The sequence below is a fragment of the Sphingobium sp. D43FB genome (assembly GCF_002312805.1).
In the GTDB taxonomy this organism is placed as follows: domain Bacteria; phylum Pseudomonadota; class Alphaproteobacteria; order Sphingomonadales; family Sphingomonadaceae; genus Sphingobium.
This window is the reverse complement of the sequence record NZ_NMUA01000008.1, coordinates 1-111,153: the sequence shown is the minus strand read 5'-3', so window position 1 is coordinate 111,153 and position 111,153 is coordinate 1. Positions and strand designations below refer to the sequence as shown.

The 111,153-nt window shown below is 62.3% G+C and carries 110 protein-coding genes, 1 tRNA gene and 2 pseudogenes (1 of these 113 only partly in view); 52 read left to right on the top strand and 61 right to left on the bottom strand.

Going from position 1 to position 111,153, the window contains the following annotated elements; genetic code table 11:
* Positions 1-569, top strand: partial view of a phosphoribosylformylglycinamidine synthase subunit PurL gene (gene purL, locus SxD43FB_RS09195; RefSeq protein WP_096061914.1) — the 3' portion only. Its footprint begins 1,699 nt before the window's first position; only the last 569 of its 2,268 coding nucleotides appear in the window; the start codon falls outside the window, past its left edge; the stop codon is at positions 567-569.
* A gap of 179 nt (positions 570-748) precedes the next feature.
* Positions 749-1,078, top strand: coding sequence for a GIY-YIG nuclease family protein (locus tag SxD43FB_RS09190; RefSeq protein ID WP_096061913.1), 330 nt, complete (start codon positions 749-751; stop codon positions 1,076-1,078).
* A 110-nt stretch (positions 1,079-1,188) separates the two neighbouring features.
* On the opposite strand, the gene SxD43FB_RS09185 is transcribed toward SxD43FB_RS09190, so the two are convergent.
* Positions 1,189-1,959, bottom strand: coding sequence for a methyltransferase domain-containing protein (locus SxD43FB_RS09185; protein WP_096061912.1), 771 nt, complete (start codon positions 1,957-1,959; stop codon positions 1,189-1,191).
* Between the two features lie 62 nt (positions 1,960-2,021).
* Here SxD43FB_RS09185 and SxD43FB_RS09180 point away from each other — a divergent pair, with 62 nt between their 5' ends.
* Positions 2,022-3,245, top strand: coding sequence for a DUF418 domain-containing protein (locus SxD43FB_RS09180; RefSeq protein ID WP_096061911.1), 1,224 nt, complete (start codon positions 2,022-2,024; stop codon positions 3,243-3,245).
* 6 nt (positions 3,246-3,251) lie between these two features.
* On the opposite strand, the gene SxD43FB_RS24710 is transcribed toward SxD43FB_RS09180, so the two are convergent.
* Positions 3,252-5,351: a hypothetical protein gene (locus SxD43FB_RS24710; protein WP_176482726.1), complete on the bottom strand. Its 2,100-nt coding sequence runs from the start codon at positions 5,349-5,351 to the stop codon at positions 3,252-3,254.
* A gap of 205 nt (positions 5,352-5,556) precedes the next feature.
* On the opposite strand from SxD43FB_RS24710, the gene SxD43FB_RS09165 reads away from it, so the two are divergent.
* Positions 5,557-5,727, top strand: coding sequence for a (2Fe-2S)-binding protein (locus SxD43FB_RS09165; protein WP_037476694.1), 171 nt, complete (start codon positions 5,557-5,559; stop codon positions 5,725-5,727).
* A 147-nt stretch (positions 5,728-5,874) separates the two neighbouring features.
* A complete protein-coding gene (gene bfr, locus SxD43FB_RS09160) occupies positions 5,875-6,354 on the top strand; it encodes a bacterioferritin (RefSeq protein ID WP_037476693.1) in 480 nt (159 codons plus the stop codon).
* Between the two features lie 35 nt (positions 6,355-6,389).
* On the opposite strand, the gene SxD43FB_RS09155 is transcribed toward bfr, so the two are convergent.
* Positions 6,390-6,797, bottom strand: coding sequence for a (deoxy)nucleoside triphosphate pyrophosphohydrolase (locus SxD43FB_RS09155; protein WP_037478830.1), 408 nt, complete (start codon positions 6,795-6,797; stop codon positions 6,390-6,392).
* 80 nt (positions 6,798-6,877) lie between these two features.
* Between SxD43FB_RS09155 and SxD43FB_RS09150 the strand changes: the two genes are divergently transcribed.
* On the top strand, positions 6,878-7,063 hold the full coding sequence (locus SxD43FB_RS09150; RefSeq protein WP_096061908.1) for a Flp family type IVb pilin: 186 nt from the start codon (positions 6,878-6,880) through the stop codon (positions 7,061-7,063).
* A gap of 136 nt (positions 7,064-7,199) precedes the next feature.
* Positions 7,200-7,358 carry a Flp family type IVb pilin gene (locus tag SxD43FB_RS09145; protein ID WP_096061907.1) on the top strand — a complete coding sequence of 53 codons (159 nt, stop codon included), beginning with the start codon at positions 7,200-7,202 and terminating at the stop codon, positions 7,356-7,358.
* A gap of 70 nt (positions 7,359-7,428) precedes the next feature.
* Here SxD43FB_RS09145 and SxD43FB_RS09140 read toward each other — a convergent pair whose 3' ends face one another.
* From SxD43FB_RS09140 to SxD43FB_RS09120, 5 genes are all read right to left on the bottom strand, one after another.
* Entirely contained in the window at positions 7,429-8,904 is a 1,476-nt protein-coding gene (locus SxD43FB_RS09140) for a M48 family metalloprotease (RefSeq protein ID WP_096061967.1), read from the bottom strand.
* A 76-nt stretch (positions 8,905-8,980) separates the two neighbouring features.
* A complete protein-coding gene (locus SxD43FB_RS09135; protein ID WP_096061906.1) occupies positions 8,981-9,925 on the bottom strand; it encodes an acetyl-CoA carboxylase carboxyltransferase subunit alpha in 945 nt (314 codons plus the stop codon).
* A 10-nt stretch (positions 9,926-9,935) separates the two neighbouring features.
* Positions 9,936-10,853, bottom strand: a complete 918-nt coding sequence (locus SxD43FB_RS09130; RefSeq protein WP_096061905.1) for a tyrosine recombinase — start codon at positions 10,851-10,853, stop codon at positions 9,936-9,938.
* Between the two features lie 2 nt (positions 10,854-10,855).
* Positions 10,856-12,685: a hypothetical protein gene (locus SxD43FB_RS09125; RefSeq protein WP_096061904.1), complete on the bottom strand. Its 1,830-nt coding sequence runs from the start codon at positions 12,683-12,685 to the stop codon at positions 10,856-10,858.
* Between the two features lie 5 nt (positions 12,686-12,690).
* On the bottom strand, positions 12,691-12,879 hold the full coding sequence (locus SxD43FB_RS09120; RefSeq protein WP_043152902.1) for a hypothetical protein: 189 nt from the start codon (positions 12,877-12,879) through the stop codon (positions 12,691-12,693).
* A gap of 82 nt (positions 12,880-12,961) precedes the next feature.
* Here SxD43FB_RS09120 and SxD43FB_RS09115 point away from each other — a divergent pair, with 82 nt between their 5' ends.
* Positions 12,962-13,510 carry a shikimate kinase gene (locus SxD43FB_RS09115; RefSeq protein ID WP_096061903.1) on the top strand — a complete coding sequence of 183 codons (549 nt, stop codon included), beginning with the start codon at positions 12,962-12,964 and terminating at the stop codon, positions 13,508-13,510.
* Complete coding sequence (aroB, locus tag SxD43FB_RS09110; RefSeq protein WP_096061902.1) at positions 13,501-14,607, top strand: 3-dehydroquinate synthase; 1,107 nt, start codon at positions 13,501-13,503, stop codon at positions 14,605-14,607. Before SxD43FB_RS09115 ends, aroB begins: the two co-directional genes overlap by 10 nt.
* A 183-nt stretch (positions 14,608-14,790) precedes the next feature.
* On the opposite strand, the gene rpmE is transcribed toward aroB, so the two are convergent.
* From rpmE to rpsB, 13 genes are all read right to left on the bottom strand, one after another.
* Entirely contained in the window at positions 14,791-15,015 is a 225-nt protein-coding gene (gene rpmE, locus SxD43FB_RS09105) for a 50S ribosomal protein L31 (RefSeq protein ID WP_037476683.1), read from the bottom strand.
* 145 nt (positions 15,016-15,160) lie between these two features.
* Entirely contained in the window at positions 15,161-15,637 is a 477-nt protein-coding gene (gene fabZ / locus SxD43FB_RS09100) for a 3-hydroxyacyl-ACP dehydratase FabZ (RefSeq protein WP_037476682.1), read from the bottom strand.
* Between the two features lie 5 nt (positions 15,638-15,642).
* Positions 15,643-16,284: an OmpH family outer membrane protein gene (locus tag SxD43FB_RS09095; protein ID WP_069066295.1), complete on the bottom strand. Its 642-nt coding sequence runs from the start codon at positions 16,282-16,284 to the stop codon at positions 15,643-15,645.
* Positions 16,284-18,968, bottom strand: coding sequence for an outer membrane protein assembly factor BamA (gene bamA, locus SxD43FB_RS09090; RefSeq protein ID WP_096061901.1), 2,685 nt, complete (start codon positions 18,966-18,968; stop codon positions 16,284-16,286). The genes SxD43FB_RS09095 and bamA overlap by 1 nt, the downstream gene beginning before the upstream one ends.
* A 90-nt stretch (positions 18,969-19,058) precedes the next feature.
* Positions 19,059-20,192, bottom strand: a complete 1,134-nt coding sequence (rseP, locus tag SxD43FB_RS09085) for an RIP metalloprotease RseP (RefSeq protein WP_096061900.1) — start codon at positions 20,190-20,192, stop codon at positions 19,059-19,061.
* Positions 20,186-21,346, bottom strand: coding sequence for a 1-deoxy-D-xylulose-5-phosphate reductoisomerase (locus SxD43FB_RS09080; protein ID WP_096061899.1), 1,161 nt, complete (start codon positions 21,344-21,346; stop codon positions 20,186-20,188). Before SxD43FB_RS09080 ends, rseP begins: the two co-directional genes overlap by 7 nt.
* Positions 21,346-22,122 (bottom strand): phosphatidate cytidylyltransferase, encoded by a 777-nt coding sequence (locus SxD43FB_RS09075; RefSeq protein WP_096061898.1) that lies wholly within the window; start codon positions 22,120-22,122, stop codon positions 21,346-21,348. Before SxD43FB_RS09075 ends, SxD43FB_RS09080 begins: the two co-directional genes overlap by 1 nt.
* Before the next feature lie 3 nt (positions 22,123-22,125).
* Entirely contained in the window at positions 22,126-22,866 is a 741-nt protein-coding gene (locus SxD43FB_RS09070) for an isoprenyl transferase (protein ID WP_096061897.1), read from the bottom strand.
* A gap of 43 nt (positions 22,867-22,909) precedes the next feature.
* Complete coding sequence (frr, locus tag SxD43FB_RS09065; protein WP_037472049.1) at positions 22,910-23,467, bottom strand: ribosome recycling factor; 558 nt, start codon at positions 23,465-23,467, stop codon at positions 22,910-22,912.
* A gap of 4 nt (positions 23,468-23,471) precedes the next feature.
* A complete protein-coding gene (pyrH, locus tag SxD43FB_RS09060) occupies positions 23,472-24,197 on the bottom strand; it encodes a UMP kinase (RefSeq protein WP_037472051.1) in 726 nt (241 codons plus the stop codon).
* A 150-nt stretch (positions 24,198-24,347) separates the two neighbouring features.
* Positions 24,348-25,067, bottom strand: a complete 720-nt coding sequence (locus SxD43FB_RS09055; RefSeq protein WP_096061896.1) for an EF-hand domain-containing protein — start codon at positions 25,065-25,067, stop codon at positions 24,348-24,350.
* A 220-nt stretch (positions 25,068-25,287) separates the two neighbouring features.
* Positions 25,288-26,214, bottom strand: coding sequence for a translation elongation factor Ts (gene tsf / locus SxD43FB_RS09050; RefSeq protein WP_037472056.1), 927 nt, complete (start codon positions 26,212-26,214; stop codon positions 25,288-25,290).
* Positions 26,215-26,311: 97 nt separating this feature from the next.
* Positions 26,312-27,070, bottom strand: coding sequence for a 30S ribosomal protein S2 (rpsB, locus tag SxD43FB_RS09045; protein ID WP_043152929.1), 759 nt, complete (start codon positions 27,068-27,070; stop codon positions 26,312-26,314).
* 257 nt (positions 27,071-27,327) lie between these two features.
* On the opposite strand from rpsB, the gene SxD43FB_RS09040 reads away from it, so the two are divergent.
* The gene (locus tag SxD43FB_RS09040; protein WP_096061895.1) at positions 27,328-27,552 is read left to right on the top strand and encodes a hypothetical protein; all 225 of its coding nucleotides are present in this window, start codon (positions 27,328-27,330) and stop codon (positions 27,550-27,552) included.
* 7 nt (positions 27,553-27,559) lie between these two features.
* On the opposite strand, the gene SxD43FB_RS09035 is transcribed toward SxD43FB_RS09040, so the two are convergent.
* Positions 27,560-28,345, bottom strand: coding sequence for a phosphatidylcholine/phosphatidylserine synthase (locus SxD43FB_RS09035; RefSeq protein WP_096061894.1), 786 nt, complete (start codon positions 28,343-28,345; stop codon positions 27,560-27,562).
* Positions 28,342-29,076 (bottom strand): phosphatidylserine decarboxylase, encoded by a 735-nt coding sequence (locus SxD43FB_RS09030; protein WP_096061966.1) that lies wholly within the window; start codon positions 29,074-29,076, stop codon positions 28,342-28,344. The genes SxD43FB_RS09035 and SxD43FB_RS09030 overlap by 4 nt, the downstream gene beginning before the upstream one ends.
* Positions 29,077-29,234: 158 nt before the next feature.
* Here SxD43FB_RS09030 and SxD43FB_RS09025 point away from each other — a divergent pair, with 158 nt between their 5' ends.
* Together SxD43FB_RS09025 and SxD43FB_RS09020 are read left to right on the top strand one after the other, a co-directional pair.
* Positions 29,235-30,455, top strand: coding sequence for an NADP-dependent isocitrate dehydrogenase (locus SxD43FB_RS09025; RefSeq protein WP_069066287.1), 1,221 nt, complete (start codon positions 29,235-29,237; stop codon positions 30,453-30,455).
* Positions 30,456-30,551: 96 nt separating this feature from the next.
* A complete protein-coding gene (locus SxD43FB_RS09020; protein WP_096061893.1) occupies positions 30,552-32,165 on the top strand; it encodes a bifunctional GNAT family N-acetyltransferase/carbon-nitrogen hydrolase family protein in 1,614 nt (537 codons plus the stop codon).
* Positions 32,166-32,170: 5 nt separating this feature from the next.
* On the opposite strand, the gene nagZ is transcribed toward SxD43FB_RS09020, so the two are convergent.
* The 4 genes from nagZ to SxD43FB_RS09000 all read right to left on the bottom strand — a co-directional run bounded on the left by nagZ (position 32,171) and on the right by SxD43FB_RS09000 (position 36,480).
* Positions 32,171-33,184, bottom strand: a complete 1,014-nt coding sequence (gene nagZ / locus SxD43FB_RS09015) for a beta-N-acetylhexosaminidase (protein WP_096061892.1) — start codon at positions 33,182-33,184, stop codon at positions 32,171-32,173.
* A 52-nt stretch (positions 33,185-33,236) separates the two neighbouring features.
* A complete protein-coding gene (locus SxD43FB_RS09010) occupies positions 33,237-33,959 on the bottom strand; it encodes an SPOR domain-containing protein (protein ID WP_096061891.1) in 723 nt (240 codons plus the stop codon).
* Positions 33,960-33,981: 22 nt separating this feature from the next.
* Positions 33,982-35,706, bottom strand: coding sequence for an arginine--tRNA ligase (gene argS, locus SxD43FB_RS09005; protein WP_096061890.1), 1,725 nt, complete (start codon positions 35,704-35,706; stop codon positions 33,982-33,984).
* A 165-nt stretch (positions 35,707-35,871) separates the two neighbouring features.
* A complete protein-coding gene (locus tag SxD43FB_RS09000) occupies positions 35,872-36,480 on the bottom strand; it encodes a hypothetical protein (protein WP_037478756.1) in 609 nt (202 codons plus the stop codon).
* A gap of 168 nt (positions 36,481-36,648) precedes the next feature.
* Here SxD43FB_RS09000 and ispH point away from each other — a divergent pair, with 168 nt between their 5' ends.
* Genes ispH through rnhA form a run of 3 tightly spaced genes read left to right on the top strand, consistent with a single transcriptional unit; the run spans position 36,649 to position 39,080 of the window.
* Complete coding sequence (ispH, locus tag SxD43FB_RS08995; protein WP_096061889.1) at positions 36,649-37,608, top strand: 4-hydroxy-3-methylbut-2-enyl diphosphate reductase; 960 nt, start codon at positions 36,649-36,651, stop codon at positions 37,606-37,608.
* 3 nt (positions 37,609-37,611) lie between these two features.
* Complete coding sequence (gene thrB / locus SxD43FB_RS08990) at positions 37,612-38,589, top strand: homoserine kinase (RefSeq protein WP_096061888.1); 978 nt, start codon at positions 37,612-37,614, stop codon at positions 38,587-38,589.
* A gap of 44 nt (positions 38,590-38,633) precedes the next feature.
* Complete coding sequence (rnhA, locus tag SxD43FB_RS08985) at positions 38,634-39,080, top strand: ribonuclease HI (RefSeq protein ID WP_096061887.1); 447 nt, start codon at positions 38,634-38,636, stop codon at positions 39,078-39,080.
* A gap of 13 nt (positions 39,081-39,093) precedes the next feature.
* On the opposite strand, the gene aguB is transcribed toward rnhA, so the two are convergent.
* Both aguB and SxD43FB_RS08975 read right to left on the bottom strand, forming a co-directional pair.
* Positions 39,094-39,942, bottom strand: a complete 849-nt coding sequence (gene aguB / locus SxD43FB_RS08980; protein ID WP_096061886.1) for an N-carbamoylputrescine amidase — start codon at positions 39,940-39,942, stop codon at positions 39,094-39,096.
* A 117-nt stretch (positions 39,943-40,059) separates the two neighbouring features.
* Positions 40,060-41,043 carry an agmatine deiminase family protein gene (locus SxD43FB_RS08975; RefSeq protein ID WP_096061885.1) on the bottom strand — a complete coding sequence of 328 codons (984 nt, stop codon included), beginning with the start codon at positions 41,041-41,043 and terminating at the stop codon, positions 40,060-40,062.
* A 100-nt stretch (positions 41,044-41,143) separates the two neighbouring features.
* On the opposite strand from SxD43FB_RS08975, the gene SxD43FB_RS08970 reads away from it, so the two are divergent.
* Entirely contained in the window at positions 41,144-41,596 is a 453-nt protein-coding gene (locus SxD43FB_RS08970; RefSeq protein WP_096061884.1) for a DUF6265 family protein, read from the top strand.
* Positions 41,597-41,696: 100 nt separating this feature from the next.
* On the opposite strand, the gene SxD43FB_RS08965 is transcribed toward SxD43FB_RS08970, so the two are convergent.
* A complete protein-coding gene (locus SxD43FB_RS08965) occupies positions 41,697-43,376 on the bottom strand; it encodes a M28 family peptidase (protein WP_096061883.1) in 1,680 nt (559 codons plus the stop codon).
* 152 nt (positions 43,377-43,528) lie between these two features.
* Between SxD43FB_RS08965 and SxD43FB_RS08960 the strand changes: the two genes are divergently transcribed.
* A complete protein-coding gene (locus tag SxD43FB_RS08960) occupies positions 43,529-45,487 on the top strand; it encodes a S9 family peptidase (protein WP_096061965.1) in 1,959 nt (652 codons plus the stop codon).
* Between the two features lie 66 nt (positions 45,488-45,553).
* On the opposite strand, the gene rpsD is transcribed toward SxD43FB_RS08960, so the two are convergent.
* Entirely contained in the window at positions 45,554-46,168 is a 615-nt protein-coding gene (rpsD, locus tag SxD43FB_RS08955; RefSeq protein ID WP_037476595.1) for a 30S ribosomal protein S4, read from the bottom strand.
* 188 nt (positions 46,169-46,356) lie between these two features.
* On the opposite strand from rpsD, the gene SxD43FB_RS08950 reads away from it, so the two are divergent.
* The gene (locus tag SxD43FB_RS08950) at positions 46,357-46,653 is read left to right on the top strand and encodes a chorismate mutase (RefSeq protein WP_096061882.1); all 297 of its coding nucleotides are present in this window, start codon (positions 46,357-46,359) and stop codon (positions 46,651-46,653) included.
* Here the strand turns inward: SxD43FB_RS08950 and SxD43FB_RS08945 are convergent.
* On the bottom strand, positions 46,650-47,786 hold the full coding sequence (locus SxD43FB_RS08945) for an aminotransferase class I/II-fold pyridoxal phosphate-dependent enzyme (protein ID WP_096061881.1): 1,137 nt from the start codon (positions 47,784-47,786) through the stop codon (positions 46,650-46,652). The genes SxD43FB_RS08950 and SxD43FB_RS08945 overlap by 4 nt on opposite strands.
* 66 nt (positions 47,787-47,852) lie before the next feature.
* Between SxD43FB_RS08945 and SxD43FB_RS08940 the strand changes: the two genes are divergently transcribed.
* A complete protein-coding gene (locus SxD43FB_RS08940; protein WP_096061880.1) occupies positions 47,853-48,116 on the top strand; it encodes a hypothetical protein in 264 nt (87 codons plus the stop codon).
* Positions 48,117-48,125: 9 nt separating this feature from the next.
* Here SxD43FB_RS08940 and SxD43FB_RS08935 read toward each other — a convergent pair whose 3' ends face one another.
* Genes SxD43FB_RS08935 through SxD43FB_RS08925 form a run of 3 tightly spaced genes read right to left on the bottom strand, consistent with a single transcriptional unit; the run spans position 48,126 to position 50,394 of the window.
* On the bottom strand, positions 48,126-48,302 hold the full coding sequence (locus tag SxD43FB_RS08935) for a DUF1508 domain-containing protein (protein ID WP_096061879.1): 177 nt from the start codon (positions 48,300-48,302) through the stop codon (positions 48,126-48,128).
* A 23-nt stretch (positions 48,303-48,325) separates the two neighbouring features.
* Positions 48,326-49,429: an FAD-dependent oxidoreductase gene (locus SxD43FB_RS08930; RefSeq protein WP_096061878.1), complete on the bottom strand. Its 1,104-nt coding sequence runs from the start codon at positions 49,427-49,429 to the stop codon at positions 48,326-48,328.
* Positions 49,426-50,394, bottom strand: coding sequence for an alpha/beta hydrolase (locus SxD43FB_RS08925; RefSeq protein WP_096061964.1), 969 nt, complete (start codon positions 50,392-50,394; stop codon positions 49,426-49,428). The genes SxD43FB_RS08930 and SxD43FB_RS08925 overlap by 4 nt, the downstream gene beginning before the upstream one ends.
* A 51-nt stretch (positions 50,395-50,445) precedes the next feature.
* On the opposite strand from SxD43FB_RS08925, the pseudogene SxD43FB_RS08920 reads away from it, so the two are divergent.
* The 9 genes and pseudogenes from SxD43FB_RS08920 (at position 50,446) to SxD43FB_RS08880 (ending at position 59,017) form a co-directional block, all read left to right on the top strand.
* Positions 50,446-50,926, top strand: a pseudogene (locus SxD43FB_RS08920) (prepilin peptidase).
* A 48-nt stretch (positions 50,927-50,974) separates the two neighbouring features.
* Positions 50,975-51,988, top strand: a complete 1,014-nt coding sequence (cpaB, locus tag SxD43FB_RS08915) for a Flp pilus assembly protein CpaB (RefSeq protein ID WP_096061877.1) — start codon at positions 50,975-50,977, stop codon at positions 51,986-51,988.
* Between the two features lies 1 nt (position 51,989).
* Positions 51,990-53,516, top strand: a complete 1,527-nt coding sequence (locus SxD43FB_RS08910; protein ID WP_176482725.1) for a type II and III secretion system protein family protein — start codon at positions 51,990-51,992, stop codon at positions 53,514-53,516.
* Between the two features lie 16 nt (positions 53,517-53,532).
* Entirely contained in the window at positions 53,533-54,195 is a 663-nt protein-coding gene (locus SxD43FB_RS08905; RefSeq protein WP_096061876.1) for a CpaD family pilus assembly protein, read from the top strand.
* A 1-nt stretch (position 54,196) separates the two neighbouring features.
* Positions 54,197-55,489: a pilus assembly protein CpaE gene (locus SxD43FB_RS08900; protein WP_096061875.1), complete on the top strand. Its 1,293-nt coding sequence runs from the start codon at positions 54,197-54,199 to the stop codon at positions 55,487-55,489.
* Between the two features lie 51 nt (positions 55,490-55,540).
* Positions 55,541-56,539: a type II secretion system F family protein gene (locus tag SxD43FB_RS08895; protein WP_096061874.1), complete on the top strand. Its 999-nt coding sequence runs from the start codon at positions 55,541-55,543 to the stop codon at positions 56,537-56,539.
* 19 nt (positions 56,540-56,558) lie between these two features.
* Positions 56,559-57,548, top strand: a complete 990-nt coding sequence (locus SxD43FB_RS08890) for a type II secretion system F family protein (protein WP_096061873.1) — start codon at positions 56,559-56,561, stop codon at positions 57,546-57,548.
* Between the two features lie 130 nt (positions 57,549-57,678).
* Positions 57,679-58,095, top strand: coding sequence for a DUF2147 domain-containing protein (locus SxD43FB_RS08885; protein WP_069066267.1), 417 nt, complete (start codon positions 57,679-57,681; stop codon positions 58,093-58,095).
* 106 nt (positions 58,096-58,201) lie between these two features.
* Positions 58,202-59,017, top strand: coding sequence for an FkbM family methyltransferase (locus SxD43FB_RS08880; protein WP_037476582.1), 816 nt, complete (start codon positions 58,202-58,204; stop codon positions 59,015-59,017).
* Between the two features lie 31 nt (positions 59,018-59,048).
* Here SxD43FB_RS08880 and SxD43FB_RS08875 read toward each other — a convergent pair whose 3' ends face one another.
* The 5 genes from SxD43FB_RS08875 to SxD43FB_RS08855 all read right to left on the bottom strand — a co-directional run bounded on the left by SxD43FB_RS08875 (position 59,049) and on the right by SxD43FB_RS08855 (position 62,923).
* Entirely contained in the window at positions 59,049-59,741 is a 693-nt protein-coding gene (locus tag SxD43FB_RS08875) for an amino acid racemase (protein ID WP_096061872.1), read from the bottom strand.
* A gap of 116 nt (positions 59,742-59,857) precedes the next feature.
* Positions 59,858-61,279, bottom strand: coding sequence for an NAD(P)(+) transhydrogenase (Re/Si-specific) subunit beta (locus tag SxD43FB_RS08870; protein WP_037476580.1), 1,422 nt, complete (start codon positions 61,277-61,279; stop codon positions 59,858-59,860).
* On the bottom strand, positions 61,279-61,563 hold the full coding sequence (locus SxD43FB_RS08865; RefSeq protein WP_006950157.1) for a proton-translocating transhydrogenase family protein: 285 nt from the start codon (positions 61,561-61,563) through the stop codon (positions 61,279-61,281). Before SxD43FB_RS08865 ends, SxD43FB_RS08870 begins: the two co-directional genes overlap by 1 nt.
* A gap of 76 nt (positions 61,564-61,639) precedes the next feature.
* Positions 61,640-62,761: an NAD(P) transhydrogenase subunit alpha gene (locus SxD43FB_RS08860; RefSeq protein ID WP_096061871.1), complete on the bottom strand. Its 1,122-nt coding sequence runs from the start codon at positions 62,759-62,761 to the stop codon at positions 61,640-61,642.
* A 36-nt stretch (positions 62,762-62,797) separates the two neighbouring features.
* Entirely contained in the window at positions 62,798-62,923 is a 126-nt protein-coding gene (locus tag SxD43FB_RS08855) for an aa3-type cytochrome c oxidase subunit IV (protein ID WP_037476577.1), read from the bottom strand.
* Between the two features lie 155 nt (positions 62,924-63,078).
* On the opposite strand from SxD43FB_RS08855, the gene SxD43FB_RS08850 reads away from it, so the two are divergent.
* Both SxD43FB_RS08850 and SxD43FB_RS08845 read left to right on the top strand, forming a co-directional pair.
* Positions 63,079-64,524 carry a sigma-54 dependent transcriptional regulator gene (locus tag SxD43FB_RS08850; protein WP_096061870.1) on the top strand — a complete coding sequence of 482 codons (1,446 nt, stop codon included), beginning with the start codon at positions 63,079-63,081 and terminating at the stop codon, positions 64,522-64,524.
* Between the two features lie 78 nt (positions 64,525-64,602).
* Positions 64,603-65,229, top strand: a complete 627-nt coding sequence (locus SxD43FB_RS08845) for a hypothetical protein (protein WP_096061869.1) — start codon at positions 64,603-64,605, stop codon at positions 65,227-65,229.
* 10 nt (positions 65,230-65,239) lie between these two features.
* On the opposite strand, the gene SxD43FB_RS08840 is transcribed toward SxD43FB_RS08845, so the two are convergent.
* Positions 65,240-66,280 carry a COX15/CtaA family protein gene (locus tag SxD43FB_RS08840; protein ID WP_096061962.1) on the bottom strand — a complete coding sequence of 347 codons (1,041 nt, stop codon included), beginning with the start codon at positions 66,278-66,280 and terminating at the stop codon, positions 65,240-65,242.
* Positions 66,281-66,503: 223 nt separating this feature from the next.
* On the opposite strand from SxD43FB_RS08840, the gene SxD43FB_RS08835 reads away from it, so the two are divergent.
* The 4 genes from SxD43FB_RS08835 (at position 66,504) to SxD43FB_RS08820 (ending at position 71,618) form a co-directional block, all read left to right on the top strand.
* Positions 66,504-68,306 carry an IlvD/Edd family dehydratase gene (locus SxD43FB_RS08835; RefSeq protein WP_096061868.1) on the top strand — a complete coding sequence of 601 codons (1,803 nt, stop codon included), beginning with the start codon at positions 66,504-66,506 and terminating at the stop codon, positions 68,304-68,306.
* A gap of 64 nt (positions 68,307-68,370) precedes the next feature.
* Positions 68,371-69,948: an aldehyde dehydrogenase (NADP(+)) gene (locus SxD43FB_RS08830; RefSeq protein ID WP_096061961.1), complete on the top strand. Its 1,578-nt coding sequence runs from the start codon at positions 68,371-68,373 to the stop codon at positions 69,946-69,948.
* Complete coding sequence (locus SxD43FB_RS08825; RefSeq protein WP_096061867.1) at positions 69,945-70,868, top strand: Gfo/Idh/MocA family oxidoreductase; 924 nt, start codon at positions 69,945-69,947, stop codon at positions 70,866-70,868. The genes SxD43FB_RS08830 and SxD43FB_RS08825 overlap by 4 nt, the downstream gene beginning before the upstream one ends.
* Positions 70,869-70,883: 15 nt before the next feature.
* Positions 70,884-71,618 carry a FadR/GntR family transcriptional regulator gene (locus tag SxD43FB_RS08820; protein WP_096061866.1) on the top strand — a complete coding sequence of 245 codons (735 nt, stop codon included), beginning with the start codon at positions 70,884-70,886 and terminating at the stop codon, positions 71,616-71,618.
* 129 nt (positions 71,619-71,747) lie between these two features.
* Here SxD43FB_RS08820 and urtE read toward each other — a convergent pair whose 3' ends face one another.
* From urtE to urtA, 5 genes are all read right to left on the bottom strand, one after another.
* Entirely contained in the window at positions 71,748-72,461 is a 714-nt protein-coding gene (gene urtE, locus SxD43FB_RS08815) for an urea ABC transporter ATP-binding subunit UrtE (protein WP_096061865.1), read from the bottom strand.
* On the bottom strand, positions 72,458-73,216 hold the full coding sequence (gene urtD, locus SxD43FB_RS08810) for an urea ABC transporter ATP-binding protein UrtD (RefSeq protein WP_096061864.1): 759 nt from the start codon (positions 73,214-73,216) through the stop codon (positions 72,458-72,460). The genes urtE and urtD overlap by 4 nt, the downstream gene beginning before the upstream one ends.
* The gene (gene urtC, locus SxD43FB_RS08805) at positions 73,213-74,253 is read right to left on the bottom strand and encodes an urea ABC transporter permease subunit UrtC (RefSeq protein ID WP_176482724.1); all 1,041 of its coding nucleotides are present in this window, start codon (positions 74,251-74,253) and stop codon (positions 73,213-73,215) included. The genes urtD and urtC overlap by 4 nt, the downstream gene beginning before the upstream one ends.
* Positions 74,246-75,133 (bottom strand): urea ABC transporter permease subunit UrtB, encoded by an 888-nt coding sequence (gene urtB / locus SxD43FB_RS08800; RefSeq protein ID WP_096061863.1) that lies wholly within the window; start codon positions 75,131-75,133, stop codon positions 74,246-74,248. Before urtB ends, urtC begins: the two co-directional genes overlap by 8 nt.
* A gap of 155 nt (positions 75,134-75,288) precedes the next feature.
* Entirely contained in the window at positions 75,289-76,503 is a 1,215-nt protein-coding gene (urtA, locus tag SxD43FB_RS08795; protein WP_069066256.1) for an urea ABC transporter substrate-binding protein, read from the bottom strand.
* A gap of 161 nt (positions 76,504-76,664) precedes the next feature.
* Between urtA and SxD43FB_RS08790 the strand changes: the two genes are divergently transcribed.
* Together SxD43FB_RS08790 and SxD43FB_RS08785 are read left to right on the top strand one after the other, a co-directional pair.
* Positions 76,665-77,507 carry a peptidylprolyl isomerase gene (locus SxD43FB_RS08790; RefSeq protein ID WP_176482723.1) on the top strand — a complete coding sequence of 281 codons (843 nt, stop codon included), beginning with the start codon at positions 76,665-76,667 and terminating at the stop codon, positions 77,505-77,507.
* Entirely contained in the window at positions 77,491-78,489 is a 999-nt protein-coding gene (locus SxD43FB_RS08785) for a HupE/UreJ family protein (protein WP_255245653.1), read from the top strand. Before SxD43FB_RS08790 ends, SxD43FB_RS08785 begins: the two co-directional genes overlap by 17 nt.
* Here the strand turns inward: SxD43FB_RS08785 and SxD43FB_RS08780 are convergent.
* From SxD43FB_RS08780 to SxD43FB_RS08735, 10 genes are all read right to left on the bottom strand, one after another.
* Positions 78,423-79,106, bottom strand: a complete 684-nt coding sequence (locus tag SxD43FB_RS08780) for a S8 family serine peptidase (protein WP_096061959.1) — start codon at positions 79,104-79,106, stop codon at positions 78,423-78,425. The two genes, SxD43FB_RS08785 and SxD43FB_RS08780, sit on opposite strands and share 67 nt — an antisense overlap.
* A complete protein-coding gene (locus tag SxD43FB_RS08775; RefSeq protein WP_096061860.1) occupies positions 79,099-80,802 on the bottom strand; it encodes an ABC transporter ATP-binding protein in 1,704 nt (567 codons plus the stop codon). The genes SxD43FB_RS08780 and SxD43FB_RS08775 overlap by 8 nt, the downstream gene beginning before the upstream one ends.
* On the bottom strand, positions 80,799-81,809 hold the full coding sequence (locus SxD43FB_RS08770) for a hypothetical protein (protein WP_096061859.1): 1,011 nt from the start codon (positions 81,807-81,809) through the stop codon (positions 80,799-80,801). The genes SxD43FB_RS08775 and SxD43FB_RS08770 overlap by 4 nt, the downstream gene beginning before the upstream one ends.
* A complete protein-coding gene (locus SxD43FB_RS08765) occupies positions 81,806-82,891 on the bottom strand; it encodes a hypothetical protein (protein ID WP_069066252.1) in 1,086 nt (361 codons plus the stop codon). Before SxD43FB_RS08765 ends, SxD43FB_RS08770 begins: the two co-directional genes overlap by 4 nt.
* 8 nt (positions 82,892-82,899) lie before the next feature.
* Positions 82,900-83,259 (bottom strand): quinohemoprotein amine dehydrogenase subunit gamma, encoded by a 360-nt coding sequence (gene qhpC, locus SxD43FB_RS08760; protein WP_037472200.1) that lies wholly within the window; start codon positions 83,257-83,259, stop codon positions 82,900-82,902.
* Complete coding sequence (gene peaB, locus SxD43FB_RS08755; RefSeq protein WP_096061858.1) at positions 83,256-84,710, bottom strand: quinohemoprotein amine dehydrogenase maturation protein; 1,455 nt, start codon at positions 84,708-84,710, stop codon at positions 83,256-83,258. Before peaB ends, qhpC begins: the two co-directional genes overlap by 4 nt.
* Positions 84,707-86,437, bottom strand: a complete 1,731-nt coding sequence (gene peaA, locus SxD43FB_RS08750; RefSeq protein ID WP_096061857.1) for a quinohemoprotein amine dehydrogenase subunit alpha — start codon at positions 86,435-86,437, stop codon at positions 84,707-84,709. The genes peaB and peaA overlap by 4 nt, the downstream gene beginning before the upstream one ends.
* Positions 86,438-86,572: 135 nt before the next feature.
* Entirely contained in the window at positions 86,573-88,045 is a 1,473-nt protein-coding gene (locus SxD43FB_RS08745) for an agmatinase family protein (protein ID WP_255245652.1), read from the bottom strand.
* Between the two features lie 12 nt (positions 88,046-88,057).
* Positions 88,058-89,407, bottom strand: coding sequence for an agmatinase family protein (locus SxD43FB_RS08740; RefSeq protein WP_096061855.1), 1,350 nt, complete (start codon positions 89,405-89,407; stop codon positions 88,058-88,060).
* Positions 89,407-90,885 carry an agmatinase family protein gene (locus tag SxD43FB_RS08735; RefSeq protein WP_255245651.1) on the bottom strand — a complete coding sequence of 493 codons (1,479 nt, stop codon included), beginning with the start codon at positions 90,883-90,885 and terminating at the stop codon, positions 89,407-89,409. The genes SxD43FB_RS08740 and SxD43FB_RS08735 overlap by 1 nt, the downstream gene beginning before the upstream one ends.
* A 344-nt stretch (positions 90,886-91,229) precedes the next feature.
* On the opposite strand from SxD43FB_RS08735, the gene SxD43FB_RS08730 reads away from it, so the two are divergent.
* Positions 91,230-93,671, top strand: coding sequence for a TonB-dependent receptor (locus SxD43FB_RS08730; protein WP_096061958.1), 2,442 nt, complete (start codon positions 91,230-91,232; stop codon positions 93,669-93,671).
* An 86-nt stretch (positions 93,672-93,757) separates the two neighbouring features.
* Here the strand turns inward: SxD43FB_RS08730 and SxD43FB_RS08725 are convergent, their stop codons facing one another.
* On the bottom strand, positions 93,758-94,717 hold the full coding sequence (locus tag SxD43FB_RS08725; protein ID WP_096061957.1) for a bile acid:sodium symporter family protein: 960 nt from the start codon (positions 94,715-94,717) through the stop codon (positions 93,758-93,760).
* A 242-nt stretch (positions 94,718-94,959) separates the two neighbouring features.
* On the opposite strand from SxD43FB_RS08725, the gene SxD43FB_RS08715 reads away from it, so the two are divergent.
* A complete protein-coding gene (locus SxD43FB_RS08715; protein WP_096061852.1) occupies positions 94,960-95,721 on the top strand; it encodes an enoyl-CoA hydratase-related protein in 762 nt (253 codons plus the stop codon).
* Here the strand turns inward: SxD43FB_RS08715 and SxD43FB_RS08710 are convergent.
* The 3 genes from SxD43FB_RS08710 to SxD43FB_RS08700 all read right to left on the bottom strand — a co-directional run bounded on the left by SxD43FB_RS08710 (position 95,718) and on the right by SxD43FB_RS08700 (position 97,606).
* Positions 95,718-96,623: a DMT family transporter gene (locus SxD43FB_RS08710; protein ID WP_096061956.1), complete on the bottom strand. Its 906-nt coding sequence runs from the start codon at positions 96,621-96,623 to the stop codon at positions 95,718-95,720. The genes SxD43FB_RS08715 and SxD43FB_RS08710 overlap by 4 nt on opposite strands.
* 86 nt (positions 96,624-96,709) lie before the next feature.
* Positions 96,710-97,024 (bottom strand): hypothetical protein, encoded by a 315-nt coding sequence (locus tag SxD43FB_RS08705; RefSeq protein WP_096061851.1) that lies wholly within the window; start codon positions 97,022-97,024, stop codon positions 96,710-96,712.
* A 69-nt stretch (positions 97,025-97,093) separates the two neighbouring features.
* Entirely contained in the window at positions 97,094-97,606 is a 513-nt protein-coding gene (locus SxD43FB_RS08700; RefSeq protein WP_051519788.1) for a MarR family transcriptional regulator, read from the bottom strand.
* A gap of 124 nt (positions 97,607-97,730) precedes the next feature.
* Here SxD43FB_RS08700 and SxD43FB_RS08695 point away from each other — a divergent pair.
* The 5 genes from SxD43FB_RS08695 (at position 97,731) to SxD43FB_RS08675 (ending at position 101,566) form a co-directional block, all read left to right on the top strand.
* A tRNA-Gln gene (locus SxD43FB_RS08695) sits at positions 97,731-97,805 on the top strand.
* A gap of 304 nt (positions 97,806-98,109) precedes the next feature.
* On the top strand, positions 98,110-99,627 hold the full coding sequence (locus SxD43FB_RS08690; RefSeq protein WP_176482722.1) for a site-specific integrase: 1,518 nt from the start codon (positions 98,110-98,112) through the stop codon (positions 99,625-99,627).
* A 176-nt stretch (positions 99,628-99,803) separates the two neighbouring features.
* Entirely contained in the window at positions 99,804-100,088 is a 285-nt protein-coding gene (locus SxD43FB_RS08685; protein ID WP_096061849.1) for a hypothetical protein, read from the top strand.
* 61 nt (positions 100,089-100,149) lie between these two features.
* Positions 100,150-101,211 carry a hypothetical protein gene (locus tag SxD43FB_RS08680; protein ID WP_096061848.1) on the top strand — a complete coding sequence of 354 codons (1,062 nt, stop codon included), beginning with the start codon at positions 100,150-100,152 and terminating at the stop codon, positions 101,209-101,211.
* A 1-nt stretch (position 101,212) separates the two neighbouring features.
* Positions 101,213-101,566, top strand: coding sequence for a DUF2958 domain-containing protein (locus tag SxD43FB_RS08675; RefSeq protein ID WP_096061847.1), 354 nt, complete (start codon positions 101,213-101,215; stop codon positions 101,564-101,566).
* Here the strand turns inward: SxD43FB_RS08675 and SxD43FB_RS08670 are convergent.
* Positions 101,556-101,783 (bottom strand): helix-turn-helix transcriptional regulator, encoded by a 228-nt coding sequence (locus SxD43FB_RS08670; protein ID WP_096061846.1) that lies wholly within the window; start codon positions 101,781-101,783, stop codon positions 101,556-101,558. The two genes, SxD43FB_RS08675 and SxD43FB_RS08670, sit on opposite strands and share 11 nt — an antisense overlap.
* A 70-nt stretch (positions 101,784-101,853) precedes the next feature.
* Here SxD43FB_RS08670 and SxD43FB_RS25185 point away from each other — a divergent pair, with 70 nt between their 5' ends.
* From SxD43FB_RS25185 to SxD43FB_RS08620, 9 genes and pseudogenes are all read left to right on the top strand, one after another.
* Positions 101,854-102,513, top strand: coding sequence for an SHOCT domain-containing protein (locus SxD43FB_RS25185; protein WP_096061845.1), 660 nt, complete (start codon positions 101,854-101,856; stop codon positions 102,511-102,513).
* Positions 102,506-103,411, top strand: a complete 906-nt coding sequence (locus tag SxD43FB_RS08660; protein WP_096061844.1) for an SHOCT domain-containing protein — start codon at positions 102,506-102,508, stop codon at positions 103,409-103,411. The genes SxD43FB_RS25185 and SxD43FB_RS08660 overlap by 8 nt, the downstream gene beginning before the upstream one ends.
* A gap of 373 nt (positions 103,412-103,784) precedes the next feature.
* Entirely contained in the window at positions 103,785-104,486 is a 702-nt protein-coding gene (locus SxD43FB_RS08655; protein ID WP_176482721.1) for a hypothetical protein, read from the top strand.
* Positions 104,487-104,642: 156 nt separating this feature from the next.
* The gene (locus SxD43FB_RS08650; protein ID WP_096061842.1) at positions 104,643-104,813 is read left to right on the top strand and encodes a helix-turn-helix domain-containing protein; all 171 of its coding nucleotides are present in this window, start codon (positions 104,643-104,645) and stop codon (positions 104,811-104,813) included.
* 342 nt (positions 104,814-105,155) lie between these two features.
* A complete protein-coding gene (locus SxD43FB_RS08645; protein WP_096061841.1) occupies positions 105,156-107,309 on the top strand; it encodes an AAA family ATPase in 2,154 nt (717 codons plus the stop codon).
* A 2-nt stretch (positions 107,310-107,311) separates the two neighbouring features.
* The gene (locus SxD43FB_RS24700; protein WP_141249478.1) at positions 107,312-108,904 is read left to right on the top strand and encodes a hypothetical protein; all 1,593 of its coding nucleotides are present in this window, start codon (positions 107,312-107,314) and stop codon (positions 108,902-108,904) included.
* Positions 108,905-109,291: 387 nt separating this feature from the next.
* Positions 109,292-110,206, top strand: a complete 915-nt coding sequence (locus SxD43FB_RS08630; protein WP_096061838.1) for a zincin-like metallopeptidase domain-containing protein — start codon at positions 109,292-109,294, stop codon at positions 110,204-110,206.
* Positions 110,203-110,622, top strand: a complete 420-nt coding sequence (locus tag SxD43FB_RS24695) for a hypothetical protein (RefSeq protein WP_141249477.1) — start codon at positions 110,203-110,205, stop codon at positions 110,620-110,622. Before SxD43FB_RS08630 ends, SxD43FB_RS24695 begins: the two co-directional genes overlap by 4 nt.
* Before the next feature lie 107 nt (positions 110,623-110,729).
* Positions 110,730-111,153, top strand: a pseudogene (locus SxD43FB_RS08620) (transposase); the annotation flags it as partial.

Below are 111,153 nucleotides of genomic sequence, written 5' to 3'. Positions count from 1 at the left end.
ATGTGATGGCGACGGTCGCGTTCAAGAATGAAGGGGATGTTCTTCTCGTCGTTGGCGGCAAGGGGTATGGAACGGACCTTGGACAATCGCTTTGGCTGCGCGAAATACACGGGCTAGAAGCGGGGTCGCCTCCACCCGTCGATCTTCAGCAGGAGCGCCTTGCAGGTGAGTTTATCCGGACACTCATCGCAGAACAGTGTATTTCGGCCGTTCACGACATTTCCGATGGCGGCCTGCTAATCGCGATTGTCGAAATGGGATTGGCTAGTGGGCTTGGTGCTAGGTTGGACCCTTCGTTCAAAAGCGACCACCTTGAAGATAACCTTCGGCTGAGAACGATGATGTTTGGCGAAGACCAAGGTCGATATGTGCTGGCCGTGCCAAAGGAAATCTGGAGCAGCGTCGCTGACCGAGCGCATAAGACGGGACTGGCTTGCAAATGGTTGGGTTCCGTAAGTGGCAAGACAATCTCAATCTATGGTGGCCCAAACCAGTGGTCATGGAAGCTCGCCGACCTGCGCGCTGCGCATGAAGGCTTCTTCCCCAAACTGATGGACAGCGAACTCTAATCCCAACATCCTCGTCGTCCCCGCGAAGGCGGGGACCCAACTATCCCCCTCCACCTTGATAGGCGTCGCATGATCGGGTCGCCCCAAATCGCCCCCTCATTGCGCAACCGCATGCCAGCCGCTCGATGCGCCATGGGTTCCCACTTTCGTGGGAACGACGGGTGGTTTAGGCTGGGCGAATGCGCCTCCGCGAGCCCTGCGTTTACATCTTGGCCAGCCAGCGTAACGGTACGCTCTACATCGGCGTGACCTCCGACCTGATCACGCGCATCCATCAACATCGTATCGGGGCCGTGCCGGGCTTTACCCATGATTATAGCGTCAACCGCCTGATGTGGTTCGAACAGCACGGCACGATGGACGAGGCGATCCGGCGCGAAAAGCGTTTGAAGAAATGGAACCGCGCCTGGAAGGTCGCCCTGATCGAAGAACGCAACCTGCACTGGGACGACCTTGCCATCCCGCTCGGCTTCGAACGCCTTCCCGAAACTGATGGACACGGTAGCTAGGCGAGACCTGTTTCCTACAGCCCCGCATTTCGCTATACTTGTGCCTGACACGTTCCGATAGGATCGCTCACGCGCAAGAAAATGTCTGATTCAGCGGGAAATATGCGAAGTTAAGGCTTCAGCGATGTTACCCGGCCCAGCAGCAACGCATAGCTGTCGCACCCGCCGCCAGCGTCATAAGCCGCCATCACGCGCCGCAATGTGCCGACGTCCAGCGGTTGCCGCCCCTCGCCCGGCACGACCGCGCCGATGCCCTTGAGATGCGCCAGCAGCGCCCGTGCGCCAACACCATCAAGCGGGACCGTTTCATCGAACGCGAAGGCGTCGTCATACCCCGCCAGCATTGCCCGGAGCGCCGCCAAGGTCGGATAATCCGGCACTCCGCTGGCGACACCGCAGGCCGCGTGAGCCGCGCGCCATTGCGCGAAACTGCCTTGCCCCATGGTCGAGAAGATCAGGCTGCCGCCCGGTCGCAACAGGCCCGCCAGCCGCGCGATCGCGCCCGCCAGATCATCGAACCATTGGAAGGTCAGGCTGGACAGGATAAGGTCGAACCACGGCCCCTCGAAGATCGGCGCTTCGCCGTCCATCGTCAGGAACCGGCCCGCAACTAGCCCGCCGGACGCTGCCTTGGCCAACATGCCGGGCGACAAGTCGGTCACCACCAGTTCTGCGCCGGGCCAGCGCGCCTGCACATCGCGAGTCAGAAAGCCGGTGCCGCAGCCGATTTCCAATATCCGCTCTACCCCATGGGGTTTTTGCCGCTGCGCCAGGTCCGCGACGAGCCTAGCCGCCAGCCGTTGCGGTTCGGCATGATCCTCATAGCAGTCCGCCGCCGCGCCGAACGCATCGCTTATACGTTGCTTGCGGGCATCAATCATGGCTAGGCGAATGGCAGAGCCAGCCCCGCTTGACCAGTCACCCCAAGAGGAAATCGCCGCCCATGACCCCTGCCCCCCGCATCCCCGCCATGGACGTGCTGCGCGGTTGCGCGGTGATGGGCATAGTGTGGATGAATATCAACGCCTTCGCCCTGCCCCAGACCGCTTATTTCAACCCGGCCGCGGTCGGACCGCTTTCGGGTGGCGATATTGGTTTCTGGGCTGTCAGCCTGATATTGGTCGATGGCAAGATGCGCGGCCTGTTCGCGCTGCTGTTCGGCGCGTCGATGCTGTTGCTGATCGACCGGGAGGAAATGGCGGGTCGCGACGGTCGCCGCGCGCAGATGGTCCGCGCGGGTTGGCTGTTCGTCATCGGCGCCGCGCATTTCCTGCTGCTGTGGTGGGGCGACATTTTGCGGGTCTATGCGCTGGTCAGCCTGTTCGCGCTGCTGTTCGTGCATCTCGAACCGCTTGCGCTGATCAAGCGTGCCTTCCTGTTCTTCCTGCTGCAATTCCTGCTGGTCGCGGCGTTCATTGGCAGTCTCTACCTGTGGAGCCATGCCGCTGGCCTACCGGACGCCAGCGCCGCCACCCGCGCTGGTTTTGTCGATTTCATGGGCACTTTGTCGGACCCGGCCAGCCCCGCCATCCAGAGCGAGATCGCCACCTATCGCAGCGACTATGGCACGATATTGGCGCACAAGATTGCGGGGATTCCGGGCGAATGGCTGTGGGGTTTCCTGTTTACGGCGTTTGAGACGCTGGGCTTCATGCTGCTTGGTATGGCGATGCTCAAGGGCGGCTTTCTGACTGGCCAGTGGGACAGCGAACAATATCGTCGCACCGCGCGCCATTGCTTCCTGATCGGCGTGCCGCCCATGGCGGCGCTGGCGCTGTGGGTGTGGTGGAGCGGATTTGCGCCGCTGCCCGCCTATGGCGTGGCACTGACCTGGTCGCTGCCGTTCCGCATTCCGTTGACCGTGGGTTGGGCGGCGCTGATCCTGTGGCTCCTGGCGCGTCATCGGGACCACAGCCTGGCCGCGCGGCTCGCCGCGACCGGGCGGATGACGCTCAGCAATTATCTCGGCACCAGCCTGGTCATGACCGCCATCTTCTATGGTTGGGGACTGGGCCTGTTCGCGCATGTACCCCCGGCGCTGCTGCCGTTGTTCGTCCTCGCGTCCTGGGCGGTGATGTTGCTCTGGTCGCCCTGGTGGGCGGCGCGCTTTGGCCAGGGACCGATGGAGCGGGTGTGGCGCGGGCTGGCGCGGATCGGGCAGCGGTGAGGGTCGTCAGCCAATGACGAAATCAGCCAGTCCGATCGCCATTGGCGCAACACTCGCCCCCAGGTCGGCAATCTCGTTCACAGTCACACTGCCATCGGCCAAGGCGGTGTAATAGAGAATAGTGTGGTTCTGGTCATCCCGAGCGGCAATGAATAGCGGACTGTCGCCCGTGCCGTTGGTAGCAAGCAGCGCTTGGACGTCGTCAGCGTCTGCCAGTATATCCGAATAGACGAACAGATCCGTTGTCATCAAATTCGTCGCGCTATCACCTTCGGTCCTTACGTCGAAGCTTATCGCGTCCAACGCAAAATTGGTGCCTTGGAACACCAGCTTATCTGTACCAGGCTGGAAGAAATCAATCACATCACCCCCTTCCCCTGGATCTGACCAGATAAATCGATCAATCCCCCCACCGCCACGCAGAACATCCTGTCCATCGCCGCCAGTAAAGTCCACGCCGTTGGTGCCGGTCAGCAACGCACCGCCAATTATGTCCCGGCCCGACCCACCGGTGACGGCAATCCGACCATCAAGGACATCGGTGAAATTGCTATCACGCAGGAAAATGCGGTTAAAGCCATCAGCAAGCAGAATATTCTCGATACCCTGTACATCAGCGAGCACATTAACCTGCTGCACCACTGGAGATTCAATCGCCAAGGTGTCGTTGCCACCATTACCGCGAACCCTGTCACCGATTAAATGCGATGCCGCAAATCTGAACAGATCGTCGCCAGCACCTCCCCTCAAGACATCAGCGCCGGCACCGCTAACCAGTTCAACTGAATATGGGGCCGTCAACGAAGAAGCGTCAATGATATCAACGCCGCTGCCCCCAATTATCTTCATTCGTCCTGTCGCAACATCAATCATATTATTATCATTTATTATCAGCAGATTGCGAAAATCTGCAAGCCTGACGATCTCGATACCTCGCACGCCAGAAAGTAGGAAGCGCCCGTCATCGCGCGCGGCAGTGGTCATATCCAACGTATCTCGCCCGTCGTTGCCGTGAATAGTGGCGAGGCTAAGTTGGGCGCTGGACGATCGAAAAAGATCATTGCCAGCACTACCCAACAAAATATCTCCACCTCCGCCGCCTAGAATTTCTACGGAGTAAGCGCTGGATACAGACGATGCGTCCACAGTCTGATCAGAAAATCCCCCAGTGATTTTGATTCTGCCGCCCGAAACGCCAATGAAGTTGGCGTTAACGATCGAAAGAGAGATGGCGTGATCGCCGAGCGCTACAACTTCGACTTCCCGCATATTCATCAGAGCATCGGCACCAAATGCTCCGTCAGAGGTAGGCGCCAAAGTGTCATGCCCCGAACCACCAACAATCGTATCACCGCTCAGATCCGCAACTGTGCCGACGAACCGATCAATGCCTGAACCACCCAATAACTGGTCTAAACCCCCGCCGCCTATCAATTCGACCCCATAGGACGCCGCCAAGCGGGAGGCATCGATTATATCGTCTCCACTTCCTCCTGTGACGAAAATGGTTGCATTTAGTACATTGAAAGCATTCGCACTGGATAGTTGCAAAATATTCGATCCATCGGCGAGAATATATTGTTCTACACCCTGAACATCGTGCAAATCGAACACACTGAATGTTCCTGCTGTGGTCAATATGATTTTATCCACACCGCCATTGCCACGCACCATATCTCCGCTAAGCTGTGGATGGGTGAAGCGAAAAATATCATTGCCAGCACTGCCTTTGAGTGCATCGAGACCATCGCCGCCGCTTATGTCCAGTTTATAAGAATTGGTCTTTATATTGGAGCCGTCGATAGTATCACTGCCCGACCCTCCAAAAATAGATATCGTACTGCCGGAAATTTCCGTGAATTGATCTTCACCGATGGCTATTTCGTTTGTACCATCTGCCAGAATGAATTCCTCTATTCCCCAAACCAGAGATAGAGAATTTTTCGGAATTAATCCTGCGGTTGTGAAACGTAAGGTGTCTACCCCACCTCTTCCAGACAGTATGTCATATTCATTCAAATCTTCTACAGCGAATAGAAATAGATCGCCTCGGCTGGAACCATAAAATGTATCGTTACTGTTCTTCTGGCCCTTGAATGTGAACATGACCATCCTCCGATTAGCACAATAAATTACCATAGCTCGGATGCGTTAGAAAGTTCGATTTGGGGACCGATCAAATTGCAGCCGAGTGGTAACCGCATTGGGGCGGCGTGCAAACCTGCCTGCCGGCATTCTGACGCCAAAATCATTTTACTATTGCGACCCATTATCATCCGCGCTATCTCTGCTCCAACAGGAGAGTGCTTCGATGGTCGTGTGCATCTGTAATGCCATTCGTGAGAAGGATCTGAAGGAAGCCGTGCGCGATGGCGCGGATACGCCGTGCAGCGCCTATGCGCGTTTTGGGCGTCGCCCCAAATGCGGCCAGTGCGTTCCCTTTGCCCGCACCATCATCGCGGCGGAGCGCGCTTCGGCCTGATGGCATTGCAAATCATCCGCACGAAACAATCGCGACCTTGACGCAATAGCGTCCCAAAAAACCTTGATTTTCCTAGGTTTTTTGACTTAACAGCATCCTGCACAGGGGTTATACGTCCGGCTTTCCCTAACAGCCGGAGTAAACGCCATGAAAGGCGACCCGAAAGTCATCGATTATCTGAACGAGGTGCTCCGCAACGAGTTGACCGCGATCAATCAATATTTCCTGCACTATCGCATGCTCAACCATTGGGGCATCGAAAAGCTCGCCAAGTTCGAATATTCCGAATCGATCGACGAGATGAAACATGCCGACAAGGTGGCGGAGCGCATCCTCTTCCTCGACGGCTTGCCCAATTTCCAGCTGCTCGGCCGCCTCAAGATCGGCGAGACGGTGGAGGAAATCCTCAAGTCGGATCTGGAGCTGGAATATGAGGCGCTGCCGGTCCTGCGCGACGCCATCGCCTATTGCGAGACGATCCGCGACTATGTCAGCCGCGACCTGTTCCAATATATCCTCGAAAGCGAGGAAGAGCATGTCGATACGCTGGAAACCCAGTTCGAGATGATCGAACGCATGGGCATTCAGAATTATATCCAGTTGCAGAGCAAGGCGAAGGAAGACTGATCTTCACGGGCACCGGGACACCGGTGCCCGTCGCTTTACAGCAGAGCTTCCAATATCCCGATCAGCGGCAGATCGGCAGGCGGCATGGGCAGCGCATACATCTGCGCGGGACGCACCCATTTGAGCGCCGTCGCGTGATGGGGATGCGGCACCCCCTCCCACTTGCGACAGACATAAAGCAATAGCAGCAGATGCCGGTCATCAAGCGGCTCGCTGGCGAAGGTTGCAGGGGCCAGGCAGCTCGCGTGGGTGCGGATGCCCAGTTCTTCTTCCAGCTCGCGGATCAACGCGGCTTCGGGTGTTTCGCCCGGCTCGACCTTCCCCCCCGGAAATTCCCACAGATCGGCCATCGCCTTTCCCGGCGGGCGTTGTTGTAGCAGAACGCGGCCATCCGCGTCGATCAGAGCGACCGCGACCACGAGCAACGGCAAAATTTTCGTCATCTTCATCCAGACAAGGGCTTTGTTAACTACGCATGCTTTACAGGCCTAAGCGGGACTGTCTGTAGCGAAGTGGGGGCCGTATGCTTGGGCTGAATAAGATCATGGGTCACCTGAGCGTGCTTCGTTGCGAGCGCGGTGCCACAGCCGTGGAATATGGCCTCATCATCGCCCTGATCGTGCTGGCCATGATTACAGCCTTGACCAGCGTAGCCGACAAGACAACCGGCATGTGGAACAACGTATCCACAGAAGTAACATCTATTTAACCATCACAGGTTGACAGTTTTTTCCAACATTAAACATTCATCAACCCATATTCACTAGAGAAAATCTCGCTGACCACGAACTTCCAAGGCGGGGCGGCCGGGTAGTTAGACATTGTTTCAAACCAGGAGACTTAAGATGCAGTTCATTCGTAAGATGCTGAAGAACGAAAAGGGTGCCACCGCGATCGAGTATGGCCTGATCGCCGCTCTCATCGCCGTCGCCGCGATCACTGCCATGACCACGCTCGGCAGCAACCTGACCAACACCTTCACCAACGTTTCCAACGAACTCTAATCGTTCGATGCGTAAAAAGGGGGCGGCGAACGCGAGTTCGCCGCCCCCTTTTCGTTGGATTGACATTGAATCAGATAACGATCTTCACCTTTTGCCCGGCGCGCAAGGATGCGTTCGCGTTCAGCGCGTTGATCGTCAAAAACCGTTCCAGCTTATAGTCGGGATAGGCCATTCGCTGGCTGAGCGACTGGACGGTGTCGCCGGATTTTACAGTCACGACATCGATGCGACGCGGCTTGATGGTCGCTGCATCCTGCGCGGATAACCGCTGCATCGACTGGACCATCGCGCTGAATGGCGCGATCCCCTGGCCCGCGGGCGTCAGCAGCAGGAAATGATAGGCTTTCCCGCCCCCGAAATCATAGGCGAATACCGTGGCATCAACCTGCTTAGACTGGCTGGTGGCGCGCACGGTCCGCCATGCCGCGGGCAGGCCGTTGACGGTGGTGCGACTGACTGTTCCGGTGGGGACATTCCCCTGCCCGCCGCCCATCTGCGCAAAGACACCGTCTATGTAGCTGGCCAGATTGCCCGAATAAGGGGCAGCGCTGAATTGGGCCTGCCCGCCGGAGCCCATGATCGACACCGCATCAGACCCATTTTCCATGCCGAAGCCGGAGGGGGCGGCAAAGCTGAGGCGCAGGTCGGGGTGGCGGAAACGACTGCCTTCGATAATGCCCTGCTTGGGATCATCGCCGTACAGGATGCCATCGAGCGCGGCGAGAAAGACATCGCGATTGCGCACCGTGGCCTTTGAGCCACTACCGCCCGCGCCGCGTGCGGCGCGGTTGACGCGCGAGGCGGGATCGGGATGGGTGCTGGCCCATTCCGGGGTCGATCGGGCACTGCCCGCCAGACGCGCGTCCAGATTGCTCTGTGCCGCCAATGAGGCCAGCATGTCGGACAAAGCGCGGGGATCATAGCCGCCCGATGCCAGGTAGCGGATGCCCAGATCGTCCGCCTCATATTCCTGGCTGCGCGAGAATTTGAGCGTCAGCAACTGGCTGCCGGTGCCGATGCCCTTCTGAATGAGGTTGCCGAAACCCGAATCGCCCAGAAACGCACCCGCCAAGGCGCCAAGCAGCGCGCCGCCGATCGCGTTGCGCTGCGCGGTCTTTTGCCGCCGCTGGCCATGTTGGGCGGCGACATGGCCGACCTCATGCCCCAACACGCCGGCCAGTTCCGCCTCGTCATTCATCAGCGCCATCAGCTGGCGCGTGACATAGACGTAGCCGCCTGGAATGGCGAAGGCGTTGTTGACCGGCGAGTTGAGCAGGGTGACGGTGAAGTCGCTTTGGGCGTTGGACAGGCCGGACTGGACCGCGATGCGCCGTCCGACGCTTTCGACATATCTCGCCTGGGGACCGCTATAGCCCCCGCCAAATTCCTTGAGCAATTCCGGGTGCTGCTTGGCCCCGCTGCTCTTGTCCTGCGCGCTGATCGAACTCACCGTGCGGATCGCCCGCTGCTGCCCGATCACGGCAGGGGCGCTGGCGGCCACGACCAGGGCGGCCGCCCAACAGCCAAACATCATCTTCCGGTTCATCACTTTATCCCATCCCATTCCCATTACCGACACGTAACGAGAAAAAGGGGTCAGCTGTTCCAAAAAAGACGGTAGTTCAGGCGCCTATGGCCAGAAATTTATCGGCCCGATCAGTGCGCAGCGCGTCGGCGTCCAGGATCGACAAGGCCTCCAGCTCCGCTTCGATCGCGGTGCCGAGGTGGGCTATGGCCTGCACAGGGTCGCGGTGCGCGCCGCCCATCGGTTCCGGCACGATCCGGTCGATGACGCCCAGCGCCTTGAGATGCTGGGCCGTGACCTGCATCGCCGTCGCCGCTTCGCTGGCCTTGGCCGCCGTGCGCCACAGGATCGAGGCGCAGCCTTCGGGCGAAATCACCGAATAGACCGCATGTTCGAACATCAGCACGCGATTGGCCGCCGCCAGCGCAATCGCGCCGCCCGATCCGCCTTCGCCGACCACCGCGGCGACCATCGGCACGCCTAGTTTGAGGCAGGCTTCGGTCGAGCGTGCGATCGCTTCAGCCTGGCCGCGCTCTTCGGCCTGCACGCCCGGAAAGGCGCCCGACGTATCGACCAGCGTGACGACGGGCAGGCCAAAACGGTCGGCAAGTTCCATCAGGCGGATCGCCTTGCGATAGCCTTCGGGCTTGGCCATGCCGAAATTATGCCGCACCCGGCTGGCGGTATCGTCGCCCTTTTCATGGCCGATGACCATCAGACGCCGATCGCCAAGCGTTGCAAAGCCGCCGACGATCGCCTGATCGTCAGAGAAAGCGCGGTCCCCCGCCAGCGGCATGAAATTGTCGAACAGACCGGCGACATAATCCTTGAAATGCGGCCGTTCGGCGTGGCGGGCGACCTGCGTCTTCTGCCACGGCGTCAGCTTGGCATAGGTGTCGCCCAGCATCTTGGCCGCGCGCTGCTCCAGCGTCGCGATTTCGCCGTCAATGTTAATGTCGCCAGCGCTCGCCGTGGCGCGCAATTCGACGATGCGCGCCTCCAGTTCGGCGATGGGCTTTTCAAATTCCAGAAAGCTAACCATGGCGCTGGCGTTAGGGCGGCGACGCGCCGTCGTCAACGCAGCGTTGCACCATCGTCGCCAAGGGATGTCGGCTGTTGACCAATTCGATCAGGCGACGGCTGTCGACATGGGTGTAGATTTGCGTGGTGCCGATATCGGCATGGCCCAGCATCGATTGGAGAGCGCGCAAATCCGCGCCGCCCTCCAGCAAATGGGTGGCGAAGGCGTGGCGCAGCACATGGGGGCTGACCCGTTCCGGCGCGATGCCCGCCGCGGCGGCCAGCGTCTTGACCAGCTGATAGAGGCGGATGCGGCTGAGATAGGATTTCCCCGACGGGAAGAGCCAGGGGCTGTCGAGCGGCACATGGGTCAGCCAGGTTGCGACGGCGGCGCGGGCACGATCGGAGATCGGCACCAGCCGCTCCCGTCCGCCCTTGCCCTTGAGGATCAGGAAGGGCCGATCCGATGCCAGCGCGCGGCGCGGCAGCGACACCAGTTCGGTCGCGCGCAGGCCCGACCCGTAGAGAAGTTCGATCAGGGCCGACAGCCGCCGGTCGTGCGGCGCAGGATGGGCCACCGCCAACCGTTCTTCGATCAAGGCGAAGAGCGAATCAACTTCGGCGGTGGACAAGATCTTGGGCAGGGATCGCCGCGTCACGGGGCGCGGAAGCGCGGCGGCGGGATTATCGAGGCGCAGCCCTTCCTCTTCGAGAAAGGCGTAGAAGGCGCGCAGGGCCGAGGATTTGCGGGCGACCGACGAGGCGGCGAGTGCCGCCCATGCCCCGGCGAGATCGCCCAGCCGCTCCTTGCTGGCCGCCACCAGCCCGCCGACGATGGTTGCCGCCCCGTTCAGGTCCGCGCGATAGGCCAGCAGCGTGTTGCGCGACGCACCACGTTCCGCCGCCATCATTTCCAGAAAGCGGTCGATCAGGGCGTCATCATCCGCCATCGTCAGGTCCGGCTGATCGCCTCCGCCGCGATCATCCGCGCTTCGGGGTCCAGCCCGACACGATGAAGCGCGGCGACGACATGATAGAGATGCGCTGGTGGCAGGCGGCGCCAGTCGCGCCCCTGCATACCGACGGCCGCGAGCAGGACGACGGTCGCCTTCTCGCCACGCTGCGCCGCTGCGCCGATCGCGCGCGCCCAGCGGCTGTTGGCAGCCAGCGTCACGCCATTATCCTGTGCCAGCGATGCGGCGTCGTCGGCCGACAGTCGCGCAAGGCCTGCCAACGCCGCGATCAGCATCTGACCCTTTTCTTGTCCTGCCTCACCGATATAGGTCGAAATGCGGCTGTCGCTGATGTCAACCACCGGGCTGGGTGCGCCAACCGCGAGCAGGCCCCAAAATTGGGCTGCCCCATCGCCGTCGATTTGGCCCAGCGCCCGCGCCCAGCGCGCAGCATTGCGATCATAGCCTGCCGTCAGCATCGAGGCGACCAGATTGGCCGCATCGCGCGCATCGGCCTGCGCCACCGGCAGCGCGGCGGCCGCCCGTGCGGTCGTGATCAGGCCGACATAGTCTGGATTGCCATTGTCACGCCACAAGCGCTGCATCGCGCCGATACGATTGCCCACCGTCGCCCCGGCATGGGCAGTGCGCAGCGCGTCGATCCGGTCCGCCATGTCGGCAGGCGTGTCGCCTTCGGTGCTCATCTGGCCATAAAAGCCGACCAGCGCCGCGCTGGAAAATACGCCAAGGCGCGCCGCGACTTCGACGCCGGGTCGCCGCCGCACCGCGCTCAGGGCAGGCGCGCGCGCTTCCCAGGCGCGGACATGCGGACCCACCGTGCCGAACAGCGCATCGGGTATCTCGACATTGAGCGCCGTCGCGAGGCCAAAGCGCCAGGCAGTCAATTGACTGACCGTGTCCCATTCGATCTTCACCGATCGGCGGGCATTGAAGCCGGTGCCGACGACCTTTTCCGCCAGCCGATAATCGATACCGCGCACCACGCCGCGTCGCTGCGCCTGGTTGAGCGCGCCGCTGGCGGTGCCCTGATCCCCCGACAAGGCAGCGCATATGGCGCGCGTCATGTCCCAGCCGGGTTCCTTGCTGACCCGCAGCGCGCCTTCCGACAGGGGGCAAAGCCCGGCCGGATCGGCGCTGCCAAGATAGGCCTGCATGGCAACGGCGTAGAGGCGCGGGGTGTAGCGATCGGGATCGACGCTTTGCACCATGGTCCGGGCGCTGTCCGCCTCCCCCATGCGCAGCAGCAGCCAGGCGCGCTCGGCCGCCCAGTCCGCGCCATCAATGTCGGCCGGCGTATCCGTCGCCGACAAAAGCGTGCGCCGCAGCAGGATCGACGCCCAGCGCGACAGGATCGGCGCATGCGTCTCCTTCATCAGCGCGGCGAGATATTTGCCCGACTGGTTGCCGAACGCATCCGGCTCCAGCCCGCGCGTCTGCGGCGTCAGTGCGCCGATACGGGCGAGCGAACGGCGCGCGCTATCCGGCAGATCATATTTCGCCTTTTCCGCCGCCAGTTCTTCGGGCGTCAGTTCTTCTTCGGCCGCCGCGTTGTCCGCTTCGGCCAGCAACGACAGATCGGGGGGCGTTGCAGGGTTGAGGGTCGGCAAAGCGGGCGCTGCGGGCGCGCCCGGTGCCGGGCGCGCGGGAGCCGGTGCAGGCGTCGGCGCTTCGGGCGCATCGCCAAAGCCCGGCGGCAAGAGCGATTCGGGTGCCTGTTGCGCGACCACAGGCAAAGCGAGGGCCAGGGCAAAGCTGCCCAGCGCCCATTTCGCTCTGCTCCCTTTAGACGTGCCCCCCTTGACCCGCATATGCCTTACTGGCCCAGCTTCTCAGCGGGGATGGCCTTTTCGACCTGCACCTGCGGCTGTTCGCCGCCGCGTGACCAGAAGAAGGCGAGCAGAAGAATGACCAGCAGGACAAGGGCGATGGGCAGGATCGGCAAGTTGGTGCCACGGCGGCGGCTGCTGCCTTCGAAACTGCTGAAATTGCGATTTTTCTTCATGTGTCCTTCTGCGGCTGAGCCGGGCGACGAGCAAAAGATGCGATTTGCCTCTGTGACGGGGGGCTGTATAGCCCCGCTCGGCATGCAGCGAAACAGCAAATTCCCCCCATCCGTCGACCGGCGCGGTCCCATCGTCCTGGTGGGGATGATGGGCGTGGGCAAATCGACGGTCGGGCGGCGGCTCGCGGCCCGGCTGGGGCTGGCGTTCGTCGATGCCGATGAGGAAATCGAAAAGGCGGCGGGCATGAGCGTGAGCGAGATTTTCGCGCGCTATGACGAAGCCTATTTTCGCGATGGCGAGCGGCGGGTGATCGCCCGGCTGATGGATGGCGCGCCCAAGGTGATCGCGACCGGCGGGGGCGCCTTCATGCAGGAGGACACCCGTGCGCTGATCCTGGAGCAGGCGACGGCGATCTGGCTGGATGCGGATATCGATGTGTTGGTGGACCGGGTTTCGCGGCGGGAGGGGCGGCCGTTGCTCAAGGATCGCGATCCGCGCACGGTGCTGACCGAACTGACCGCGGTGCGCAATCCGGTCTATGCGCTCGCCCCCATCCACGTCAAAAGCGTCGCCGCACCGCATGAAGTGACGGTCGAACGCATCATGGAGCAATTGACGGCATGGCAATAGTGCAGGTCGCGCTGGGTGCGCGCAGTTACGACATCCCGATCGAACAGGGCGCGCTCGATCGTGCGGGCGATCTCCTCAGCCCCTATGCCCGCAACGGGCGGCTGGTGGTCGTCACCGACGCGCATGTCGCGGCCGCGCAACTGCCCCGGCTGGACGCCAGCCTGCGCGCAGCGGGCATCATGGCCGAGCCGATCATCCTGCCGCCGGGCGAACAGACTAAAAGCTGGCGGCATCTGGAGCAATTGCTCGACGCGCTGCTGGCGCTGGAGATCGAGCGCGGCGACCATGTCGTGGCGCTGGGCGGCGGCGTGATCGGCGATCTGGTCGGCTTTGCCGCGTCGATCCTTAAGCGCGGCTGCCATTTCATCCAGGTGCCGACCACTTTGCTGGCGCAGGTGGATTCATCGGTGGGCGGCAAGACCGCGATCAATACGCAGGCGGGCAAGAATCTGGTCGGCAGCTTCTACCAGCCCGCTTTGGTGCTGATCGACCCGTCGACGCTCGACAGCCTGCCGTCACGCGAAACCCGCGCGGGCTATGCCGAAGTCGTCAAATACGGCCTGATCGACGATCCCGCCTTCTTCGCTTGGTGCGAGGCGCATGCCGACGATCTGCTGGCAGGTAATCCCGATGCCCGGACCTATGCGATCGAACGGAGCGTCCGCGCCAAGGCGGCGATCGTCGCCGATGACGAGCGCGAAACATCGGGTCGCCGCGCGCTGCTCAACCTTGGCCACACATTTGGCCATGCGTTGGAGGCGGATACCGGCTTTTCCGACACATTGCTCCATGGCGAAGGCGTTGCGGCGGGCATGGCGCTGGCGTTCCGCTACTCGGCCCGGCTTGGCCTGTGCCCACAGGCGGATGCCGACCGGGTGACCGGGCATCTGCGGTCGGTCGGCCTACCCTACGATCTCGCCACCGCGCATGTCACCGCCGACGGCGCAGCATTGGTGGGCCATATGTTGCATGACAAGAAGATGGCGGCGGGCACCCTGCCCTTCCTGCTGGCGCGCGGCATCGGCCAGACATTCCTGTCGAAGGATGTCGCGCTGGACGATGTGGCGGCGTTTCTGGATGCCGATCGGGCGGGGTAACGCCCTCGCGCCCGCGACTACATTTATTATCGCAAGTCATCCCCGTTCGATGCGAGCGAAGTCGAGAAGCGGCAAGCGCTGTGCGGGGGTTTCTCGACTTCGCTCGAAACGAACGGAACCTCTCTTCCAAAACCAAAAAGGGCGCCCAGTGGGCGCCCTTTTCGTTCAACCATCGAAGGCCGATTACTTCTTCAGCGTCAGACCACCGAAACGCTTGTTGAAGCGTGCCACCTGGCCACCCGTGTCCATCTGACGGTTGCCGCCGGTCCAGGCCGGGTGCGACTTGGGGTCGATGTCGAGCGCCAGCGTGTCGCCTTCCTTGCCCCAGGTCGAGCGAGTCTGGAAGGTCGTGCCGTCGGTCATCTGCACGGTGATCATGTGGTAGTCGGGGTGGGTATTGGCCTTCATGGCGTAACGCTCCGTATGTGCCGGTTCCGACCGGCTGTGGATGCTGTAAATAGCGAAGGCGCGCCGTTAGCGGGTTCGGCGCGCCTTGGCAAGGGATAACCCCCAGTCGTCATGCCAGCTTTCGCTGGGATGACGGAGGGTTGGCTCAATCCTTGGGCGGATCGGCGATCATCGCGACGAACTGCGCTTCGGCGGCCAGCTTGTCGCCGATCATCGCCTTGCCGCTGAACTTGCAGATCGCGCCGCGATTCTGGGTCACTTCGACATGCAGGTCGAGCAGGCAGCCCGGCTCCACCGGCGAACGAAACTTCGCGCCGTCGATGCTCATGAAATAGACGAGCTTGCCGGTGTCGGCGAGTTGCATCGATTCCACCGCCAACACGCCAGCCGCCTGCGCCATCGCTTCGACGATCAGGACGCCGGGCATGATCGGCCGGGTCGGGAAATGCCCCTGGAAAAAGGGTTCGTTCACCGAAACTGCCTTGATCGCGTGGATCGACTGGTTGGGCACCAGCGACACCACGCGGTCAATCAGCAGCATCGGATAGCGATGCGGCAGCGCAGCCATGACCCGACGGACATCCATCGGGCCAAGCGCGGTCGTTTCAACCTCTCCCGTCATTCTTATCAGCGCGACTTGGGAGCCTGCGCCGGGGCAGCGGCTGGCGCTGCCTGGCGACCACCGGGCTGCCAACCGGCAGGCGGGGTGATCGACACGCTAGGGACCAGCGCGTTGAGTTCGGTGATGACGGCGGGGGTGATGTCCGCGCCCGCGCCGAAGCTCTCGGTCGCGGCCTTCTTGACCACGATTTCGGACTTGGTCTTGGCAGTAGCGGCCTTGAGCGCATCGTTCAGCTTGGCGACGAGCTGTTCCTCGACATAGGCGCGTGCGATGGCGATCGGCTGGCCCATGCGCTGCAGTTCGGCCTGCGCGGTCTGCTGCGTCTGCTGATATTGCTGATACTGGGTTTCGATCGCCGGGGTCGGCTTGTTGCCCGCTGCTGTCAATGCGGCCTGGAGCGCATCGCCCTTGGTCTTGAGGTCCGCTTCGATCGCAGTGCGGCGCGTGTTGAGCGCGTCGATCTGCGGCTTGTAGGTGGTCTGCATCTGGCTGATCGCGGTCGTGTAGGCCGTGCTCTTGGCAACAGCTTCTTCCAGATCGACGACGGCCAGGCCCGACTTGGTCTGGGCGACGGCCGGCATGGCGGTCAGGGCGATGGCGGTCATGGGCGCAAGAGCGAGCGCCGCGGCTTTGAACATGGTCTTCATCAGAATTGAGTCCCTACGTTGAAGGTAATGAGCTTGTTATCGTCGCCAGGTTCTTTGAGCAGCGCCCTGGCAATGTCGATGCGGAACGGGCCGAAGGGCGAATTCCAGTTGACGCCAAAGCCCACCGACAGGCGCGGCTTGAGCGTGTCGCCGAGATAGACTTCTTCGAAGGCACCACCTGCATAACTGGCCACGAACCCGGTCGGCGCCGCGTCGCAGTTGCCGATGGAAGGTGCCCTGACCTGTGTCGTCGAACCGGTATTGCCCGTTGCGGGCGCTACGGTGCAATAGCCAGCAAATGTGCCATCGCCATTCACCAGGGTCGGATTCTTCAACCCAGCGACGGCACCGACGTCCATGAAGATCGACGGACGAAGGCCCATTTCGCGTGCGCCGGAGCCAAGCGGAATTTCGACTTCCGCGCGAGCGAGATAGTAGATCTTGCCGCCCAGCGCGTCGTCGGACACGTTATTGTTGCTATTGTCGCGAACATAGCTGGTCGACCCATCGTCATTGGTCTGAGCCTGCAGATAGTAACGCTTCACACGTGGCCCAACGCCGCGAATGTCGAAGCCACGGAACTGCGGTTCACCCAGGAAGAAGCGATCGACCAGGCGGACCTTTTCGACCAATTCGCCGGTCGCATCGCGGCGTTCGCCTTCCAAGCTGTGGATATAGCCGCCTTCGGCCGAGACCGAGAAGATGAAGCCGCTGCCCAGCGGGAAGAATTTGGAGCCGTTGATCCGGGTCTTGATATATTTGACGTTACCGCCAAGCCCGGCAGAATCCTGGCTCAGCACGACATTATGGCCGCGCGTCGGGCGGATGCGGTTGTCGCGCGTATCGTAGATCAGCGAATAGCCGAGCGACGAGGTGGTGCGCTTGCCGATCGCATCGCACAGATAACGACCCGCGATGAGAGGATCGCACTCCCGCGTGCCGTCGCCGTCCGTGTCCGAATAATAAGTATCTTCGTCCAGCGTCGTGTCATCGAAGTTTAGCTGATAACGTAGCGCCAGCGACATATATTCAGTGATCGGCACACCCGCGCGCAACTGGATACCCGTCGACGTATTCTCATAGGTCGTGTCGCGCGTGTTGCTGGTCAGATAGCGGAAGCTGTTGAGATCGCGGCGATAGATGTCGCCGCCCAGCGCGATATTCTTGTCCATGAAATAGGGTTCGGTGAAACCCAGTTCGATCGACTTGGAATAGGCCGAATAGTTGACCGAGGTGCGCAGTTCCTGGCCCTTGCCGCGGAAGTTGCGCTGCGTGATCGAAGCCGACACGATGAAGCGTTCAAGCGACGAGAAGCCCGCCGACAGCGACAATTCGCCGGTCGATTTTTCCTGCACATTGGTTTCCAGGACGATGCGGTCGGGCGCGGAACCCGGCTTCTGCTCGACATCGAGCTTTTCCTGGAAATAGCCGAGCGAATTGATCCGGTCCTTCGACCGCTTGACCAGGAAGCTGTTGAACGCGTCCCCTTCGGCCAGACGGAATTCGCGACGGACGACTTTGTCCTGCGTCAGCGTATTGCCGTTGATGTCGACGCGCTCGACATAGACGCGCGGGGCGTTGGCGATGCGGAAATTAATCCCCATCGTCAGCGTGTCCTTGTCGCGGTTGAAGTCCGGCGACACTTCGGCAAAGGCATAGCCGAACAGGCCGGCAGTCTCGCTCAGCGTGTCGACCGTATCCTCGACCTGCTTGGCATTATACCAATCGCCCTTCTTCATCGGCAGACGCTTGGTCAGGCCATCGCCCGACAGGTCGCGAATGTCCGATTCGACCTTCACATCGCCGAATTTGTAGCGCTCGCCCTCTTCCACCACATAGGTGATGATGAAGTCCTGCTTGTCCGGCGTCAGTTCGGCGACCGCCGAAATCACGCGGAAGTCGGCATAGCCTTCGGTCAGATAATATTGGCGCAGCTTCTGCTGGTCATAGGCCAAGCGATCGGGATCATAGCTGGTGCCCGACGAGAAGAGGCGGAACCAGCGTGACTGCTTGGTCACCATCTGGCTGCGCAGCGCGCCGTCCTTGAACTTCTCATTGCCGATGATGTTGATCTGGCGGACCTTGGACTTGGGGCCTTCGCTGATCTCATAGACGATATCGACGCGGTTCTGGTCCAACTGCACCAGTTTCGGCTCGATCGTCGCGGCGAAGCGGCCCTGGCGGCGATAGAGTTCGACAATGCGGGCGACGTCGGCGCGTACCTTGGAGCGGGTATAGATTTGGCGCGGGGCAAGCTTGATTTCCGGCCGGATCTTGTCGTCCTTCAGCCGCTTATTGCCTTCCAGCACGATGCGGTTGATGACCGGATTTTCCTTCACCTCGACGGTCAGGGCGCCATTGTCGTTGCGGATCTGGACGTCGGCGAACAATTCCGTCTCATACAGGTCGCGCAAGCCCTGATCGAGGCTTTCCTGGCTGTAGGGCTGGCCGATGCGCAGCTTGGTGTAGGACAGGACGGTGCCGGATTCGAGCCGCTGCGTGCCGGTGACGGTGATGCTGCTGATCGTGCCCTGTGCTGCGGGCAGCGACGCGGGCGCAACCACGGGCGCGGGCGCGGGCGCGGCAGCATCCTGTGCCATGGCCGGGAGCGCAGACAGACCTGCGATCATCGTCGTCGCCAACAGGGCGACCACGACCGGGCGCTGCCTCTTGCTGCTGTTCATCGCTGTCACCCGCATCACCTCAAAAACTCGAAAAATTTTGTTTCCGCCGCAACAGACGTCGCCAAACCGGGCTTCCCTGCCCGATGCGCGTCAACCGATCAAGCCGGACAGGCTCTTCCACAGCCCGAAAGACGACAAATCGTTGAAAGTCACCAGCACCATCACCGTCATCAGCAGCGCCAAGCCCGATCGATAGGCCCATTCCTGCACCTGCGGGCTGACCGGCCGACGCTGCAGCGCCTCAATCCCGTAAAACAGCAGATGCCCGCCATCCAGCATCGGGATTGGCAATAAGTTGATGAACCCCAAGTTAATCGAGATGAGCGCCATGAAGGTGAGGAAGCCGAACAGCCCCATCATCGCGGCCTGGCCGGAGACATCGGCGATCTTGAGCGGTCCGCCCAATTCCTTGACCGATCGGCGTCCGGTGATGATCTGGCCGAGGCCGTCCATGGCGGACACGAACATCTGGCCCGTCCGCAATGTACCGACCACCGGGATCTCCCACAGCGCGATGTCGCGGAATTCGACCTTGTCGGACATCACGCCCAACTGGCCGAGGCGGAAGATATTGCCGAACCGGTCCTTTTCGATCCGCTCACCGGCCGCGATCGTCATGGCGGTGCGCTGACCATCGCGTTCGATGACATAGGGCAGGACTTCACCCGGACGCAGCGACACGATCGGCGCGATGTCGGTGAAGCTGTCGATCTGACGCCCCATGATCGACACGATGCGGTCGCCGGGGCGCAAGCCTGCCTTTTCAGCGGCCGATGCAGGCGCAACCTGCTGCACGACAGGTGGGCTGACCGGATCGCCCTTCCAATAGGCAAGGCCGCCCAGCAGCAGGATCGCAAACAGGAAATTGACCGCAGGCCCCGCCGCGACGATCGCTGCGCGTTGCCAAACCGGCTTGGCGGGAAAGCTCTCGGCCCGATCCTGCGCCGACATTTGCAGCCAGGCGGGATCGGCCTGACTGGCCGCGTTCATGTCGCCCTTGAAGCGGACGTAGCCACCCAAGGGGAGCGCCGCGAGCCGCCAGCGCGTGCCGCGCTTGTCTACCCAGGCCAGCAGTTCGGGGCCGAAGCCGATGGAAAAGGCCTCCGCCTTCACGCCGCACCAGCGCCCGACGATATAATGGCCGAACTCATGCACAAAAACGAGCGGCCCTATGACCGCGACGAAAGCGAGAACGGTCAGCAGGAAACCGGGATTTTCTAACAAGCCGTCAATCTTTCCATCACTTGGCCCGCCATGACGCGCGCCGCAGCATCCGCCGACAGCACATCCGCAATGGCATGGGGCGCAGGCGCGCTATAGCGGGTCAACACTTCCTCCACAATCATGGCGATATCAAGGAAGCGGACGCGTCCGGCGAGAAAAGCCGCGACGGCGACTTCGTTGGCGGCGTTCAGAATAGCCGGAACGGCACCGCCCGCCTCGGCCGCCTGCCGCGCGAGGCGCAGTGCGGGGAAGCGTTCCGGGTCAGGCGCTTCGAAATCAAGCCGACCGATCCGCGCCAGATCGAGCGGTTGGCACGGCGTAGCGATCCGCCGGGGCCAGGCCAAGGCGTGGGCGATCGGGATCCGCATGTCGGGCGACCCTAGTTGCGCCAAGGTCGATCGGTCGCGATATTCGACCATCGAATGGATGACCGATTGGGGATGGACCAATATCTCGATCCGATCGAGCCCGACCGGGAAGAGATAGGCCGCTTCGATAAATTCCAGCCCCTTGTTCATCATCGTCGCGCTATCGACGCTGATCTTCGCGCCCATCGACCAATTGGGGTGCGCGACCGCCTGCTGCGGTGTGATGTCCGCCATCTCGGCGCGGCTGCGGGTGCGGAACGGGCCGCCGCTCGCGGTCAGGATGATCCTTGCGACATCGTCCAGAGTGCCACCCGCAAGACACTGGAATATCGCATTATGTTCGCTGTCCACCGGGAGCAATGTCGCGCCGGAGGCGCGCGCCGCCTCCATCATCAGCCCGCCCGCCGACACCAGCGATTCCTTGTTGGCGAGCGCCACCGTGCCGCCCGCCTTGAGCGCGGCCATGGTAGGCCGCAGCCCGGCGCAGCCGACGATCGACGCCATGGTCCAGTCAGCCCCGGACCCGGCGACATCGACCAGCGCCTCTTCGCCTGAAGCCGCCTCGACACCCGACCCGGCGAGTGCAACCTTGAGCGCGTCATAGCGCGCCGGGTCGCCGATGACGGCGATCTGCGCGCCGGTTGCCTTGGCCGCTTGCGCCAGCCCCTCGACATCGCTGTTCGCGGTCAGCGCGACGACCTGATAGGCATCCGGTTCGCGTTGGATGAGGTCGAGCGTGGACATGCCCACCGAGCCGGTCGCGCCAAAGATCGACACCGTCCGCATCACGCCTGTCCCACCATCAGATAGAGCAGCGCGGCGAGCGGCGCGGCGGCCACTACGCCGTCCAGCCGGTCCATCACCCCGCCATGGCCGGGCAGCAGCATCCCGCTATCCTTGACGCCTGCGCGCCGCTTCATCGCGCTTTCGAACAGATCGCCCAATTGCGCCGCCACCGCCAGCAGGCCGCTCGCCGCCGCCAACTGGATCGGCAGGCCAGCGAAACGATGCAACAAAAAGCCAGTGATCAAGGCCGCAAGGACACCCCCGGCCAGCCCGGCCCAGGTCTTGGACGGGCTGATGCGCGGCGCGAGCTTGGGACCGCCGATCGAACGCCCCGCGAAATAGGCACCAATGTCGGTCGCCCAAACCAGCGCCAGCGCCCAGAAGGCGAGCAACAGGCCATAAAGATTGGGTTCCTGCCCGCGCAGGAACAGCAAGGCCATCACCGGCACGCAGACATAGAATATGCCACACGCCAGCCTGTATCCGCGCGTCGCGGCCATCACGAAGAGGAAGGCCGCGATCATCAGGCCGACCGCAAACCCATCCACGCCAGCCGCCAGCGGGCACAGGATCGCCAGCGGCACCGACACAGCGAACATAGACAGCTTTCGCTGTTCGGCGGTTGCGCCATTCAGGTCCGCCCATTCGCCCTGCATCAATACGCCAGCGACCGCGAGCAGCAGCCAGAAGAGCAATCCGCCCGACAGCAAGGCACCGACCGCCATCGCGATCAAGGCGACACTGACGATGGCGCGGGTCTTCAATTCGCTGGCCATCGCCTACAACCCGCCGAAACGGCGGTCCCTTAGACGGAAGGCATCAAGCGCGCGTGCCAGTTCCGCCGCGTCGAAATCGGGCCAGAGCATGTCGGTAAAATAGAGTTCGGCATAGGCGGCCTGCCACAACATGAAGTTGCTGAGCCGTTGTTCGCCCGATGTGCGGATCAACAGGTCGAGCGGTGGCAGATCGGCGGTGTCGAGCGCCGCGCCGATCGTCTCCACGCCAATCTCGTCCGCGCGTATCTCGCCGCAGGCGACACGCTGCGCCAGTTGCTGGGCTGCGCGCACCATCTCGTCCTGCGCGCCATAGTTGAGCGCGATGGCGATGACCGGGCCGCTATTAGCGGCGGTACGCGCAACGGCGGCCTCGATCAGATCGACCAGCGACGGATCGAGAACGCGATAATTGCCGATCACCCGCAGCCGGACGCCATTGGCGTGAAATTCGTCCAGATCCGCCTGGATGAAATGGCGCAGCAGGCCCATCAGGTCGGCCACTTCGCTGGGTGGGCGCTTCCAGTTCTCGGACGAGAAAGCGTAGAGCGTGAGGCATTCCAACCCCATGTCGCGGGCCGCCCGCGCGACCCGGCGCACCGCTTCCACCCCGGCACGATGGCCGGCGATGCGCGGCAGCAGGCGCTTCTTGGCCCAGCGGCCATTGCCATCCATGATGATGGCGACATGGCGCGCGCCATGAGCAGGCGCGGTGCTGGTCAGGTCGGGTTTGGCTTGCGTGGCCATCAGATCAGGATGCGGGCAATGGCCACGAAAGGAAAGCCCCGGCTTACTGGCCGAGGATTTCCTTTTCCTTCGACGTCGCAGCGGCGTCGATGTCGGCGATGATGCTGTCGGTCAGCTTCTGAACTTCGGTTTCCAGGCGCTTGCGCTCGTCCTCGCTAATTTCGCCTTTCTTTTCATCGGCTTTCAGGCTGTCCATGCCGTCACGACGCACATTGCGTACAGCGATGCGTGCACCCTCGGCATATTTGCTGGCGAGCTTGGCCAGTTCCTTGCGCCGGTCTTCGGTCAGATCAGGGATCGGCAGGCGCAGCGTCTGACCATCGGTGATGGGGTTGAGGCCAAGGCCCGCCGATCGGATCGCCTTGTCGACCGGGCCGACATTGGTCTTGTCCCACACCTGGACCGACAACATGCGCGGCTCAGGGGCGGACACGGTCGCGACCTGATTCAACGGCATGGATGCGCCATAGACGGTGACGGTCACCGGATCGAGCAGCATCACATTGGCGCGGCCGGTACGCAGGCCGGACAGATCGCCGCGCAGCGATTCGACGGCACCGGCCATGCGGCGTTCCAGATCGGATTTGTCATATTGGGCCATGATGTCAGCGCTCCTGATTATGCACGATCGTCGCGACGCCCTGCCCCGCCAACACTGTCGCCAGGTTGCCGGTTTCGCGGATGTTGAACACGACGATGGGAATATTATTTTCGCGGCAAAGGGCAATGGCGCTTGCGTCCATAACCTTTAGGTTATCGGTCAGCACTTGGTCGAAGCTGATCTCGTCATAGCGGGTCGCGTCGGCCACCTTTTTGGGGTCGGCATTATAGACGCCATCGACGCTGGTGCCCTTGAAGATCGCGTCGCAATTCATTTCGGCGGCCCGCAGGGCGGCGGTCGTGTCGGTGGTGAAGAAGGGGTTGCCGGTGCCCGCCGCGAAGATGACGATCCGGCCCTTTTCCATATGCCGCACCGCCTTGCGCCGGATATAGGGTTCGCACACCGACGCCATCGGGATCGCCGACTGGACGCGGGTGTCGTAGCCAAGCTTTTCCAGCGCATTCTGCACCGCCAGCGCGTTCATGACCGTGGCCAGCATGCCCATATAATCGGCGCTGGTCCGGTCAAACCCCTTGGCCGCGCCAGCAAGCCCTCGGAAGATGTTGCCGCCACCGACCACCACGCACAGTTCGAATCCAGCGTCGCGGGCCGCCGCGATCTCGCCTGCGACACGATTGACCGTCTCCGGTTCGATACCGAACTGGCCCTGCCCCATCAGGACTTCACCGGATAATTTCAACAGGATGCGCTTGTAGGCAGGCCGGGTCATAGGCGGTGGGGAGTCCATGTTGCTAGCGGGAAGGCCAGCGATCATTAGTCAGCCCAGCGCCCAATGCCAAGGGGCGTTTGTCGTCAAATATCGCGCCGCATCGCCGGATGGCGTTTGCCGTCCCGCAATTGCCGTCATCCAGTGGGACCGTCAGCAGGGACGATCGGGCAGGCAGGGCGGTCCGCCACTGCCCCGTGGAGCCTTCCCGCCCCGCGACGGCGGCCGCAATTCATCCATAGCCAGCCATCCGTCATGATTGGCATCGGCCGCATCGAACCGTTTGCCTTGATAGGCCAGCAATTCTTCGAGCGAGAGGCCCGCGTCATAATTGCTGTTGGCGTTGGTGATCAGGCCGACGCTGAGCGGTTCGATGAGCGCAGCGAGGCCCATGCTGCCAGGGTCATCGCCAACATCGGGCAGGAGGACTTCGGCGATCGGACCGTCCCGGTCACCGGTCCCGGCCACTTCCGACGAGGCCACCGACCCCATTTGCCGCTGCCAGGCGACGAATTCCTCATAGCTCAGCGCGCCATTATGATTGCTGTCGATCTTGGTGAAGCGCGCGCGAATGAGCGCCTCGCGCCGAGCATCGAACAGGCCACGCAATTCGGCGATCATGATCATGCCATCGCGGTTGACGTCGCCTTCCCGGAACATCGCCGTCACGACCTTGTCGAACTGCGCGCGTTTGATCGGCTTGGGCGGCGTAGGTTGGCGCGGCCCGCCCCTATCGCCGGGCGGTCCACCGCCGCCGCCTGGAGGGCCACCAGTGCCGCCACCCTGCATATCGCCGCCCATCCCGCCCTGCGCCAGCACGGGGGCGGTCCATAATAGCAGCGACGCCAGCGCGCCGGACAATATCTTGTGCATCGACAATGCGAACTCCGCCAAAGTCGGAGACAGGCAGGCGGATAGCTATCCGACCGCGCACGCCCCCGAAGCCACGTTTGGGGCAGAGACGGCACGGTGTTGGCAATTCAGTAGATCAAAAAACTATTCCATGGCGCCTATCGCCCGATGCGACGGTCGCCAAAAAAAAGAGCGCCCAGCGGGGCGCTCTTTTCCTTGTTTCAGGCTGTACGTCCGTATGTCAGACGCCGGCAGCCGCCGCGACTTCCGCCGCGAAGTCGCTGACTTCCTTTTCGATGCCTTCGCCCAGCTGGAAGCGGACATAGCCCTTCAGGCTGATCGATGCGCCGGCTTCCTTGGCGGCCTTGGCAACGACGTCGGCGACCGGGGTCTTGTTGTCCATCACGAACAGCTGCGAGAGCAGCGCGTTTTCCTTGGCGAACTTGGCCACTGCGCCATCGACCATCTTGGCGACGATCTCGGCAGGCTTGCCCGATTCGGCGGCCTTTTCAGCAGCGATCGCGCGCTCACGCTCCAGCAGCGACGGATCGATGTCCGACGCGGCCAGCGCCAGCGGGAAGGCAGCGGCGATGTGCATCGCGATCTGCTTGCCCAAAGGCTCCATGACCTCAGCCGAGGCATCGCCTTCCAGCGCGACCAGCACGCCGATCTTGCCGAGGCCCGGCGCAGCAGCATTGTGGACGTAGGGAACGACGACGCCCTGGCTCACTTCGACATGGCCGACGCGGCGCACGGTCTGGTTCTCGCCGATGGTGGCGATGTTGGCGACCAGCTTTTCAGCGACCGTGCCGCCCGACGGATAGGCAGCGGCTGACAGCGCTTCGGCGTCGGCAGCGCCGGTTTCGAGCGCGATCGTCGAGACGGTGCGGACGAAATCCTGGAACTGTTCGTTCTTGGCGACGAAGTCGGTTTCGCTGTTCACTTCGACGGCAACACCCTTGGTCCCGGCAACGGCAACACCGACCAGACCTTCGGCCGCGGTGCGGCTCGACTTCTTCTGCGCCGCGGCCAGACCCTTGGCGCGCAACCAGTCGGTTGCCGCTTCGATGTCGCCATTGGCTTCGGTGAGCGCCTTCTTGCAATCCATCATGCCCGCGCCCGAACGGTCGCGAAGTTCCTTGACGGAAGCAGCGGTAATATCGGCCATGTTTCGGCTCCTAAATCAGTGTGGTTCAAATATGCGGCAGGGCGCGTCTCTGAAAGAGCGCGCCCTAGCCTGTCATTCTTTCAGTTGCGCGACGCTCTTAGGCTTCGGCGACAACCTCTTCCGCCATCGGCTCGTCCATCGCGCCCAGGTCGACGCCCGAAGCCTGCTGCGCACCACGGTTGCCCTTGGTCGCGGCGGCCGCAATGGCGTCGCAATAAAGGCGGATGGCGCGGCTGGCGTCGTCGTTCGCGGGAACCGGGAAGGCGATGCCGTCGGGCGAGACGTTCGAATCGAGGATCGCGACGACCGGGATACCCAGCGTGTTGGCTTCCTTGATCGCCAGTTCTTCCTTGTTCGCGTCGATCACGAACATGACATCGGGAATGCCGCCCATGTCGCGAATGCCGCCGAGCGACATTTCGAGCTTCTCATGCTCGCGCGTCATCTGAAGCACTTCCTTCTTGGTCAGGCCGTGGGTGTCACCCTGCAGCTTTTCCTCAAGGGTCTTCAAGCGCTTGATCGAACCGGAAATGGTCTTCCAGTTAGTGAGCATGCCGCCCAGCCAGCGATGGTTGACGAAATGCTGGCCTGACTTGCGCGCGGCCTCGGCGATCGGATCCTGCGCCTGGCGCTTGGTGCCGACGAACAGCACCTTGCCACCGGCGGCAACCGTACCCGACACGAAGTCGAGCGCGCGGCCGAACAGGGGCACGGTCTGCGACAGGTCAAGGATGTGGATGCCGTTGCGCTCGCCGAAAATATACGGCTTCATGCGCGGATTCCAGCGATGGGTCTGGTGGCCGAAATGCGCGCCAGCGTCGATCAATTGGTGCATGGTGACAACAGGAGCCGCCATAAGATAATCTCCTTCCGGTTAATGCCTCTGGGAATCGGGAACCGCAGATGGTCTGAAAGACCGCTGCCAGCACCGGATATGATGATTCCCATGTGGAATGAGGCGCGCCTTTAACGCCACAGAAAATAATGTGCAAGGCTTGACTTGCGCCGCAAGCTGGAACATAAAGTGAACAAACGGAACAAAGGCGGTTCGCTGCCGTTGAAACCGTCATAGTGAGGCCAGCCGTGCAAATGGCAAGATGGAAAGTGACCGTTATGTTCACATTCGTTGCAGCGACCCTGTTTCTTGGCGCATTCCTGATGGCCGTGGGAACCATCGCATGGATGTTCCTGCTCTATCATGACAAGATGGTCGCTGCGCTCCAGTTCGAGCCGATCCCCCACAAGCCCGTTTATCATGTGCGTATCCGTCGCCCCCGTGCCGTCGAGTCAGACCGCGCTTCTGCCGTCCGAGTACCGAACGGCGTTTTCGCGGCCTGATCGCTTTTCAGGCGGGCGTTTCCGACGCAGCCTCGCGGGTCCGCACGACCTTGGCATAGGAGATGATGCCGAACGGTATCAGGGCCACATAGACGGCGCAGAGCAACAGCAGCGTCAGCCACGGATCGGTTACCAGCAACGCCGCCAGCAACCCGGCAAAGGCAATGACTTCCAACCGGATGCGCTTGCGCAACCGCAGCGCCGACCAGCTATAGGTCGCGATGTTGGAGATCATCAGGAAGGCGACGAACGCCGTCCAGGGTGCCACGACATACCAGGCGCGAAACAAATCTTCGCCCGTCACCAGCCACAGATAGAGCGGAACGAAGGACAGGCCTGCCCCGGCGGGTGCGGGCACGCCGGTCATGAAACCAGCGGATTTATGCGGCTGTTGTTCCGCATCGATATTGGCATTGAACCGCGCCAGGCGCAGCGCGCAGGACAAAGCGTGGGCCAGCGCGAATATCCAGCCGAATTTCGGCATGGCGTGCAGCGACCAGAGATAGAGGATCAACGCCGGCGCAACGCCGAATGCGATCGAATCGGACAGCGAATCCAGTTCCGCGCCGAATCGGCTTTCGCCGCGCAGCATACGGGCGATCCGGCCATCCAGTCCATCCAGCACCCCGGCAAAGATGATCGACAGCACGGCCCGCTCCCAATCGCCCGATATGCCGTAGCGCACGCCGGTCAGGCCAAAGCACAAGGCCATTGCCGTCACCGCATTGGGGGCGAGCATGCGCAGGGTGATGCCCCGCCGCATGCCCTGCGGCACGGCGCGCCGCCGCCTCATTGTTGAATACCGGCGACGACCCGGCGATCACCCATTTGCCCAAGGATGGTTTCCCCGGCGATGGTGCGCTGGCCCAGGATCACACGCGGCGCGGTTCCGGCGGGCAGATAGACATCGACCCGGCTGCCGAAGCGGATGAGGCCGATCCGCTGCCCCGCAGCGACCATGTCGCCAGGCTTGACGAAGGGCACGATCCGGCGCGCCACGAGGCCCGCAATCTGCGTAAAGCCAATGCGGACGCCATCATGGCGTTCGACCAATATATGCTGGCGCTCATTATCCTCGCTCGCCTTGTCGAGATCGGCATTGAGGAATTTGCCCGAAATATAGACGACCGACTTGATCGTGCCGCCGATCGGCGTGCGATTGATATGGACGTCGAACACGCTCATGAAAATGGACACGCGGATCATCGGCTGGTCGCCAAGGCCATCGACGCCCGCCATTTCGCGCGGCGGCGGCACGCGCTGGATCAGCGTCACCAGGCCATCGGCCGGTGCAATGATCGCGCCCTCATCCTGTGGCACGGCCCGCACGGGATCGCGGAAGAAGGCGAATACCCAGATCGTCACCATCAGCATCAGCCATCCCAGCACCTCCCATCCCATGAGGAACAGGAGCGCCGTGATCGCGACTGCGATCAGGCCGAATTTCATCCCTTCCGGGTGAACCGAAGGAAAGCGCCATTTGACATTGCCGCCAGCGGCGATCGTGATTTCGTTATTGTCCATGGCCACCATCTTTAGGGAGAGAGCTTCCCCCTGACAACGGCCGATCCCGGCGAAGGCTCCGGTCTGTCATATAACTATGCGTGCGCAGTTGAACATTCTGCCCGCTTTGCCTAGGGCGATTGCCAAATCCACCCACGATGAAGAAGGCGAACAGGCGCATGGCGAAGATCAAGGTGAAGAACCCGGTCGTTGAGATTGACGGCGATGAAATGACCCGGATCATCTGGGAATGGATCCGCGAGCGGCTGATCCTCCCCTATCTCGACATCGACCTCAAATATTATGACCTGTCCGTCCAGAAGCGCGACGAGACGAACGACCAGATCACGGTCGATTGCGCCAATGCGATCAAGCAATATGGCGTCGGCGTGAAGTGCGCCACCATCACCCCTGACGAACAGCGGGTCGAGGAATTCAACCTCAAGTCGATGTGGAAGTCGCCCAACGGCACGATCCGCAACATCCTGGGCGGCGTGGTGTTCCGCGAGCCGATCGTCATCAAGAACGTCCCCCGTCTGGTCCCCGGCTGGACCGACCCGATCGTCATCGGCCGTCATGCCTTTGGCGACCAGTATAAGGCGACCGACTTCCTGGTCCCCGGCCCCGGCAAGCTGCGCCTGATCTGGGACGGCGAAAATGGCGAGAAGATCGAAAAGGAAGTGTTCGACTTCCCGGCCGCTGGCGTTGCCATGGGCATGTATAATCTGGACGAATCGATCCGCGATTTCGCCAAGGCAAGCATGAACTATGCGCTCGACCGTGGATGGCCGCTGTACCTTTCGACCAAGAACACCATCCTCAAGGCCTATGATGGCCGCTTCAAGGATCTGTTCCAGGAAGTGTTCGACGCCGAATTCGCCGACAAGTTCAAGGCGGCGGGCATTGTCTATGAGCATCGCCTGATCGACGACATGGTCGCGTCCGCGCTCAAGTGGAGCGGCAAGTTCGTCTGGGCCTGCAAGAATTACGACGGCGACGTCCAGTCGGACACCGTGGCGCAGGGCTTCGGCTCGCTCGGCTTGATGACCTCGGTCCTGCTCTCGCCCGACGGCAAGACGGTGGAAGCCGAAGCGGCGCATGGCACCGTCACCCGCCACTATCGCCAGCATCAGCAGGGCAAGGCGACCTCGACCAACCCTATCGCGTCGATCTTCGCCTGGACGCAGGGCCTGTCCTTCCGTGGCAAGTTCGACGGCACCCCCGAAGTCACCAAATTCGCCGAAACCCTTGAGCGCGTCTGCATCAAGACCGTCGAAGATGGCGCGATGACCAAGGATCTGGCGCTGCTGATCGGCCCGGAACAGGCGTGGATGACGACGGAACAGTTTTTCGAACAGATCCGCGTCAATCTGGAAGCCGAAATGGCCAAGTGGAACTGATAGGCTCCTGAAGCTTTCAGTACGGAAACGGAATGAGGCGGTGCCGATTATTCGGTGCCGCCTTTTCCATAGCCATCGCGCCGAGGGAAGAAAGCCATGACGACAGCCACGCAGAAACGCCTTGAGGTGCGCCCGGCGGTGCCGACCGACGTGCGCGCGATCATCCGACTTATCGCCCGCGTCTATCCGGGCCTACCCAATTATTCCCCCGCCACCGTGCGCGGCCAGATCAACAATTTCCCCGATGGCTGCTTCGTCGCGCTCTACGATAACAAGGTCGTGGGCTATTGCGCGACGATGCGGGTCAGCAAGGGCATGGCCTTTGCCTGGCATGATTGGGAGGAAATCACCGCCAACGGCTTTGGCACGCGCCACAGCGCGGCGGGCGAATGGCTCTATGGCTATGAGATGGCGGTGGACCCCAAGCTGCGCGGCCTGCGCATCGGCCAGCGCCTCTATGACGAACGCAAGGAACTGGCCGAGCAACTCGATTTGCACGGCATCGTCATTGCCGGCCGGATGCCGGGCTATCTGCGCGCCAAGCGCAAGGTCGAAGGCCCCAAAGATTATCTGGACAAGGTCGCCGCGGGCAAGATCCGCGATCAGGTCGTCAGCTTCCAGCTCAAGAACCAGTTCGAACCGCTGGGCGTGCTGGAAAATTATCTGCCCGAAGACAAGCAGTCCGACGGACACGCCGCACATCTCGTCTGGCGCAACCCCTATGTCGATCCCGACGAAGCGCCCGAAATGCGCGTGCCGCGCGGCGTCGAAAGCGTCCGCCTGGCCACATGCCAGTTGCAGGCACGTGCGGTCGAAGATTTCGAGGGGTTCGTCCGCAACATCGAATATTTCGTCGATGTCGCAGCGGATTATCGCTCCGACTTCATCGTCTTCCCGGAGCTTTTCACCCTGCCCCTGCTGTCGTTCGAGACCAAAAAGCTCAATCCGATGGAGGCGATCGACAAGCTCACCAGCTACACGCCGCGCCTGACCAAGGAACTGACGCGGATGGCGCTGCAATATAATATCAACATCATCGGCGGCTCACACCCGACCCGCGCCGATGATGGCGATATCCAGAATATCGCTTATGTCGCGCTACGCGATGGCTCGGTTCACACGCAGGAAAAGATCCACCCGACGCCGAACGAATCCTTCTGGTGGAACATCAAGGGCGGCGATTCGCTGGACGTGATCCAGACCGACTGCGGGCCGATCGGCGTGCTGATCTGCTATGATAGCGAGTTTCCCGAACTGGCCCGCCGCCTGGTCGATCAGGGCGCGCGGATCATCTTCGTGCCCTTCTGTACCGATTCGCGGCTGGGCTATATGCGGGTGCGCTATTGCGCGCAGGCGCGGGCGATCGAGAATCAATGTTATGTCGTGATGTCGGGCAATGTCGGCAATCTGCCCAATGTCGACAATATGGACATTCAATATGCCCAAAGCGCGATCCTGACGCCGTGCGACCTGCCCTTTGCGCGCGATGGCATTGCGGCGGAATCGACCGAAAATGTCGAGACGTTGACGATGGCCGACGTGAACCTGGCCGACCTTAGCTGGGCACGGGCCGAAGGGACCGTCCGCAACCTGCGCGACCGGCGCTTCGACCTCTATCATATCGAATGGGACAGCAATCCCGACCATGGCCATGCGCCCAATGGCGGCCCCGTTCCCGCCGGCGGCCATAATTCACCGGGCGGCGGCTGAGGCGATCAGGCCGCGACCGGTTCCAGCAGCCGGTCGCGCGTCGCCAGCAGCGCTTCGAGCGGCGGCTGATCCGCGCCGCGCGGGGCGCTGGCCATCGCGCGGTCGAGCCGCGCCTGCGACTCGGGCTGGATGTCCGGCAGCGCGTCGGCGATGGCGACCATATCGTCCATCCGCCCCCAGCAATTGAGCGCCAGGTCGCACCCCGCCGCCACGACGCCTGCGGCCAAGTCCGCGATGCTGCCATCCAGCGCCTTCATATCGAGATCATCGGACATCAGGAGGCCGTCAAAGCCGATGGCATCGCGGATGATGCCGCCGATTACCTTGGACGACAGGCTGGCGGGCTGCTCTGCATCCCAGGCGGTATAGACGACATGCGCCGTCATCCCCATCGGCGCCCAGTTCAGTGTGCGGAACGGGCCAAGGTCGGTTTCCAGCGCATTAAGGTCCGCCTTCACCACCGGCAATTCCAGATGGCTATCGACCAAGGCGCGACCATGCCCCGGCATATGTTTGACGATGCCGACCACGCCGCCCTGCGCCAGCCCCTCCAGCGTCGCGCGGCCCATCGCGGCTACCCGCATCGGCTCGGCCCCCAACGTCCGGTCGCCCATGATGTCGCTTGCGCCCTCCTGCCGCACATCCAGCAACGGCAGCGCATCGACGGTGATGCCGACCTCGGCTAGCGTCAGGGCGATAGCATGGGCATTGGCCCGCGCCGCCGCGATCGCGCTCGATGGCGCGACGTCATAGAGGCGATCGAACACAGCGCCGGGCGGAAAGGCTGGCCAGACCGGCGGGGCCATCCGCGCCACGCGACCGCCTTCCTGATCGATCATGATCAGCAGGTCGTCGCGCCCATGCAAGGCGCGCAAATCGTCGGTCAGCGCGCGCAGTTGCGCCCGATCGACGATGTTGCGCTTGAAGAGGATATAGCCTGCGGGCTGCGCCTCGGCAAAGAAGGCGCGCTCGTCAGGAGTGAGGACTGGCCCGGACAGGCCGAAAATAACAGGCTTCATGGCATCGACGGTAACGATGTACGGCGCTTCTGTCGAAGGGCTTTATCCGATCCTAATTGACCATCAGGCAGCTTTCGCCCGCTACCTTGAGCTTGCCGCAAATCACGCTCGCCTGCCCCCCCGCGCTGGCACGGAGGCGGTAGACGGTGCCGCCGCCGACCTGGGCCGGTTCGACGGTCATGGCGAGCGGCGCGAGATAGGCGAAGCGCTTGGACAGGCGGCTCCAGGCATCCTTGGCACCCGCCGCGCTGCCATAGGCGCCCAGCTGGATCTTCGCGCCGCCGCTAGCGGCCTTGGTGGCGGCAACCGGCGTGTTGCTCGTGCCGTCGGTCACGGGCGCGGAGACGCTTTGCGCAGGCTTGACCGGCACGACCGGCCGGGTGCCGGTGGGCGCAGGCGTGCCCTTGGCCATCGGCGTTTCGGGCACGCGGCTGGGGTCAATCCGCCCGTCACGCGCCACGCCTTCGCTCGCGGCGAAGCTGGCATCGCCCTCGCCATCGAACTTGCGCGCATCGGCTTCATTGGCGGCGATCTTATAGTCCTGCGGCGGCGCGGCGATGAGTTGCCCTTCGCCGGCCAGATTAGCGCCGTTGCGATTCTGCACCCACCACACACCGGCGACGACCGCGCCGACCAGCATCAGGCCGAGCAGGATCAAGCCGAGCAGACGCAACGGCGAGAGGCTTTCCGGGTCGCTATCGTCGATCGCAGGCTCCAGCCAGGGCAGCCGGTCCTCATCGTCGAAATCGAGTCGACCGCGCCCATAGTCGCTCATCGTCACTTCACTCCGCTTTCATTCACTGCATTTCGGTCAGCGCGACCACACCCATCAGGGCGAGGCCATTGCGGATAATCTGCCCTATTCCCTGCGCCAGGGAAAGCCGTGCCGCCGTCATCGCCGGATCATCGGCCAGGATCACCCGCGCGCGCGGATCGTCATTGCCCATATTCCACCAGCCATGGAACGCGGACGCCAAGTCATTGAGATAAAAGGCAATACGGTGCGGCTCGCGCATCTGCGCTGCCCCTTCCACCACGCGCGGGAATTGCGCGGCGAGCTTGACCAGGCCCAATTCGGCCGTCCCAAGAAGGGACAGGTCGGCTGCGGGAAGTGCAATCCCCGCCTCCTGCGTCCGCCGTCCGAGCGAAGAAATGCGCGCATGGGCATATTGGACGTAGAAGACAGGATTATCCTTCGAGGCTTCCACCACCTTGGCAAAGTCGAAATCCATCTGCGCATCGGCCTTGCGCGTCAGCATGGTGAAGCGCACGACATCCTTGCCCACTTCGCCCACGACATCTGCGAGCGTCACAAAATTACCCGCGCGTTTGGACATCTTCACCGGCTCGCCATCGCGCAGCAGGCGGACCATCTGAATGAGCTTGACGTCGAACCGCGCCTTGCCTTCCGTCAGCGCAGCGACTGCCGCCTGGATGCGCTTGACGGTCCCGGCATGGTCCGCGCCCCAGATGTCGATCAACTGGTCCGCGCTCTGCGCCTTCTGATAATGATAGGCCATGTCGGCACCGAAATAGGTCCAGCTGCCGTTCGACTTCTTGATCGGCCTGTCTTGATCGTCGCCAAATTTGGTCGAGCGGAACAGCGGCAGTTCGACCGGCTCCCAATCGTCGGGCAGTTCGCCCTTGGGCGCTTCCAGCACGCCATCATAGACCAGATCCTGCGCCCGCAGCCAGGCTTCGGCCTGTTCAGGCTTGCCCGCCGCCTGCAATTCCGCCTCCGACGAAAAGACATCGTGACGGATGCCCAGCAGCGCCAGGTCCGCGCGGATCATGTCCATCATCTTCGCAACGGCGAAAGTGCGGAAGGTCACCAGCCAGTCACTCTCCGGCGCGCCCACGAACCGATCGCCATATTCGGCAGCCAATGCCTGCCCTACCGGCACCAGATAATCGCCGGGATACAGGCCTTCGGGGATGGCAATCGTCTCGCCCAGCGCTTCGCGATAGCGCAGATGCGCCGACCGGGCGAGGACATCGACCTGCCCGCCCGCGTCATTGATATAATATTCGCGGATCACCTTATGCCCGGCATATTCCAGCAGCGTGGCAAGCGCGTCGCCCACCACTGCGCCGCGGCAATGGCCCATATGCATGGGGCCTGTCGGGTTAGCGGAAACATATTCGATATTGACGGTGATGCCCTGCCCCACATCGGACCGGCCATAATCATCGCCATCGGTCTGGATCGCGGCCAGTTCCGCGCGCCATGTCGCATCGGTCAATGTCAGGTTGATGAAGCCCGGCCCGGCGATCGAGGCGCTGTCGACCTCTTCGAGCGCTTGCAGCTTGGTAACGATCGCCTCGGCCAAGGCGCGCGGGTTGGTGCCCGCGGGCTTGGCCAGCACCATCGCCGCATTGGTCGCCATATCGCCATGGCTGGGGTCGCGCGGCGGCTCGACCGTTACCGGCTTGCGGTTGAGGCCAGCGGGCAGAATGCCGTCAGCCTCCAGCGCGTCCAGCACGGCATCGAGGTGAGCGGTAAAACGGGTGTAAAGGGACATCAGATTATATCCTGCATCACAAAATGCCGTTCGTCCTGAGTAGCCATTGAGCGAAGTCGAAATGGCGTATCGAAGGATCTGCGCAGCGTGTGATGCTTCGATACGGGCCTTCGGCTTCGCTCAGTCCCTACTCAGCACGAACGGAGATAGGTTAATCGGGTAAGATTAGCGGGTCGCGTTATAGCGCAACTGATCCTGGGTCAGGTTGAACCCGACCAGCAGCTCGAAACTGGTTCGTGCCAGCGCCGCTTTGACATCGGGCTGGGCGAAGGGATCGATCGCGGCATCGGCGTCACCCGCCTTGCGCTTCTGGACGATCTTCGCCTGAATGTCGGCAGGCAGCGTGGCCGAGGATTTCTCGACATAGGATGCGGCCTTCGCCTGTGCGCTGGCGCGATAATCGCCCGGCGCGAAATTGAGCGTGACTTGGCCCACCCGCTTGGCGACCACGGCATTGCCGCCACGCACCACGGCGGAATAATAAGGCAGCGTCACCTGTCGCGCTGCGCTCGCGTCGCTGCGCCGCGCGTTCACGGTGAAGGTCGCTTCGGTATAGAATTGCGCGCCGTCGGTGCAGGTCGATCGCAGATCGGTGATGTTGGCCACCACGTCGATCGCCGACGCATCGGTGCTGTTGGCCGGGTTGAACAGCGTGATGTCACCGGTATAGGCCGGCACCGCCGCCACCGGGCAAGCCGAACGCACTGCGACGATACCGCCGGACGCATCGATTTCTCCCCGGCGCGAACAGCCCGCCAGGGTCAAAGCCAGCATGGCAGTCAGGGCGACACGAGACAGACAGACGTTCCTTGGCACAGGCAGATAATCCTTGGCATGGCCCATCGGCCGAAAGCATCGCGCTTCCTTATCCATCCGCCGCCGCCCACGCAACCGGAAGGAAGCGGCTTTCCTCGTGGCTTACATTCGCCTAAGCGCGAAGACATGACCGAGCCCACCGCCGCCCGCCCGCCGATGACCCTGCTGATCGCTGCCCCGCGCGGCTTTTGCGCCGGGGTCGACCGCGCCATCATCATCGTGGAAAAGGCGATCGAAGCCTATGGCGCGCCGGTCTATGTCCGTCATGAAATCGTTCACAATAAATATGTGGTGGACAGCCTGAAGGCGAAGGGCGCGATCTTTGTCGAGGAACTGGACCAGGTACCCGATGGCGTGCCGGTCGTTTTTTCCGCCCATGGCGTGCCCAAGGCGGTCCCGGCCAAGGCGGAGGAGCGCGGCCTGTCCTATCTCGACGCCACCTGCCCCCTGGTCAGCAAGGTGCATCGCCAGGCCGAACGGCAGGTGGAGCTTGGCCGCCACATCCTCTTCATCGGCCATAAGGGCCATCCCGAAGTCATCGGCACGTTCGGGCAGGTGCCCGACGGATCGATGACTCTCATCGAAACGGTCGAGGACGCAGAAGCGTTCGCGCCGACCGATGCCGACAATCTGGCGTTCCTGACGCAAACGACGCTTTCGGTGGACGATACTGCCGCGATCGTCGCCGTGCTGCAACGTCGCTTCCCCGACATCGCCGCGCCCAAGGGCGAGGACATTTGCTACGCCACGTCCAACCGCCAGACATCGGTCAAGGCGATCGCGCCTCGTTGCGATGCGCTCTATGTCATCGGCGCGCCGAATAGCTCCAACTCGCTGCGACTGGTGGAGGTCGCCGAGCGCGAGGGCACCCGCGCCCGGCTGATCCAACGCGCTGATGAAATCGACTTCGATTGGCTCGACGGCGTGACGACATTGGGGCTGACCGCTGGGGCGTCCGCACCCGAAATATTGGTCCGCGAAGTCGTGAATGGCCTCGCGGCGCGCTATGACGTGACGGAGGAAATCGTCGAGACCGCGCGCGAAAGCATTGCCTTCAAGCTGCCGCGCGGACTGGAGGCCGTCTGATCCATGGCCGTCTATACCCAGGTTCCGGCCGAAGAGATCGACGCCTTCCTCACCCGCTATGACGCTGGTCGCCTCGTTTCCGCCAAGGGGATCGCCGAAGGGGTCGAAAACAGCAATTATCTGCTCGAAACCACCGGCGCGGACGGGTCAGGCCATCGCTACATCCTCACCCTCTATGAAAAGCGGGTGGATGAAGCCGACCTGCCCTTCTTCATGGACCTGCTCGACCATCTGGGTGCGCGCGGATGCCTCGTCCCCCGCTTCATCGCCGATCGCAGCGGCCAGCGATTGCAGCAGCTCGCCGGACGCCCCGCCTGCCTGATCGAGTTCCTGACCGGCATTTCCGTGACCGAGCCGACCCCGGCGCAATCGCGCGCGGCGGGCCAAGCGCTCGGCGAACTGCATCACGCGGCCGAGGGTTTTGCAAACGAACGCCCGAACGCGCTCGACAAGGCGGGCTGGCATGATCTGGCGCGCAAATGCGGCGCGGATTTCGACCAGATCGCCCCCGGCCTTGCCGCACGGGTCGCCGATGAGTTGGCGTATCTCGACGCCCATTGGCCCGCCGATCTGCCACGCAGCGTCATCCATGCCGACCTGTTCCCGGACAATGTGCTGATGCTGGGCGACCGGGTCACGGGCCTGATCGACTTTTATTTCAGTTGCACGGATGTCCGCGCCTATGACCTGGCCATCACCCACAGCGCCTGGACGTTCAGCCATGACGGCGCGACTTTCTTTGGCGACCGGGCCGTGGCGCTAGGTGCGGGCTATGCCCAAGCGCACGGGCTGACCAATGCGGAACGCGCCGCCTTCCCGATCCTGTGCCGGGGCGCGGCACTGCGTTTCCTGCTGACCCGCGCCTATGACTGGATCAACACGCCCGCCGATGCGCTGGTCACGCGCAAAGACCCGCTCGCCTATCTGCGCAGGCTCGACTTCTACGCCAACGCCGATGCAGCTGACCTGCTCGGCGCATAACCCATGATCCGATCGCCTCTTTCGATGCGATCGGAGGAGACAGCATGACCGACCTGCCGACCGTAGAGATTTTCACCGATGGCGCGTGCAAGGGCAATCCCGGCCCCGGCGGCTGGGGCGCGGTGCTGCGCTTTGGGAGCAAGGAAAAGGAAATATCCGGCGGCGAGGCGCAGACAACCAATAACCGGATGGAGATGATGGCCGCGGTCGAGGCGCTCAATGCGCTGAGCAAGCCCTGCCGCGTGACGCTCTATACCGACAGCAAATATGTGATGGACGGCATCACCAAATGGATTTTCGGCTGGCAGAAAAATGGCTGGAAGACCGCTGACCGCAAGCCGGTGAAGAATGCCGAAGTCTGGCAGCTATTGGTGCAGGCCACCGCGCGGCATCAAGTGACCTGGCAATGGGTTAAGGGCCATGCCGGTCACCCGGAAAATGAGCGCGCCGACCAGCTCGCCTGCGCCGCGGCGGAGAGCTTCCGCCGCTGACGCCGGGTGCAGGTCAAATATCCTGCGCGATCCGCCCATATAGCTCCGGCCGCCGATCGCGGAAGAAGCCCATCCCTGCGCGATGGGTACGCGCCTGCGCCAGATCCAGCGTCGCCACCAGCGCACCGAAATCCTTGGCATCGCCGTCAGCGATCAGGTCGCCCCATTCGTCGCTGATGAAGCTGTGGCCGTAGAAACGCTGGCCATCCTCCTCGCCGATGCGGTTGGCGGCGATCACCGGCATGCAATTGCTGACCGCATGGCCGATCATCGCCCGCCGCCACATGCGGCTGGTGTCGAGGTCCGCATCATAGGGTTCCGATCCGATCGCGGTCGGGTAAAACAGCATCTCCGCGCCCATCAGCGCCATCACCCGCGCGCATTCGGGATACCATTGGTCCCAGCAGATGCCGACGCCGATCGTGCCATATTTGGTCGGCCACACTTTGAAGCCGCTATTGCCGGGCCGGAAATAATATTTTTCCTCATAGCCCGGCCCGTCAGGAATATGGCTCTTGCGATAGACGCCCATAATCTCGCCCTGATCATCGATCATCGCGAGCGAATTATAATGATGCTGGCCGTCGCGCTCGAAATAGCTGGTCGGGATATAGACGCCCAGATCCTTGGCCAGCTTGCGCATCTCCTGCACCGCAGGATGGCTGTCGGTCGGCTGCGCCAGCGCAAACAGCGCTTCGTCTTCGACACGGCAGAAATAGGGGCCTTCGAACAATTCGGGCGGCAGGATGATCTTCGCGCCGCGCGCGGCGGCCTTGGTCACATGCTCGGCCACCTTGGCGATATTCTCGCCCATATCGTCCGAAAAGCTGAGCTGCAGCGCTGCAACGGTCACTTTGGTCATATCGTCTGTTTCTCCGTTCGCCCTGAGCCTGTCGAAGGGCTCCACCGAGCGATAGCGAGGTGCCTTCGCTTGCGCTCAGGCGCGGGCTTCGACTTCGCTCAGCCCGAACGGTTGATGTTAAACACTTGGCATTTGCTGGCTGCAGCAATGAAAACTGCCGCCACCGGACAATATGGCATCGCTGCGCAGCCCGACAATATCCCGCCCCGGAAAGAAGGGCGCGAGCGTATCGAGCGCGGCCTGATCATTGGGCTGACCATAGATAGGCACGATGACGGCCGCGTTGCCGACATAGAAATTCATATAGCTCGCTGGAACGGCCTCGCCATCAACCAGCACCAATCCCGGCGAAGGAATGTCGATCACTTCGACCCCATGCGCGATCGCCCGCGCGCGCGCATCGGCGTAGATTGCCGCATTGGGATCATCCTCCGTCGTCGCGATCGGTAGCGCCAGTAGCCCTTCGCCAACGAAGCGCGCCAGATTGTCGACATGCCCATCCGTATGGTCGTTCAGCAATCCGTCACCCAGCCACAGCATGTCGGAGAGGCCCAGACTCCCGGCCAGCAGCGTTTCGATCTTGCCGCGGTCGAGGTCCGGATTGCGATTAGGGTGGAGCAAACATTGTTCGGTCGTCACGAACAGGCCGGTGCCATCGGTATCGACCGCCCCGCCCTCGAACACCCACTGCTGCGTCGATGTCGGCAAGCCGGTGGTCGCCGCCAGCCGTGCGCCGATATCTTCGTCGCCCGCCATCTGATATTTACCGCCCCAGCCGTTGAAGCCGAAATCGACCAAAGCCCGCGCCTTGCCGTTCAGCACGGTGATAGGCGCGGTATCGCGCAGCCAGACGTCGCCCAGCGGCTGCACGACGATCGACACGCCGGGCGCGACCAAGGCGCGCGCGGCGTCGGCATCCCCCTCGTTCGCGACGACCAGCCGCACCTCTTCGCCGCGTCCATCCGCATGGAGCGCGTTGGCAAAGGCGGCGATCTGCGTCCGGGCGGCATCGAATGCGCCGGGCCATTCATCCGCGTTGGTCGGAAAGCCGATCCAGGTCCAGTCGTGCGGTGCCCATTCGGCAGGCATACGAAAAGTCATGCAATGTCGTCCTTACTCGGCGGAAAGGCCGATCCGTGATAGCGGGCGTTAGGCGCGCTCCATAGCGTGCCGGATCGGGTCTGGACAGAGGGCGGGAGCCATGAAGAGAAGAGTTTCGACGATCATAGCGGCGCTGCTGCTGGCGCTGCCCGTCCACGGCAGCGCAGGCGAATTGCCCGATTGGCTGACCGGGGAATGGGTGCAGAAGCGCGACGATCGCTGGAGCGAGGAAGTGTGGACGCTGCCGCGCGGCGGCGTGATGATCGGCGTGGGACGCACCGGGCGCGGCGAAAAGCTGCAATCCTGGGAAGTGATGCGCATCGTTCGCGCAGCCGACGGATCGCTCGCATTCCACGGCGCCCCCGAAGGTGGTCCTGCAACCATTTTCCCTGCGATAGCCGAAGGGGTGCGCGACATCAGCTTTGCCAATCCCACCCATGATTATCCGCAACGCATCCGCTACTGGCGGGAGGGGCGCCTACTCATGGCCGAAACGGCGAATATGGACGGCAGCCGGGCGCAGAACTGGACCTATGCCCCGGCCGGTGAGTGACGCACAAAATCGCCGTTCGTTTCGAGCGAAGTAGAGAAGCGGAAACGCGGTGCCAGCGTTTCTCGACTTCGCTCGAAACGAACGGAGGTTTGTTGACTGACTATTTCCCTGCCCGATCCTTGTCGCGGATCGCGCGAAATTCGTCGCCATCCACCCAATTGGGCCAGTCGGTCGTATTCGCCAGATCGCGCCCGACCGTATAATAGAGCTTCAGGTCGGCCAGCACGCCGGTCCAGTCCCAATTGGGATCATATTCATCCTTTGGCCCGTGGTAGCGGTTCTTGGTATAATCTTCCGCTGCGGCCATGCCCGCCGCCGTGCCGCCATTGACCAGATCCTCGCCGCCCTCGAAATAGAGCATCGGCAGGCCGTGCTTGGCGAAGCTGAAATGGTCGGAGCGATAATAATAGCCCTTTTCCGGCGTCGGCTCCACCGTCGCGACCCGGTCCTGCGCGGCCAAGGCGCGGTCGAGATAGGCGTCGAGTTGCGACTTGCCCTTGCCGATCACCACCACATTCTTGGCAAGGCCCGCGACCGATAGCGCATCCATGTTCACGCCACCAACGGTCTGGTTGAACGGGACCACCGGATTGCTGCCATAATAGGCCGACCCCAATAGCCCCGATTCCTCTGCCGTCACCGCCAGGAACAACTGGCTGCGATCGGTCGGCCCTGCCTTCACATTGGCCTCCGCCAGCGCCACCAGCGCTGCCGTGCCGGTCGCATTGTCGACCGCGCCATTGCAGATGTCATCGCCATCGGGCGCGGCCTGGCACCGGCCAAGATGGTCCCAATGCGCGCTGTAGAGGACATAGTCATCGGGGTGCGTCTTGCCGGGCAGCAGCGCGACGACATTCTTCGAACTATGTTTGCGCGGGTCGTTGTCGAACGACACCGACGCCTTGACCGCGCCCAGCGGCACCGCCTTGAACCCAGCTTGCTTGGCGGCCGCCATCTGCGCGGTCAGGTCCAGCCCAGCGCTGGCGAACAGGGCCGCCGCCTTGTCCTTCTGAATCCAGCCGATCGCCGAAGATTGTTTGGCATTGCCGTCCGCACTGTCGGCGACATGCTGCGCGCCCGTCCAGCTCGATTGGACCACGTTCCAGCCATAGGCGGCAGGCACCGTGTCATGCACGATGATCGCGGCAGCCGCGCCCTGCCGCGCCGCTTCCTCATATTTATAGGTCCAGCGGCCATAATAGGTCATCGCCCGGCCATTGAAGGGTCCGGTCAGGCCCGTCGCCTCATAGTCGGGATCATTGACCAGAATGATGACGGTCTTGCCCTTCACATCCACGCCCGCATAGTCGTTCCACCCCTTTTCGGGGGCGTTGATGCCATAGCCGACGAACACCACCGGGCTGTCCTTGACCGCGATGCTCGGCTGGGTCGTGCGATAGGTGCCGACCACCATTTCGGGGCCATAGGTCGCGCTGACCGCGCTCTTGCCGCCGGTGAAGGTCAGCGGCGACACATTCCTGGCATTGATCTCGACCAAGGGCACGTCCTGAAACCAGCTGCCCTTGTTGCCAGGCTTCAGCCCCAGCTTGCTGAACTCCGCCACCAGCAGCGCCAGCGTCTTCTCCTCGCCCGCAGAGCCAGGCGCGCGGCCCTCATAGGCGTCGGACGACATTTCCCGCACCAACCGCTTCATCGTATCGATCGACGGCTCGGCGGCATTTGGCGCTGCAGCGACCGACACGGGCGGCGCATCCATGCCATCGGTGGCGCAGGCGGAAAGGGCGAGAACGGCGGCAATCGCCGCGATGGAGCTACGCATGAAAGGCACCCTTTATTCTTGTGATAGCAGGGTGATGCCACTGTGCGGGACACAGGGCAAGCAAGGCCGTTGCCAAGTCTGCAGCGCTCGCCTAGCCATTTGTTACTGGGGCAATGGGGGAGTGAATGGGCATGATCGGATATCGCAGGGCAATGATCATGGCGGCGCTGGCCACCGGAACCGCACCGGTCGCGCTGGCGCAAACCCCGCCTGATGCCCTCGCCAAGGCCTTTGGCGCGCGCGAAACCGTGATTTCCGCCAGCATTTCGCCCGATGGCCAGAAAATCGCGCTGATTTCGGCCGGGCCGGGACGAACAAGCCGCGCCTATGTGCTGGAGGCTAAGGAAGGCGCAGAGTTGACGGTGGCGGCCAGCACTACCGGCAAACCGGAATATCTCACCCGCTGCGACTGGGTCGCGACCGATCGACTGGCTTGCCAGATTTATGGCGAAAGCCGCTATGCCGACGACGTCTATGGTTTCAGCAATATCTTTGCGATGGATGCTTCGGGTGGCAATGCCAAGCTGCTGAGCCAGCGGCGGGGCCAGAATGCGTTGCATGCCGATTTTCGCGGGGGTGACATCGTCGATCTGCTGCCTGGCGAAGACGGCGCGATATTGATGACCCGATCCTATGTCCCTGAAGCCAAGATCGGCAGCCTTGTGGAAAAGCGACTGGAGGGGCTCGGCGTCGATCGCATCGACACCCGCAGTGGCAGCGGGAAACGGGTTGAAACACCGGCCAAATTGGCAGTCGATTATATTTCGGACGGCGTCGGTACAGTTCGGATCATGGGACTGCAGGAGATCAAGGGAACCGGCTATTCCAAGGGAACCTATAAATTCCTCTATCGCCCACAAGGCAAGTCGGGCTGGGACGACCTTTCGACCTACGACGTGCGCGACAATAGCGGCTTCTATCCCCTCGCCGTCGATCCGCAGCAGAATATCGCCTATGGCTTTGAAAAGACAAACGGTCGCGACGCGCTGGTCTCGATCGCGCTTGACCCCGGCCAGGAAAAGAAAGTCGTCTTCGCCCATCCGCAAGTCGACGTGACCGGATTGATCCGGGTCGGCCGCGACCGCCGGGTCGTGGGCGTCAGCTATGTGCTGGAGCATCGCGAAGCCGTGTATTTCGACAAAGACGCAGCTTCTCTTGTTACCTCATTGGGTAAGGCGCTGGGTGGCAAGGCTGTTCACATCGGCGACATGAGCAGCGATGGGCAGCGGGTGCTGGTATGGGCCGGTAGCGACATCGATCCGGGCCAATATTATCTGTTCGATCGGACGGCGCGCAAATTGTCACCCCTGATGCCGGATCGCCCCGAACTGGCTGGCCGCCAACTGGCCACGATGCAATCGACGAGCTTCAAGGCAAGCGATGGGGTGACGATCCCAGCCTATCTGACGCTGCCGCCCGGCAAAGAAAGCGCCAAGGGTCTGCCCGCCATCGTCCTGCCCCATGGCGGCCCGGAGTCGCGGGACGAATGGGGTTTCGACTGGTTGGTGCAATATTATGCGGCACGCGGCTTCGCCGTCATCCAGCCGCAGTTTCGCGGTTCCTATGGTTTTGGCGAACAATGGCTGATGCAAAATGGCTATCGATCCTGGCGCAAGGCGATCGGCGACGTCGTGGACGCCGGACGATGGCTGGTGGCACAGGGCATTGCCGACCCGGCGAAGCTGACCATCGCGGGCTGGTCCTATGGCGGCTATGCGGCGCTGCAGGCGCAGGTCATCGACCCCGATCTGTTCAAGGCGGTGGTCGCCATCGCGCCCGTCACGGATTTCGGCGATCGATTGCGCCGCGCGCAATATGACAGCAGTTACCTCGTTCAGCAGCAGCGCATGGGCACTGGCCCGGAGGCCGAAGACGCTTCGCCATCCAGCCATGCCGCGCAGTTCCGCGCCCCGGTCCTGATGTTTCACGGCACAAACGACGGCAATGTCGACATCAGCCAGGCAAAAATCATGCAAGGCAAACTGGAAGGCGCGGGCAAGCGCAGCCGCTTGGTCATCTATGACGGGCTGGCGCACAGCCTGAACGACAGCGATGCGCGCGCCGACATGCTCCAGCAGAGCGCCGACTTCCTGCTGGCGGCGGGGAAATAGCCCCAGATAGAAAAAGGGCGGCTCCTTGCGGAACCGCCCTTTTTCGTAAGTCTGTCGGAAAACCGATTAGCGCGAATAGAATTCGACGACCAGGTTCGGTTCCATCTTCACCGGATAGGGCACTTCGTCCAGCGTCGGTACGCGGACATAGCTGACCTTGGCGGCACCGTCGGGTGCGACATAGTCGGGGATGTCGCGCTCGGCCAGGGCCTGTGCTTCCATCACCAGCGCCATTTCCTGCGCCTTCTTGCCCAGCGTGATCTCGTCGCCCGGCTTCACCAGACGCGACGCGATGTTGCACTTCACGCCGTTCACATAGATGTGGCCGTGTGAAACGATCTGGCGGGCCGAAAAGATGGTCGGCGCGAACTTGGCGCGATAGACAACGGCGTCCAGGCGGCGTTCCAGCAGACCGATGAGGTTCTGGCCGGTGTCGCCCTTCATGCGGCTCGCTTCGAAATAGTTCTTCTTGAACTGCTTCTCGGTGATGTCGCCATAATAGCCCTTGAGCTTCTGCTTGGCGCGCAGCTGGATGCCGTAGTCGGACACCTTGCCCTTGCGGCGCTGGCCGTGCTGACCGGGACCATATTCGCGCTTGTTGACAGGCGACTTAGGACGGCCCCAGATGTTCTCGCCCATGCGACGGTCGAGTTTATACTTGGCGCTTGTGCGCTTCGTCATGATAATTCCTTCGATATGCTAACAACGTTACCCCGGTATCGCCTACGTCCGTATTGCGTCGAAACACTCAGGGGCAGGGCCACCGCTTCACCGGGATGCGGGACCAATCGCGAAGGCGCGCCTATGGAGAGAAGGGCCGGGTATGTCAACCCTCGACACGGCTGGACGCGCGGCTTAGTCCGGCACTCATGAACCCTGACGACTATACCTCCATGGCGCAGGTGCGCGCGGGCGTCGATGCGCTGGATCGCCAGCTCGTCGCCCTGCTTGCCGAGCGCTTTGCCCATATGCGCGCCGCGGCCCGCATCAAGCCCGATCGCAGCGCCGTGCGCGACGAGGCTCGCAAGGCGCAGGTCATCGCCAATGCCTGCGCCGAGGCGGAGCGGCTGGGTGCGCCCGCCGACATCGTCGCTGAATTGTGGGAGCACCTGGTCGAAGCGTCGATCGCCTATGAGATGGCGACGTTCGACCGGACGCGGGGTTAAACGCGGCGCTGCGCCGCGAACCAGGGGATCATTCGCGCGATCGCATCCTCGACCCGGTCGGTCGACACCGCAAAGCTGAAGCGGATGAAGCGATGCCCATCGACCGGATCGAAATCGATCCCCGGCGCGGTGGCCACCCCCGTCTCGCGCAACAGCCGCTGGCAAAAGCCAAGGCTGTCCTGCGTCAGATGCCCGACATCGGCATAGATATAGAAGGCCCCGTCGGGCGGCGCGATCCGTGCCAGCCCCAGCGCGGGCAGCGCGTCGAGCAGCAATTGCCGATTGCGGCGATAGGTTTCGACATGCGCCTCCAACTCGTCGGCGCAATCGAACGCTGCCAGCCCCGCCTGCTGCGCCAGCACCGGCGGGGTCAGGAACAGATTGCCCATCCGTGCCCGCGCCGCGTCGATCAGGGCGGGCGGCACGACGATCCACCCCAGCCGCCATCCGGCCATGCTGAAATATTTGGAAAAACTGTTCACGATCACCGCGTCGGGCGCATATTCCAGCATCGAATGGGCCGGCTCACCAAAGCTCAGCCCATGATAGATTTCATCCGACACGATGCGGATGCCGCGATCGGCACAGACCCGCGCGATCCGTGCCAGTTCGTCGGCCGGAATGATGGTGCCGGTGGGATTGGCCGGACTGGCCAGGATCAAACCGTCGGGCGCGGGATCGATCGCCGCCAGCGCCTTGGCGCTAATCTGGTAACGTTCGGTCGGGCCGCATCCGACCTCGACCGGTTCCAGATAGAGCGCCTTCAAGGTGTTGCGATAAGCGACATAGCCCGGCCGGGCCGTCGCGACCCGCGCGCCGGGCGCAAACAGGCTGGTCAGCGCCAGCACCAGACCCGGCGACGCGCCACAGGTGAGCAGCACCTGCTCGGCCTCCACCGAAACGCCATGCCGTTCGGCATAAAGATGCGCGATCCGCTCCTTGAGCGCTTGGCTTTCCCAATAGCCCATCGGATCGGTATCCAGCACATGATGCGCCCTGGCGATGGCGGCGGCAGGCGCGCCGGTCGATGGCTGGCCGAATTCCATATGCAGGATGGAACGGCCCTGCGCTTCGAGGGCATGGGCTTCGCGGCTGATGGCGATGGCGTGGAACGGGTCGATGCTGGCGATCATGCGCGTCTGCCTAGGCCGCTGCCTGCCTGATCGCAACCATGGCGCTGGCCCGGCGTTCAAAGTTCCATGTCCGACACCATCCTCACCGCTCTGCAATATTATGGCGCGGGCGCCGCCACGTTGGCGGCCTTGATCGTCTCACTGAACCTTGGCCGACGGATCACCGGCTGGGCCTTCGTGCTGTTCGTCACCAGCTCGATCGCGTTGATCGGCTGGGGCTTTCTGGCCGAGGATAGCGAGGGGATTGGCTGGCAGAATGTCGCGCTGCTCGTCATCAACGCCGTGGGCGTGTGGCGCTATTTGATTTCAAAGCACAAGCCGCGCGATTGAGCTCTGGCTTTATTCCGCTTCCTCGACCGATGCGCCAGGGCCATTCTTGAGCACCGATTCAATCGCATTTCTGGCCCCTGCCTTGCTGGCATAGCCTTCGGCCCAGAATATCGTCTCACTATTATATTTGAACTTGGCGACGAACTCACCGGCTTTGTTCTTTTCGATCACGAATTTATGCGCCATTTTCCGTCTCCAGACTCGTTGCGTCAACGAAACCGTCCTGGACAATAGGCAGCGGCGTCGATCCCTGCAATGCTTTGTGGCAACGATTCCCCCCGGATGATGGCTGCCGCCAGCATCGCAGCAGCCGGTGCCGTCTGGATGCCGAAACCGCCCTGCCCCGCAAACCAGAAAAAGCCCGGCATGTCGGGATCGAAGCCATAGACCGGCGCGCGATCGGGCGCGAAGCTGCGCAGCCCGGCCCAGCGATGCTCGATCCCCGCCACCGGCCAGTCCACCACCGCCTCGAACCGCGCCACCGCCTGCGCAACGGCCATCTCTTCCGGCGCAGCATCGCAGGGTGGTGAGGGCACTTCGTCATGCGGGGTCAGCCACACACGGTCGCGCCCTTCCGGCTTGAAATAAAAGCCACCGCCAAGATCCATCACCAACGGCAGGTCGGGCGAAGGCAAGGATGGCACCCGCAATTGCGCCACTGTCCGCCGCAGCGGTGTGATCCCGACCGGCGCGACGCCGCAGGCCTGCGCGACATCATCCGCCCAGGCGCCCGCCGCATTGACGATCAAACCGCAGGCCAGCGGCCCGTCCGCCGTCTCGATCCGCCAGCCGCCTCCTTCGCGCCGTGCGCTGATCAGCCGCGCGCCCAGTTGCATCGTCCCGCCGCGCCGACGCAATTGCCGCAACCAGGCCTGATGCAGCGCCGCGACATCGATATCGCGGCAACTCGCCTCCATCACGCCCAGCGTCCATTCGGGCCTTAGTCCCGGCACATAGGCGGCCGGATCGACCGGCTGCAAATCCACCCTGCCCGCAAAATCCGCGATCAGCGCATCGCGCGCAGCTTCATCCGAAGCCCGCCCGATATGCAGGGTGCGGCGCGGCGACAGGAAGCTGCCGTCATGAAAGTCGGGATCGGGGGCCGCCAGCATTGGTCCCGATGCCGTGGTCAGCGGCTGGACCGCCGGGCCGCCATAGGTTTCTTCCCAGAAGGCCACGGACCGGCCGGTCGCATGATAGCCCGCCTGCCGCTCCATCTCCAAAACCAGCACGCGGCCATGCGCCGCCAGTTCCGCACCCAGGCTGGCCCCCGCCATCCCGCCACCGACAATCACGATATCGGGCAGGCTCACCGGGCGGCCTCATCCAAAAATGCATCGATCCGCCCCAGCGCATCCAGACGTACCCCGTCCAGTTCGCGCAGGATTTCATGCGCCGCCTCGCGCCCATAGACATGCAGTTGCGCGCCCGGAATGCGGGCCGCCGCCGCCCGGATGGCGGGGGTGGACACCAGCTGATCCACGCGCGTCGCCAATATCAACAAAGGCACGTCGATCTGCGTGAGGCCGTCGCCTTCGCTTAGCGCTTGCGTCGATTCGAGCGCCTGCGCGACCCAGTTCCAGCTTGGCGGCCCCAGGGCAATCTCGCGACTATGGTCGCGCCACCATAGTTCGTCGGCATAGCGTTCCGGGTCATGCGTCAGGCGCTTCTGTCGCATTCGCCGCTGCCGCTCCGAATCCTCCTTCTGCGTCCAGGCACGCAGCCGCCCCTTGCCACGCCGGATCATCCCCTGTGCGACCATCACCGCCAGCCAGCGTGGCAGCGGCGCACTGTGCAGGCCCAGCATCGGCGCAACGGCAACCGCTGCATCGGGTGGCGTCATCCCCTCGGCGAGCGCCCGCAGCAGCATATGCCCGCCCATGCTATGCGCCACCATCGCGCTTGGCCCGCTACCCTGCGCCCGCCAATCGTCGGCCAGGGCGCGCAGGTCGGCGATATAATCGGCGAAATCGTCGATGTGCCCGCAGAGCAGGTCATCCGTCAGACGCCCCGACCCGCCCTGCCCGCGCCAATCGAAACTGGTGACGGCCCAGCCGCGCGCCGCCCAATGGGCAATGACCTCCAGATATTTTTCGATCATGTCGCCGCGCCCGCCCATGACGAGCATGCGCCCGCGCGCGCCGCTGCCCAACTGGTAACGGCGAATCGGCCAGCCGTCAGGCGCGGTCCAATAGTCCAGCCGCCCGCCCATTGGCCAGGCGCGCCGGTCCAGAACCGGTGTGTCGAAGGCCGGAGCCGGAGAAAGGGGCGAATCCATGAACCGCATGGTTACGGTTTGGTAAGTCATCAGGTCTAGGGAATAGTGCCCATGTTAGGGGAATATTTCCGGCTGGCGCTGATCGTCGCCCTGGGCGCGCTGCTGATTGCGGCGGCGATCACCGATTTGCGCGCGCGGATCATTTCCAACCGGCTCAACTTCGTCATCGCCGCGCTCGCGCCGCTCTGGTGGATCGCCTGTGGCCTCAACCTGTGGCCCGATGTCGGGGTGCAACTACTGGTGGGCGGCATCGTCTTCATCCTCTTCGCCGCTCTATTCTCGATGGGCATGATGGGCGGCGGTGACGTCAAGCTGCTCGCCGCTTTGGCGCTATGGTTTCCCTGGCAGGCGGTCATCTCGCTGCTGGTGCTGATGGCGCTGCTGGGCGGTCTCGTCACCCTGATAACGGTGATCCATCACCGCATGACCCGGCGGCTGGGCCAGCCCGAAATACCTTATGGCGTGGCGATCTCGCTCGCCGCTTTGTGGCTGCTACCTTGGCCAACGATATCTTAACCAATTTACGGGATGAGTAGGGCACTGGGGGCAGTGTAGCCGCTTGAGGGAGGCGAATTTCGTCATGGATGCCAAGAAGATCGTGCTGCTGGTGGGGGCGCTTATTATAGCAGTCACTACAGCCTTGCTTGCACGCAACATGTTGAGTTCTTCGAGCACGCCGCAGGCCACCGCCTCGTCGATGCCAACCGAAGCGGATCAGCCCCATGTGCTGGTTGCGACCAAGGCCTTGCCCGTCGGCACCATCCTCGATGCGGAAAGTTTCCGCTTCCAGCCATGGCCCAAGGATCTGATCGAACAGGCCTATTATCTCAAGGGGCAGGCCGATCCGGTCAAGCTGGCAGGCAGCGTCGTGCGCACCGCCATCTCGGCTGGTCAGCCCTTGACCCAGGGTGGCCTCGTCAAGCCGGGCGACCGGGGCTTCCTGGCCGCCGCCCTTGGCGCTGGCATGCGCGCCGTGACCGTGCCCGTTTCGGCGCAAAGCTCGGTTGCAGGCTTCGTCTTCCCCGGCGATCGCATCGACCTCGTCCTGACGCAGAGCGTTGCTGGCGGCGGCGATGGCGAACCGCTCCGCGTGTCGGAAACCATCCTGCGCAACATTCGCGTGCTGGCCACTGACCAGCGCATGGATGCCATGGGGCCAGACGGCAAGCCGGTGGTGCAGACCTATTCCAACGTCACCATCGAAGTGACGCCCAAGATTGCGGAGAAGATCGCGGTTGCCCAGACGGTCGGCTCGCTGTCGCTGTCGCTGCGGTCGCTCGCCGACAATTCCTCGGACCTGGACGCGGCCATTGCCGGCACCGACGTCGAACTGCCCGATGGGGCCAGCCCGAACGCTGAAAAGGCACTGCTTGCAAAGCTCGCGTCGCGCCCGGTCGATCGTGGTGCCACCTATTCCACCGGCGCCGACGTCTCGCGCTATCAGCGCAGTTCCGTCCCCGCCAAGGCCGAAGCGCCTATGCCACCGATGGTCGCCGCCAATGGCGCACCGATGGGCACGGTCGCCTTCAAAGGCCCAGTCATCCGCGTGGCCCGCGGTACCAACGTGACCGAAGTTCCGGTCGGGGGGAAGTAAGATGAAGACCATGCACAGCTTCGCACGGCGCATCGCGGTCAAGCCGCTCGCTGCCCCGGCCCTCGCCATCGGCCTTGCCATCCTGGCGACCGCCGTTCCCGGCACGGCCGTCAACGCCGCCCCGTCCAGCGCGCAGGACAATGCCATCCTGATGTCGGTCGGCGGCAGCCGGGTCGTCAATCTGGGTGCCAAGATGTCGGATGTGGTGATCGGCGACCCCAATGTGGTCGACGTGCATGTCCGCTCACAGAACCAGCTCTATCTGATCGCCAAGAAGCCGGGGGAAACCACGGTCTTTGCCACCGCCACCAATGGCAAGGTGCTGTTTTCCGGCACGGTGCGGGTCGGCAACAACCTGACCAGCATCGACGACATGCTGCGTCTGGCGATGCCCGGCGCGCAGGTCGCGGTCAACAAGATGAACGGCATGGTCCTTTTGACCGGCACGATCCAAGCACCCGAAGACGCGGCCGAAGCCGAACGGCTGACGCAGGCCTTCGTCGGCAAGGATGTGACCGTCGTCAGCCGCCTGCGCATGGCAACGCCGCTGCAGGTCATGCTGCAGGTCAAGATTTCCGAAGTCGCCAAGGATGTCGGGCACAAGATCGGCACCAACTTTGCTACTGTCGACAGAAGTGTTGGGCCAGGCAACAGCGTCAGCGGTATGAGTGGTGGAGGCACCCGCGCTTTTGCCGAATATAACCGCGATGAAGGTTTCTGGAACTTCAATTACCCGGTGGACGGCGGCTATAGCCTCGGCGGCGTTGCCCGCATCCTGGGCATGGACATTGCCGGTGCGTTGGACCTCGCCGAATCGAGCGGCCTTGCCAGCACGCTGGCCCAGCCGAACCTGACCGCTTTGTCGGGCGAAACCGCCAGCTTCCTGGCGGGCGGTGAATATCCCTACACGATCAACAACGGTCAGCAGGGCAACAGCATCGAGTTCAAACAGTACGGTGTGCAACTCGCCTTCACGCCGACCGTGCTGGCCGATGGACGCATTTCGCTGCGGGTTCGCCCGACCGTGTCGACGCTCGACTTCACGCTCAATGCCGATGTTCCCGCGCTCAAGAGCCGCACCGCGGAAACCACGGTGGAACTGGGGTCGGGCCAGGCCTTCATGATTGCTGGCCTGCTCAACAATGAAACCAGCAACGGCATCAACAAGGTGCCCGGCATCGGCAATATCCCGATCCTGGGCAGCCTGTTCAAATCGCGCCAATTCCAGCGCAGCGAGACCGAACTGGTCATCGTCGTCACCCCCTATCTGGTGAAGCCGATGAACGCATCGGACGTGCGCCTGCCGACCGATGGCTTCCGCAACGCGGATGTGGGCCAGGGTCTGTTCCTGCAGCAGGGCCATGACGGCGTCAGCGGCGCTCGCGCGCCGATGCCGACCCGCGCGCCCGGTGGCAGCGTGCCGACCCCCGGCCCGCAGGCGATGGCGACCCCGGCCCCGGTCGTTGCCAGCGCCGACAGCCGCAAGGCCGGGAAATCCGGCGCGGCCGCCCCTGGCTTCAGTTTCTGACGGAAGGACGAACGACATGACCTCCCCTCTCCCGACCCGTCTATCGCGCAAGCCCCTGGCCGTATTGGCCCTGATGGCTTTGCCACTGACAGCCTGTGTGACCGATAGCCAGAACCGCAGCGTCGATTCGGTTCATCAACCGGTCGTCAGCTACGCCGCCTACACCTATGATGTGCAGGCTGGCGCTGGCGATATGCTGACGCCCGCCGAAACCCGTCGCCTGGACGACTGGTTCACCTCCATTGGCCTCAGCTATGGCGATCAGGTGGCGATCGTCTCGGACAGCTATTATGGTCCCGCCCTGCATGACGGCATCGCCGACGTGGCGGCGCGCCGGGGTCTGCTGGTCGGCACCGACAGTTCGGCAGCGGCCGGCGTCGCGCCGCAGGGCATGCTCCGCTTGGTCGTGCGCCGCGCCACGGCAACCGTGCCGGGCTGTCCCGACTGGTCGGCCAAGCAGGAATCCGAAATGAACCTGGGCGCGTCGAGCAATTATGGCTGCGGCGTCAACAGCAATCTGGCGGCGATGGTTGCCAATCCCGAAGATCTGGTCCGGGGCCAGGGCACCGACAGCAATTTGCGGACGGCGACCTCCAACCGCGCCATCACGACATATCGCGAAAAGCCGCCGACCGGTGCTGGCGAACTCAAGGAAATGCAGGCTGGAGGAGGCGAGTAACATGAACGCACCCTGGAAACCCGGCGCGGCTGGTCCACGCGATCCGTTCCACGCCTTCGTCTGCGACGATCATAGCTTCGACATGGTTCGCGCCGTGGCGGCCGAAATGGGCTGGGCGCCTGAAAAAGTGAACAAGGGCGGGATGCGCAATGCGGTCCAGAGCCTGTCGATCACTGCTTCGCCCCAGATCCTGTTCGTCGACATGTCCGAAAGCGGCGATCCGCTCAACGACATCAACAGCCTCGCCGAAGTGTGCGAGCCGGGCACGGTCGTCATCGCGGCGGGCCAAGTCAACGACGTGCGCCTCTATCGCGATCTCGTTGCCAGCGGCATTCAGGATTATCTGCTCAAGCCGTTCGGCGCCGACCAGTTGCGCGATGCGCTGGCCAATGCGCAGGCCGTGTTCATGGCCCCGCGCGATGCGACGCCGGACCGGCCGCATATGGCCGTCGCGGTCATCGGCACGCGCGGCGGCGTTGGCGCGTCCAGCTTGGCGACCTCGCTTGCCTGGTTGCTGTCGGACAAGAAGAAGCGCCAGACCGCGCTGCTCGACCTAGACGTGCATTTCGGCACCGATGCGCTCGCGCTCGACCTGGAGCCGGGCCGTGGCCTGACCGACGCGATCGAAAATCCGAGCCGGATCGACGGTCTGTTCATCGAACGCGCCATGGTCCGCGCTAGCGACACGCTAGCGATCCTCTCGGCCGAAGCCCCCATCAGCCAGCCGATGCTGACCGATGGCGGCGCCTTCTACCAATTGCTGGAGGAGTTCCGCTCGGTCTTCGAATGCAGCGTCATCGACCTGCCGCGCGCCATGCTGATCCAACACCCTCATTTGATCAGCGAGATTCAAGTCACGATGGTCGTGACGGAACTGACGCTGGCGTCAGCGCGCGACACGATCCGCATTCTGTCCTGGCTCAAGACGAACGCACCCAACAGCCGCGTCGTCGTGGTCGCAAACCGCGTCCACCCTGGATCGCCGGAGATCAGCCGCAAGGATTTCGAACAGTCGATCGAGCGCAAGGTCGATGTCCTCATTCCCTTCGACCTGCGCGTGGCATCGCAGGCGGCAAAGCTCGGCAAGACGCTGGCCGAAACCGCCAAGGGCAGCAAGATCGGGGCAGCCTGCTCCAGCCTGCTCGAAGAGATAGTCGGCGCAGCAGAGTCGGAATCGGCCCAATCCGGTGGAAAATCTGCCGTGAAAAAGGGCGACTCCCTGCTCGGCAAAATCGACTTCAGGGCCATGATGCCGTCGCGACGCAAGGACAAGGCCGCCGCGCTGGAAGATTGACGACGCAGGTCGCCCGGTGGCGACGGCAGCCCATGAAGGACGGGGTAGATAATGGACGGCAATTTCATCCTGATCATGGTGTTGATGGCGACCCTCATGGGCCTGGCCGTCGTCGCCTTTGCCGGGCCATCACCGGAAAAGGCGCGCAAGCGCCGCGTCGCGATGATCCGCGGCCGTCACAGCGATTCGGCCGAAGCATTGCTGGAAGCGCGCATGCGCAAGGCGATTTCCAACCGCTCCACCACCATCGAAACCAAGATGCTGGTCTCGCTCATCCCCAACCCGGAAAATCTGACCAAGCGGATCGTGATGACCGGCAAGAAATGGACGCTCAGCCAATATATGACGGCCAGCGCGTTCATCTTCCTGGGGCTTGCCGCCTTGCTGATGCTGCGCAGCTTTCCGCCGCTGATGGCGCTGATGTTCGGTCTCGCCGCGGGCCTTGGCCTGCCGCACTGGTGGGTCGGCCGCCTGATCACCAAGCGGGTCAATCAGTTCACCGCCAAATTCCCCGATGCGCTGGAACTGCTGACGCGCGGCCTGCGGTCTGGCCTGCCGATCGCGGAGACATTGGGCATCGTGTCGAGCGAAGTGCCGGGACCAGTGGGCGAAGAGTTCAAGCTCATCACCGAGCGGATCAAGATCGGCCGGTCGATGGAACAGGCGTTGCAGGAAACGGCCGATCGCCTGGGCACGCCTGAATTTCAATTCTTCGTCATCACCTTGTCGATCCAGCGGGAAACCGGCGGCAACCTGGCCGAAACCTTGTCCAATCTGGCGACGGTCCTGCGTCAGCGCGCGCAGATGAAGCTCAAGATCCGCGCCATGTCGTCGGAATCCAAGGCATCGGCCTATATCATCGGCGCCCTGCCGTTCCTGGTGTTCGGGATGATCTGCTACATCAACTTCAACTATATGGAACCCTTCTTCACACCGGACCCGGCGGGCCTCTTTGGCCTTTCGCTGATGCAGGTCGTGGGCATAGGTGGCTTCTGCTGGATGGGCATCGGCGCGTTCATCATGGCGCAGATGGTCAATTTCGAAATCTGATCGGGACGGGAGAAAAGATATGGACGCCCCTGCCCCAGCCGGCACCTTGTTTGGCCTGACGGCCACTGACGTCGGCACCCTGTTGGCCGCTCTGGCAACGCTCGCCATGCTCTTTGCCCTTTATGCGGTGATGACCGTGCGCGACCCCATGGCCAAGCGGGTCAAGGCGCTCAACGAACGGCGCGAACAGTTGAAGGCGGGCATTACAGCCTCCACCGGCAAGCGCCGCGCCAGCCTGGTCAAGAAGAACCAGACGACCGACAATATGCGCTCCTTCCTGTCGAGCCTGAAGGTCTTGCAGGACGACCAGCTCAAGGACGCCCAGATCCGGCTGGCCCAGGCCGGCATCCGGTCCAAGGATCTTGCCGTCGCTGTGATCTTCGGCCGCATGTTCATGCCGATCATCATCGGCGGGCTTGCCGTCACCCTGCTCTATGTCGTGGGTATCCAGCCCGAATGGGGGCCGATGAAGCGCTTCTTTGCGTTCGCGGTCACCCTGATACTCGCCTATAAGGCGCCAGACCTCTACATCGACAATAAGGTTGCAAAGCGCTCCGCCGCCATCCGCAAGGGGCTGCCCGATGCGCTCGACCTGCTGGTCATCTGCGCCGAGGCGGGGCTGACCGTCGATGCCGCCTTCAACCGGGTCGCACGCGAACTGGGCAAGGCTTATCCCGAACTGGGCGACGAATTTCAGCTGACCGCGATCGAACTGTCCTTCCTCACCGAACGGCGCATGGCGTTTGAAAATCTCGCCACCCGCGTCAAGCTGGATGCAGTCAAGGGCGTGGTGACGACCATGATCCAGACCGAAAAATATGGCACTCCGCTTGCCTCCGCGCTGCGCGTCCTCTCCGCCGAATTTCGTCATGATCGCATGATGCGCGCGGAAGAAAAGGCCGCGCGCCTGCCCGCGATCATGACCGTGCCGCTCATCCTCTTCATCCTGCCGACCCTGTTCGTCGTCATCCTGGGTCCGGCGGCCTGCTCGATCAGCGAGGCCTTCTAAAAAATTGCGGCCACGCGCTGCGCGATGCCGTAGCGTTTCGCGCCAAACTGCCTGCTTCCGCCCTAAATGGCGGTGGCGGGCACCGCGCATCCCGCCTATCTCTGGTCCCAAGACAAAGAGAGAGGATCGCATGAAGAGCATCGCATTCACCATCGCCACATTGGCCGCCGCCTCGGCCCTGCCCGCCCAGGCCGCTCAGCCCGTGACCGGCCGCTGGACCACCGTCGATGGCAAGGCGATCGTCCACATTGCACCGTGCGGCAAAAGCCTGTGCGGCAAGATCGAAAAGATCCTCAAACCCACCCCCGGCCGTCCGCACACCGACGCGGAAAACAGCGATCCTGCGCTACGCTCGCGCCCGCTGGTGGGCCTGCCCTTGCTGACCGGCTTTTCCGATGCGGGCGACATCTGGAAAGGGACGATCTACGATCCCGAAAGCGGCAAAAGCTACAAGTCCAAGATCAACCGCAACCCCAATGGCACCTTGAAGGTCCAGGGTTGCATCGCGTTCCTTTGCAAAACCCAGACCTGGACGCCAACGCGGTGAGCCGAAACGGGCGAGCCGGAACGATCGTTGACAAGTTTCCGACCAGCGTGAAGAAGGCCCCGCTCGACAGCCGGAAGGCTGACCTACAATAATAAGGCCTATTTCTATGTTCGCCAGTTCCATCGCCGGTCGGATGGATCGACACAGTTTTGCAGACCAGTTGGTGGCAGCGAACGGTGGTGCCTGGCCCGATATGGAAGGTCTGATACGCGACCTGTATGTGACGCATGCCCGCCCCGGCGACACCATGCTGGATGTCGGCGTCAACCATGGCGGCCATTTCATGCAGATGGGCGAGGCCGTTGGCGAAGCCGGCCATGTCATCGGGTTCGAGGCCGCGCCCGAACTGGCGCGGCGCACCATGGCGACCGTGGACCAGCATTGCGCCTATCTCCGCCCGCGCCTGACGCTGCATCAGTGCGCGGTATCCAACGAAGCGGGCGAGGCCAGCTTCTACTTCAGCAAGATGAATGACTCCGGCCTCAGCGGCCTCGCCAACCGTGCCATCCTTGCATCGGGGGACGTCGAGGAGATCAAGGTCGAAGTCCGTACCATCGACAGCATGGTCGATGATTATGTCGCGGCCATGCTATGCTTTGCCAAATTCGACATTGAGGGTGCCGAATATCACGCCTTCCTGGGTGCCGAAAAGATCTTCAAACATCATCCCATCATCACCTTCGAATGGGATGTCAGTTCACCGCGCTATTTCAACTATAAGCCCGAAGACATATTCAACTTCGTTACCAGCCGGGGCTATCGCATTTTCGACCTGTTCGGCTTTGCCTATGACAGCGTCGCAGAGCTGGTCGATGCGCGCGTCTGGAACTTCGTCGCCATACCGCTTGAAATGGACCCTGCCCATATTCTGAGCCCCAGCATCGAGACCATGACGACGCTCTTCCCCGATATTTTCCGCTAACGCCGCGCGGTGCGCGCCGCGCCGCCCTGTTTCATTCCCCCAGGATGAAATCCACGCCTGCCATCGCGTGAATACTGGTGCAGTCGTAGATCGGCAGCACATTGGCCTTCACGTCGACGATCAGTTCCAGCTCGGTACAGGCCAGCACCACCGCCTGCACATCCTGCTTGGCGATGTCGGTCAGCGCGCTTTTCATGAAGCGCTGCGAATCCTTGTTGATCCGCCCCGCCGACAATTCTTCATACATGATGTGGTTGATCCGGTCGGCCAGTGCGGGATCGGGCGGCAGCAGCGACATGCCATGGCCCACCAGCCGCTGACGATAGAATTTCTCCATCATCACATTGCGCGTACCGAGCAGAGCCGCGGTGGTGATGCCGTCCCGCTTCATCGCCTGCCCCACCACGTCGGCGATATGGATGACCGGAATCGATACAGCCGCCTGCACCCGGTCATGGACGCGATGCATCGAATTGGCGCAGATCAGCAGCGCCTGCGCCTCGGCCGCCTCCAGCCGCCGCGCCGCCGTCACCAACGGGACGGACGCGCAATCCCAATCGTCGTCCGACACGCATTGCGCCACCGCCGCGAAGTCCAGGCTTTCGATCGCCAGTGGCGCACTGTGCAAGCCGCCTTTGGTCCGCTGCACCGCTTCGTTGATGATCTGATAATAGCGCGCCGTGGACGCCCAGCTCATTCCCCCGATCAGGCCAAGTTTGTGCATGCTATCCCCTATTTCGTCATCCCGGCGAAAGCCGGGATCTCACTTCTTCCCTGCTTGGAAGCGAAAGAAAAGAGAGATTCCAGCTTTCGCTGGAATGACGGGAAGGAGAGGTTGGCTTAATGGGCAAGCCCCTTGACGATTTCCTCGACCATCTTCTTGGCATCGGCCAGCAGCATCATGGTGTTGTCCATGTAGAAGACTTCATTGTCGACGCCGGCATAGCCCGCTCCGCCCATGGAGCGCTTGACGAACAGCACCGACTTGGCGTTGGCGACGTCCAAAATCGGCATGCCATAGATGGGCGACGTCTTGTCGGTCTTGGCCGCCGGATTGGTGACGTCGTTCGCACCGATGACGAAGGCGACGTCGCACTGGCCGAACTCGCTGTTGATGTCCTCCAACTCGAACACTTCGTCATAGGATACGTTCGCTTCGGCCAGCAGCACGTTCATATGCCCTGGCATACGGCCCGCGACGGGATGGATCGCATATTTGACGCTGACGCCTTCCTTCTTGAGCAGGTCGCCCATCTCGCGCAGCGCATGCTGGGCCTGGCTCACCGCCATGCCATAGCCCGGCACGATGATGACGCTGTCGGCCTGCTTCATCAGGAAGGCAGCATCCTCGGCCGAGCCGCGCTTGTAGGGACGGTCGATAACCGGCCCACCTGCGCCCGAAGGCCCGGACTCCGCGCCGAAGCCTCCCGCGATCACGCTGATGAAGCTGCGATTCATCGCCTTGCACATGATGTAGGACAGGATCGCGCCCGACGATCCCACCAGCGCGCCGGTGATGATCATCGCGCTGTTGCCCAGCGTAAAGCCCATCGCGGCGGCAGCCCAGCCCGAATAGCTGTTGAGCATCGACACCACGACCGGCATGTCCGCCCCACCGATCGGGATGATCAGCAGGAAGCCGATGATGAAGCTGAGCGCCGTTACGGTCCAGAAAATCCAGGGGCTTTGATCGGTCACGAAATAGGCGATCAGGCCCAATATCGCCGCCAGCGTGCCCAGGTTGATGACATGCCGCCCCGGCAGCATGATCGGCTTGCCCGACATATTGCCGTTGAGCTTCAGGAAGGCGATCACCGAACCGGAGAAGGTGATCGCGCCGATGGCGACGCCCAGACCCATTTCGATGCGGCTGGCACCATGGATTTCACCCGTCACGGCATCCAGAATCCCAAACGCTCCAGGGTTGAGGAACGCCGCTGCGCCCACCAGCACCGCGGCCATGCCGACCAGGCTGTGGAACGCCGCGACAAGCTGCGGCATGTCGGTCATCGCGATCCGCCGTGCGATGATGAAGCCGATGCCGCCGCCGATGACGATAGCCCCGATGATTTCGGGCAGGCTCACCACATCATGGGTATAAAGCGTGGTGGCGACGGCAATCGCCATGCCGATCATGCCCATACGGTTGCCGCGACGGCTGGTGGCCGGGCTGGAGAGGCCACGAAGGGCCAGGATGAACAGGACGCCTGCGACCAGATAAGCGAGGCTCACGCCCCATGGGATCTGTGCGATCTCATGCATCACTTGCGCTCCTTCTTCTTGTACATCGCCAGCATCCGCTCAGTGACCGCAAAGCCGCCGAAGATGTTGACCGATGCAAAGACCACCGCGAGCAGCCCCAGATATTTGGCCGCCGCACTCCCCGCCTCCGCCGACGCGACCAGCGCACCGACGATGATGACAGATGAAATGGCGTTAGTGACCGCCATCAACGGCGTATGCAGCGCGGGCGTCACCGACCACACCACATAATAGCCGACGAAACATGCCAGCACGAAAACCGACAGGATGGAAATAAAGTCCATCATCCTACTCCCCGTTCGTCCCGATTTGGCTGCGGGACGTTGGCCCGAACGCGCATGGCGCGAACGGGCGATTCCCCTAACCGAGCAGCCGCTCGTTCACGACCTTGCCGCCCTGCGTCAGGCGGATGGCGTTGCCGATTTCTTCGTCCAGCACCGGCGCGCCCTTTTCCTTGTCCCAGAAGGCGGACAGGAAGTTGAACAGGTTGCGCGAGAACAAAGCGGACGTGTCCGCCGCCAGCCGCGACGGCACATTGCGGTGGCCCACGATCTTGACGCCGTGGCGCAGGACCACTTCGCCGGGCACAGCACCCTCGACATTGCCGCCCTGCTCGACCGCCAGATCGACGATCACGCTGCCCGGCTTCATCGTCGCGATCTGCGCGTCGCTGATCAGGCGCGGCGCGGGCCGCCCCGGAATGAGCGCCGTGGTGATGACGATGTCCTGCTTGGCGATATGCGCGGACACGAGTTCGGCCTGCGCGGCCTTATATTCATCGGACATTTCGGTGGCATAGCCGCCCGATCCTTCGCCCTCGATGCCCGCGACCTTCTCGACGAAGATCGCCTTGGCACCCAGCGACTCGATCTGCTCCTTGGTCGCGGCGCGCACGTCCGTCGCGCTGACCTGCGCACCCAGCCGCTTGGCGGTGGCGATCGCCTGCAGGCCTGCCACGCCCACACCCATGATGAAGACGCGCGCGGCCGACACCGTGCCCGCCGCCGTCATCATCATCGGAAAGGCCCGGCCATATTCGGCGGCAGCATCCAGCACAGCCTTGTAACCCGACAGGTTCGACTGGGACGACAGGATATCCATCGACTGCGCACGCGTGATGCGCGGCATGAACTCCATCGCCAGCGCCTCATAGCCGGCCGCCGCATAGGCATCGACCCGTGCCCGGTCACCGAACGGGTTAAGCCCTGCCACGATCCAGGCACCTGGGTTCACGCCCGACAGGCTGGCCACGTCCGGCCCCTGCACGCCCAGCACGATATCCGCGCCTGCCACCGTCGCGGCTCGATCGGCGACGGTAGCCCCCGCCGCCACATAGTCGGCATCGGCGATCGACGCAGTCAGCCCGGCCCCCGCCTCGACAGCGACCTGCGCGCCAAGGCCGATAAACTTCTTCACCGTCTCCGGCGTCGCGGCAACACGGGCTTCGCCCGCTGCCTGCTCTTTCACCACTGCTATTTTCATTATTATGGCATCCCCTCCCTGTTCGTCGCGCCGTGCTTAGCTGGAGATCAGCAGCACCACGATCGCGGCCACCGCCACCGAGGCGATCGTGCCCCACTTCATCAGACCCACAAACCCCGAATAGGTCTGGGTCGCATCCTTGATATTTCCGTCCGTGGCCATGCTGGGTCTCCCTATTGTGGTAAAATCAGGCCAACCTCTTATCCGCAACCTGCCCCCCCCTCAACCCGCCCAAGGCCAAGAAAATCTTTCGCAGTTAAGCGCGCCTTTACCCCGCGTCCCTATCGTCGGTCGCCTGTTGCAATTGAGGGGTGCGAATGGCGCGCGACGGCATACCAATGCTGATGTTGATCGACGACGAACCGGCGCAGCGGCGGCTGGTATCGGCACTCGCGGCGCGTGCGGGCTGGCGCACGATCTTTGCAGGCGACAATGAAACCGCCATCGCGATGCTCGGCACGCAGGACGGGATGCAGCTTGATGCGATCATCCTCGACCAATGGAGCCCGGATTATGAGCCAGCCGGCTTGGTCGGCGAGATTCGCACCCGTCGCCCCGCTCTGCCGATCCTGATCCTCACCGCCCACAATAATGTCGCCGTCGCGGTCGATGCCATGCGGGCCGGGGCCACCGACTATCTGTCCAAGCCGATCGCGCCCGAACGCCTGCTTGCCGCACTCAATGCCACGCTCACCGATGGCAGCGACGGCGAACTGCGCCCACTCACAGAAAAGATCACCGCCCCCCTCTCCTTCGAGGATGTCGTCGGCTCCGCGCCGCAATTCCGCGCGGCCCTTGCCATCGCGGCCAAGGCAGCGCGCGCCCGCGTGCCCGTCTTGATCGAGGGCGAAAGCGGCGTCGGCAAGGATGTGATCGCGCGCGCCATCCACGCCGCTTCGCCCCGCCACAAACAGGCGATGGTCACCGTCAATTGCGGTGCCATCCCCGCCAACCTGGTCGAATCGGAACTGTTCGGCCATGAACGCGGCGCCTTCACCGGTGCTTTCGACCGGCATGTCGGCAAATTTGCCAGCGCCGACATGGGCACCATATTTCTCGACGAAGTCAGCGAGATGCCGCTCGATGCGCAGGTCAAATTGCTTCGCGTTCTGCAGGATGGCGAAGTCCAACCGATCGGCGCGCGCCGCCCGATCCATGTCGATGTGCGCGTCATCGCTGCCACCAACAAAAAGCTCGCCGAAGAGATTGAGGCCGGGCGCTTCCGCGAGGATCTCTACTACCGCCTCAACGTCGTCCAACTCACCATCCCGCCGTTGCGCGAACGCATGGGCGACATTCCGGCTTTGTGCCGCCACCTGCTGACGCGGATCGCCGCGCAGCCGGGCTTGCGTGGCCTCGGCCTCACCGACGATGCGCTTGCGCTGCTGATGCAGCATGGCTGGCCCGGCAATGTCCGCCAGCTTCAGAACGCGCTGTTCCGCGCCGCCGTGCTATGCGAGGGCGACGCCCTTACGCCGCAGGATTTCCCGCAGATCGCCGCTCAGATCAAGGCGAGCGACCCGCTCGATCGCTTGTCCATCCGCCCGCGCGCCGCCAATCAGCCGCACCGCGACGGCGCAGGCATTACCCTGTTCGAGGGCGACGGCCATGTCCGCCAGCTTGCGGACATCGAAGCGGACGTCATCCGCCTCGCCATCGGCCATTATCGCGGTCGCATGACGGAGGTCGCCCGACGGCTGGGGATCGGGCGATCTACCCTTTACCGCAAACTGGCCGAACTGGGCATCGACAGCGCCGCCTGACCGGTGAACATGACGTCCTGTCGCCTCCTCTCGGGCAATGTCGTTGAATTATCGCCGCGCCTATGCTTTGGATCGCGCATGAACCGTTTTCCCCTTACCGCTTGCCTGCCCTTCCTGTTGCTCGCCGCCTGCGGCCGCACCGAGCCGGTTGCCGATATGCCGAGCCAGGAGGAATTGGCCGCCGCCGCCAATGCCGCCGCGGCAGAAGCACTCGCCACGCAGCAGAGCGACGAAGGCCTCGAATCGCTCGAATATGTGAATGCCGCGCGCGGCTTTTCCGTCACGCTGCCCGAAGGCTGGGTGAAGGATGAAAGCGCCAGCAATGCCGATGGCGTGGTCTATGAAGATCCCGGTGCCGGCGCGGACGTGCGCGTCTTCTGGCAGAAGAATGACGGCGACCAGACATTGCAACAGATTGTCGAGGCGGTCAGCGACGGGGCCGAAGGCGTCGATGGCGATTTCATCGGCGACAATGAATATCGCGGCACCGCCAATGACGGCGAAGGCAATAATGTCGCCGTGCGTCTGCTGCGCCAGCCGGACGGATCGATCGTGACGGCGACCTTCGTCTATCCCGAAATGCTGAGCGAACAATATCAGAGCATATCGGACGCGCTGTTGCGGAGCCTGCGACTATTGCCCGCCGCGACACCGGCCGCCGCGCCCGAAGCCGCCGCCAATGCGGCGAGCGCGCCGAAGCCCTGAGGCTGACGCTCTAACCCCGGCGTCGTCCGATGCTGTGCGCGCCCCATGCGAGCGCCGCCACAACGATCGCGCCGACCGCCTGATGCAGCACGGCGAGCGGCAGCGCGATACCGCTCATCACCGTGGCTATCCCCAGCAGGATTTGCGTACCTACGCTGGCATTGATCGCGATCGACGCACCGCGCTGTCCAGCCCGCTTGGCCCGGCGCGCCAGCATCACGGCCAGGATGGCGGCACCCCAGGCCCACCAGCGATGGATGAAATGGACGAGATAAGGGTCGCTTGACAGCGTCGCCCATAGCGACCCCATCCAGGCCATGCCGTCCGGCACGAAACGGTCATTCATCAGCGGCCAGGTGTTGGCGACATAGCCCGCATTCAGCCCGGCGGTGAATGCCCCGAACAGCAATTGCACGAACAGCCCGATCAGCACGACCAACGCGAAGGGCCGCAGCGTCGCCGGGCGCGCATTGCGGTCGCGCGCCAGCATCAATAGGTCGAGCGCGGTCCACACCAACCCACCGATGATCAGCAGCGCATTGAGCAAATGCACGGCCAGCCGATAATGGCTCACGTCGGTGCGTTCCGACAAGCCCGACTGTACCATCCACCAGCCGATCGCCCCCTGCAATCCGCCGAGCGCCAGCAGCGCCACCAGCCGCCAGCCATAGCCCTGCGGAATGGCGCGCTTCCACGCGAACCACAGCAAGGGCAGAGCAAAGGCCAATCCGATCACCCGCCCCAGCAACCGATGCGCCCATTCCCAGAAGAAGATGAACTGGAAATCATTGAGGCTCATGCCCCGGTTGATCTGCTGATATTCGGGGATTTGCTGGTAGAGGCGAAACGCCTCCATCCATTGTTCATGGGTCAGCGGGGGAATGGCCCCGGTGATCGGCTTCCATTGCGTGATCGACAGGCCGGATTCGGTCAGGCGCGTGATCCCGCCGACCACGACCATGAGGAACACAAGCGCTGCTACCGATAGCAGCCAGCGGGCGATGGCGCGCGGCGCAGGCGCGGCGGACGATCGGGGGAAGGTCGCGGTCATGGCCGGTCCATGCGCCGATGCCTGGCGCGTTTCAAGAGCGCATGCGCTTGACAAATGGGCAGGCCAGCCGCCGGGTCGGCTACGCAAGCGGCGGTGCGCGCCCCGGATCGACGCCAAATTTGCGGCATCGGTCGCATGCACGCTTGAAACTGTATTTGTATGAGTATATCGGAATGGCGAGCGCGCAAAAAGCGCCATGCCTTATTCTCGTCAGGATGCCCCAATGAGCGATTCGTCCAACTCCGCCCCAAAACTGCGTAGCCGCGCCTGGTTCGACAACCCCGACAATATCGACATGACAGCGCTCTATTTGGAGCGCTATCTCAATTTCGGCCTCAGCCTCGACGAACTGCGTAGCGGCAAGCCGATCATCGGCATCGCCCAGACCGGCAGCGACCTGTCGCCCTGCAACCGCCACCATATAGTCCTGGCCGAACGCATGCGCGACGGCATCCGCGAAATGGGCGGCATTGCGCTCGAATTTCCGGTCCATCCGATCCAGGAAACCGGCAAGCGCCCGACCGCCGGCCTTGACCGCAACCTCGCCTATCTCGGCCTGGTCGAGGCCATGTACGGTTATCCGCTCGATGGCGTGATCCTGACCACCGGCTGCGACAAGACCACACCGGCGCTGCTGATGGCCGCCGCCACCGTCAACATCCCCGCCATTGCGCTGTCGGTCGGCCCGATGCTGAACGGCTGGTTCAAGGGCGAGCGCACCGGTTCGGGCACGATCGTCTGGAAAGCACGCCAGTTGCTGGCGGCGGGCAAGATCGACGATGAAGGCTTCATCAAGCTCGTCGCCTCCTCCGCCCCGTCGACCGGCTATTGCAACACGATGGGCACCGCCTCGACCATGAACTCGCTCGCCGAAGCGCTGGGCATGATGCTGCCCGGATCGGCCGCGATCCCGGCCCCCTATCGCGATCGCCAGGAAGTCGCTTATCTGACCGGCAAGCGCATCGTCGAGATGGTGGCCGAGGATCTGAAGCCCTCCGACATCCTGACCCGCGAGGCTTTCCACAATGCGATCATGGTCAACAGCGCCATCGGCGGATCGACCAACGCGCCGATCCATCTGGCCGCGATCGCCCGCCATATCGGCGTCGACCTGCCGCTCAAGGATTGGGAGACGGTCGGTCACAAGATCCCGCTGCTGGTCAACCTCCAGCCTGCGGGCGAATATCTGGGTGAGGATTATTATCGCGCCGGTGGCGTCCCCGCCGTGGTGGCCCAGCTGATCGCGCAGGGGTTGATCCATGAGGATGTGATGACCGTCAATGGCAAGACCATGGGCGACAATTGCCGTGGCGTGGAAATCGAAGACGAAAAGGTCATCCGGCCCTTCGACCAGCCTTTGGTCGAGGATGCAGGCTTCCTGGTCCTGTCGGGCAATCTGTTCGACGCCGCCGTCATGAAGACGAGCGTCATCAGCCCGGAATTCCGCGACCGCTACCTCTCCAATCCCGAAGACCCCAATGCCTTTGAAGGCCCGGCGGTCGTGTTCGACGGGCCGGAGGATTATCATCACCGCATCGACGATCCCTCGGTCGGCATCACCGATCAGACCTTGCTCTTCATGCGCGGCGCGGGGCCGATCGGCTATCCGGGTGCAGCCGAAGTTGTAAACATGCGTCCGCCTGCCTATCTCATCACCGAAGGCGTTTCGGCCCTGCCCTGCATCGGCGATGGTCGCCAATCGGGAACGTCGGGCAGCCCGTCGATCCTCAACGCTTCGCCCGAAGCCGCGGCCATGGGCGGCCTCGCGCTGCTCGAAACCGGCGACCGGGTGCGGATGGATCTCAACACCGGCACGGTCAACGTGCTGATTTCGGACGAGGAACTGGCGGAACGCCGCGCAAAGCTGGAGGCCGCTGGCGGGTTCAAATATCCCGCGTCGCAAACGCCGTGGCAGGAAATCCAGCGGTCGGTCGTTGGCCAGATGGATACCGGCGCGATCCTCGAAGGCGCAGAAAAATATCAGCGCATCGCCCAGACCATGGGCCTGCCGCGCGACAATCACTGATCCCTTCCCTGTTCCCCGGCCCGCGCCGGGGAACAGCATCATGAACCAATTTCAGGAGAATCCCATGTTCAACGGAGCCATCCTCATCGGCGCAAACGAGCGTCAGGGCGGAGAGACTTTCTACGCCATCAACCCGGCGACCGGCGAAAAGGGCGACGTCGCCTTCTCCAGCGCCATGCCCGCCGAAGTCGAAGAAGCCGCCAAGCTGGCCGATGCCGCGTTCGATAGCTTTTCGACCTTGGTACCCGACGCCCGCGCGACTTTCCTGGAAACCGTCGCGGACAATATCGTCGCCATCGGCGACCTGCTGATCGAAACCGCGATGGCCGAATCCGGCCTGCCGCGCGCCCGTCTGGAAGGCGAGCGGGGCCGCACAGTCGGCCAGTTGCGCTTGTTCGCCAGCTATGTACGCCTTGGTGACTGGTTCGATGCCACGATCGACCCCGCCATGCCCGACCGCGCGCCGATGCCCCGCGCAGACCTGCGCCGCGTCAACCATTCGGTCGGCCCGGTCGCCGTGTTCGGCGCGTCCAACTTCCCGCTCGCCTTCTCGGTCGCGGGCGGTGACACGGCATCGGCCTTCGCCGCTGGTTCGCCTGTCATCGTCAAGGGCCATAGCGCCCATCCCGGCACCGGCGAACTGGTCGCCCGCGCCATCCAGGCAGCGGTCAAGGCCTGTGGCCTGCATGAAGGCGTCTTCTCCTACCTGCCCGGCGCCAACCGCGCGCTGGGTGGCGCCCTGGTCGCTGATCCCCGCGTCAAGGCGGTCGGCTTCACCGGATCGCGCGGTGGTGGCGTTGCGCTCATGAAGATCGCGGCGGAACGCAACGAACCGATCCCGGTCTATGCTGAAATGTCGAGCATCAACCCGGTCGTCCTGCTCCCCGGCGCTCTCGCCGAACGGGCCGAAGCCATGGGCACGGCATTCGTCGGCTCGCTGACCATGGGGTCGGGCCAGTTCTGCACCAACCCCGGCCTCGTCATCGCGCTTGACGGCCCGGACCTCGACACGTTCGTCGCAGCCGCCGCCCAAGCCATGTCGGGTGCCCAGCCGCAGGTCATGCTGACGCCCGGCATCCACGAAGCCTATGAAAAGGGCGTCGCTGCCCTGTCCGGCGCAGATGGCGTCACCACCGTCGCTCGCGGCACCGAAGCGGAAGGCTGCAACCGTGGCCAGGCCGCCTTCTTCGCGACCGACTCGGCGACCTTCGGGGCCAACCCGCTTCTGGCCGAAGAAGTGTTCGGTTCGTCGTCCGTTTTGATCAAATGCAGCAGCATCGAGGAAGTCATCGCGACCATCGCCGGTCTCGAAGGCCAGCTGACCGCTACGCTTCAGCTGACCGAAGCCGACAATGCCGACGCCGCGAAGCTGCTCCCCGTGCTGTCGCGCAAAGTCGGCCGCATCCTGACCAACGGCTGGCCCACCGGCGTCGAAGTGACCCATGCGATGGTGCATGGTGGTCCTTTCCCGTCGACCGCCGATGGCCGCTCGACCTCGGTCGGCACGCTGGCGATGATGCGCTTCCTGCGTCCCGTCTGCTATCAGGACGTGCCTGACGCGCTGTTGCCAGCCGCCTTGCAGGACGCCAACCCGCTCGGCTTGACGCGCCGCGTCGATGGCAAGCTGGTCGCTGCTGCATGAGCATCCGGGCAGGTCTGGTAGGGCTGGGTAAAATCGCGCGCGACCAGCACCTGCCCGCGATGGCCAATACCGACGGCATCGATCTGGTCGCCGTCGCCAGCCGCAACGCGCAGGGGGAAGGGGTGAATAATTACCCCGACCTCGGCGCGATGCTGGCGGGCGAGCCCGACCTCGACGCCGTGATCCTGTGTCAGCCGCCGCAGGCCCGCTATCATGCGGCGCGGCAGGCGTTGCTGGCGGGGAAACATGTTTTCCTCGAAAAGCCGCCCGGCGCGACCGTCTCCGAAGTCGAGGCGCTGATCGCGCTGGCAAAGGCGCAGAATGTCACCCTCTACGCCAGCTGGCACAGCCGCTACGCCGCCGCCGTGGCGCAGGCCAAGGCCTGGATTGTGCAGCGCAAGATCGAACGCATTTCGATCCAATGGCGCGAGGATGTGCGCCACTGGCATCCCGGTCAGCCCTGGATCTGGGAAGCGGGTGGCTTTGGCGTGTTCGATCCGGGCATCAATGCCCTATCGATCCTGACCGAAATTGTCCCCGAACCCGTCACCGTCCTGTCCGCCAATCTGGAAGTGCCCTCCAACAAGGACGCCCCGATCGGCGCGACGCTCGCCATGGCGACCGCGTCGGGCGCGCCGATCGACACCGTGTTCGATTGGCGTCAGACCGGGCCGCAGACCTGGGACATCGCCGTCGATACCGATAATGGCAGCCTTCTCCTGTCCGAAGGCGGCAACACGCTGCGGCTGGACGGTGAAGTCCAGTTGAAAGCCGCCGACGAAGAATATCCCGCCATGTATCGCCGTTTCGTCGATCTGGTGGCTGACCGGGCGATCGACGCCGATATTGCCCCGCTCCGTCTTGTCGCCGATGCCTTCCTTTGCGGCCGACATTGTCCTACGGCTGTGTTCGAGGACTGATAAGGGAGCAAGGTTTTGGGCAGCGGGCGCAAGTTCGGATCGGACGAAAGCACGCTCCGCATCCATCAGACGATCGCCCGCGACCTGGGCACGGCCATCCTGACCGGCAAGCACAGACCGGGCGAATTGTTCGAGGGCGAGATAGAGGCGTCCGATCGCCTCGGCGTGTCGCGCACCGCCTATCGCGAGGCTGTCCGCATCCTGATCGCCAAGGGGATGCTGGAAAGCCGCCCAAAGGCGGGCACCCGCGTCCTGCCGCGCAATCGTTGGAACGTGCTCGACCCCGAAATGCTCGCCTGGATGTTCGCCGGCGAGCCGGATGCCAATTTCATCCGCGACTTGTTCGAGTTGCGCGGCGTCATCGAACCGGCCGCCGCGGAGTTCGCCGCGCGCCGCCGCACCGACGAGCAATTGGCGGTGATGGAAGCCGCGCTCGCGGAAATGGGCCGCTACGGCCTCTCCACCCCCGAAGGCCGCGCCGCCGACCAGCGCTTCCACAATATGATTTTGGCGGCGACGCATAATGACGCGCTGGAAGCCTTGGCCAGTTCGGTTGGCGCAGCGGTCAGCTGGACCACCACCTTCAAGCACCGCAAGAAATTGCTCCCCCGCGACCCCCTGCCCGACCACCACGCCGTCTATCAGGCGATCGCGTCGCGCGACACGGCGGCGGCTCGCGCGGGCATGGCCGAACTGCTGCGCCTGGCGCTTGCCGACATGGACATTGCACTGGCCGAACCGGGCGGGTGATACTCCTCCCCTATCCTTTATCGTCATCCCCGCGCAGGCGGGGATCCATCTCCGGCGCTATCCACTGGTGCAAAGTCGGGAGATAGATTCCCGCCTGCGCGGGAATGACAAAGTTTCTATGTGCTTCTGCTAAATCTGCACCAGATGCGCGACGTCCTTCGCTGTCTCGTCGGCGATCGCGCCTTGCCGGATGATCCGACCATTCTGCATCGCGCAATAGCGGTCGGCAAAGCGCCACACGAAGTCCAGATATTGTTCGACCACCAGCACCGTCATGCCCAGTTCGTCGCGCACATGGACCAGTGCCGCTTCGATCTGCTGCACGACATTGGGCTGAATGCCCTCGGTCGGTTCGTCGAGCAACAACAGGCTCGGTTCCCCGGCCAAAGCGCGCCCGATCGCTAGTTGCTGTTGCTCGCCCCCCGACAGGAAGCCTGCCGCCCGGCCGCGAATATCCCATAGCTTGGGGAAGAGGTCGAAAATATGCTGCGGCACCTTGGCGCTGCGCTTGCCTCGCCCGGCCAGCGCCGACAGGCCCGTTTCCAGATTTTCCATGACGGTGAGTTGCGGAAACACATGCCGTCCCTGCGGCACGAAGCCGATCCCCGCCCGCGCCCGGCCATGCGCGGGCATGGCGGTCATGTCGCGCCCGTCGAAATGCAGCGTTCCGCCCGTCACCGGTCGCGTGCCCATGATCGTGTGCAGCAACGTCGTCTTGCCCACCCCGTTGCGCCCGATCAGCGCCATCACCTGCCCGCGCGCCAGCGTCAGGTCCACGTCCCACAAGACCCGGCTCTGACCATAGGCGCTCGACAGGCCCGCAATCTCCAGCAGCGCGCTCATGCCGTATGGCCCAGATAGACGGCGGCGACTTGCGGGTCGGCGCGCACTTCGGCGACACTGCCTTGCTTCAAGAACTTGCCCTGATGCATCACCGTGACCGGCGCGGCCAATTGCTCAACGAAGCTCATATCATGGTCGATCACCAGCACGGTGCGGCTATCCCCCAGCCCCAATATCAATTGCGCGGTACGGCTCGTTTCGGCCGGTCCCATGCCCGCCGTCGGTTCGTCCAGCAGCAGCAGTTCTGCGCCCGTTGCCATCACCATCGCGATTTCCAGCCATTGCTTCTCGCCATGGGCCAGCGTGCCCGCCTCCACATCGGCGCGATGCGTGAGCGCGACTGCCTCCAGCGCCTCTTCGACCGCCGCGCGCTCTTCCACCGGGATGCCGGTGCCCAGGCTTTTCCACCAGCGCCGGTCGCGCCGCGCCGCCAGCGCCAGATTGTCGCGCACGCTCAAGGTCGGCAACACGCCTGGGGCCTGGAACTTGCGGCAAATGCCGCGCCCGACAATCGCCTGTTCGGGCAGATTCTGGATGTCCTCGCCCTTGAAGACGATCCGCCCCTCGCTCGGCCGCACCCGGCCGATGATCGTATCGCACAGCGTCGATTTGCCCGCGCCATTGGGACCGATAACGACCCGCGTCTCGCCCCGGTTCAGCGTCATCGAAAAACCATCGAGCGCCTTGAACCCGCTATAATCGACGGTGACGCCATCGACGCTGAGCAGCAATTCGGAAACCGCCGAACCGCTCATGCCGCCTTCCCCTTGGCCAGGCCAGCCAGGCCGCGCGGCAGCAGGGTCACGACGAAGATGAACAGCGCCCCCATCAGATAGAGCCACAATTCGGGAAAAGCGCTCGACACCGCATCGCGCGCCAGGTTGACGAGCAGCGCGCCGACGATCGCACCCGCCAGGCTATAGCGTCCGCCGATCGCCACCCACACCACCATCTCAATCGACGGGACGACCCCGATCAGCGCGGGCGACACGACGCCCGCATGGAGCGTGAACAATGCGCCGCCAACCCCCGCCAGCATCGCGGCGATGGCGAAGGCCGCGACCTTGAAAGGCGTCGGGTTATAGCCCAGGAACCGCACCCTGTTCTCGCCATCGCGCGAGGCCCGCAGCAATATGCCAAAGCGCGACGCCAACAGCCAGCGCAGGGCAATGAAGGCGACGCACAGCACCGCCAGCGTAATCCAGTAGAGCATTGATCCGGTGCCGGGACTGGCAAGCCCCACGCCGAAGATCGAATAAAAGTCGGTAAGGCCGTTAAAGCCCCCGGTCACATCCTGTCGGCTGATGATCAGCGTCGCGAAGGCGAGGCTGAGCGCCTGCGTGATCAGCGCGAAATAGGTGCCGCCCACGCGGCGATGAAACACGGCCCAAGAAAAGAGCGCGCCCGCCAGGGTCGGGATGACGATGATCGCGGCCAGTGTGAAGAGCGGGCTGGTGAACGGCTCCCACCACAGCGGCAGGCTTTCGCGCCCGCTCCACACCATGAAATCGGGGATCTCGCCGTCCGGCAGGTCGGCCAGTTTCATGTGGATGGCGATGGCATAGCCGCCAAGGCCGAAAAACACCCCCTGCCCCAGGCTCAATATCCCGCCATGGCCCCAGATGAGGACGAGGCCCAACGCCAATATCCCCATCGCCATGAAGCGGGCGAGCAGGTTGAGGTCGTAGCTGGACAGTGCGAACGGCGCGACGAGGGCCAGCGCCAGCAGCAGCCAGGGCAGTAGCGGCTTGACCGGCGCGAAACGCGCAGTGAGGGCGGAAAAATCAGGCATCGAGTTGGCGGGTCTTTACGGCGACGACGCCTTGCGGGCGCACCTGGATGAAAAGGATGACGAAGACGAGCAGCAGCATCTGCGCGACGCTGACATCGACGAAAATCTGCGCCAGCGCAGCGAACAGCCCGAGGATGATCGCCGACGCAGTCGTGCCGACGATGCTGCCCAGCCCGCCCATCACGACGACCAGGAATGCGGGGATGATATAGCTTTGCCCGACATTGGGCGTCACCGGGCCAAGCAGCGCAAGCATCACGCCCGCAAGACCCGCAACACCCGAACCCAGGCAGAAGACGGTCAGGTCCACCCGCTGCACATCGATGCCGGTCGCCGACGCCATCATCCGGTCCTGATTCACCGCCCGCACCAGCAGCCCGATCCGGGTCTTGAGCAGCACGAGCGCCAGCGCGCCAAGCACCAGCGCGGCGATCGCGATGATAAACAGTCGTGCGGATGGCAGGGTGACGCCGAAAGCCACGAAACTGCCCGTCAGCCATTCGGGCGCGCGCACTTCGACGCCGACTGCGCCGAACAGGTCGCGCGCGCCCTGTTGCAGGATCAAGCTAACGCCCCAGGTGGCGAGCAGCGTATCGAGCGGGCGCGCGGACAGGCGGCGTATCAGCGTCGACAGGATCAACCCGCCCATCGCCGCTGCGCCGATGAAGGCGACCGGAATGGCGAGGATGATCCCCATCGCCCCCGGCACCACCAGCAATGTCATCCAGGCGAGATAGCCGCCCAGCATCAACATTTCGCCATGCGCCATGTTGATCACGCGCATCAGCCCGAAGGAGAGGGCCAGGCCAAGCGCGGCGAGCAGATACAGCGACGCAAGCGACGCGCCGTTGAACAACTGGTTGAGGAAGAGGGCGTCCATTATGCTGCGCTTCTCGCGATCAGAAGGGGCTGTGGCATATCATCACCCTTCGTCACTCCCGCGTAGGCGGGAACCCATCTCCCAACCTTCCGTCTTTCGATAGGGCGGGAGATGGATCCCCGCCTTCGCGGGGATGACGGCGTTGTTAGGCATTGTTAGAGCTTGCAAGTCTTGCCGGGGAAGGCGAGCGCGTCATAGGGCTCCGGCGCGATGTCCTTGCCGCTGTCGGCGATGATCTCGAACTGGCCGTCGGCTTTCAGCTTGCCGATATAGGCTTTCTGCACCAGGCTCTGGTTCGCCGCGAAGCTGACCGTGCCCATGGGCGTCGCAAAGCCGCCCAGCGATGCCGCCGCCTTGCGCACCGCATCCGGCTCGAAGCTCTTGGCCTTCTCGACCGCCGCCTTCCACGCATAAACGTCCAGATAGCCATGGACCATCGGATCGGTGATCGCCGCATCCTTGCCGAACTTCGCCTTATAGGCGGCGATGAACTTGGCGTTCGCCTCACCCGTCAGGCTCTGGAAATAATTCCAGGCGGCATAGCTGCCCTCGACCAGGCCCGCGCCCATTGCCTGGGCTTCCTGTTCGCCGATCGAGAAGGACATGACCGGCATCGTCTTGGGGCTGATCCCCGCGGCCTGCATCTGCTTGAAGAAAGCGACATTGCTGTCGCCGTTCAGCGTGTTGATGATGATCGCGGGCTTGGCCTGCGCGATCTTGGCGATCACGCCCGAAAAATCGGTGCCACCCAAGGGCACATAGGCCTCGCCCAGCACTTGCATGCCGCCCTTTTCGATATGTTTTTTCAGGATCAGGTTGGCGGTGCGGGGATAGACATAGTCGGACCCGACGAGGAAGAAGCTCTTATAGCCCTGCGCCACTGCCCATTCGAGCGCGGGCAGTGCCTGCTGGTTGGGCTGCGCGCCCGAATACATGATGTTTGGCGAACATTCGTTCCCTTCAAACTGTACCGGATACCAGAGCAGGTTCTTCGTCCGCTCGAACACCGGCAACATCGCCTTGCGGCTGGCCGAGGTCCAGCCGCCGAATACGGTCGACACGCCATCGCTTTCGATCAGCTTCGACGCCTTCTGTGCGAAGGTGGACGGGTCCGACGCGCCATCCTCGACCAGGGCGTTGATCTGCTTGCCCAGCACGCCGCCGGTCGCGTTGATCTCCTCGATCGCCAGCATCTCGGCATTTTTCACCGTGATCTCGCTGATCGCCATCGTGCCGGTCAGCGACTGGAGCACGCCCACCGACACGCTGTCGCCCGCAGGCGCGCTCGCATTGTCGCCGCCGCCGGAACAGGAGGCCAGCGCCAGCGCGCAGGCGGAAGTGGCAAGCATAAGCAGCCTGGAACGGATCATGATGTGTAGGTCTCCCCCTGGCAGGCCGGTGGTGGCGCTGCGGCACTCTGGATGGGATGAAGGCTATGGAATGCGGGCTATCCCCCGTATGCGTCATTTGACGTAGGCAGGGCGCGCCGCTTGCGCCTAGAGTTGGGACCATGGCGGGCAGGGCGGAGATTATGGGGATCGACAGCGACGGCGCGGAGGCGACGCCCGGCCACGCATTGCGCCCTGTGCGCAGCCGGATCGGCAAAGCCATGCGCGATCCGCTATTTGCTTTTTTGGTCGCGGGCGTGGCCCTGTTCGGCGGCTATCAGATCATCGAACGCGCGCAAAAGCCGCCGGTCGTCTTCACGCCTCAGGTCGAGCAGGCGATGGTCGAAGACTATGAGATGCTTGTCGGCCGCCCTGCCACCGCCGCCGACAAGGCGCGGATCAAGCGCGACTATCTGGCCGAGGAACTGCTGTTCCGAGAGGCGATCGACCGCAACATGCATCTGACCGACGGGGAAACCCGCAAGCAACTGGTCGACAAGGTCCGCTACCTGATCGCGGGCGCTCCGCCCGAACCGACCGACGAACAGTTGGTCAATCATTATGCCGACAATCTGGCGCAGTATCGCGCCGAACCGCGCACCAGCTTCACCCAGGTTTACCGGGCACAAGAGCCCGCCGACGCGGCGCTGCTGCTGGCGCAGCTCAATGCCGGGGAGACGATTCCCAGCGACGATTTCTGGCTGGGTCGCGCCTTTCCGCGCTATGGCGATTCGATGGTGCGCGGCATTTTTGGCCAGCCCTTTGTCGCCACGCTCAAGACCGCCCCGGATGGGCGCTGGTTCGGTCCGGTCCAGTCGCCGCGCGGCTGGCATTTCGTGCGCAAGAGCGAGCGCATCCCGGCGGCCATGATCCCCTTCCCCGCGATCAAGGACCAGGTGCGGCAGGATTATATGATTGCCCATAGCGAAGCCGCCATCGACAAGGCGTTGTCGGGCCTGAAGGAGAAATATGATGTGGAAGAATAGTCTGGCCGCCCTCCTGCTCGCGCTGGCGGCGTTGCTACCGGGCACGGCGATGGCCGACATCTTCCTGTCCGCTGATTTCGCGCTGACGCGGGGCGAGGATGCGAACAGCTATGAATTCACCGCCGCCGTGCCCGAAACGGTGGGCCAACCCGCGCCGATCGTCTGGCCGCAGGGCTGTCGCCAGACCGCGATGACGCGCCAGATGAGCGGCGGCCGCGCGCAATATGCCTATGAATTCGCCTGCGAACGCCCGTTCAGTGCGGGCGACGTCATCCAGACGCCATGGAAGGCCGATGGCGGCCGCTTCGTCACCAATGTCATGGGCAGCCAGGTCGATCGCAGCCTGACCGGCGACGCGAAAGGCATCGCGGTTCCAGTCGGGGAAACCGCCGTCGGCGAACGCGCCCTGACGCAGATCGCGCCGGAATTTCTGGCCCAGGGCGTCTGGCATATCTGGCTGGGCTGGGACCATCTGGCGTTCGTTCTCTGCCTCGCTCTGCTGGCGCGCGGGCGAGATTTGCTCTGGCTGGTCAGCGCCTTCACCGCCGGACATTCCATCTCGCTGGCAGTCGCCTTTTTCGAGCTGGTCCATGTTCCCGTTCCCCCGGTCGAAGCCGCCATCGCCCTGTCGATCGCCTTCATGGCACGTGAGGCTTTGCTGGTCGGGAAAGGCGAGCAGGCCTTCGCCTTCCGCCGTCAGTTGACGGTCGTGTCGTTGTTCGGCCTGCTCCACGGCCTCGGCTTTGCGACGGCACTGGGCGAACTGGGCGTGCAGGCCGGCGAGAAACTGCCCGCGCTCATCTTCTTCAACATCGGCGTCGAAGCGGGGCAATTGCTGTTCGTCGGGGCCATCATGGCAACGCTGGCGGGCCTGCGCGCTATTTCGCTCGCCGCGCCGGCGCGGGTCGCGGCGCTTTATGCGGTCGGTGCCATCGGCTGCTTCTGGATGGTGGAGCGGGTTGCGGGGTTCGGCATCGCCTGATCGTCCAAACGGTCCCGCGCGACGATCCCGCTGACATTGGCTACCGCGAAACTTACGCCATAGAGGTTGCGCCGTTGCTCGACGCCGGGGATCGGGCGGGGATGGCCGGAGGCATGGACGATCCCGTCCCGAACATCATAGGTGTCGCGCGGGCAGTCCCAATCCAGAGCGACGCCCAGCACCCCGTCCAGACTGCCCGGATAGCAAGGCTGCCCTTCGGTATCGTGCGCGGCCACGATCAGCACGCCCGCCTGCCCCGCCCGTTCCACCGCCGCCGCGAAGGCCGGGGCGTGCGCCGGGTTGACGGTGCCCAGGCTTAGGTTGATCATATCGACCCGCGCTTCCACTGCCAGGTCGATCGCGCGCACCAGCGCCCGCGCGCTGGCCCGCAGCCCATCGTGAAACACCCGGATCGGCAGGCACAGCGCAGCGGGGGCCTGCTCCATGATCGCGGCGGTCACCGCCGTTCCATGACCCAGCCGGTCGAGCGCATCATCGGCTGTTACCGCCCCATCGCGCGCCACGGCAAAGCCGGACAACAGCCGCGCCGCATCGATATGGGGATGGTCGGGATGGACGCCGCTGTCGATGACGGCGATGCGGACCGGGTCAGGCATCGACCATTTCGCTGCGCTGCTCGACCCGCGCATGGCCGTCGGCCAGGGTGACGACCATATCCGCCATTCGCGCCATGGCGGGCTTGTGGGTGATGATGATGATCGTCGCATCGGGCAGCGCGCCGCGCAGCCGCCCGGCAATCAATTGCTCGGTCTCGCCATCCAGCGCCGATGTCGGCTCGTCCAATATCAAGATGCTGGGTGACCGCAGCAAGGCGCGCGCCAGCACGATCCGCTGCCGTTCGCCCGCCGACAGCGCCATGCCCCGCTCCCCGGCGCGCGTTGCATAGCCGAGCGGCAGCTTGGCGATGAAGCCATCCAGCCCCGCCGCATGCGCCGCCGCTTCGATTTGCTCGCGCTTCACGTCGGGCAGGGCAAAACCGATATTCGCCGCAATCGTATCGTTGAACAGATAGGGCGACTGATCGACCAGGATGATCTCGCGCCGGACATCGTCGAGCCGATAGGCGCGCAGGTCGCGACCATTGACCAGCACCCGCCCGGCATCGGGATCAAGATAGCGCACCATCAGGTCCGCCATGGTCGATTTGCCCACGCCGCTGGGGCCGAGAATGGCGCACAGGCTGCCAGCGGGAATCGTCAGGTCGATGTCGCGCAACACCGCATCGCGATCATAGCGCATCGCCACCTGTTCGAACCGCATCGCCCCTGCCCGGTCCAGCGCGACCGCATCATCCCGTTCGACCACCTCCGCCTTCGTATCGAACAGTTCGAAAATCCGCCCCAGCGACACCCGCGCCGATGCGAGGCCCGATGTCAGTCCCATCAGCGTCTGGATCGGCGAGAGCAGACGCAGATGATAGGTCATGAAGGCAACCAGCGTGCCGATGCTCATCCCATCTTCGATGATGCGCCAGCCGCCATAGAGGATCACCGCCGATGTCGCCGCCGTCATCAGCGTGCCGGGCAGTGCGCCGGTCATGAAGGAGGCAACCTGCATCCTGAGCATGGCGCCGACAAAGGCATCGTTGCGCCCCTTGAACCGCTCCACCTCATGCTCGCCCGCGCGCAGCGAGGCGACGACGCGCATCCCCATCACCGTATCGACCAGCAGGCTGCCGAGGTCCGCGCCTTTCTCGCGCATGTCGCGGGTCAGCGCGGTCAGGCGGCGCTGATAATAAGCGAAGGTCGCAAGGCTGGCCGGCACCAACACGACGCTTACCAGAAAGAGTTTCCAGTCGAGCCATAGCATCATAGCGACGCAGCCGACGAAGAACAGCAGATTGCTGACCACCGAGAGCAAGGTGTCGGACGCGATCCGCTGCACGTCGCTCACATCGCTGTTCATCCGCGACACCAGATCGCCCAGCCGGAAGCTTCCATAAAAGCGCGGTGAGAGCGTCTGGAGATGGCGCAGCAGCGCCGCGCGAATGTCGTAGAGCATCGCCGCCGACAGCGCGACATAGCGATAGCTGGCGAGGATATTGATCGCGAACCCGGCGATGGTGACCGCGATCATGATCGCCGCGATCTTCACCAGCGCGCCCATGTCCCGGCGCAACAACGCTTCGTCGATCATGAGTTTCGAGAGATAAGGTTGCGCCAGCCCAAGCATGGTCGATACAAGGCTGATCGCCAGCACGACGACCAGCGCCCCGCGATAGGGTTTCAGAAAAGGGGTCAGCCGCTTATAGGCGCCCCAATCGGCAACCGGCGCGCGCGTCCCGTCGCTCATGCCGCCTGCTGCCGGGGCACGAGCCGCGTCCCTTCCAGCAGGAAGCCCGGTTCCGGCATCTTCGCGAGCAGCCCGGTACACCAGCGATGCCCCTCCAGCAGCGCATCCTGTTGCGCGCGCCACCAATCCCCCGTGCCGCCGGTCGTGTAGAATTGAGCGCACAGCAACAGGTGCCGCCGCATCACCGCGATCAGCATGGATTGATAGTGAGTCAGAAGCGCGGTGGCGTCCTGCCCTTCGGCGATGCCGGTCACCACTGCGGCGGCAAGGATCGCCTCGCGCACCGACTGCGCCGTTCCGTCCCCGCAGATCGGGTCGAAGCCCAGCGCCGCCGTGCCGCAGGCGAGCCAGTCCTCGCCGCACAAGGGCAAGTGCAGGCGCGGTGCGGCGAGGAACGGCGTCGATGCGGCCGCCACCGCATCGACCACCGGCGCGATCAGGCGGCTGTCGGCGAGCAGATCGTCCAGCGATCCGCCCACGCCCAGTAGCCAGCCCTCCCCCGCCCCTGCGGGCACCAGGAAGAGCCAACCGCTGGCCACCGCCTCGACCCGGCCTTCCTCGCTGCAAGACGGATCGCGCAGCCCGACCTTGGCTGCGACGGCCCGCCGGTCGCCGAAGACATGCGTCTCCCCCTCCGGCATCGGCGGCGCAGCGTGGATAGTGAAATCCACGGGGCCATCCTCCGGGGCAGGCTTGTCCTTCGCCAGCACAGCCTGCACCTGGTCCTCCGACGCCAGCGCCGCGCCATGCGGCACGACGACCGGTGCGCCGCCGCCCCAGGCCACCACACGGCGCTTGATCCGGGGACTGTCGGCGAACAGGTCAGGCCGCTGAAATATGTCGCGCAGCAGCGCCAGTGCTGCATCGCTCAGCATGATCGTTGGGACGGGCGGACGATGAACGACCTTGGTTGCGACCCGGAGGCCCGCTGCCTTGAGCAAATACGCGCATGTCGTCGCGGCAATCCCGCTGCCCCTTATCCCGACGATCATGCGCCTGTCGGTCATTCCACCGCAACCATGCCCGCGCCGGTCGTGTCATAGCCAAGGTCCAGCGTCGTCTCATGCTTGAGCGTCCTGGCGTCATAGACCTCCAGGTCATAGCTCGCGCCATAGATGTAGAGCTTGGCCCCGTCGATCGACATGCCGAGGCGGAAGCGCGAGCGGCAGGGGAACTCCGCCTTATCCACCACAGCGTTGGTGGCCATATCCATGTGCCAGAATTCGCAGCGCTTATTGCCGAGCTTCCCGTTCGTCACCACCGTATAGGCATGTTTACCATCGGGCGTGACCTGCAATCCCGCCATGGCATCGGGCGCAGGGCCGATCGGGGTGAAATCGAACTGCCGGGTCGACAGGTCGAAGCGCGCCATGCCGAACATCTTGTTATGCACATAGGGGTCGGCCGCGTTGAACAGGGCGACCAATTGCCCCGACGAGCGCACGGCATCCAGCGTGCCGCCAAAGCCGATATTCTCCATCCCCATGCCTTCGGGTTTGGCGAGGTCAATGCGATCGGCGACCTTCAATGTCGCCAGATCGACGATCACGATCTTCTCGCCGAAGGAATAGAGATATTTGCCATCCGGCGAGACTTTATAGCCGCCGCGTCCCCCGGCCCGCTCTTCCTCTTTTTCCAGCGCGGCGGTGCGGACGACCTTTTGCAGCTTCAGGTCGATGACGCCATACATCGGCTTGCTGACGGTATAGCGGTCGATGCCCTTCTCGAACTTCGAGAGGACGGTGTAGAAATAGCGCCCGGTCGGATCGGGCACCCCGCCCCAAAAGCGATAGCGGGTGGTGCCGTCATTCAGGCTGAACTTGTTGATCACCTTGCGCGTCGCGGTGTCGATCACCTCGATCCCGCTGGTGGTGATGGTGGTCACATAGATGCGCTTGCCATCGTCGGACAATTGCATGGACGTAGGCAGGCCCGTGTCCAGCTTGATCGTGCCGGTGACCGCCCCCTTTCCCTCTTCGAACACCAGCAGGCGGTCAGGATAGGAGCCCATGAACAGCGTCGCGGCGGACGCGGGTATGGCGCTCAACAGGGCCAGGCCAGCGCCCAGCATCAGACGATATTTCTGCATCGCGCGCCTCATGGAAAAACGAGATCGAGACTGCGCCAGTCCTTCGTGGCGGTGGCGCAGTTGCTGGCCCAGTCGGGGGAGTAGTTGACATGGTCGGGCACCTGAACCGGCCAGAAGCAGGTGACATAGCAGTCGTAAATGTCGCGCTCGACCGGCTGGCACAGCCCGGCCGTGCCACCGCCCGCATCGACTTCCCAGCCGGGCGAGAAAGAGAGCGAACAGCCCATCGGCACATGCGGGCGCGGGGCCTGCTGAAGCGCGACGACATCCTCCTCCATGTCGGCGTCGGGTGATACCGCCGCCTCCATCTGCGTCACGGCCTCATCGATCCGCTGCGCCTTTTTATTGATGGCACGAAGATGCTTCATGACAGCCCCTTTCTTTCGGCAAAGCGTTCGAGGAAGCCTGGATTACGCACCGACAGCACGCCGTAAATGCGCAGGCACGTGTCGGTCCACTGGCGTATCCAGTCGCAATAATGGAGGTTGGCATGGCCCGTGTCGCCATAGCGCACGAACGCCTCATGATGGCACCCGCCCGCACAGAGCGGCCGCGCCCAGCAGCTTTGGCAATCATATTTTGCCTCGACATGCCCCTTGGCGAGGAACTCGCCCTGCTTGACGCGATCGATGCCGCTGGAGACATGGCCCATGCTGTGTGTGTCGGCATCCGTGAACCGGTGACAGGGCGACAGGTCGCCCGATGGGCTGACCCCCATCAGGCCCAGCCCAGCGCCGCAGGGATGCGATTTGTTGACGCCCGAAATCAGCTCGCTGATTGTTTCGCTGACATTGGTGAAGCCATGGGACTCACCGCGCAAGGCATATTCGAGCCATTCTTCGGCCAGCAGGTTGAACTGCGCCAGCACGCTGTCCATGCCGTTGCCGTCGAGCGAATAGGCGCGCTCTTCTCCCGTCGTGACCGGCGCGAAGCCGACTTCGTGGAAGCCCAGATCATCCTTCAGGTGGCGGAAGATGCGGACCACGTCTGTCACGCCCTCGGTCAGCGTCACCCGCGCGGTGATCGCCCGCGTCTTGTGATGCGCGATCAGCGTGCGCAGCCGCGGTTCGATGACCGCATAGCTACCCTTGCCATTCTTGTAGACGCGATGCTTGTCCTGCAATTCCGGCGGGCCATCCATGCTGACGGTCACGCCGACCCGGTTGTCGGACAGGAAGGTGACGATCTCCGGCGTCAACAGCGTCGCGTTGGTGGTCAGGCTATAGGTGATCGCTTTCCCCGCCGCTGCGGTCGCTGCATTGGCATAGTCCACCACATCGCGCAGCAGCTTGAAGTTCATCAGCGTTTCGCCGCCGAAGAAGGTGATATGCACCGCCTTGCGCCCGACCGCCTCGGCGATCAGCAGGTCGACCGATGCCTTGGCCGTATCCAGCGTCATATATTTGGGCTTGCCCGCGGGCGTCGCGATCTTGTCCGCGCCAAACTCATAGCAATAAGTGCAGGCGAGGTTGCACTGGTTGGTGACGTTGAGGACCAGTGCCTGCAACGGGAAGTCGGCGGGCGGCGCTTGGGGCATTTCCGCCACCGGCATGCCATGGCCGAGATGAATGAGCCGCGCCTGCCGCAATTCGCGCACCAGCCCGTCGGCTTCCTCCTGCGCCCGCCCTTCGCTCACCAGTTCGCGCACCAACATGGCGTGGGTGAGTTCCTGCCCATCCAGCCGGTCAAGCACCGCGCGGACATCCGCGTCGATTTCGAAGATCGCACCCGCGCTCACCAGATAGACGAAGTCGCTGCCGCCCGCATCGAAGCCATGATATTCCGCCCGGCGATAAGTGGGTGCCTGCATCACGGTCATTGCGACACCTCCGGTTGATCCCATTTCTGATAGGCGGGTACGGTCACCACCATATAGGCGCGCGCACTCAGCGGCTTGCCGAACTTGTCCTTCTCGCTCTTGGCCGTCGCGACGACCCAGACGTCGCCATAATTGTTGCGACCAAAGCGGCGCTCGGGGTTCGGCCCTTCGACATTGGGGGTGAACAAAGCGGCGGGACTGAGCGCGCCGACATATTTGGCGTCGTCGTCATAATAGACGGCCAGGAACTCCTGCGTCGACCAGGTGACATCGACCGGACCGACCGCGATGTCATCGGGCGTCCCCTGCTTGCCATCCATGCCATTTTCGAAGCCGATCGCCTCGAACTGGGCATAGCCTTTGGGGAATTTGATCCCGCCCAGGCGCGACACGGCGGTTTCGGGGGTCACCTTGATATAGTCGATCTTGCTGTAGACCGGATAGGCCTTTTCCAGCACCGCGCCGCCGATCGCGACGTCGCGTTGCCCTGATGGTGCGTTTGCCGCGACATCTGCGGTCACGACCAATTCCTGCGGACTGGCGGATACGATCTTCGTCGCGGTGACACCAGTACCCAGGTCGATGTCGGAAGCGGACAGCGAAGCGGACATGTTATGGCCTATTATGCGGAACTGTGCGCCTTTGGTTCCCGCCTTCACCGGCCCAGGCACGACCGCCAGCACGGCGGGCGCGGCGGTGGCGCGGATCAGTTTCACGTCGAGGCCGAATTCCTGATAATCGCCCCAATACCAGCGACCTTGTGCGCTTTGCTGATCGGGCGCGAACCACATGGTTTCGCGCGCGGCGCTGGCGAGATCGTCGGGTTTGCCCGCGGCGGCCGCGCCCTTGGATGAGCCGCGCCAGCTATAGCCGGCATAGACGATGCCAGCGCCGCTGCGGTTGACGGTGCCGCCATTGGTCAGCGACTTGAGGGTGCTGCTGGTCACGAACTCGTCGGCACTCTTGCCAGGCTTTACGCTGAACGCGCCGACGAAGCGTCCCTGCCCCGGCGCGGAGGCCACGACCAGCCATTCGCCCACCAGGCGCGGCACGCTCTGGCGCGACCGCCAGACCGCCCATTCGGGCGTGTGCAGCGGCGCGGCCTTGGCCATGTAGGCGAGCGCATATTCGCCGCGCTGCATCTTGTCCTTGGGGTCGCGGCCCGCAGGCTGTTCGCTATCCTCGGCCGGGCGGCGATATTGGGCGTCCGCCTGCGAATACATGGCGACGTGCAGATCCTGCAGCGACTTCCATTCCGTCTTGGACCGACGCCAGGATAGCGGCTGGGCGAAGCTGTGGCAGACGGCACAGGCGCCCCGCATCGTTTCATTGGGGATGTTGGTTTCGTCGATTGTACGCTTTTCGGCGAGATACATGACCGGCAACGCCTCTTGCGGGGCGAGGCCGTGCGAGGCGGACAGCGACTTGACCACGGCGCGGGATTCTTCGGGTGTGATCGGCAGGCCGTTCAGGCGCACCATCCGCTTGATCACCTGCGCCCAGCCTTCTGGTGTGGTCCGCACCCAACTGATCCGCGACATATTCCCCTTGTCGTCGGGCGCGTGGCAGGTGCCGCATTTTTCCTGCACCAGCGGGTCGGTGACCGGAATGCCCGGATCGCTCTCCTTCATCGCCACGCCGTCCGGTCCGCCATCCGTCTGGGCAAAGACGACCGACGCGGAGAAGAGGGCCAGCAAGCCGAATTTCGAGACCGTTGTCCGCTTCACCCTATGTCCCCCTTTACGCGATCCCTGTCCGCGTCGACCCAGAGCCTAGGCAGGTGCCAAGGCAGCGCCATTGCCCAAATGACGTATGGCCCGATGACAATCCGCCATATCAAACTGGACGACCGTCAAGATTTTTCAGCTTTTCCTCTTTGGCCCGTAATATGCGTCCTGGCCATGTTCGACCGACACCGGGTTGAAATAGCCGGGCGGCAGGCCTTTCTTGCGCATCGCAATGCCCGCCAGACAGGCGTTCAGCAGATAATTGCTGTTGAGCGCGGTCTTGTAGCTGGTGTCGAGATAGGGCGCGACTTCGACGATATCGATGCCGGCAATGTCATTCTCCGCGCACAGCCGCCGCATGATCGGCTGCGCCTCGCGCATGGTCAAGCCACCGGGAACAGGCGTGCCGGTGCCGGGCATGAAGGCGGGGTCCAGCACATCGACGTCGAATGATATCCACAGCTTCTTGGTGTTGGTCCGCGCTTCCTTGAGCGCGCGTTCCATCACCTTTTCCCAACCCCATTTCTCGACTTCGACCATCGTGTGGTATTTCATGCCCTTGTTGCGCATCCACCCGAATGTTTCGAGATCCGGCCCGCGCGCGCGCAGCCCCACCTGGACATAATCCTGCGGGCGGACATGACCTTCATGCAGGACGCGATAGACCGGCGATCCGTGCGTGATCCAATGGACGCCGTTGCGGCCGACATCATAATGGCTGTCGAAATGGACGACGCCGACATTGCCCTTGCCATGGACATCGGCGGCGGCGGCGACATTGGGATATTCCAGGCTATGATCGCCGCCGATGACGATGGGGATGGCACCTGTCTGTGCGATTTCGCGCACCATCTCGCGAACATGGGCGACCGATCGCTCGGTCGAATTCTGGTCGATCGCGATGTCGCCATAATCGACGATCTCCAGCACCGAGCTGGGGTTGATCATCGAATACATGTCGTTACCGCCGGCCCCGCCGGTCATGCGCAAGGCGCGCGGCCCGTCGATCGCGTTGCGCCAGCCCGATCCCATGTCGAGCGGGGCACCGACGATAGCAACATCGACCTTGCCTGCGCGCAGATCTTCGGGCGTCATCGCGACGGGCGCACCGGCGAAGGTCGCAAAGCCGCCGCGCCGCCCGCCGATATAGCGGCCCAGGTCCATCGGCCCCGGATCGCGCTTGGGGTCCATTACCAATGGCCGCTTGGCCTTCCACGCATTGAACCAGACCGATCGGGTGTCGAGCGGAATCGTCTTGGCGTCCCGCCCTTCCTTATATTCCACCTGCTCATGCAGCGCCGCGATCGCGTCGATATAAGTGATCAGCTCGGCGGCAGGCAGCGTGCGGATGCGGTCGAACAGCACGTCCTTTTCGACATAGCGGCCGGTTTGCCCCTGCTTGATCAGCGCGACCTTTTCCGGCGCGATGCCGGTCAGCTTCGCGGCAACATCGGCGGGAAGCTCCACGGGCTTAGGCTTGCCCATAATATCTTCCTGCGGGATCGGCGGTGGCGGGTTGGGCGTGTCGAACGCATCCCCCGCCAGTACGGAGGTCGCCGCAGCGGCCGCCGCCATGCTCCATCCGGTTATGGCGTTGATCGACGGCATCGCTTTTCTCCCTTAACGCTTGGCGGTCTTGACCGACACGCCTGTCTTGCGCATCGCGATGCCCGACAGGCAGGCATGCAAGATGTAATTGGCGCTCATCCGGCTGACATAGGTCGGGTCCAGAATGGGTGCGGCGTCGAGCAGATCGAAGCCGACCACCTTGGTCTGGGCGCACAGTTGCCGCACCATGGGGATCGCTTCGCGCATGGAGATGCCGCCCGGCACCGGTCGCCCGGACGCGGGCGCATCGCCCGGATCAAGCACGCTCATGTCGAACGAGATGAAGATGTTTTCCGGCCCGCCTTTGAGGCCGGAGAGAATATCGTTGGTCACCGCCTGCCAGCCGCGCTCCGTCACGGCGGCGGTGGACAGGATGCGTACGCCGCTGTCGGTCAATCGCTTTTGCGTGGCGACGTCCGCGCCGCGCCCGCGCAGGCCCACCAGCGTCACGTCGCTGCCGCGCAACAGATTCTGTTCCATCAGCCGGGTCAGCGTCTGCGTATCGGAAATCATATGCGCGTCGTTCAGGTCGGCATCGGCATGGGCATCGAACTGCACCAGCGCAACCTTGCCTGCGCCATAGGTGTCGACCATCGCCGCGACATCGGGAAACATGACCGTATGATCGCCGCCGACGATGAAGGGGATCGTGCCGACGCTCGCCATTTCGGCGATCATCGCGCGGATATGATCGAGCCCCCGGTCGGGCGCCATATAGTCGGGCGTCAGATCGCCATAATCCGCGATCGACAGGATGAGGCCCGGATCGATTCCGCCATCGGCGTCCGCGCCGACCAGCCCATCCATGCCGCGCAGCGCCATCGGCGCATGTTTGGCATCGCGCCAGCCCGACGAGAAATCGAGCGGCACGCCGACAAAGGCGACCTCCACCTTGCCCGCGACAAGATCCTCCTTGCGGATCGCGACCGGCGCATCGGCGAAGGTCGGGATGCCGCCCTTTTGAAACTGATAGCGTTTCAGGCTGAACGGCCCATCGTCACGCTTCAGCTTGTCGAACAGTTTGGGGCGAACGGTGGTGCCCGCATTCCATCCGCGCGCCTGCGGGTTGAGGGCGATTTCCGACGGGTCGCGCCCGGCTTTGAACTTGCTGTCCTCGACCACCGCCATCAGCGCGGTAGCATAGGCATCGACATCGGCGGCGCTGCGCCCGGCGAGCGCGACCTGGAGCTTCTCCGCTGTCAGGCCAAAGCGCGTCAACATCACGGGGTCGGACAGAAAGGCCTTCTTTTCCGGCGACAAGGTCGCGAGCGGGTCGCTGGCCTGTGCATGGGCCGGGCCGCACAGGGTTGCGATCGCCAGGGCTGCGGCGGCGCACCGCGCCAGCAAGGGGGTGCGTGCCATCAATTCTTCTTCCCATAATAGCTGTCGAGGCCGTGATCGACCGAGACGGGGTTGAGATAGCCGGGCTTCAAGCCCTTCTTGCGCATGGCGATCCCCGCCAGGCAGGCGTTCAGCAGGAAATTGCTGTTGAGCGCGGTCTTGTAGCTGGTGTCGAGATAGGGCGCGACTTCGACGATATCGATGCCGGCAATGTCATTTTCCGCGCACAGGTTGCGCATGATCGGCTGCGCTTCCCGCATGGTGAGGCCGCCGGGAACCGGTGTGCCGGTGCCGGGCATGAAGGCGGGGTCCAGCACGTCCACATCGAAGCTGATCCACAATTTCTTGGTGCCGCCGCGTGCTTCCTTGAGCGCACGGGCCATCACCTTGTCCCAGCCCCATTTCTCGACTTCGACCATCGTGTGGTATTTCATGCCCTTGTTGCGCATCCAGCCGAACGTCTCCAGATCCGGCCCGCGCGCGCGCAAGCCCACCTGGATATAGTCGCTGGCGCGGACATGGCCTTCGTTGATGACGCGATAGACCGGCTGGCCATGGTCGAGCAGATGGACGCGGCCGCGACCAATGTCATAATGGCTGTCGAAATGGATGACGCCGACATTGCCCTTGCCATGCACGTCGGCGGCAGCGGCGACATTGGGATATTCGAGGCTATGGTCGCCGCCGATCACGATCGGGATCGCACCGGTGCGGGCAATCTCCGCCACCATTTCCCGCACATGATCGACGCTGCGTTCGGTGCTGTTCTGGTCGATGGCGATATCGCCATAATCGACGATCTTGAGCGCGGCATTGGGGTTGATCATCGAATACATGTCGTTGCCCGCCGCGCCGCCGGTCATCCGCATGGCGCGCGGCCCGTCGATCGCATTGCGCCAGCCCGACCCCATGTCGAGCGGCGCGCCGACGATCGCGACATCGACCTTGCCCGCCTTCAAATCCTCCGGCGTCATCGCCACCGGCGCGCCTGCAAAGGTCGCAAAGCCACCGCCCCAGCCGCCGACATAGCGCGTCAGTTCGATCGGCCCGACGTCCCGCTTGGGGTCCACACTGTTCGGCCGCCTGGCCTTCCAGGCGTTGAACCAAGGGGAACGGGTGTCGAGCGGGATCGCCGCGACATCGCGCCCGGCCTTGAACTCGACCTGGGCATGGAGCGCCTGCATCGCGTCGATATAGGCGCTGATTTCTTCGGGCTTGCCGGTGCGGATGCGGGCGAAGAGCGCGTCCTTTTCGACATAGCGCCCGGTCACGCCGCTCTTGAGGAAATCGACCTTCGCCTTGTCGACGCCTGCCAGTTTGGCCTCGACATCCTTGGGCAGTTCGAGCGGCTTGGGCCGTCCCATATCATCCTCGGCCGGCATTTGCGGCGCGGGTGTTCCTGCATTGGGCATTTGCAGCGGCAGGTCGCCCGCGACCGCAGCCCCGATGGCCGCGATCCCGGCCATGCTCCATCCTGTGACGGCGCTCAAAGACGGCATGTCATTCTCCGGCCCGGTCCACCGCAATCGCGCGATGCGGGCATAGGCAACAGATATGGAGCAGGTTTTCCCGCCCCTCGCCCAAGGGGTAGGCGGGGACGCCCCCCAAGCCCAATGGGGCATTTGACGTAGGATAGGCCCATGGTGACCCGGACGAACAGGCTACGTCAAATGCCCCATGTCTGACTGCCTGCGCACTCCATAGCCTCTACCCCAGATCAGAAGAAAAGGAGGCGGCAGTCCGTGCCGTCCGATGCCAGCCGCTGCCGCCGCACCAAGCGCGGGGCGGTCGATCCGGGAGGGGATCGAAAGCAGGGAAGACAATGGACAAAAAGGGGAAGACCATGTCGTATCGCGCAAAACTCAAAATGGGGCTGCTGTCCGCCACCATCATATCGGGCGCCGCCTTCGCCACGCCGGTCCTGGCACAGGAGCCGCAGGCCGCCGCCGACGCAGAAAGCGACGTCATCGTCGTCACCGGCACCCGCCGCTCCACCACGCTGATGGAAACGCCGATCAATATTTCGGCGATCGGTGCGGCCGAACTGGCCAGCGAACGACTGGACGACGTGCGCGACCTGGGCGCTTTCACGCCGGGTATCACCGTCACCGACACCGGCCCGCGCGGCGCGGCCACCATCGTCATGCGTGGCCTGTCGGCCGATGACAGCGGCGCGACCGGGGCCAATTACGACAATGCGATCGGCACCTATCTGGGTGAAATTCCGCTCTATCTGGACTTCAAGTTCATCGATATCGAACGGATCGAAACGCTCCTGGGTCCACAGGGCACGCTTTATGGCCTGGGCACGCTGGCGGGCGCGATCCGCTATATTCCCAATCGGCCCGATCCGACTCAATTCAGCGGCGAAGTCCATGGCCGCGTCTATGATGTCGCGCACAGCAAGGGTGTGGGCTATGTCGGCGATGCCACGATCAACATCCCGATCGTCAAGGACGTCTTGGCCTTCCGCTCGGCGACAGGCTATTATTATGACCCCGGCTTCATCGACTATCCCTATCTGGTCGCGACGCCGGGCGTGTCGATCGCCCAGCCGGGTCCGGCCAGCAATCCGCTGGGCACACAGGCGCAACAAGACGCCAATTTCGCGGGCCGCAAGGATCTGAACTTTGAAAAGACGTTCACGACCCGCAATCAGCTCGGCCTCTCGGTGCCCGACTTCAACGCTTACCTGACCTACGCCTATCAGAAGACCAAGACCGATGGCGCGCAGGCGACCACCGACGGCATTTTGGGCGAAGGCAAATATGAATCCGCCAAGCGTTTCGCAGAACCTTCCACCCGCCGATCGACGCTGATCAGCCTGGAAATGGAAGCGCAACTGGGCGACGTGTTCCAGGCGGTCTGGGCTTCGGCCTACACCAAGACGAAGAACAACACCGTCGGCGACGTCACCGACCTGCTGCTCGACCTCGACTATGATTATGAACTCTTCCCGGCATTCGCTGGCTTTACCACCAACGACAACAGCCGTACGCAGTTCAACCAGGAAATCCGCCTGGTTTCGACCCATGGCGGACCGTTCAGCTGGGTTGTCGGTGGCTTCTACAATAGCATGAAGTTCAAGTCGGACAGCATCGAGCGCCTGCCTGGTTTCGCCGAATTCGCGGCATCGCCCACCGGCAGCGAAATCTATGGCGGCTTCTATGATGGCCTGATCCGTCCCGACGGTGCGGAATATGTGTCCTTCACCCGGTCCAAGACCGAAGAGCAGGCGGTGTTCGGCGAGCTGAGCTTCAAGCCGATCGAGCAGTGGCAGATCACGGCGGGCGGCCGTTATTTCAAATATGACACGTCGATCACGGGTGGTTCGGACACGCCGATGACGCGATCGGGCCGTCGCCGGATGCCCTATCCCAGCCTAACCGTCGACCCGTCGCGCGTGCGCAGCGGTCAGGCCAGCGACGATGGCTTTGTCTGGAAGTTCAACACCTCGTTCAACTTCACCCCAGACCTCATGGCCTATGCCACCTATAGCAAGGGTTATCGGATCGGCGGCGTGAACCGTGTCGTGCCGTGCATCCAGCCGCTTCCTCCCGGCCAGAATCTCTGCGCCCTGCCTAATGAGCTGACCTTCGGGCCGGACAAGGTGAACAATCTGGAACTGGGCGTGCGCGCGCAATTGTTCGATCGCCGCCTCAGCACCAGCGTCTCCGTCTTCCAGGTCAAGTGGGACGGCATTCAATTGGCCAGCCAGACGGTCAATGGGGCCATCGGCATCACGGCCAATGGCGGCAAGGCCAAGTCGCAGGGCGTCGATTTCAGCTTCAATGCGCGCATCACGGACCAGTTCACCGTTCGCGGCAACTATTCCTATCTGGATGCCAAGCTGACGCAGGATGTGCCTGATCTTCTATCGACCGCAAACGGTTTCGCCAGCCTGGAATCGGGTGATCGCTTGCCTGGCTCTGCCAGGCATTCGGGTGCGGCCTCCGCCGTCTATACCGTCCCGATGGGGGAGAATGATCTGCGCCTGAACTGGACCGCGACCTATACCGGCAGCATCCTGACCCGTCCCGGCGCACGGGGCGGCGGCGAACGCCTGCCTGACTATATGATGCACCGAGCGGCCGCGACCTACAGCACGGACGTTTGGGAAGTCAGCCTGTTCGCCAATAATATCTTCGACAAATATGCGATCACCGGTGTTTCCAACGACCTGACCCGCCGTGGTCAGATCAATGACGGGATCATCTATCGCGGCTATGCGCAATCGGTCGCGCAACCGCGCACGATCGGCATTGAAAGCCGCGTGAAGTTCTAACGGGACGATCCTTCCTACGCGTCAGAGCGTAGGGACGGACAGGCAAAAGGGGCGGAAGGCGCAATATCGCGCTTTCCGCCCCTTTGTCATTCAGCGACCTGCGCGCCGTAGCGCCGGGCCAGCACGGCGCAGACCATCAGCTGGATCTGGTGAAACAGCATCAACGGCAGCAGGATCGGCCCGACCGCCGCTGCGGGAAACAGCACGCCCGCGATCGGCACACCGGTCGCCAGGCTTTTCTTCGACCCGCAAAATTGCAGCACGATCGCATCCTCGCGGCTTAGCCCGATCAGCCGCCCCAGTCCGAACGTAAGAACCAGTACGGTTGCCAGCATGAGGCAGCAGACACCCGCCAGCAGCGCCAGTTCGCCGCCCGACACGCTCTGCCACAGCCCCTCTACGACGGCCGCCGAGAAAGCGGCATAAACGACCAGCAGAATCGAGCCGCGATCCACCCATCCGATCTTCGCCTTGTGCCGCGCCACGAACCCGCCAATCCACGGCCGCGCCAGATGACCGACGAGAAAAGGCAACAGCAGTTGCAGCACGATGCCCTCGATCGACGCCAGCGACACGCTCGCCCCGCCCTGCCGCATCAGCAGCGCGACCAGCAGCGGCGTCGCGACGATGCCGAGCAGGTTGGAGAAGGACGCGCTGACCACGGCGGCGGCGACATTGCCACGCGCGATCGCGGTGAAGGCGATCGACGACTGCACGGTCGAGGGCAGCAGGGTCAGGAACAGCAGGCCCGCCCGCATGTCATCGGGGATGACGCCAATGTGCTGCGTGGCGAGGCCGATCAGCGGGAAGAGGAGGAAGCTCGTCCCCAGCACCGCCAGATGCAGCTTCCACGCCCGCGTCCCGTCCCAGATCGCCGCGCGCGACAATTTTGCCCCATGCAGAAAAAAAAGCAGCACGATGCCAGCGTCTGCCGCCATCCCCACGATGCGCGCACCATCCCCCCGCGCAGGCAGGATCGACGCTAGGGCAACGGTTGCCAGCAGCAGCAACAGGAAGGGATCGAGGGCGTGGCGCAGTCGGTTCATCATGGGGCTAGGCCTTGGGCTGACAGACGGCGGGGGGATAGACGCGGCCCGCCGCTTGCGCCAACAGTTTCGCCAGAGACATGCAGGCGTGGTCAGTGATCTGGATGGTAGCTGTTCCCCGGCGAAGGCCGGGGTCCAGTTCAGAGCGTGGGACTGGACCCCGGCCTTCGCCGGGGAACAATAGTCTCCATCGTCCGATCAATGCCCATCGGTAGTGACAGAGACATAAGGGAGAGCGCATCGTGAGCCAGTCCATCGCGATCATCGAAGATATCGCCGGCGTCATCGAAATCCATATCGACCGCCCCGACAAGAAGAACGCCCTGACCGCCCCCATGTATCATGCGATGACCGCAGCGCTGGCCGATGCGTCGGCGCGCGCGGACATTGCGGTAGTGCTGTTCACCGCCAATGGCGACGCCTTCTGCGCGGGTAACGACCTCAAGGACTTCATGGCCGGGCCGGAGGGCGGCGCGGCTGCCTTTGCGTTCATCCGCGCCATCGCCGCCTTCGACAAGCCGATCATCGCCGCCGTGCAGGGACTGGCCGTGGGTGTCGGCACGACGATGCTGCTCCATTGCGACCTCATCTATGCCGCGCCCGACGCCCGTTTCATCATGCCCTTCGTCAATCTAGGGCTGGTCCCCGAAGCGGGATCGAGCCTGCTTGCGCCGGCGACGCTGGGCCATGCCAAGGCGGCGGCGATGCTGATGCTGGGCGAGCCGATGGATGCCGAGGCGGCCGATCGGGCGGGGCTGGTCACGGCGGTCGTGCCCGCCGACGGGCTGCTGGCGCATGCGCGCGCCAAGGCCAGAATATTGGTGGCCAAGCCGCCCCAGGCGCTCGCCACCACCCGCCGCCTGATGAAAGGCGACCCGGCTATTCTCACCGCGCGGATCGAGGAAGAGGCGCGGCTGTTCCGCGACACGCTGCGATCCGCCGAAGCGCAGGAAGCCTTTGCTGCCTTCTTCGAAAAGCGCGCGCCGGTGTTTCGGCGGGGCTAGGTCGAGGCGCGGTCGCGCTTTCCGAACCGCATTTCGCTCACGATCATGGCGGCGACGATCAGCAGGCCACCGGCGAGCGCCAGCGGCGGCAGGCGATCGCCCGCGATCCGCCCGATGATCCCGGCCCAGACCGGCTCACCCGCGTAGATCAGCGTGGCGCGGGTCGGCGACACGCTGCGCTGCGCCCAGTTCATCACGAACTGGATGAGCGCCGTGACCAACCCCAGCCCGCAGGCCGACAGGATCACCGTCCAGGACAAGGGCGGCACCGCTTCACCGGCCGGGAGCATGCAGGCGAAGGCGAGCAGCGCGGTCACCGCCAACTGCACCAGCGTCACCCGCGCGACATTCACCTGCCCCGCCCACAGGCTGATGAAGATGATCTCCAGCGCGATGGCGAGCGTACTGATCAGGGTCAGCACCTCTCCCGTCCCCAGCGCCACCCCCTCCTGCGGCGCGGCGATCAGCATGAGGCCAGCGAACGCCAGGGCGACCCCGACCCAGCTGGCGATTCGCGGTCGCCTGCGCAGGATGATCCATTGGAGGATCGGCACCAACGGGACATAGGCGGCGGTGATGAAGGCCGACGTGCTGCTCGATATCGTCTGGAGCCCCCAGCTTTGGAGCGAATAGCCCGCAAAGATGCCGAGGCCGATCACCAGACCAGCGCCGAGTTCCTGCCGCGTGATGCCGCGCAACAGCGGCCAGGCGAGCGGCAAGGTGACCAGCGTCGCCGTCCCGAAACGCAATCCCACGAAGAAGAATGGTCCCGATTCGCGCATCGCATGATGGACGATCAGGAATGTGCCACCCCACAGGATGGTGATGCCGATCAGCGCCAGTTCGGGACGGCCGATCATCAGGCGGCTGGTGAGAGGTGGGGCGGGCGCAGCGGACGACATATCCCTGCGCTGTCCGCAATACAGCGCGCCGTCAAGCGCGCGCATGAGCCACGCATAACCGTACAGTCATGCGTGGCCCATTGGCATCAGTCGTTCTTGAGGTCGCTGCCCGCTTCCTGCAGCGTATCGCCAACATCGCGCTTGGCTTCATCGGCGGTGCGATCCGCATCTTCAGCCGCTTCGTCGGTCGCAGCACCGATCCGCGCCGCGCCATTGTCGATCGCACGGCCCGCATCATCCAGCCCGTTGTCGATCGTGTCGCCCGCGCGGTCCATAGCGCTGCTCATGTCATTGCCGATCGCCGACCCGGCATTTTCGATGCTGTCCTCGGCCTTTTCCGAACAGGCCGACAGGCTGACCGCCGAAACGACCGCCAGTGCGGCGAGAAATTTGTGACGCATGATGGCTCCTCTTGTCAATGAATGGAGTCCGATAAGCGCAGGAAGGCCGATTAGGTTGCGTCTTGTGCGCTATCGCCCGCGCAGGCCGAACACCATCGAACGATCCGATTCGGGGATCAACCCTTCCAGCACGCGCCAGAATCCGGTGACCGATCCCTGCCCTGCCTGGGCATAGGCCGCTGCCATTTTTTCCCGCAACGCCCGGAACAGCTCGGCCTCCAGCGCGGCGCCTTCTGCGCTGAGCCGCAGCAATTTTTGCCGCCGGTCGCTGGCACCCGGCCGCGTCTCGATATAGCCGCGCTCGATGAGGTCATTGAGCACCCGGCCCAGCGATTGCTTGGTAATGGACAGCAACCGCAGCAGATCCTTGACGGTGAGGTCGGGCTGGCGCGAGATGAAATAGAGCGCGCGATGATGCGCCCGCCCAAGCCCCTGCGCCGCCAGCCCCTCATCGATCGAGCGGGTCAGCGCGGAATAGCCGAAATAGAGCATTTCGATGCCGCGCCGGATTTCATCTTCACGCAGAAAGAGCGGCGATGCAGGCGCCATCTGCGCGGATGTGGGGGAAGAGGAAGCGGACATGGTTGTGGTAATCCGGTACGAAGCCAAGAAGCGTCATAGTGCCGTCGCGAAACTGTGATGACTAGGCTTTCCTTTCGCGCCCGACGCGCTATATGGCGACCCGCGCCGACGATGGTCGGCCTGCTGGGGCGTCGCCAAGCGGTAAGGCAGCGGCTTTTGATGCCGCCATGCGCAGGTTCGAATCCTGCCGCCCCAGCCAGTTTCCTATCAACACACTGCAAAACCTTGGTTTTCGAACAGCGCCGGAACCGTGGTGGGGCATTTGCTACAAAGCTCTGCTACAAAGTTGAGGCTTTGTTGGTATGGGAGCCATCCCAAATACAGTGCGTCGGGCAGGGATTTATCATTTCCGCAGAGGGATTCCGGCCGCCCTTCAACCTATTCTTAAACGGGTTGAGCTGACATGCAGTCTGGGTACGAATGATGCGGCGGTGGCACGAAGCCTGTCCCGCTATTTGTATCTCCAATCGGAGGAGATGTTCAGTGTCGTTAGGTGTGTCCCGTTGCTGACCGATCAAGACATTGCGGCCCTGATCAAAGATTTCTACGCGACGATCCTCTCTCGCGATGAAAGCGTGCGGTTGGATAGCGATGAGCCTGTGTGTGAAGAAGTTCGCCAGGGGCTTAGCGATCATTACCGGATTTTGGCAGAACGCTCACGCATCGACCTGGCTAGTAATGCGTTTGACTCCGTGCGGATGATTACCGGCGCAATGTTGGCCCGTCGTTTCGGCATTGACGCCAAATTTGAGAGGAGCGAGGTGCGCCGTCTCGAACATGCGATGCTTCGGGCAGGGATTGAGGTTTCGGAAACGTTGCGCGCGCGATGGGAAGGCAATTTCAACTACGAGCCTTCCGACAAACTGCTGGCCCAAGCGTTGCGAGAAACGCCCTCTGCTCCGATTTCTAACCCAGCGCCCCCTTCGACTGAAGTGCCTTCCGTAGTGGCCGGTCCTACCTTCTCGGCAGCGGCGGAATTGTTTCGCGAGGGCCAGTTGCGGCGGAAAATCTGGGAACGTCAAACCTATCTACAGGCAAGAGCCACATATTCGATTTTCTGCGACTTTGCTGGGGATCGGCCACTCAGCGGATACGTCCGAGCCGATGCGGGTCGTTTCAAGGCACTTCTTGAGGAGTTGCCCGCGAACTACAGCAAAGCGGCCGAATATCGGGGTTTGTCAGCACAGCAAATCGTTGCTCAAGCGCTACAGCAAGACGTTCCGCGCCTATCGTCCCGCACTGTGCAGCGGCATTTCGCTGCTTTGTCTACTTTATGGGATAGCGCCATCGAACAAGGGACGGCGAGCATCAAGATTTTTAACGATTGGAAGTTTACGGCAGCCAAACGCGCTCGGGACCAACGTAAGATGTGGGACAGTGAAGCCCTCCAAAAGTTGTTCTCGACTCCTATTTGGACTGGCTGCCAATCTGAGCATCGGCGATCCAAGCCAGGGCAGCATGTCCTTCGTGACGAGAAATTCTGGCTTCCGCTCATCGCTGTATATTCCGGAATGCGTCAGGAAGAAATTTGTCAGCTTCGGTTAGCCGACGTGCGCCAAACCGAAGGGATATGGGTGTTTGATCTCAGAGAGGGTGATGGACGCCAACTCAAAAACAGCAATGCTGTGCGGAAGGTGCCGATCCATAATATGCTGATCCGGCTTGGTTTATTAAACTATGCTGATGCTCTGCGGACTGAATCCGCCCAGTTACTGTTTCCGAATTTACAGCCTGGAGGCGCGGATGATCGTTTAGGGCATAATTACTCCAAATGGTTCACGCGCTATCGGCGTGACACAGATCTTTACGCCGAAGGGCTGGATTTCCATTCGTTCCGCCACAGCGCCACGACGTTTATGAAGCGGGCAGGTGTTGCAGATTCCGTCATTGATGAAGTGACGGGCCATGCAACGGCTGGTGAAACAGCCCGCTACAATAAGGGATTGACGGTCGCAAACTTGAAAGACGCCATTGACAAGATCGACATCGACGTAAATCTAATCAACCTCGAGCAAAAATAGCGGGAAACGCTGGCGGGGTCAGCGCTCGAACGACTCGACAAGGGGGGCTCTTCGGTACATAAATTTCTGGCGCTCCAGACGCCTATGCCCTCCCTAATACCTACCTTACCCTTATCTATCCTGCCTTTATACATACCATCCTTCTCTCCCTTTCCCTCTCCATCCTTGGAAGAGAAATGAAGGAAGATATGATGAGATTTAAGAAGATGCCGTCAGCGGAAATCCAGCCGGATGATGATGAGTTGATGGCTACTGCCATTGTTCAGCTGCGCGGGTACGGCGCAGATGTGCGTCGACCTGAAGGTTCATCATTCCAATTGAAGCTGCCCAAGGGCGTCAACTTCTATCCCACCACTGGAAAAATATACATTGATGGTGGGGTGTCGGCCCTCTCGCAGAAAGGCCTGGAGGCCCTTCTGCTGATTTTGCGTGATCAAGGAACAATTGCAAATCCTGCATAGATATCGACCGTTTCGATGAATCTTTGCTGCCGGACAATGCCCGGCCAGCAGAGGAGAATTCATGACGCCAGAGTCCGGCAAAGCCATTGGCCAACTGCCCATCGTGCCAGAAGAGTTGCTAAAGGCGCACTTCGTCCACGAAAAGTTCGATACTCGCTTTCGTGCATGTGCCCGGTTGCTGCAGGCGATGTGGCGGGAGCGCCAGGGGCTTCCTGTAGGCACCTTCCAGGGACGAGATGGCCGCAAGCGGAAGGTCGGCTCCCTTCTTAGCACGACGGCAGCAGCGGTGGGCCGCAACTTCCTCGGACCCGCCGTGGCCCATCTGGCACGACGTGAGGTCATCTATCAGGAGACAGGAGCACTCATCGACCGACAGAGGCTTTACAGCAATCTGCTGAGCTCCATGCCATTGGCCTTTAACTTCTTCGCACCATTGCGCTTTGATCTCGCGCTGGCAGCAAAGGTCATGCGAGCCATTGCACCCACGATCGACATCGCCGCCGTTCGCCACGTTTGGTTCGAGCATTCGCCGGGCCGTCGTCAGGCAGACTTGACCGGTGACCGCACCGCCTTTGACGTCGCGATTGTCTATGAGCGAAGCGATGGCGCGACAGGCCTAATCGGCATCGAAGTCAAATATTCTGAAAACCTTGCTGAACCCGCTCCTCCCGAGCTGAAGTCACGTTATGATGACCTGGCACAAGCATCCGATCTGTTCAAAGAGCCGATGCATGCTGCTTTGCGCATCAATCCGATGCAGCAGCTGTTCCGCGAACATCTGTTGGCGCAAGCGGCACGGATGCGTGGCGATTGGGCCGAAACGCACTTCATGCTGCTTGCCCCTCGGCACAACCACCACGTCCAACAGGGCGCGCAACTATATGGTAAATTCCTCAAGACGCCGGGCTCGGATCAGGCGTCCTTCCTCAACGTCGATCTGGAGCAGTTCGTCGAGGCACTTGGCTGGGCTGGCGCGCGCGATGAGGCCTATGCGCTCTTCGATCGATACCTCAACTGGGGCATCGTGATCGATGCGGTCGAAGCCTGCCTTCGTAGCAAAATGGACGATTGGCACATCGCCCCACCGACCGCACCGCTTAGTCTGATCGGGAAGGCTGCCTGACATGGACAAGCCAGCATTCCTCGATACTGCCACCTTCGCGATATTGCAGGCTAACGGTCGGCGAAGTGCGTCGGGCGAAAATATAGATCTCGTGCCGGTGGTGAAGCTCTTCACCCCGGACGCCGGGGCAACCTGGCTCCTCACAGAAATTGATCCGATCGATTCCGACCGCGCTTTCGGCCTGTGCGACTTAGGATTGGGAGAACCCGAGCTGGGCTATGTAAGCCTCGCCGAATTAGCCCAGGTTCGCGGGCATCTGCGCCTGCCGATCGAAAAGGACATTGCGTTCGTCGGTGCTCAACCTCTGTCGGCTTATACCACCGAGGCGCGGATCGCCGGTAGAATTATAGCTTAACGTCGAGGGTTGACGGCTGGAGCAAATCCAAATGCGAAACGCCCAGTGCCAGAGCAAGCTCATACACCGTCACGATCGTTGGGTTCCGTCGACCGCCTTCAAGGCCTGAAACATACTGCTGACTGAAGCCTGAGCGTTCAGCAAACTCCTCCTGCGTCCATCCTTTGTCTTGGCGCAGACGCTTAAAATTTGATCCGATCAGGCGGCGCATATCCATGCCGCCCTGATCGGGCTTGCAATGTCCGTAAGTTTATCAACTATAATATGTATTGTTCATTGGGGGGTATATGACTGATCGGATCGATGCGCTGGAGCGCCTAGCTAAACTCAAGGCAGATGGCGCGCTTTCGGAGATGGAATTCGCTTCTCAGAAGGCCAAAATTCTCGGAGAGCAGGCTAGTCAGCAGGCTCCCGCCTTAAGCGAGCGTTGGCGTGAAGGACGGACGAAAACGCATGGGACGCGGCGCTTCTTCCGTTGGTTCTGGGGAATCCAGATGTTGTTTATCGTTTGTATCGGAATTTACTTCCTGACAGCCGGTAGCAAAGAGGAGGCCCGGCGCAGCGTCATAGCCGATGAGGCCCCCGCCGCCGCTGTACCACAAACACGCGAGCCAGCTCAGCCACTCCAAACGGTTGAGATTACAGATGCGACCCTTACCGACCCTTGGAATTACGACGGGGATGGCGGCAAAAACAGCCATATGGATGTGTGTGCAAGCAGACAGGTCACAATCGCTAACCAGTCCACCCGGACACTACATCTTGAGCTTTATGATCTGGCAACCGTCGAGGCACAGGGCACGATTCCTGACTTGGTTGCAGGCGAAAGCCGCCTTTTTAGCGTCGGAAAAGTCGGAGAATATGTCATCAGCAACAGTGCCGAGGCAGGACAGGTGGCGACTACGCTTTTCCTCCTCAACGCCGTGAAATGCTCTTCTGATGAATGACCATCTCGAAAAGATCGAGAGGCTTCATCGCCTTCGCGAGCAAGGGCATTTGTCTGTACGGGAGTTTGAAGCCGAGAAGGCGGCTCTACTCGACAGCCTCGAGAACCACGAGACGCCACCGACTTCCCTCGTGAGATCAGGCGCGGTTCGATTCGTTTGGATCATCACGGGCATTGCCGTCCTGCTTTGCGCGACATACTTCACCGCGCTGCATCGTCGCCCGGAAAGTGTGCGCGAAGTGCAGAGATCGCCGATACCCAGCCTGGTCAACACTATGACCTCCGACGATAAGCCGCGCAGTGTCGGGCCACCGCCAGATTATATGAGGCTTTGCATTTATAGTGGCGTGACGCCCATGGGCACGCGCCTATCTACCATGGCTAGCTTGCTTCAACAGCAAGGTCGATTGGTCGCTTGGCAGGAAAATGGCACTGATTGGATTATGCGGACCACCTGGCATGATCGATTGACCGACACCGATCATGAAGAAGGGTTCGAATTTCATCGCCGAGATGGTGCAGAGCCAGCGCCAGCCTGTAATCGCCCCATAGGAGAGGTCATGCTGGATCGCGTAGCCCGTGATGGCATGGAATTGCCGACGCTCGATACGTCCCTCGCCACGCTTTTTTACAAGGACATCGGACAATCGCAGCCGGGTGGCGAACACGATAGCGGGGGTGACGACGAATCTTCTATCCGGGCCGTGCCGATCGTGGCTCAATATATCGCATTGAATGACCGCTGCCGTGGCGGGTCCGGCGATGACGATGCGACGATGAAGGCTTGTGAGAAACGCGATGCCCTCATGCCGGAAGTCGAACGTCAGGGATATTGTTGGGGCGGCGCGTCGGATCAGTCTGAAGCAGATAGAAAATGGCAGCGCTGTGATGGACGATGAGTGCGACGCCGTAGGCCGACAGTCCTCGACTCGTAACGGCGCGTCCTTCGAAATTGGGCAGCACGTGTTTTTCTGGACCGGGCGTAGGTCTCAAGGATATGGCACCATAACTGCTGTCAAAAACGAACGGTTCCTCATCGAACCAGATGCTGACGCCTTAAAAGGAAGCGATTTTCGGGTACATCCACCTGGATCGAAAAAAGCAGATTCATGGGCCCCCCGTGACTATGGTGTCATGCCAAGCCAGATCAATTCGCCGCCAGATCCTTGGTTTCAGGACTCCTGACATTAATGAATGCGAAACTAGAATGTTGGACATTCATGCTTCGTCGCCCAACTTGCATTGATGCGGTTCCTCCGCTTGGCGTGTTTCGTGGTCGGATTCTGGGGTAAAGAACGGGAATCAGGTTTAAGGACGGAATGCCTTATGGTCTGGGTTAATACGACAGATGACGTCCCCTTTATGCCGAAACCCCCTTTCGAAATGAAGAAGGGTGACGATGTAATTGAATTTCGGGCGAAAAAATTCGTTTCTTCTGCGGCACACGACGAGGATGGCCCCGACGATCCCTATGGCCGCTCAGTCATGCCGATTATGCATGCATTAAGTCGTGGTGACCTGCGCGCGTACATCCATCTTGATTCTGGATATTTGCCCATCCCCAAATCGATGTGGGCACCTGATGAAAATGGAAGCTGGCCAGTCGACTGGTTGATTGGGCAAATGGATCCGATACCGTTTGGTGACGAGGCAGAGCGCAGAATTGTATTTCCATTCGTTGGCGCTACCGTCATGTTTCTGGAAAGCGAATATAAGAAATGGGCCAACTCGCCAAGTGGCAAGCCGAGACAAGCCGTAGACCAGCCGGGCTATGTGTCAGAGCAGAATATTCGTACTTGGTTGACAACCGTCGACACGACTCAATTCAAGCAAGCTGAACTTCTCGCTGCGGCACAGAAGTGGTTTAGTCCGCACATCGTTCGACCTTACCATGTGAAAAAGGCCCGTCGTGAGATCGAGCCTGGCAATCGCAAATCGGGTCCAAAGAGCGGATCTCGAGCCATCCCAGACTGAGTGCGTAGAAGGCGCTCGGCAACTTCTACCGATTGCCCTTTTCCCCCTAATTATTGGAAAATTTTCCCCGCCGCATTTCCGAATTTTCTTTTCCAAATAGCCCGGTCCAGATCCTTGTGTGCACAGGCAATTGCCCCTGCATATCAGGAGACTATCATGAACAGCATACCGCTTACGGTATCGATCGAATCCGCCGGCAACATCATCGGCGTCTCCCGCACTATGATTTATGCGCTGATCAATGCCAAGCGCATCACCGCGGTAAAGGTAAACCGTCGAACGCTGGTCACGATGGAGAGCTTACGGGCGCTGGTCGATTCCGGCTGATCTGCCCGCTAGGTGAGAGAGGCTATCTAGACCAGCGGCCAAATAAGCAGGCCAACTTTCATGCGGTAGGGCTCTAACTTACATCAAGCGTAGCCCCATCTGCGCCTCACAGGCCTCGTAAGCAAACCGAATATCAGAATATAATGCAATTTTATCAATGTCTTACGGAATGGTGGGCCACTTGTCGGTTTGGAGACCTAGCCTTTCGACTCGGTGGCAAAAGTTGGTGTAGCGCGACAGCTTCGCCGAGCTAGGTCGCTGTCCAAAACGCCCGCGTTGCGTGCGATTTAATCCCCATTTTCAAAATCTGAGCGCCCGTGCGCCACGGAGGACTGCGTTCACATGGAAATCCACAATAGCAGTATGATCGGCAGCCCGCTTCCGACAGCAATGCGCCCGCTCAACTTCGATACCGTGATCGGGCATGAAGCGGCCATTGCTCAGCTTTCGGCGATGATCAGATCGCAGACCATGAGCCATGTTATTTTTGTTGGTGCTTCCGGCGTTGGCAAGACCACGCTCGCCCGCATTCTCGCAAAGAATCTAAATTGTGTCGAACGGCCGGGCACAGTGCCCTGCGGCCAATGCGCGAGCTGCCGTTCGATCGACGAGGGCCGTAGGCACCGGGCCTATCATGAGCTTAATGCTGCAGGCCGCGATGGCAGCAAGGAGGAGCTGAGCGACTTCTTACAACATGACATTAGCGTCGTTCCGCCCGGCTATCGACATCATATCGTGTTCATTGACGAGGCCCAGCGTCTCTCCACATACTCGCAAGATCTACTGCTGAAATCGCTTGAAGAGCAGCGCGGCAAGACGATTTTCATCTTCGCCTTAATCGATGAAGGACCGCTTTCCGAGGCATTCCAGGCTCGTTGTCGGATAATTCGCCTGCATCCGCCAACGATTGAGCAACGGCTGCTCGCGCTCCAGCGGGCATGCTTCGAAGCGAAGATTGGCGCTGAACAGGACGCGTTGGTGTTAATTGCTGAGCGCTCCTCCAGCATCAGGCGTGCGCTCAGCAGGCTTGAACAGGTCCGTGACGCTACTGAGGATGGGGATAGAATCAGCGTCGAACTGGCCCGCACGACGCTGTTTCGCGAAGAGTCGGATGCAACGATCGCCCTTCTTAAGTCTGCGCTTGCCGGCGACGCTGCAAGCGCGGCGGTTGCGATCGATCAGATGGGATCCGACCCATCCGCCGCGATTTCCTCGATCCAGCGCCTTTTAACGCTGATCAAGGTGACGCAAATCGGCCCGCATTTCGGGCACCCATCTCGCGCTGAGATGCTGCTATACGACCATGCCGCAATCGCCGCGCTAGTCGATGCGATTGTACGCACGGCCAAGAACCTCAACCACTCGTCCTACTCCTTCTACGACGAGCTGCTTGAGCACTGGAGTTTCACGCCGCCGCCAACATCTGAAGCCCTCAGGCTGCACGCCCTGCGCTTTGTCGACCTGTGCGCGGCGACCGGCTCATGCAACGAACCATCACGCAAATTAGGCCTGCTTCCCACGATCAGCGAGCCCTATCGTTCGTCTCGCCTCCGTCGGCCACGAGCCACCCGGTATCGGCCTCAGTCTACAGCAGCGCGCCCGGATCAATTTTTATCATCGGCTCAAGCTGCCCAGGTCTATGAGGCGGCAACCTTCCTGGTTCAGGAATTTGGCATAGCGCTCAACGCGGCATTGAAGATCAATTTCATTGAGTTTGGGATCGCATCCGAGGAATCAGCGGCATCGTTGCTAACCAACCTTAGTCGCGAAATGGCGCAACGGCTGAGAGGCCGGACCGGCAGCGCTCATACCGGACCAGGGCTTCATCGTCTATCGCTGCTCGGGCGCGACGCCACCGGAAATATTACCGGATCACTTGTTTTTCACCTCCCGGCAGGCACGGACATACAAGGATGGCTCAATAGCTATTTTGGTCGATTCGCCCATAACCAGCCGGGCATAAACGATCTTCCAGAGCTGGATTTTCGCGCCCCGGTCGATCCGCGTAATGCGCTCGACCGGCAATGGTCACTGCTTCGTCGCTACATATGGGCAGGCCTCGATCCCGCTCTGCTCATTCAGAACGTTCCGCTTATCGACCATCTAGCTGTTGCCAATCGGCAGCGACATCCTGCGGGCGCCGTTGAAAGAGCACGGTTGCGCTTTTCGCACAGCATCGGACGTAAAGGCCAGACGGGCGCGGCGGCGGAAGGCATGGCTCATCTGTCTGCGTGGCATGCCGGACGATGGGATCAATTATTTACCGGCTGGGAACTTCAAGAACATCGTGAGCGGGTTCGACTGCGTGAACGCCGCTGTGAAGCCTTGACCCTATTTGAAGCGCGGCGTGCGGTAACGGGCGACCCCTTGGCACTCAGCGTGATCGATAAACTTGAACATGACGAGCGAACTAGTTGGGCAAAAGATCCGCTCAATCGGCCACGCACGCGACCTTGCTGGGCGGCTCGCTCCCCAAAATCTGGAACAGGAAATTGAAAATGAAAGCTTTACGTCACATGATTGATCGCGCCATTCGCAATGGCGCGGACCCCGCTGACACTAACCTCCCCGACGAAATTCGACGTGCAGCAGCCATCAACAACCTAAATGCAGCCTCTGCGAAGGTTCGATCTAGAGACGGTCTTAACGCGGTGGGTTTGGATGAGGACGCGAAGCTTGCACTTGCTGCGCTGAAAGAGATGAAGGACGGAGGGCAGACGCGCTTTAATAGCCATCACGGCGTATTCATGGCCATCCCACTGGATCTCCTGCATGACGCGGTAGTGGGCGTTCAGCTCCCTAACGATGACCAGGCAATCCTACGTCAACTTCGCGAGCCAATCAATGGATTGAAAGGAATAAAAGGAACAGCACCCTCAGAAGAGAGGTATATTTCTGACCGTAGGCTCGCGGCGAGGCTGCAGATGTGTACGATAAAATTAATGAGAGAGGCAGTTGAATTTCATAATAGCATACCCGGATTCGATATATGCGCTACTTCACCTGCTCTTCATCATGAATCGGAACTGCATAACAGCGATATTTCATTCACCTTTAGATTCCATATACTGTCGGAATTGTTTGATCATAGTTTAAACGGTCAACATTTTAATTGGAGCAACGTGGCCAACAAGCAGCAGCTTGTATTTTTTCATTATGTAGCGCGGGAAAAGACGTTTACGATCATCTATGGTGATACGTGCCTGAATATTAGTGTCGATCCAATGCCCGCTCCTGAGACGACGCTCGCTAACCTCGCACTTGATGCGCCTCGCCGCACCTTTGATACCGTCTCCTTGATTGAGGGGCTCGATTGGGTCTTGCGCTGGGCTGGAAACTTTGACGTTCTGCAAGAGGCGGGGGCTGTGATCAGTACAAACCATGTTCGTCCGATGTCTTTCAGTACGCCAAATATAGATCGTGAGCGGATTGCCATTCCCGCCATAGTTGCACCTACTCTGAAACGAATTCTCAGACGTCTTGGTGCCGGCGCATTCATCCGTGATGACGGCAATCATTATTTCATCGAAAAGGGCGTCTTCACGCTCGCCTTTGCAATAGCGCCGCCCTACCATAGTGATTTCCAAAATATTCACGCTCGCATTAACAAAAACGGAATATTCCTAACACTCGATGCCGTGGCAATGCTTCGGGCGTTACTGCTGATGCGCGTGATCGAAGCAGACCGCGCACGCATGGAACTGATTCCGGGTAACCCAGCTCATATCAAGTTGTCAGCTGTTCGATATCGAAATGGGAAGGAGGATCGTGCAGTAGACTATTTTCCTGTCGTAGATTTTGCAAATCCGGATGCTATAGTTAATCGAAGCGTCGAATTTGATGTCCTGCCTTGGATCGATATCCTCAGCAGCAGGGAAGCGAAAGTGATCAAAATTATCATTTCTGGCGACCGTACAGGTGTATCGATAGAGCAAGAGCATGAAGAGCGTGTCGTCCATGCACTGGCTATGATCACACCCACCCTGCCAGACGATCACGAATGGGATCGCATGCCCACGGGCGGATCTGCGTGTAACGCGTCTGGCCTCAGCAATGTCCCCGCAGTAGCCGAAAGGCTGGCAGACCTATGACAAAGGCTCTTTCGCAATCGTCTGGTGGCGGTATGTCCATATGACTGCAATTTGGCATTACACAGTCGACCGTTGAACTCGCATCCCCGGTCGGGCCCTTCGCTGTTGACGCCATCACGGAAATTCCCGGGTTTCAATCCATAATAAAGATTTGAAAACAGGCGAGCAAATTTGCGGCAGAATGCCCTCACGGGGGAGTTGCGACATGGGGACGACCTCCAGCTCGAGGATCATTTTCAGGCGGGGTTTGTAAGAACGCGAAAGGCATATCACCCGCCATATACCATCGCGTCCCGTTACCCAGATGTAGAGGAACTGGAGCGGTTCCTCGCAAGAAATCTCTGCTGTTCGTGAACCTTTCATCGCAACTGCGGTGCGAGGACAACAATGAAGGCAGACTTATATCAGCGTATCACCGACGAGATTGTCGCCGCTATCGAGGCTGGCACCGCTGAATTCCACATGCCTTGGTATAACTGTGCGAGCATTGGTTCTCCGAAGAACATTGTTACCGGTCGGCCATATCGTGGCATTAATACGCTGCTGCTTTGGGCAGAGGCTCGCCACCGCGGTTTCAAGTCAGCAAAATGGGCAACCTACCGGCAATGGATGCAATTGGGCGCGCAGGTTCGCAAGGGAGAGCGAGCAACGACCGTGTTACTATGGAAACCCGTCGAGAAGCGCATGGATCTCGACGAGGGTAATGGTCAGCCCGACCGTCAGCGGATGTTCGCGCGCGCATTCAGGGTCTTCAACATGGCGCAGGTCGATAGCTATGAGGAGGTAGCCCTTCAGCATCCTGCAATTGCACCGATTGAGCGCGCTGACGCCTTTTTCCGTGCTCAATCAGCGAATATTTGGGAGGGTAGCGACAGCGCCTTCTACGACCCTCACGCCGATATGATCTCGATGCCGTCGTTTGATGCGTTCGTATCTGCGGAGGCCTATTATTCGGTTCTAGCCCATGAGCTGACCCATTGGACGGGCGCAAAGATCCGTCTTGACCGCGACCTGTCTGGCCGTTTTGGATCTGACGCTTATGCCATGGAGGAATTGATTGCCGAGCTTGGCGCGGCGTTCACCGTAAGCCACCTCGAGCTCGCCTCCAAACCAAGAACCGATCATGCACCATATATCGCATCTTGGCTGCGCGTTCTTGGCAATGATCCTCGCGCGATTTTCACGGCCGCCAGTCGGGCTCAGGCTGCGGCTGATTATCTGATCGGTGCGGAGCACAACAAGGTTGTAAGGCCCAAACTCAGGTCGGATGGCTTGCTCACAGCTCTGGAACAGGCGGCATGAGCCACAGTTCCACCCGATATCGGTTGTCAAAATCCAAGATCGCAGCGTTCGAGCATTGCCCACGGCGATTGTGGCTACAAATTCATCACCGTGACGTCGGTCATTTTGATTCCGACACACTCGCCCGATTTCGGATCGGACATGAGGTTGGCCGCCTGGCAACGGTAGCCATGCCGGACGGAGTTCTGGTCGAAGCCGAACCCAATATCGAGGCAGCGCTTGTTCGCACGACGCAGCTGATTGCCCATGACGCGAGCCGCCCAATCTTTGAGGCAACATTCCAGCATCATGGTGTTTTGGTACGTGTCGACATCCTAGAACCTGTTGGCCTGGGCAGCTGGCACGCCATCGAAGTCAAACCCAAGTTGAACAGTGCCGGCGGAACACGCAGGGAACGCGAGCTGGTAAGTATTTGATTTTGCTAGGCGTGGGTTTGGGGGCAAAACCGGATGTGCTAACAACATTTTGCCTGTAACTGGCCGTTTGGTTTATCTTTACGAGTACAGGCAGTAACAACCTGGCCATGTATGTCGTCGAACGAGTCGCGCGCGGCCACCGCTATCTTTACCTGGTCGAGAGCGTGCGCGAGGGCAAAACTGTCCGCCAGCGCACGATCAAGGCTCTGGGCCGCAAGGATGCGCTGGCCGCAAGTGGCGAACTCGACAGACTGGCCGCCTCGATCGCACGTCACGCAGAGCGCAGCATCATTCTGTCCGATATCGATGCAGGCCGGATCGTAGCCCGCAGGATCGGAGGCCCGTTGCTGTTCGGGCGCCTGTGGCAGCGGCTTGGCATCGATGCTGTATTGGAAGAGGTGCTGGAAGGGCGCCAGTTCGGCTTTGCCGTGGAGCGCGCCGTATTTGTCGCTACACTGCACCGCCTGTTCGTCTCAGGCTCGGACCGAGCCTGCCTGGACTGGATGGAGAGCTACGCCATCGACGGCAGCG

Excerpts from the sequence above, each read along its gene's own strand:
- SxD43FB_RS09190 (WP_096061913.1), top strand. The coding sequence starts at position 749 with ATGCGCCTCCGCGAGCCCTGCGTTTACATCTTGGCCAGCCAGCGTAAC.
- SxD43FB_RS09185 (WP_096061912.1), bottom strand. The coding sequence starts at position 1,959 with ATGATTGATGCCCGCAAGCAACGTATAAGCGATGCGTTCGGCGCGGCG.
- SxD43FB_RS09180 (WP_096061911.1), top strand. The coding sequence starts at position 2,022 with ATGACCCCTGCCCCCCGCATCCCCGCCATGGACGTGCTGCGCGGTTGC.
- SxD43FB_RS24710 (WP_176482726.1), bottom strand. The coding sequence starts at position 5,351 with ATGTTCACATTCAAGGGCCAGAAGAACAGTAACGATACATTTTATGGT.
- SxD43FB_RS09165 (WP_037476694.1), top strand. The coding sequence starts at position 5,557 with ATGGTCGTGTGCATCTGTAATGCCATTCGTGAGAAGGATCTGAAGGAA.
- bfr (WP_037476693.1), top strand. The coding sequence starts at position 5,875 with ATGAAAGGCGACCCGAAAGTCATCGATTATCTGAACGAGGTGCTCCGC.
- SxD43FB_RS09155 (WP_037478830.1), bottom strand. The coding sequence starts at position 6,797 with ATGACGAAAATTTTGCCGTTGCTCGTGGTCGCGGTCGCTCTGATCGAC.
- SxD43FB_RS09150 (WP_096061908.1), top strand. The coding sequence starts at position 6,878 with ATGCTTGGGCTGAATAAGATCATGGGTCACCTGAGCGTGCTTCGTTGC.
- SxD43FB_RS09145 (WP_096061907.1), top strand. The coding sequence starts at position 7,200 with ATGCAGTTCATTCGTAAGATGCTGAAGAACGAAAAGGGTGCCACCGCG.
- SxD43FB_RS09140 (WP_096061967.1), bottom strand. The coding sequence starts at position 8,904 with ATGAACCGGAAGATGATGTTTGGCTGTTGGGCGGCCGCCCTGGTCGTG.
- SxD43FB_RS09135 (WP_096061906.1), bottom strand. The coding sequence starts at position 9,925 with ATGGTTAGCTTTCTGGAATTTGAAAAGCCCATCGCCGAACTGGAGGCG.
- SxD43FB_RS09130 (WP_096061905.1), bottom strand. The coding sequence starts at position 10,853 with ATGGCGGATGATGACGCCCTGATCGACCGCTTTCTGGAAATGATGGCG.
- SxD43FB_RS09125 (WP_096061904.1), bottom strand. The coding sequence starts at position 12,685 with ATGCGGGTCAAGGGGGGCACGTCTAAAGGGAGCAGAGCGAAATGGGCG.
- SxD43FB_RS09120 (WP_043152902.1), bottom strand. The coding sequence starts at position 12,879 with ATGAAGAAAAATCGCAATTTCAGCAGTTTCGAAGGCAGCAGCCGCCGC.
- SxD43FB_RS09115 (WP_096061903.1), top strand. The coding sequence starts at position 12,962 with ATGCAGCGAAACAGCAAATTCCCCCCATCCGTCGACCGGCGCGGTCCC.
- aroB (WP_096061902.1), top strand. The coding sequence starts at position 13,501 with ATGGCAATAGTGCAGGTCGCGCTGGGTGCGCGCAGTTACGACATCCCG.
- rpmE (WP_037476683.1), bottom strand. The coding sequence starts at position 15,015 with ATGAAGGCCAATACCCACCCCGACTACCACATGATCACCGTGCAGATG.
- fabZ (WP_037476682.1), bottom strand. The coding sequence starts at position 15,637 with ATGACGGGAGAGGTTGAAACGACCGCGCTTGGCCCGATGGATGTCCGT.
- SxD43FB_RS09095 (WP_069066295.1), bottom strand. The coding sequence starts at position 16,284 with ATGAAGACCATGTTCAAAGCCGCGGCGCTCGCTCTTGCGCCCATGACC.
- bamA (WP_096061901.1), bottom strand. The coding sequence starts at position 18,968 with ATGAACAGCAGCAAGAGGCAGCGCCCGGTCGTGGTCGCCCTGTTGGCG.
- SxD43FB_RS09080 (WP_096061899.1), bottom strand. The coding sequence starts at position 21,346 with ATGCGGACGGTGTCGATCTTTGGCGCGACCGGCTCGGTGGGCATGTCC.
- SxD43FB_RS09075 (WP_096061898.1), bottom strand. The coding sequence starts at position 22,122 with ATGGCCAGCGAATTGAAGACCCGCGCCATCGTCAGTGTCGCCTTGATC.
- SxD43FB_RS09070 (WP_096061897.1), bottom strand. The coding sequence starts at position 22,866 with ATGGCCACGCAAGCCAAACCCGACCTGACCAGCACCGCGCCTGCTCAT.
- frr (WP_037472049.1), bottom strand. The coding sequence starts at position 23,467 with ATGGCCCAATATGACAAATCCGATCTGGAACGCCGCATGGCCGGTGCC.
- pyrH (WP_037472051.1), bottom strand. The coding sequence starts at position 24,197 with ATGACCCGGCCTGCCTACAAGCGCATCCTGTTGAAATTATCCGGTGAA.
- SxD43FB_RS09055 (WP_096061896.1), bottom strand. The coding sequence starts at position 25,067 with ATGCACAAGATATTGTCCGGCGCGCTGGCGTCGCTGCTATTATGGACC.
- tsf (WP_037472056.1), bottom strand. The coding sequence starts at position 26,214 with ATGGCCGATATTACCGCTGCTTCCGTCAAGGAACTTCGCGACCGTTCG.
- rpsB (WP_043152929.1), bottom strand. The coding sequence starts at position 27,070 with ATGGCGGCTCCTGTTGTCACCATGCACCAATTGATCGACGCTGGCGCG.
- SxD43FB_RS09040 (WP_096061895.1), top strand. The coding sequence starts at position 27,328 with ATGTTCACATTCGTTGCAGCGACCCTGTTTCTTGGCGCATTCCTGATG.
- SxD43FB_RS09035 (WP_096061894.1), bottom strand. The coding sequence starts at position 28,345 with ATGAGGCGGCGGCGCGCCGTGCCGCAGGGCATGCGGCGGGGCATCACC.
- SxD43FB_RS09030 (WP_096061966.1), bottom strand. The coding sequence starts at position 29,076 with ATGGACAATAACGAAATCACGATCGCCGCTGGCGGCAATGTCAAATGG.
- SxD43FB_RS09025 (WP_069066287.1), top strand. The coding sequence starts at position 29,235 with ATGGCGAAGATCAAGGTGAAGAACCCGGTCGTTGAGATTGACGGCGAT.
- SxD43FB_RS09020 (WP_096061893.1), top strand. The coding sequence starts at position 30,552 with ATGACGACAGCCACGCAGAAACGCCTTGAGGTGCGCCCGGCGGTGCCG.
- nagZ (WP_096061892.1), bottom strand. The coding sequence starts at position 33,184 with ATGAAGCCTGTTATTTTCGGCCTGTCCGGGCCAGTCCTCACTCCTGAC.
- SxD43FB_RS09010 (WP_096061891.1), bottom strand. The coding sequence starts at position 33,959 with ATGAGCGACTATGGGCGCGGTCGACTCGATTTCGACGATGAGGACCGG.
- argS (WP_096061890.1), bottom strand. The coding sequence starts at position 35,706 with ATGTCCCTTTACACCCGTTTTACCGCTCACCTCGATGCCGTGCTGGAC.
- SxD43FB_RS09000 (WP_037478756.1), bottom strand. The coding sequence starts at position 36,480 with ATGCTGGCTTTGACCCTGGCGGGCTGTTCGCGCCGGGGAGAAATCGAT.
- ispH (WP_096061889.1), top strand. The coding sequence starts at position 36,649 with ATGACCGAGCCCACCGCCGCCCGCCCGCCGATGACCCTGCTGATCGCT.
- thrB (WP_096061888.1), top strand. The coding sequence starts at position 37,612 with ATGGCCGTCTATACCCAGGTTCCGGCCGAAGAGATCGACGCCTTCCTC.
- rnhA (WP_096061887.1), top strand. The coding sequence starts at position 38,634 with ATGACCGACCTGCCGACCGTAGAGATTTTCACCGATGGCGCGTGCAAG.
- aguB (WP_096061886.1), bottom strand. The coding sequence starts at position 39,942 with ATGACCAAAGTGACCGTTGCAGCGCTGCAGCTCAGCTTTTCGGACGAT.
- SxD43FB_RS08975 (WP_096061885.1), bottom strand. The coding sequence starts at position 41,043 with ATGACTTTTCGTATGCCTGCCGAATGGGCACCGCACGACTGGACCTGG.
- SxD43FB_RS08970 (WP_096061884.1), top strand. The coding sequence starts at position 41,144 with ATGAAGAGAAGAGTTTCGACGATCATAGCGGCGCTGCTGCTGGCGCTG.
- SxD43FB_RS08965 (WP_096061883.1), bottom strand. The coding sequence starts at position 43,376 with ATGCGTAGCTCCATCGCGGCGATTGCCGCCGTTCTCGCCCTTTCCGCC.
- SxD43FB_RS08960 (WP_096061965.1), top strand. The coding sequence starts at position 43,529 with ATGATCATGGCGGCGCTGGCCACCGGAACCGCACCGGTCGCGCTGGCG.
- rpsD (WP_037476595.1), bottom strand. The coding sequence starts at position 46,168 with ATGACGAAGCGCACAAGCGCCAAGTATAAACTCGACCGTCGCATGGGC.
- SxD43FB_RS08950 (WP_096061882.1), top strand. The coding sequence starts at position 46,357 with ATGAACCCTGACGACTATACCTCCATGGCGCAGGTGCGCGCGGGCGTC.
- SxD43FB_RS08945 (WP_096061881.1), bottom strand. The coding sequence starts at position 47,786 with ATGATCGCCAGCATCGACCCGTTCCACGCCATCGCCATCAGCCGCGAA.
- SxD43FB_RS08940 (WP_096061880.1), top strand. The coding sequence starts at position 47,853 with ATGTCCGACACCATCCTCACCGCTCTGCAATATTATGGCGCGGGCGCC.
- SxD43FB_RS08935 (WP_096061879.1), bottom strand. The coding sequence starts at position 48,302 with ATGGCGCATAAATTCGTGATCGAAAAGAACAAAGCCGGTGAGTTCGTC.
- SxD43FB_RS08925 (WP_096061964.1), bottom strand. The coding sequence starts at position 50,394 with ATGGATTCGCCCCTTTCTCCGGCTCCGGCCTTCGACACACCGGTTCTG.
- cpaB (WP_096061877.1), top strand. The coding sequence starts at position 50,975 with ATGGATGCCAAGAAGATCGTGCTGCTGGTGGGGGCGCTTATTATAGCA.
- SxD43FB_RS08910 (WP_176482725.1), top strand. The coding sequence starts at position 51,990 with ATGAAGACCATGCACAGCTTCGCACGGCGCATCGCGGTCAAGCCGCTC.
- SxD43FB_RS08905 (WP_096061876.1), top strand. The coding sequence starts at position 53,533 with ATGACCTCCCCTCTCCCGACCCGTCTATCGCGCAAGCCCCTGGCCGTA.
- SxD43FB_RS08900 (WP_096061875.1), top strand. The coding sequence starts at position 54,197 with ATGAACGCACCCTGGAAACCCGGCGCGGCTGGTCCACGCGATCCGTTC.
- SxD43FB_RS08895 (WP_096061874.1), top strand. The coding sequence starts at position 55,541 with ATGGACGGCAATTTCATCCTGATCATGGTGTTGATGGCGACCCTCATG.
- SxD43FB_RS08890 (WP_096061873.1), top strand. The coding sequence starts at position 56,559 with ATGGACGCCCCTGCCCCAGCCGGCACCTTGTTTGGCCTGACGGCCACT.
- SxD43FB_RS08885 (WP_069066267.1), top strand. The coding sequence starts at position 57,679 with ATGAAGAGCATCGCATTCACCATCGCCACATTGGCCGCCGCCTCGGCC.
- SxD43FB_RS08880 (WP_037476582.1), top strand. The coding sequence starts at position 58,202 with ATGTTCGCCAGTTCCATCGCCGGTCGGATGGATCGACACAGTTTTGCA.
- SxD43FB_RS08875 (WP_096061872.1), bottom strand. The coding sequence starts at position 59,741 with ATGCACAAACTTGGCCTGATCGGGGGAATGAGCTGGGCGTCCACGGCG.
- SxD43FB_RS08870 (WP_037476580.1), bottom strand. The coding sequence starts at position 61,279 with ATGCATGAGATCGCACAGATCCCATGGGGCGTGAGCCTCGCTTATCTG.
- SxD43FB_RS08865 (WP_006950157.1), bottom strand. The coding sequence starts at position 61,563 with ATGGACTTTATTTCCATCCTGTCGGTTTTCGTGCTGGCATGTTTCGTC.
- SxD43FB_RS08860 (WP_096061871.1), bottom strand. The coding sequence starts at position 62,761 with ATGAAAATAGCAGTGGTGAAAGAGCAGGCAGCGGGCGAAGCCCGTGTT.
- SxD43FB_RS08855 (WP_037476577.1), bottom strand. The coding sequence starts at position 62,923 with ATGGCCACGGACGGAAATATCAAGGATGCGACCCAGACCTATTCGGGG.
- SxD43FB_RS08850 (WP_096061870.1), top strand. The coding sequence starts at position 63,079 with ATGGCGCGCGACGGCATACCAATGCTGATGTTGATCGACGACGAACCG.
- SxD43FB_RS08845 (WP_096061869.1), top strand. The coding sequence starts at position 64,603 with ATGAACCGTTTTCCCCTTACCGCTTGCCTGCCCTTCCTGTTGCTCGCC.
- SxD43FB_RS08840 (WP_096061962.1), bottom strand. The coding sequence starts at position 66,280 with ATGACCGCGACCTTCCCCCGATCGTCCGCCGCGCCTGCGCCGCGCGCC.
- SxD43FB_RS08835 (WP_096061868.1), top strand. The coding sequence starts at position 66,504 with ATGAGCGATTCGTCCAACTCCGCCCCAAAACTGCGTAGCCGCGCCTGG.
- SxD43FB_RS08830 (WP_096061961.1), top strand. The coding sequence starts at position 68,371 with ATGTTCAACGGAGCCATCCTCATCGGCGCAAACGAGCGTCAGGGCGGA.
- SxD43FB_RS08825 (WP_096061867.1), top strand. The coding sequence starts at position 69,945 with ATGAGCATCCGGGCAGGTCTGGTAGGGCTGGGTAAAATCGCGCGCGAC.
- urtE (WP_096061865.1), bottom strand. The coding sequence starts at position 72,461 with ATGAGCGCGCTGCTGGAGATTGCGGGCCTGTCGAGCGCCTATGGTCAG.
- urtD (WP_096061864.1), bottom strand. The coding sequence starts at position 73,216 with ATGAGCGGTTCGGCGGTTTCCGAATTGCTGCTCAGCGTCGATGGCGTC.
- urtC (WP_176482724.1), bottom strand. The coding sequence starts at position 74,253 with ATGCCTGATTTTTCCGCCCTCACTGCGCGTTTCGCGCCGGTCAAGCCG.
- urtB (WP_096061863.1), bottom strand. The coding sequence starts at position 75,133 with ATGGACGCCCTCTTCCTCAACCAGTTGTTCAACGGCGCGTCGCTTGCG.
- urtA (WP_069066256.1), bottom strand. The coding sequence starts at position 76,503 with ATGATCCGTTCCAGGCTGCTTATGCTTGCCACTTCCGCCTGCGCGCTG.
- SxD43FB_RS08790 (WP_176482723.1), top strand. The coding sequence starts at position 76,665 with ATGGGGATCGACAGCGACGGCGCGGAGGCGACGCCCGGCCACGCATTG.
- SxD43FB_RS08785 (WP_255245653.1), top strand. The coding sequence starts at position 77,491 with ATGATGTGGAAGAATAGTCTGGCCGCCCTCCTGCTCGCGCTGGCGGCG.
- SxD43FB_RS08780 (WP_096061959.1), bottom strand. The coding sequence starts at position 79,106 with ATGCCTGACCCGGTCCGCATCGCCGTCATCGACAGCGGCGTCCATCCC.
- SxD43FB_RS08775 (WP_096061860.1), bottom strand. The coding sequence starts at position 80,802 with ATGAGCGACGGGACGCGCGCGCCGGTTGCCGATTGGGGCGCCTATAAG.
- SxD43FB_RS08770 (WP_096061859.1), bottom strand. The coding sequence starts at position 81,809 with ATGACCGACAGGCGCATGATCGTCGGGATAAGGGGCAGCGGGATTGCC.
- SxD43FB_RS08765 (WP_069066252.1), bottom strand. The coding sequence starts at position 82,891 with ATGCAGAAATATCGTCTGATGCTGGGCGCTGGCCTGGCCCTGTTGAGC.
- qhpC (WP_037472200.1), bottom strand. The coding sequence starts at position 83,259 with ATGAAGCATCTTCGTGCCATCAATAAAAAGGCGCAGCGGATCGATGAG.
- peaB (WP_096061858.1), bottom strand. The coding sequence starts at position 84,710 with ATGACCGTGATGCAGGCACCCACTTATCGCCGGGCGGAATATCATGGC.
- SxD43FB_RS08745 (WP_255245652.1), bottom strand. The coding sequence starts at position 88,045 with ATGCCGTCGATCAACGCCATAACCGGATGGAGCATGGCGGCGGCCGCT.
- SxD43FB_RS08740 (WP_096061855.1), bottom strand. The coding sequence starts at position 89,407 with ATGGCACGCACCCCCTTGCTGGCGCGGTGCGCCGCCGCAGCCCTGGCG.
- SxD43FB_RS08735 (WP_255245651.1), bottom strand. The coding sequence starts at position 90,885 with ATGCCGTCTTTGAGCGCCGTCACAGGATGGAGCATGGCCGGGATCGCG.
- SxD43FB_RS08730 (WP_096061958.1), top strand. The coding sequence starts at position 91,230 with ATGTCGTATCGCGCAAAACTCAAAATGGGGCTGCTGTCCGCCACCATC.
- SxD43FB_RS08725 (WP_096061957.1), bottom strand. The coding sequence starts at position 94,717 with ATGAACCGACTGCGCCACGCCCTCGATCCCTTCCTGTTGCTGCTGCTG.
- SxD43FB_RS08710 (WP_096061956.1), bottom strand. The coding sequence starts at position 96,623 with ATGTCGTCCGCTGCGCCCGCCCCACCTCTCACCAGCCGCCTGATGATC.
- SxD43FB_RS08705 (WP_096061851.1), bottom strand. The coding sequence starts at position 97,024 with ATGCGTCACAAATTTCTCGCCGCACTGGCGGTCGTTTCGGCGGTCAGC.
- SxD43FB_RS08700 (WP_051519788.1), bottom strand. The coding sequence starts at position 97,606 with ATGTCCGCTTCCTCTTCCCCCACATCCGCGCAGATGGCGCCTGCATCG.
- SxD43FB_RS08685 (WP_096061849.1), top strand. The coding sequence starts at position 99,804 with ATGAAGGAAGATATGATGAGATTTAAGAAGATGCCGTCAGCGGAAATC.
- SxD43FB_RS08680 (WP_096061848.1), top strand. The coding sequence starts at position 100,150 with ATGACGCCAGAGTCCGGCAAAGCCATTGGCCAACTGCCCATCGTGCCA.
- SxD43FB_RS08675 (WP_096061847.1), top strand. The coding sequence starts at position 101,213 with ATGGACAAGCCAGCATTCCTCGATACTGCCACCTTCGCGATATTGCAG.
- SxD43FB_RS08670 (WP_096061846.1), bottom strand. The coding sequence starts at position 101,783 with ATGGATATGCGCCGCCTGATCGGATCAAATTTTAAGCGTCTGCGCCAA.
- SxD43FB_RS25185 (WP_096061845.1), top strand. The coding sequence starts at position 101,854 with ATGACTGATCGGATCGATGCGCTGGAGCGCCTAGCTAAACTCAAGGCA.
- SxD43FB_RS08660 (WP_096061844.1), top strand. The coding sequence starts at position 102,506 with ATGAATGACCATCTCGAAAAGATCGAGAGGCTTCATCGCCTTCGCGAG.
- SxD43FB_RS08650 (WP_096061842.1), top strand. The coding sequence starts at position 104,643 with ATGAACAGCATACCGCTTACGGTATCGATCGAATCCGCCGGCAACATC.
- SxD43FB_RS08645 (WP_096061841.1), top strand. The coding sequence starts at position 105,156 with ATGGAAATCCACAATAGCAGTATGATCGGCAGCCCGCTTCCGACAGCA.
- SxD43FB_RS24700 (WP_141249478.1), top strand. The coding sequence starts at position 107,312 with ATGAAAGCTTTACGTCACATGATTGATCGCGCCATTCGCAATGGCGCG.
- SxD43FB_RS08630 (WP_096061838.1), top strand. The coding sequence starts at position 109,292 with ATGAAGGCAGACTTATATCAGCGTATCACCGACGAGATTGTCGCCGCT.
- SxD43FB_RS24695 (WP_141249477.1), top strand. The coding sequence starts at position 110,203 with ATGAGCCACAGTTCCACCCGATATCGGTTGTCAAAATCCAAGATCGCA.